A 114505-nucleotide genomic window follows, 5' to 3' on the forward strand; every position below is an offset into this window, starting at 1 on the left:
CCCGGCCCGCGCCGGATCGGCGACGGCGCGCGCGGTGGCAGCGGCCAAAGGCACGGACACGACGGCCGCGCCCAAGCGCCCGGCCGCACCGGCCAAGGCCGCGCCGTCCGGCGACGACTGGGAGGAATTCTAGGCCGCCGGCCGCAAGATTGCCAAAAAAATAATTCCGTGCGAGGATGGGCTTTTCCCCATCCTCGCCCTCCATGAAACTCGCCCTCCCCCTGCTGCTGGCAGCCCTGGCCGCCAGCAGCGGCGCCAGCGCCGCCTGCACCAGCGCCCTGCCCCTGAAGGGCTCGCTCACCATTGCCACCTGTTCCCCAAGCAAGGATGGCTGCGTGCCGGCCGAACAGGCCTTGCACGCCTATATGGAGGCGATGCCGGATGCAGGCGACGAGGTGCTGCGCATCGGCATGCACGGCAGCCCCTGGCACTTGTACGGCCCGGACTACCGCATCCTCAGCATCGAGCAGCTGGCCGGCATGGTGCGGGCCCAGGGCGGCAAGATCCGGCGCGTGGTGCTGAACGCCTCGTGGAGCGGGGTGGCGCCGGAGCGGCAGCGCAAGCCGCTGGCGCAGCAGCTGTCGCAAGCGCTGAACGGCATGCCGGTCGAGGGCCGGGACGGCTTCCTCTGGTTCGACAGCCAGGGCGGCAGCCACACCACGCGGCAAGCCCTCTCCTTGTTCAGCGGCGGGCCTTACGCCGTGCAGCAGGGCAGCCCGGTCATGGCCGCCCTGGTGGCCGGCTGGCCCGCCATGCTGGAGGCCCACTTCACGCAACAAAAGGATGGCGACGCCCTGCTGCGCGCCGGCGCCGGCCATGAAATCTTCCACCTGTGCCCGGAACGGGCCCTGGCCACTTTTGAGGCGGCAGCGGCGCTGGCGCAGCCGATCGCCGCGTATAATGCGGCCATCCTGCGCCTGGAGCGCAATGCCCGGGGCGACACGCAGGCGGCGCGCGCCTTGCTGCAACAAGCGGCAGCCACGGGCGACCAGCCGTCGGCAAGCTTACTGGCCAGCCTGGGCCGCCAATAACACTCTGGAGGGGAAACTATGAACTTCATGCATCTGGCCTGCTTTGCCACGGGTATCGCCGCCAGCATCGCCAGCTACGCTGCCGAACCGGTGCAGACGCGCGACATACCGCTCGAGAATTTCATGGGCGCCGGCCGCCTGCCGCTGCCAATCGACCTGAAGGTGCCGGTGCCGGTGGAGTACCTGCCGGCCAAGATCAAGAAGATGGGCTACCAGTACTGGATGCGCCCGGCCGACGCGGTCAACGCCAGCGCCACCAACCTGCCCTCCAGGCATGGCTACCTCTACGGCTCGACCGCCACCGATGTCACCTATGAGGCGCGCACCAAATTGTTCTATGGGATCGACGACCCGGGCTCGCTCAACAAGCTGAAAAGCGCCGCCACCAATATCAAGGTGACGCCGTTCAAGGAGGGCAAGCACCCGGCGGTGCTGGTGTCGATGATCAGCAATACCACCGGCCAGCCGGCCTACTTCATGTACATGGCGACCGGCGTCAAGAACCAGGTCTTCTTCCTCTCCTTCCGCGCGCCGGACGGCCGGCCGGATATCGGCGATGCGGTGTGGGCCAAGCTGGCCGCCAACCTCAAATAATTAAGATTGCGCGGAAGTCGTTGACGTTGGTGCGGGTGGGGCCGGTCACCACCAGGTCGCCCAGCGCCGCGAAAAAGCTGTAGCCGTCGTTGTTATCGAGCAGGGCGCGGGCATCGACACCCTGGGCGGCGGCGCGCTGCAGCGTATCCGGCGCCAGCACGGCGCCGGCATTGTCCTCGGTGCCGTCGATGCCGTCCGTATCGCAGGCGATCGCGTGCACGCCCGGCGCGCCTTGCAGGGCCACCGCCAGCGCCAGCAAATATTCCGCATTACGCCCGCCACGCCCGCTGCCGCGCAGCGTGACGCTGGTCTCGCCACCGGACAGGATGACGCAGGGCGGCCGCAACGGGCTGCCATGCTCGATCACGCCCTGCACCAGGGCCGCATGCGCCTGCGCCACCGTGCGCGCCTCCCCTTCCAGCCGGTCGCTCAGCACCAGCGGGCGCAGGCCTTCCGCGCGCGCCGCATCGGCCGCCGCCTGCAAGGCTTGGCGCGCGCTGGCAATCACCGCCACACTATTGCGCTCCAGGCGCGGGTCGCCGGGCTTGGGCGTTTCCAGTTCCGGGTCTTCCAGCACGGCGCGCACCGCGGGCGGGATGGCGATGCCGTATTGCTCAAGAATGCGCAGCGCGTCCTGCGCGGTGGAGGCGTCCGGCAAGGTGGGTCCGCTTGCCACCACGGCCGGGTCGTCGCCCGGCACGTCGGACAGTACCAGCGTGACCACGCGCGCAGCGCCGCAGGCCAGCGCCAGCCGGCCGCCCTTGATGGCCGACAGGTGCTTGCGCACGGTGTTGATGGCGGCGATCGGCGCCCCGCTGCGTAGCAAGGCCTGGTTGATCGAGCGCTTCTGTTCCAGGCTGATGGCGCCGGCCGGCAGCGCCATCAGCGCCGAGCCGCCGCCCGACATCAGGCACAGCACCATATCGTCCGGCCCCAGGCCGCGCACGGCCGCCAGCATGCGCCGCGCCGCCGCCGCGCTGGCCTCGTCCGGCACGGGGTGGCCGGCTTCGATCACCTGCACCTGTTTCGTCGGCGCGCCATGGCCGTAGCGCGTCACCACCACGCCGCTGAGCGGGCCCTGCCAGCGCCGCTCCACGCCCTGCGCCATGCGCGCGGCCGCCTTGCCGGCGCCGATCACAACGGTGCGGCCCTTGGGCGGCGGCGGCAGGTGGGCGCCGATGGTGTCCAGCGGATCGGCCGCGCGCAGGGCGGCGTTGAACAACTCCGCCAGCAGGGCGCGCCCGGTCTTCACAGCACCTCTCCTTGGCGGCCGACGCAGGCCAGCACCAGCGCCCCGCCCGCCGCCAGGCTGGCCGCCAGCAGCAGCATGCCGTTGGCCGTGCTCTGGGTGGCGTCCTTGATGGCGCCCACCAGGTAGGGGCTGACGAAGCCGGCCAGGTTGCCCAGGGAATTGATCATGGCGATGCCGGCCGCCGCCGCCGCGCCGCCCAGCATGGCGGTCGGGATGCTCCAGAACACCGGGAAAGTGCTGAGGATGCCGGCCGTGGCCACGCTCAGCGCCGCCAGCGCCAGCTGCGGGTGGTGCGCGTAGTGGGTGGAGGCCACCAGTCCCGCCGCGCCGATAAAGGCCGGCAGGGCCGCGTGCCAGCGCCGCTCGCCGCTGCGGTCGGAGTGGCGCGCCACCGCGATCATGGCCAGCGCCGCCACGCCATAGGGAATGGCCGTCAGCAGGCCGATGTCGAGCACGTCCTGCACGCCCGCGTTGCGGATCAGCTGCGGCAGCCAGAAGCCCACGCCGTACAAGCCCATGACAAACAGGAAGTACATCAGCGCCAGGATCCATACCCGGCTGCTGCCGAACACATGGCGCAGCGACCATTGCGCGCGCGGCGCGCCGTCGCGCGCCAGTTCATGCTTGAGCAGCGCCTTTTCCTCGTCGTCGAGCCAGCGCGCGTCGTCGATGCCGTCGTCCAGCACCGCCAGCGTCAGCACGCCCAGCGCCACGGCGGGCAAGCCCTCCAGCAGGAACAGCCACTGCCAGCCGGCCAGCCCGGCCTGGCCGGCGAAATGCGACATGATCCAGCCGGACACGGGGCCACCCACCACGCCGGCCACCGCCACCCCGCTCATGAAGATGGCGACGATGCGCGCGCGCCGCTGCGCCGGGTACCAGTAGGTCAGGTACAGGATCACGCCGGGGAAGAAGCCCGCCTCCGCCACGCCCAGCAGGAAGCGCAGCGCATAGAAGCTGGCCGGGCTGCTGGCGAACATCATGCCAGCCGACAACAGGCCCCAGCTGGCCATGATGCGCGCGATCCAGCGCCGCGCGCCGACGCGCAGCAGCAGCAGGTTGGCCGGCACCTCGAACAGGAAATAGCCGATGAAGAAGATGCCGGCGCCCAGGCCGTACACAGTGTCCGACAACTGCAGGTCGGCTTGCATCTGCAGCTTGGCGAAACCGACGTTGACGCGGTCCAGGTAGGCCACCACGTAGCAGACAAAGAGGAAGGGCAGCAAACGCCAGCCGACGCGCGCGTACAGCTTTTCGGTGTTGATCATTCTATTGTTGTATTTCTAATTATCACACCCTAGAATCATTGCACATTTTTTCCCGAGGAGTCCAAGAAGTGAAGAAACGTTTTGTAGCAAGCCTGCTGCTGCCCGTGCTGGCAGCGCCGGTCCTCGCCGCCGATGTGCCGCAACCGCCCATCGCCGCCAAAACCCAGTGGATGGAAACCCGCCACGGCGAACAGGTGACCGACGATTACCGTTGGCTGCACGATAAAAAAGACCAGGCGGTCATCGACTACCTGAACGCCGAAAACGCGTACACCGCCGCCATGACCGAAAGCATCAAGCCTTTCGCGGAAACGCTGTACAAGGAATTCAAGGACCGCACCATGCCGGCCGACCTTTCGGTGCCGGCGCGCCGCGGCAATTACTACTATTACACCCGGGTCGAGGCCGGCAAGCAGTACCCGCTGAACTGCCGCCGCCAGGCTGCCGCCGACGGCAGCTACGACGCCAACGCGGCCGAAGAGATCATGCTGGACCAGAACGCCATGGCCGAAGGCTTGAAGTTCTTCCACGTCGGCATGATGCAGGCCAGCCCGGACGACAAGCTGCTGGCCTACACCACCGACAATAACGGCTTCCGCCAGTACCAGCTGCATGTGAAGGACCTGGCCAGCGGCAAGGTGCTGTCGCTCAGCATGCCGCGCGTGACGTCCCTGACCTGGGCCGCCGACAACAAGACCCTGTTCGTGGTGCAGGAAGACGCCACCACCAAGCGCGCCGACCGCCTGTTCCGCGTGACGCTGGACGGCCAGCAGGAGCAGGTCTACCACGAGGCAGTCGAGCAGTTCAACCTGGACGTGATGGGCAGCCTGGACCGCAAGCACATCTTCCTGGTCGCCAACGCGACCGACACCAGCGAAGTATTCATGCTGCCGTCCGACCAGCCGCAGGGCAAGTTCAAGTCCGTGCTGGGCCGCAGCAAAGGCCACCGCTACTTTGTCAGCCACCGCGAAGGCCTGCTCTACATCCGCACCAACAAGGCGGCCAAGAACTTCCGCCTGGTGAGCGCGCCGCTCGCCAACCCGAAGAAGTGGACCGAGGTGGTGGCGCATGACAAGACCACCCTGCTGCAAGGCGTGACCGCCTTCAAAGGCTTTCTGGCCGTGCAGGAGAAGTCGCAAGCCCTGGGCCGCACCCGCATCTACGACTTCGCCAGCAAAAAATGGCTGACCGTGAAGTTCGACGACGAGGTGTATGTCAGCATGCCGTCCACCAACCTGGAATACGGCCTGACTCAGTACCGCATCAGCTACCAGTCGCCGCTGTCGCCGCCCTCGACCATCGATGTCGACATGAAGACCGGCGCGCGCACGGTGCTGAAGAAGCAGGAAGTGGCGGGCGGTTTCGATTTCAGCCAGTACGAGACCAAGCGCCTGTGGGCCACTGCGCGCGACGGCGTGAAAGTGCCGCTGTGGGTGGCCTATAAGAAGGGCGTGAAGCTGGATGGCTCGGCGCCGCTGCTGCTGTACTCCTACGGTTCCTACGGCATCCCGCAGGAAGCCAACTTCTCCCTGATCCGCCTGAGCATGCTGGAGCGCGGCGTGGTATACGCGGCGGCGCATATCCGCGGCGGCAACGACCTGGGCGAGCAGTGGCATGACGACGGCATGCTGATGAAGAAGAAGAACAGCTTCAACGACTTCATCGACAGCGCCGAATACCTGGTCAAGGAAAAATGGACCAGCCGCGACCGCCTGGCGATCCAGGGCGGCAGCGCCGGCGGCCTGCTGATGGGCGCGGTGGTGAATATGCGTCCCGACCTGTTCAAGGCGGTGCATGCGGCGGTGCCCTTCGTGGACGTGATGAACACCATGCTGGATGCCAGCCTGCCGCTGACCACCGGCGAATACCTGGAATGGGGCAATCCGAACGAGAAGGCGGCCTACGACTACATGCGCAGCTATTCCCCGTATGACAACATCTTGATGAAAGATTATCCGGCCATGCTGGTGACCACCGGCCTGAACGACAGCCAGGTCATGTATTGGGAACCTGCCAAGTACGTGGCCAAGCTGCGCCGCCACAAGACCGACAGCAACCCGCTGCTGCTGAAGACCAATATGGGCGCCGGCCACGGCGGCGCGTCCGGCCGCTATAACGCCTTGCAGGAGAAAGCGTTCGAGTACGCCTGGATCATGTCGCAGATCGGGGTTTCCAAATAATTTTGCAGATTTTTTGGAAAACCCCTTGCGCGGGTTTTTGAATCCATCCTATAATGCGGCCTCTTCTGAACGTTGTGACAAACGTTCGATAGCGAAGGCGGGGGCGTTTAGCTCAGTTGGTAGAGCGGATCCCTTACAAGGATTAGGTCGGGAGTTCGACCCTCTCAACGCCCACCAGATGCTAGAAGAATTGGAGTGGTAGTTCAGTTGGTTAGAATACCGGCCTGTCACGCCGGGGGTCGCGGGTTCGAGCCCCGTCCACTCCGCCAATATTCAGAGAAAAGCCCCGAAGAAATTCGGGGCTTTTTTCATTTCATGCTTGCCAAGAAGAAAATCTGCTTTATAATGCGGCCTCTTCTGATCGTAAGATGAAGAACTGGAGCGGTAGTTCAGTTGGTTAGAATACCGGCCTGTCACGCCGGGGGTCGCGGGTTCGAGCCCCGTCCGCTCCGCCAGTATATAGAGAAAAGCCCCGAATTTTTTCGGGGCTTTTTTCGTTTTGGAACCCGGTAAACCAGGGTCTGACCCAAGGGTCAGACCCTGTCAGGTCACATGCCTGGGGTTCGGTTGTATGCCTGGGGTCTGACCCTTGGGTCAGACCCCGCCTTACCGGGTTTAGGCAGCGATAGCCGCCGGCTCGTCATCCGCGCTGGAGCGGATCAGGTAATCAAAGGAACCCAGCGCCGCCTTGGCGCCCTCGCCGACCGCGATCACGATCTGCTTATACGGCACGGTGGTCACATCGCCCGCCGCGAAGACACCGGTCATCGACGTCTGGCCCTTGTTATCCACCTCGATCTCGCCGTGCTTGGACAGGTCGATCGACCCCTTCAGCCACTCGGTATTCGGCACCAGCCCGATCTGCACGAACACACCCTCCAGGTCCACGCGGTGCGACTGGCCGGTTTCACGGTCGGTATAGCTCAGGCCATTGACCTTCTTGCCATCGCCATGGATCTCGGACGTCTGCGCCGACTTGATCACCTTCACATTGCGCAGGGTGGCCAGCTTACGCTGCAGCACCGCGTCCGCGCGCAGTTCCGCGCCGAACTCGATCAGGGTCACATGCTCCACGATGCCGGCCAGGTCGATCGCCGCTTCCACGCCCGAGTTGCCGCCGCCGATCACCGCCACGCGCTTGCCCTTGAACAGCGGGCCATCGCAGTGCGGGCAGTACGCCACGCCATGGTTGCGGTACTCCTTCTCGCCCGGCACATTAATCTCGCGCCAGCGTGCGCCGGTGGAAATAATCACCGACTTCGCCTTCAGCACCGCGCCGCTCTCGGTATGCACTTCCTTGATCTTGCCCGGCACGATCTTCGACGCGCGCTGGGTGTTCATGATGTCCACGTCGTATTCCTTGACGTGCTGCTCCAGCGCCACCGCGAACTTCTGGCCGTCGGTCTCCTTCACCGAAATGAAGTTCTCGATCGACAGCGTATCCAGCACCTGGCCGCCGAAACGGTCGGCGATCACGCCGGTGCGGATGCCTTTGCGCGCGGTGTAGATGGCCGCCGCAGCGCCGGCAGGGCCGCCGCCGACGATCAGCACGTCGAACACGTCTTTCTTGCTCAATTCAGCCGCAGCGCGCGCCGAGGCGCCGGTATCCAGTTTGGCGAGGATTTCCTCGACATTGGTGCGGCCCTGGCCGAAATGCTGGCCGTTCAGGTACATCATCGGCACCGCCATTACCTGGCGCTCCTCGACTTCTTTCGGGAACACGCCGCCGTCCACCGCCACCACCTTGATGCGCGGGTTAATCACGGACATGGCGTTCAGCGCCTGCACCACTTCCGGGCAGTTATGGCAGCTCAGCGAGATGAAGGTCTCGAAGACGTAATCGCCGTCCAGGTTGCGGATTTGCTCGATGACTTTTTCATCCAGCTTGATCGGATGGCCGCCCACTTGCAGCAGCGCCAGCACCAGCGAAGTGAATTCATGGCCGAGGGGGATGCCGGCAAAGCTGACGCCGATATCGGTGCCTTTGCGGGTGATGTCGAAGGAAGGCTTGCGGGCGCGCTCATCGCTGCCTGCCACCACGGTGATCTTGCCGTGGCCAGCGGAGACGACGTCTTGCAGCAGGGCCGACATTTCCTGCGATTTGGCGGAGGCGTCGGTATGCGCCACGATCTCGATCGGGTGCGTTACACGCTCCAGGTAAGAGGAGAGTTGGGCTTTCAGGTCTGCGTCCAGCATGGCTATTCCTTTCTGATTAGTCGCTTGCGGAGGGTACCGCTTCAACGCCTCAAGGCGGCCCCGTAGGGCCGCCGGTTGCCTTCAGCAGGGCTGAATGCGGACTAGCTTAGATCTTGCCGACCAGGTCCAGCGATGGCTTCAGGGTTGCTGCGCCTTCGGTCCACTTGGCTGGGCACACTTCGCCTGGGTGGGAAGCCACGTACTGGGCTGCCTTCACTTTGCGCAGCAGTTCAGCAGCGTCGCGGCCGATACCGTTGTCGTGCACTTCCATCACTTTGATGAAGCCTTCCGGATTGATGACGAAGGTGCCGCGCAGTGCCAGGCCTTCTTCTTCGATCATCACTTCGAAGTTACGCGACAGGGTGCCGGTTGGGTCGCCGATCAGGGCGTACTGCACTTTCTTGATCGCGTCGGAGGTGTCGTGCCATGCCTTGTGCGCGAAGTGGGTGTCGGTCGAGATGCCGTACACGTCCACGCCCAGCTTGGCGAATTCTGCGTGGTGGTCGGCCAGGTCTTCCAGTTCGGTTGGGCAGACGAAGGTGAAGTCGGCTGGGTAGAACACGAATACGGACCACTTGCCTTTCAGGGATTCTTCGGTCAGGTCAACGAACTTGCCGTTGTGGTATGCGGTGGCCTTGAATGGTTTTACTTGGGTGTTAATCAGGGACATTGTGGTTTCCTCGTGGGTTTGTGAATCAATGAGACGCCAGTTTAAGGCCTTCCCTCAGATTTGGAAATTTGATTGTTCAAATAGACTCAATAGGTTTTGTCTATCAGAACCGCATGACGCGACCATTATTATCCCCTTTTGGCGCGCCAGCGGTTGTCTCCTCGACAGACTTGCCATAAAGTAATCAACATGAACGAAACTGAACTGATTATCCAGCGCAGCGCGGCGCTGTGGCAGGACCGCGCGCGCAAGTACCAAGTGCTGCTTGATGGGAAATTTGTGGCTGATATCGGGCACGGCCAGGAAGTGCGCATTGCGCTCCAGCCGGGCCGGCATAGCGTGCAAATGAAAATCGACTGGTGCACCTCTCCCGCGCTGCAGTTCGATTGCGCCGCCGGCCAGGCTGCGGCCTTCATGTGCGGTCCGAATGCCAAGCCTTTCACGGCCCTGCTCTATATCACGCTCTGGAAAGGCCAATATCTCTGGCTGCGTCCCGCTCAACCGGGCGCACGCAGCATAGCAGCGGCTTGAGCCGCGAGGCCATCGACCTCGGCAGGGTCGTAATCGGTGTGCATTTTCTTGCGCACGCCGTGCTCGTTGAGCAGTAAATGGTGGTCGGGGGTGACGCCCTGCCGGGCCAGGCATTCGCGGGCGCAGGCCAGCGGGCAGCCGTCGATGGCGAGGATGGTGCGGCCCGATTGGGCCAGCTTGACCAGCGGGGCGACGCCGCCGCCGACGCCGGCGATGCAGGACATTTCGGCGCTGCCGTCGCGGTCCAGCTTGAGCGCAACGGCATTGGCCAGTTGCGCGGCACTGCTGCAGCCGGAGCAGGAATACACCAGCGGCAGCGTCTTGTCAGCCATGGCGGGCGCCGGGCGGCAGCGGGAATTTAGGCAGCAGGCGGCGCCAGTCGAAGGCGCTGGCGTCCAGCGCGTCCAGGGTGTTCTTGAACAGCAGGCCCAGTTCCGTGTCGCCTTCCAGGATCAGGCGGCGGCAGAAGAACAGCGTATCCGGGTCCTCTTCGCGGCGCGCCATCAGCACCAGGTCGTGCGCGCAGGCGCCGATGGTGAGGTCGGGCGCGTCGCCATGGCGCGCCATCTCGAAGGCATTGCCCTGCCAGCTGAAATCAATCGCCAGGCCCGCGTCCTCCACCCGTAAACGCAGGCGGCGCGCGAACAAGGCTTGCTTCACGTCCTGCGGCAATTGCGGCGCCAGCAGGCGGTTCAGGCCATGCACGAACAGCCAGGCCGGCGGTTGCGGCGGCAGGCGGCCGAGCAGGCGGCCGATGGCGGGCGGGATGCGCAATGCGGCGGCGTTCATATCGCTTCCTCCAGCGCAGCGCTGCGCTCCATGCCGGGCTGGCCGCTCCAGAATCCATCGCAGCTGCCGCCGGGCGCCATCGGCTCCAGCACATGCGCCGCATGGGCCGGCTGCCATTCGCCGCGCCGCACCTTGTCGAAGGCGGCCACCACTTCCAGCGTGTCGCGCGCCTGCGGCGAAATGCGCAGCACGTTGATGCCCATGTCCGCCATGTCCGGCATGGCCAGCACCAGGTTGCAGCACAGCGCGGATTGGGTCTGGATGCCGTTCAGCACCAGGAAGGCTTTCTGTTCGCGGGTATCCATCACCAGGCCGTCGGGATAGTCGATGCAGCTGAACTGGCAATCGTCCTTCGGCAGGTTGCGGTTGCGCGCGGTCATGCAGCGCGCGGAGAAGGCCAGCGGCATGCGGCCCCAGGCAAAGACTTCGCTCTCCATGCCGGCCGGCTGCGTAGCGAGCAGGGTGGCGATGGCGCTGCGGTCCATTTCCAGCGGCGCCACCCAGCGCCGCGCACCCTGGCGCGCCAGCACGGCCAGGGTCGGCTCGCTGTAGATGTTCAGGTGCGGGCCGGCGATGAAGCCGGCGCCTTCCAGGTTGCGCACCGCGCCGAAGTCGTTGGCCTCCACCAGGAACTCGCGCGCCTCGCACAGCTTGCGCATGGTGGTCAGCTCCGCGCCGGACTCGATCAGGGCCTGCGTCGACAGCACCACTTCCTTGCCGGCGTCGCGCAGCATGGCGGCGATATCGAACCAGTCCGGCAGGCGCAGTTCATGGCGGCGCGAGCAGACCACTTCGCCCAGGTAGACGATATCGACCGGGCTTTCCGCAACCTGCTGGTAAAACTCGAACATGGTCAGGCGCGGCCAGTAGTACAGCACCGGCCCGAGGGCTAATTTCAACATACTCATTTCCATTTGCGGTGATAGGCGCCCAGGGTGTGCTGCTGGCCTTCCGCCACGCGGTCCAGCGCGGCGCTCCAGCTTGGGTGGATGGCGAAACGGCGCTTGCCGTCGCCGCAGGCGTCGATCGCGGCGCGCCAGGCTTGCGTCACCTGCGCCACATAGGCCGGGCTGCGCTGGCGGCCTTCGATCTTGATCGCTTTCACGCCCATCTGCACCAGCTGCGGCAGCAGTTCCATGGTGTTCAGGCTGGCCGGTTCTTCAATCGCGTAATAGGTTTCGCCTTCCACTTCAAAGCGGCCCTTGCACAGCGTCGGATAGCTGGCGTTTTCGTTCGGCTGGTAGCGGTCGATCAGCACGCCGTTCAGGCGCGACTCCAGGCCTTTCGGCGTTTCCTGCCAGCGCACGGCCTTGGCCGGCGAGCACACGCCCGCCGTGTTCGGCGACTCGCCGGTGGCATAGGACGACAGCGCACAGCGGCCCTCCACCATGACGCACAGGCTGCCGAAGCCGAAGACTTCGATCTCGGTCTTCACATGGCGCAGCAGGTGTTCGACCTGCTGCATGGACAGCACGCGCGGCAGCACGGCGCGCGAAATGCCGAACTGCTCGTGGTAGAAGTTGATCGCTTCGTAATTGGTGGCCGAGCCTTGCACGGACAGGTGCAGGCGCAGGCCGGGATGGGTGTTGCGGGCGTACTCCATCAGGCCGGGATCGGCCAGGATGATGGCGTCGATGCCGGCATCGGCGGCGCGGTCGACCGCGCCGCGCCACAGCTTCCAGTTGGCGGCCTGTGGGTAGGTGTTCAGCGCCAGCAGCACCTTGCGGCCGCGCGCGTGGGCGTAGCGGATGCCTTCTGCGATCGCGGCCTCGTCGAAATTGAGGCCGGCGAAATTGCGCGCATTGGTGGCGTCGCGGAAGCCGAGGTAGACGCTGTCGGCGCCGTTATCGACGGCGGCTTTCAGGGCCGGCAGGCTGCCGGCAGGGCAAACGAGTTCGATCATGCCTTGGCTCCCTGCAGGCGGCGCACGCCTTGTACAAAGCGCGTCAGCGTGTCGGACTGGCTGCCCGGCGGGAGCATCACTTCCACCAGCTGGAAGCGGCCGCGCCGCTGCATGGCGCTTTCAAGCGCCGCCACCAGTTCGCCGCGCGTGCTGACGCGGTAGCCGTCGCCGCCCAGGGCCGGCGCCATATCGGCAAAGTGCCAGTCGCTCAAATCGCAGAAGCCCGATTGCGGCTGGAAGGCGCGCAGCATCTCCCAGCTGCAGTTGTTAAAGATGATCACGATCGGGTCCAGGCCGTAGCGCTGGCAGTTGCCCAGCTCCCAGCCGGTCATCTGGAAGGCGCCGTCGCCCACCAGCACCAGCGGACGTTCGCCGCCGGCTGCCTGCAAACCGAAGGCGGCCGGCACGCCGTAGCCCATGGTGGCGTAGTAGCCGGGCGCCAGCAGGTCGGTGTTCTCGATATCCAGCGCGGTGAACAGGCAGTCGCCGATGTCGGAAGCAATCGGCATGCGGCCGTGCTTACGCATCAGGTCATTCACGGCGCGCGCCACATCGGTCGGCACCAGGGCCGCCTCGTCGGCCGGCAGGTCGCACGGGTAGACGGTGCGCTCGCCCGGCTGGACCGGGCCGGTGCGCAGCAGCTTGGCGTTGGCCAGCAGGCCGTCCACCAGCGCTTCCAGCGGAATATCGTGATAGGTGTGGTAGCCGAGCGTGACGTCGCCATCCAGCGCCAGCATGCACTTGCGCAGGTCGATGCGTTCGCGCTGCACGCCGAAATTGGTGTCGGACAGGATCACGCCCAGCATCAGCAGGGCGTCCGAGCCTTCCACCGCATCGGTCACTTCCTCCGCGCCGGCCACGCCCAGGTAGGTACCCAGCAGCGGCGCCTCCGGCTCGCTGGCCAGCAGGCCGCGGCCCATGAAGCAGGTCACCACCGGCACCTGCAGTTTGGCGGCCAGCTGCGCCACTTTGCTCTCCAGGCCGAAGCGGCGGATTTCGATATCCACCATCAGCACCGGGCGCGCAGCGCGCTCCAGGCGGCCCAGCACTTCATCCACGCAGGCGGCCAGCGCGTCGGGATCGTGGCCTGGCGCCGGTAGCGCCACCACCGGCGCGCAAGGCGCATGCACCATATCGCGCGGCAGTTCAATATAGACCGGGCGCGAATGCGTGATCGCGCTGCGCAGTACGCGCGCGATATCGGCCGGCGCGCGCTGCGGGTCGTCCAGCACGCACTGGTCGCAGGTGATTTCGCGGAAGATCGCCATTTGCGAATCCAGGTGCTTGACTTGGTGGTGCAACAGGAAGCCGTTGCGCCGCTCGTTGGTGCCTGGTGCGCCCGAGATGACTACCATCGGCACCTTCTCCGCATAAGCGCCCGCGGCGGCGTTGACCATATTCAGCGCCCCCGCACCGTAGGTCACCGCCGCCACGCCTATGCGCCCGTGATAGCGTGCCGCCCCATCGGCCGCGAAGCCCACGCCCGGCTCATGGCTCAGCGTGTAGAGGGGCAGAACGCCAGATTTCTCGATTTGCTCGAAGAAGGCCAGCACAAAGTCTCCGGGGATACCAAAGACTTCACGCGCCCCATGGTCATGGAGCGCGTGCAAAAGTGAGTTTGCGAGATTCATAGCGCGCATCATGCGCGCGCGCCCCCGAAAAATCCTTGAGCCAGGTCAAGTTTTCTAAATTGACCATTGGCTGACCCTTGAGGGGCTTATGCTGCCTTGACCAGCGCCGCCAGCATGACTTCCAGCGATTTGTCGTGGCGTTTGATCGGCGGGATCGCCCGTTCGATGCCAAGCAGCTGGTAGACCGCCATCTGCGCCGCGCGCACCGAGTATTCAACGGTGAAGACGACGTCGTCCGGCACTTCGACAAACTGGCTCACCAGCGCCAGGTTGCGCGAGCCGGGTGGCACCGGCAGCGGGCGGTCGCTGTGCAGGCGGGGCATGAACATGCTGGTGATGTAAGGCATGCGGCAGGGGATGCAGTTGGCCTGCGCAAAGACGTCCATCTCGAAATTGAGGTGGCCGGCCAGTTCGCGCAGGATCTCGGCCCCGCTGCATTCGGCCATCGGCTTGGCGACGAAGTTGCCCACGCGGTCCGGATGCAGGGCGTAGCCCCAGAACACGCGCACCCCTTCCGGCTGGTTGTCGAAGTGCGGCTGGTGCGCCAGCACCACCGACATCAGCCAGTTGGAGTCTTTGAACGTGACCAGGCCGCCGGTGCCGGCAACGTTGCCGCTGAAGGCTTGCATCTGGTCGAAGAACTCGGTGTCGTGCAGGGTGACGGTGAACGATTCCCACCACGACTGCGCGATGTTGCGGTTGAAGGCGGCAGGATTGCCCAGTTGCGGGCGGCCTTGCGCCAGGCGCTCCCACAGCTGCCAGCCGCCGCTCTGGTGGCGGTCCAGCTTGGGCGGGGCGGATTGCATGCTGCCGAAGCTGGAGGCGTCGGTCATGGAGCCGTTCTGGAAGAACACCAGGTCCTGCGGCGCCACCGGCAGCAGCTCGCGCGTGCCGTTGCGATCGAGCTCGATTGCCTCCACCAGCAGCGCGTCGCCGGCGTGCCCGGCCAGTTTGATATCGCTGACGGTGCAGCCGTTTTCAATGCGCACGCCCTGCTCCAGCAGCCAGGCTTGCAGCGGCTTGACCAGGGAGTCGTACTGGTTGAATACCGTGCGCTTGACGCCGGCTAGCGTCTCGATGCGCGCAAACTCTTTCATGAAGCGGTGCAGGTAGCGTTTGAACTCCACCGCGCTGTGCCAGGGCTGGAAGGCGAAGGTGGTGGCCCACATATACCAGAACGGGGTGTCGAAAAATTCCGGCGACAGGTGGTCGGTGATGGGGCTGTTGCCCAGGGCCGCTTCGTCGGCCTCGTGCAGCTTGAGCAGTTCCATGCGGTCGCGCAGGCTGAAGCCCATCGACTTCACGTCCACCTTGTGGCGGTTGCGGTCGACCAGGCGCGCCTGGGAATGCGATTTGTGCAGCTCGTTGAAGGCCAGCGTTTCGTCCAGCACCGACTGGCCCGGGTGGCGCAGCGACGGAATGGACTGGAACAGGTCCCAGGTGCATTCGTAGTTGTCGGTGGTGAGCATGCGGCCGCCGCGCAGGCGATAGCCGTCCTGCGCGTTGCCGGCGCCATCCAGGCTACCGCCGGACACGCCCAGCGCTTCGAAAATGCGGATTTGCTCGCCGCGCAACTTGCCATCGCGGATCATGAAGGCGGCTGCCGCCAGGCTGCCAATGCCGGCGCCTACCAGGTAGGCTTGTTTTTCTTGTTCCATTGTTTACTCCCTTGTTAACTCGGGAGTAACTATAGGTTTCCGCCGTGCCGCCCGGCTTTGACCTAGGTCAAGAAGCGCGCACTCAGGCCGCGGTGGCGACGCTCGATTGCTGGCGCAGCAGGGCGTCGAAGTCGGTGGCGGGCAGGGGGCGGGCGAACAGGTAGCCTTGGCCGTAGTCGCAGCCGGCGCCGGCCAGCAGGTCGCGCTGCTCGGTGGTCTCGACGCCTTCAGCGATCACGCTCAGCCCCAGTTTGTGCGCCATGACGATGATGGCGTCGGACAAGGCCATGTCGCTCGAGTCGGGCGCCAGGTTGCGGGTGAAGCTGCGGTCGATCTTGAGGTAGTCGATGTCGAACTTCTTCAGGTAGGACAGCGAGGAGTAGCCGGTGCCGAAGTCGTCCAGCGCGACCTGGATGCCGGCGTCGCGCAATTGCAGCAGCTTGTCGGTGACGTTGGCGCTGGCGTCCAGCAGCAGGCCTTCGGTGATCTCCACCACGATGCTCTCGCCCGGTACGCCGATCTGCTGCAAATGCGCCAGCCATTCGGCATAGCTGCCGCGCTCGCGCTGGAATTCGAGCGGCGACTGGTTCAGGCTGACCTGGAAGTTGGGGTGCACCTCCTGCCGCCAGCGCTTGACCCATTGCGCCGATTCGCGGAACACCCATTCGCCGATATCGACAATCAGGCCACTGGCCTCCGCCAGGGGAATGAACTCCAGCGGGCTGACCATGCCGCGCTGCGGGTGCTCCCAGCGGATCAGGGCTTCGGCCTTGTGCACTTTGCCGCTCTGCAGGTGCACGATGGGCTGGAAGTACAGCTTGAGCTGGTTGCCTTTCAGGGCGCCGCGCAAGTCGTTGGTCAGGCGCATGCGGTTCAGCGCGGCCACCTGCAATGCCGGGGTGAAGTAGCTGAAGCGGTTGCGGCCGGCCCCTTTGGCCGCGTACATGGCCTGGTCAGCGTGCTTCAGCAAGTCGTCCATATTGCCGGCGTCGTCCGGGTAGATGGTGATGCCGATCGAGGCCGAGATGAAGGCTTGCTCCTGCCCCAGCTGGAACGGCATGCGCAGGCTGTCGATGATGTGCTGGGCGATGCCTTCCACCCGGTCCACCTCGGCCAGCTCGGGCAGGATCACGGTGAATTCGTCGCCGCCCAGGCGCGATACGGTGTCGGACTGGCGCACGCAAGCGCCGATGCGGCGCGCCGCTTCCACCAGCAGCACGTCGCCCTGGTGGTGGCCCAGGGTGTCGTTGACTTCCTTGAAGTGGTCCAGGTCGATGAACAGGATGGCGATGCGGGTGCCGTCGCGGCGCGATTTCAGAATATCGTGCTGCAGCCGGTCGAGGAACATGCGGCGGTTGGGCAGCTGCGTCAGGGTGTCGAAGTTGGCCTGCTGCCAGATCAGCGCCTCGGTTTCCTTTTTCTCGGTGATGTCCTCGATCATGCACAGGTGGTGCGGCTGGCTTTCGGTTTCCACCGCGTTGATCGAGGCCTCCACCCACACGATGCGGCCGTCCGGGCGCACCAGGCGCGTCTCCATCTTGAAGCCGCTGATCTGCTGCGCCGCCAGCTGCGCCATCTTTTCCTGCTCCGGCCCCACGTCGTCCGGGTGGCAGATTTCCAGCCAGCGGCTGGCGCGCATTTCCTGCGCCGAGCGGCCGGCGATTTCCGCGTAGCGCGGATTGACGTCGCGGAACTGGCCGCTGCCCGAGTCGATCAGCGCAATGCCCATCGGCGCCGCTTCGAACATGGTGCGGAAGCGCTGTTCGCCCTTGCGGATGGTCTCTTCGGCGCGCGTGCGCTCGCGCGTCAGCAGCGAGAAGTGGATCACCGCGCCCAGCACCAGCAGGCCGGCCGCCACGCCCAGCACGCGGTAGAGCCAGGTCAGGTCGGTGCCGGGATCGGAGTTGTACAGGAAGCCGTTGAAGTTGGCGCCTTTCGGCAGCATGCCCAGCTCCGTGTAGACGTCGGCGATGTGCTGCCAGCGGTCCGGGTTCATGTAGCCGATCTCCACCAGCACCGGCTGCACCAGCGGCACCATCTGGCGCGCCTCGTACAATAGGTGCATGCGGTCGTGCTGGCGCGAGTACTTGTTGAGGATCAGGTCGACGATTTCTTCCTGGTGGCTCATGGCGTACTGCCAGCCGCGCATGCTGGCGGCGCGGAAGGCGCGCACGCGCTCGGGGTGGTTCTTGATTTCCGCTTCGCTGGTGAACAGGTTGTCGCCGTAAAAGTCGATGCCGGCCGCACGCGGGCTGTAGATGTCGTAGGGGAAGCCGAGGCGATCCAGATAATCCGGCTCGTTGCTGACGAAGATCGACATGGCGTCGACCTTGCCCTTGACCAGGTCGTCCGGGTTGAAGCTGTGCTCCACGCGCACCAGCTGGCTGGTGGAGATACCCTCCTTGCGCAGGTAGGCCATGACCTCGTCGGCCTGGGTCAGTTCGTCGGTCAGGGAGCCGATCATCACGCGCTTGCCGGAGATGCTGCGGATATCGGGCGCGGGGCCGGTCTGGCGCATGGCCAGGGCGTAGGGCGAATGCTGGAAGACCACCGCCAGCACCACCAGCGGCTTGCCGGACATGCGCGCCAGCAGCAGGCTGCTGCTGCCCACGCCGTACTGGGCGCGGCCATCGAGCACGGCGCGTTCCGGCTCGTTGCCGTCGCTGCCTTCCAGCAGCTGCACATCGAGCCCGGCGTCGCGGTAATAGCCTTTTTCCAGCGCGGCATAGTAGCCGGCGAACTGGAACTGGTGACTATGTTTCAGCTGCAGGGTGACGCGTTCCTGCGCCCGCACGGCGGGTGCCTGGAACAGCAGCAGGATTGCGCACAGGCCAGCCAGGAAAAGAGGCACGTTTTATCCGGATACAGAGTTGGCAAAGTCGACAAACCGATTGTATCCGCTTCGGCGCGGCCAGCGCGCCGAGTGTGGCTTTCCTGCTGCACAAATCCTATGGAAGTTGGGCCGGCGATAGCGCGTTCGCGTTATCGCCCTTGGCCAGCTGGCCTTCCGTGTTGCGGCCCCAGACCCAGACCGTGCTGTCGGTCTGGATGCCGTAGGCATGGCGCAGGCCGGCGGTCACGGCGCGCCAGGTCATGCCGGCGCCGACCTGGGTCGGCTCGCTCTTGTCCAGGTTGGAGCCGAGGCCCAGCTGGCCGGCGCTGTTCGAACCCCACGACCACAGGGAGCCGTTGGATTTGACCGCCAGCGAGAAGGCGTCGCCCGCCGCGATATTGGCCCAATTGGTTTCGGTGCCGACCTGTTTCGGTTCCAGTTCGTCCAGCGCGGTGCCGTCGCCCAGTTGGCCGGACGCGTTGGCGCCCCAGGCGAACAAGGCGCCGTCGGCGCGGATGGCCATGCTGTGCGCACCGCCGGCCGCGGTGGCGACCCAGGTCGCGGTGCCGATCTGCGCCGGGGCGGTGGCTTCCGTGGTGTTGCCGTTGCCGAGCTGGCCGCTTTCATTGGCGCCCCAGGCCCAGATGGTGCCGTCGGTGCGCAGGCCGATGGTGTGGGTGGCGCCGGCCGACACCGATTTCCAGCCGACGGCGGTGCCGACGCGGGTCGGCGCCAGGCGGTCGATCTTGGTGCCGTCGCCCAGCTGGCCATTGAAGTTGCGGCCCCAGGCCCACAGCTGGCCGGCCTTGTTTACCGCCAGCGAATGCGCTTTGCCGGCGGCGACCGAGGTCCAGTCCTTGGCGGTGCCAACCTGCACCGGCGCGGAGCGGTCGACGGTGGTGCCGGTGCCCAGCTGGCCGTTCTGGTTGAAGCCCCAGGCCCACAGCGTGCCGTCCGAGCGCACGGCAACGGTGTGGAATTCGCCCACCGCCACCTGCTTCCAGGTCAGCACATTGCCATTGACCACCACCAGCTTGTTGCGGTCGGTGGTGGTGCCATCGCCCAGTTGGCCCCAGCCATTGGAGCCGGCCGACCACAGGCTGCCTTCCTTCTTCAGCACCACGGCGTGGTTGCCGCCGCTGAATACTTCGGCCCAGGGCTGGCTGATGGTGATGCCGGTGCTGCCGCTGACCGAACCAACGGTGGCGGTCACGGTGTCGCTGCCCAACACGGTGGCCGTGACCAGGCCGCTGGAACCGATGGTGGCGTTCTTGCCCTTGATGGACCAGGTGATGCCGGCGGTGATGGCGCTGGTTTTGCCGTCCGAGTACAGGCCGCTGGCCGCCATTTGCAGGGTACCGCCGAGCGGGATGGTCTGATTGGCCGGCGTCACGGTGATCGACTTCAGGGTCGGCGTCTCAGGCGTGCTCGGGCTGTCATCGCCGCCGCCACCGCCGCAGGCTGCGAACAGGGCCAGGAGCGGGACCAGCAACAGGGACTTCATATTCATATGCGTGTTCCAAAGGGAGTTAGTGCAGGATACGGCTAGTGTAGCCGCTCAGCGCGCACCGCGTTGAAACGAATAGGAAGGGGATTCAGGCTCAAATGTCCACTTTGCAGATTCGGGGTCAGGTCTGGCAATCGGACATTTTGCTGCGCAAAATGTCCGATTGTCAGACCTGACCCCGAATGGGGACATTGGCTTTACTTGCGGCCGGGGCGGGCGCCGGGCTTGGCGGGGGCGGCTTTGGGCTTGACCTTGATCGTGTCGAGGATCGAGGGGCGGGCCTTGGTCTCGACCGTGGCGCGGGCGGTCATGGAACCGGTCAGCGCGTTCGGCTTGCCGCCGCGGGCGATGTGGGCCGGCGGTGGCAGGCCGGCGCCGCGCTTCTGCTGGCCCGGGGCCAGGGTCGGCATGGCGCGCTTGCCTTGCGATACCTTGAAGTTCTCTTCGCCGACGCGGTACGGCGGGATCAGGTGGCGCTCGCCGTCGCCAATCAGGTCGCCACGGCCCATGCGGCGCAGGGTGTCGCGCAGGATCGGCCAGTTCTTCGGGTCGTAGTAGCGCAGGAAGGCTTTGTGCGCCTGGCGCTGCTTCATATTGCGCGGCGTTTCCACCACTTCCGAGGTCTCGGTCACCTTGTGCAGCGGGTTGCGGCGCGAGTGGTACATGGCGGACGCCATCGCCATCGGGGTCGGCATGAAGGTCTGCACCTGGTCCAGGCGGAAGTTGTTCTTCTTCAGCCACAGCGCCAGGTTCAGCATGTCCTCGTCCGTCGTGCCCGGGTGGGCGGCGATGAAGTAGGGGATCAGGTACTGCTTCTTGCCCGCTTCCAGCGAGTACTTCTCGAACATCGCCTTGAACTCGTCGTAGGCGCCGATGCCCGGCTTCATCATCTTGCTCAGCACATTCGATTCGGTGTGCTCGGGCGCGATCTTCAGCAGGCCGCCCACGTGGTGCGTCACCAGCTCTTTCACATACTCCGGCGAACGCACGGCCAGGTCGTAGCGCAGGCCGGACTGGATCAGGATCTTCTTCACGCCCTTGATCTCGCGCGCCTTGCGGTACAGCTGGATCAGCTTGCTGTGGTCGGTGCCCAGGTTGACGCAGATCGACGGGTAGACGCAGGACAGGCGGCGGCAGGTGGTCTCGATTTCCTTGTCCTTGCAGGACAGGCGGTACATGTTCGCAGTCGGGCCGCCCAGGTCGGAGATGATGCCGGTGAAGCCCTTGGTCTTGTCGCGGATATGCTCGATCTCGCGCAGGATGGACGGCTCGGAGCGGCTCTGGATGATGCGGCCTTCGTGCTCAGTGATCGAGCAGAAGGTGCAGCCGCCGAAGCAGCCGCGCATGATGTTGACCGAGAAGCGGATCATTTCCCAGGCCGGGATGTTGGCGTTGCCGTAGCTCGGGTGCGGGGCGCGCGAGTACTCCATGTCGTACACGCCGTCCATTTCATCCATGGCCAGCGGCAGCGGCGGCGGGTTCATCCACACGTCGCGGTCGCCGTGCTGCTGCACCAGCGCGCGCGCATTGCCCGGGTTCGATTCCAGGTGGAACACGCGCGAGGCGTGCGCATACATCACCGGGTCGTCCTTCACCACGTCGTACGACGGCAGGCGCACCACGGTCTTGTTGTGCTTTTCCTTGGCGGCGGCCAGGCGCTCTTCGCGCGTCATGATGATGACCGGCTTGACCACCGGTTCCGGCGCCGCGTTTTCGGTGGCGCACTCTTTCTTGTCTTCCTTCGCCATGGCGTAAGGATCGGGATGCGGGTCAACGCGGCCCGGCACGTCGACCCGGGTCGAGTTGTGCACGGCCCATTCCGGCGACGGCATCCAGCCGTGCGGCACCAGGAAGGCGGTGCCGCGCAGGTCTTTGATGTCCTTGATCTTTTCGCCCATGTCCAGGCGGCGCGTCAGGTCCACCAGCGCGCGTTCGGCGTTGCCGAAGATCAGCAGGTCGGCCTTGGATTCGGTCAGCACCGATTTGCGCACCTTGTCCGACCAGTAGTCGTAGTGGGCGATGCGGCGCAGCGAGGCTTCGATGGAGCCGATGATGATCGGCGTGCCGGGGTAGGCTTCGCGCGCGCGCTGGGCGTACACGGTCACGGCGCGGTCGGGGCGCTTGTTCGGCTCGGCGTTCGGGGTGTAGGCGTCGTCGGAGCGGATCTTGCGGTCGGCCGTGTAGCGGTTGACCATGGAGTCCATATTGCCGGCGGTGATGCCGTAGTACAGGCGCGGCTTGCCCAGCACGCGGAAGGCTTCGGCCGAATTCCAGTCCGGCTGGGCGATGATGCCCACGCGGTAACCCTGCGCTTCCAGCAGGCGGCCGACCAGGGCCATACCGAAGCTTGGGTGGTCAATATACGCGTCGCCGGTCACCAGGATGATGTCGCACTGGTCCCAGCCCAGGGTCTCCATCTCCGCGCGGGACATGGGCAGGAATGGGACGGAAGGAGCACGCGCAGACCGCTTGGCGACGGTCGCGAAAAGATTGGTAGGGGGATTCATCCCGGCATTGTACCGGAAAAGACCGGCTTTCGCCCGCCATGGTGTGCAAAAAACCTTTAAGTTTCAGTAACTTGTGACGTTCCGGCAAGCTGTTGCGGGCAAATATCTATTGAACATCGTGCCTTTTTTGCTATAACGGGTATACAACGTCTTCGATGGAGTGTAAATCATGCGACGCAGACTGTATTACATGCTTCCCAACGTTAAGGCCGCCCGCGCAGAATTGGACGAACTGCTGCTGGCACGCATCGAAGAACGGCATATCCATTTCCTGGCCAAGGAGGGCACCCTGCCCGATGACATGCCAGATTGCAATTTCCTGCTGAAAACGGACTTGATCCACGGCGCCAAGCTGGGGATCGCCATTGGCGGGATTGTGGGGCTGTGTGCCGGTCTCTTCCTGGTGCTGTTCCCACCCGAGGGGCTGACCCTGCGCGCCATGACCATCTTGCTGGTCATGCTGGGCGGTGCGCTGTTTGGCGGCTGGGCCAGCGGCATGAACGCGGCGGCAATTCCCAACAAGAAGCTGGAGCAGTATTCCGAGCGTATTGAACAAGGTCAGGTGTTGATGATGGTTGACGTGCCCGTGCGGCGCATGAAGGAGATCGAGGAAATGATCGCCAAACGTCATCCTGACTTTAGCTTTGGCGGTGAAGAACCGCCCTTGCTGGCCTTTCCATAAGGCCAGCCTCCCGGGGGCCGGTTGGAACGCCGGCATAACCCCGGGTTCCACACCGAAGGCGGGCTGCGGCCCGCCTTCTTTTTGGGCGCCTGCGCCGGGTCAGATTCCCATATTACCCAGGATGCGCGTCAACTCGCGCAAGGTCGGCTCCAGCGCCGGGTGCTTGGCGGCGAATTGGGCGGTGATTTCCTGGGTGCGTTCGGCCAGGCCGTAGGTGCTGGTGCCGCCGTCCGGCTCGGGCGGCTGCTCGAGGATGTGCTTGATGTCGCCATCGAGCTGGCGCAGCAAGTCTTGCAATTCCTCATCGACCGGGACGTGGTGGGCCAGCGTAGCGTGCAGCTGGCGCAAGGTCTCCTTCAGCTTGGTTTCCATGATTCCTCTCCCCGTTGAAGTGGCTATACCCCATTTATACACCCATCCGTCACGACGAGCCACCGCTCTTGCTCAGTGGCGTCAGGGCCGAACATGCGGCACGCTGCGCGTGCCGCACATCCGGACCTGCCCCCAGCAAGTTACTTTAAGCCGCGGCGTTCCAGCAGCGGGTCGATCTTGGCGTCGCGGCCGCGGAATTCGCGGTACATCTGCATCGCGTCCATCGTGCCGCCTTTGGACAGCAGGGCTTTGCGGAAGTGGTCGCCGTTCTTGCGCGACAGGCCGCCGTTTTCGGTGAACCATTCCACGGTGTCGGCATCCAGCTTCTCAGACCACAGGTAGCCGTAGTAGCCGGCCGAGTAGCCGCCGGCGAACACGTGCGAGAAGTAGGTGGTGCGGTAGCGCGGCGGCACCGGCGCGAAGTCGATGCCGGCGTCCTTCAGCACGGACGATTCGAAGCCCAGCACGTCGGTCGGGATCTTGTCGGCCGGCAGCTGGTGCCAGCGCTGGTCCAGGATCGAGGCGGCCAGGTATTCGGTGGTGCGGAAGCCTTCGTTGAACTTGGCGGAAGCCTGCACCTTGTCCAGCAGTTCCTTCGGCATCGGCGCGCCAGTCTGGTAATGCTTGGCGTAGTTGTTCAGGATTTCCGGCCAGGTCATCCACATTTCGTTGACCTGGGAAGGGAATTCCACGAAATCGCGCGGCACGCGGGTGCCGGCGAAGCGCGGGTATTTCACGTCGGAGAACATGCCGTGCAGGGCGTGGCCGAATTCGTGGAACAGGGTGCGCGCTTCGTCATAGGTCAGCAGGGTTGGCTCGCCCGCGCTTGGCTTGGGAATGTTCAGGTGGTTGGCCACCACCGGCTTGGTGCCCATCAGCTTGGACTGCGACACGTAGGCGTTCATCCAGGCCCCGCCGCGCTTGTTGCTGCGCGCGTAGAAGTCGCCCAGGAAGATGGCCAGCTGCTTGCCGTCGGCGTCGAACACGTCCCACACACGCACGTCGGGGTGGTACACCGGCAGGTCCTTGCGTTCCTTGAAGGTGATGCCGAAGACCTTGGTGGCGGCGAAGAAGACGCCGTTGTGCAGCACATTGTCGAGCTCGAAGTAGGGCTTGAGCTGGTTCTGGTCGAAGGCGTATTTGGCCTGGCGCACCTTGTCGGTGTAGTAGGCCCAGTCCTGCGCGGCATTGGTGAAGCCGCCCTTTTCGGCGTCGATCACGGCCTGGATGTCGGCCGCTTCCTTGCGCGCGTTGTTCACGGCAGGTTTGGTCAGCTCGGCCAGCAGTTTGTTGACGGCGCTGGTGTCGTGCGCGGTCTGGTCTTCCAGCTGGTAGGCGGCGTGCGACGGGTAGCCCAGCAGGGCGGCGCGTTCGGCGCGCAGCTTGGTGATCTTCAGCACGACGTCGCGGTTGTCGAAATCGCCGCCACGGCTGCCGCGCGCCAGCGAGGTTGCCAGCAGGCGCTCGCGGGTGCTGCGGTTGGTCAGCACTTCCAGCGGCGCCTGGCCGGTGGTGTTGGAGACAGCAATCAGGAATTTGCCATCCATGCCCTTGGCCTTGGCGGCGGCGGCGGCGGCGTCGATGGCCTTGTCGGACATGCCGGCCAGTTCGGCGCGGGTGTCGACCACCAGGGCGGAGGCATTGGCTTCTTTCAGCACGTTCTGGCTGAAGGTGGTGGACAGGGCGGCCAGCTGCGAGTTGTAGGCCTTCAGTTTTTCCTTGTCGGCGGCGGACAGCTTGGCGCCGGCGCGCACGAAGTCGGTGTGGTAGCGCTCCAGCAGGCGCTTGGATTCGGCATCCAGCTTCAGCTTGTCGCGCTTGTCGTACAGGGCCTTGATGCGGGCGTACAGCTTTTCATTCAGGCGGATGGCGTCGCTGTGGGCGGACAGCTTGGGCGCCAGTTCGCGGTTCAGGGCTTCGAATGCGTCGTTGGTGTTGGCGCCGGACAGGTTGCCGAAGACGGAGCTGACGCGGTCCAGCAGGCGGCCGGAGCGTTCCATCGCGACGATGGTGTTGTCGAACGTTGGCGCGGCCTTGTTGTTGGCGATCTTGACGATTTCGGCAGCCTGCTCCTTCATGCCTTCTTCAAAGGCCGGGCCGTAGGTGTCGTTGCTGAATTTGTCGAAAGCCGGATAGTTCAGCGGCAGCTTGGACACTTCGGCGAAAGGGTTGGACGCCGGCAGGGCGGCATTTGCAAGACCGGCAACAGCCAGGCTGGCGGCGAGCACCAGCAGTTTTGGACGGAACATTCTCTCTCCTGTTTTGTAATGTTTCGGAGCGCCAGATAATAGCAACCCTGCACAGCAAAGTCATGCTGCGCTGCGTATCAAAAAGTTGCAGGCTTAATAGTGCGGCGGGCGCTCGTTGAGCGGGGTCTGGTTGGTCAGGCTGGAGGTGCGCACGCGCTCGGCCAGGGCACGCACCAGGTCTTCCAGCATGTCGATCTGCTTTTGCTGCTCGTAGACGCGCTGGTTCAGCGCTTCCACCAGGTCTTCCTGGTGCACCAGTTTCAGTTCAATATTGACAAAACGCTCTTCGCTGTCCACAACTTGCTCCTGCTTCGGGTAAAGCGGGCATTTTACCGGCTAGCGCAGCACGTTGACGATGATGAAGCCTTGCAGGGAGCAAATCGAGATGACGATGCCGATCGTCCAGCAAATGGTTTCCCATTTGATTTTCTGCATCTGGGCTTCAAGCTCGACCCGCGTTTGATCAATTTTGGCATCAAGCTCAGCCCTGGTTCGGTCGATCTTGGTGTTGAGTTCTGCCAGACCGGTGTCGATTTTGGTGTTGAGTTCTGCCAGGCCGGTGTCAATTTTGGAGTTGAGTTCTGCCAGGCCGGTGTCAATTTTGGAGTTGAGTTCTGCCAGGCAGGTGTCGATCTTGCCATGCATCGCGTCAAGATCCTTTTCGACCTTTGCGAACCCTTGATCAACCCTGTTTTCAATGCGCGTCGCTTTAGCGCGCTCGTCGATCGCATCCAGCTCGGACTTTACCTGGCCAATCGCCTCGGCGTGCACGTGCGCCTGCTCGGCCGGCACCCCGGCCTGGGTCAGGCGTTCTTCATAGTCGAGCGGGTCGATCGTGTTCGGCATGGCGGCTCCAGTCGCCACCATTATCCCGCCGTCCGGCGGGCGCGGGACGCACGCCAGTTTGATCCAGCGCAGGCTTACTTCAGATAGACGCCGCCGCAGAGGATCAGGTCGTCTTCCGGCACGCAATACATGGTTTTCGGCTCGATCTTGTTGGTGACCGGATTGTTGAACTTATAGTCCTGCCAGAACGGGACTTTTTTCTTCGCCATTTCGACCCGCTCCTTGACGAAGGCTTTGCCGTCGACGTCTTTCAGTTCCATCAGGTTCTTGCCGATCATCTTGGCATTCGCGCCGTGTGCGCGTACCACGCCATCGCTGCCATACACCGTCAGGTACAGGTCGCGGTCGACGAACGGTCCATCCTTTTTGTTGATTTCGGCAAAGGTCTTGTCGGGGCCATTGGCCTTCAGGTAGCCCAGCGCTTTTTTCACCATGGCCTCGGCTTCAGGCTTGGTCACCACATCCGCTGCGGACACTAAGGGCGCTGCGCTCACCAGGGCGGCAAGCAGGCACGTGCGTAAAAACATGGGAGCCTCCTGTTCAAAGGATGAGCCCCCATCCTAACACCAATCAGGCAGGGTTGACGTCGCGCGGAGCCGACAACAACTCCTTCATGCGCGCCAGGCGTTCGCGCGGCGAGAGGATCTCGGTTTCCTTGGGCGGCGCGTCGCCCACGTCGAGCGCCATCTCGGCGATGAAGCGCGACACGTCGCACTGCACGTGTTCGCCGCCGCGTTTGCGCTTCTTGCACCAGGTGAGCTGCAAGGTGCGCTGGGCACGCGTGATGCCGACGTACATCAGGCGCCGCTCTTCTTCGATGCGCTGGCCCAGGGTTTCCACCGGCGCGTCCGGGTCGCCCTTGTGCGGCAGGATGCCTTCTTCCACCCCGACCAGGAACACGTGCGGGTACTCCAGCCCTTTCGAGGCGTGCAGGGTGGACATGCGGATCGCGTCCGGCTCCTCGTCCTTCCCCTCCAGCATGGACATGAGCGCCACCATCTGCGTCAGCTCCAGCACGTTCTTTTCCTCGCCGTCGCGGTCCTTGCCGCCGCGGCCGCGCTCCTTCAGCCAATTGACGAATTCCAGCACGTTCTGCCACTTGCTTTGCGCGGCGCGTTCCTCGAACGCGTCGTACAGGTAATGCTCGTAGTGCATGCCTTCCATCAGGTCGTCCAGCACCTGCGCTGCGTTGTCGCCGCTGCCGGACGGGCCGGGACGCGTGGCGCGCGACTCCAGTTCGAGGATGAAGTTGCAGAAGTCCTGCAGCGGCTTGAGCTGGCGTTCCTGCAGCACCGCTTCAATGCCGCCCTTGAACACGGCTTCGAACAGCGAGCATTGCCACTTGCCGGAGAAAGAACCCAGCGCTTCCAGCGTGGACTGACCGATGCCGCGGCGCGGCGTGGTGGCGGCGCGGATGAAAGCGGGATCGTCGTCCGGATTCGCCATCAAACGCAGGTAGGCCATGATGTCCTTGATCTCCGCCTTGTCGAAGAAACTCTGGCCGCCGGAAATCGTGTACGGGATGCGTTGCGTGCGCAGGGCTTGCTCGATCACGCGCGCCTGGTGGTTGCCGCGGTACAGGATGGCGTAGTCGGCCCACTTGTTCTTGCGCTCGAAGTGGTCGGCCGAAATCATGATCGCCACCTGCTCCGCCTCCTGCTCCTCGTTCGGCATGGAGTGCACCTTGATCGGCTCGCCGATGCCCAGCTCCGACCACAGCGTTTTTTCAAACAGCTTGGGATTGTTCTGGATCACCGCATTGGCGGCCTGCAGGATGCGGCTGGTGGAGCGGTAGTTCTGTTCCAGCTTGATCAGCTTGAGGTCGGGGAAGTCGACCTGCAGCAGCGCCAGGTTTTCCATGGTGGCGCCGCGCCAGCCGTAGATCGCCTGGTCGTCGTCGCCCACGGCGGTGAACATCGGCTTCTTGCCCAGGCCCGTCACCATCAGTTTCACCAGCTCGTACTGGCAGGTGTTGGTGTCCTGGTACTCGTCAATCATCAGGTAGCGCAGGCGGCGCTGCCATTTGTCGCGCACCGTGTCGTGGTTGCGGAACAGCTCCACCGGCAGGCGGATCAGGTCATCGAAATCGACCGCCTGGTAGGCCGCCAGGGTGGCGATATAGCTGCCGTAGATGCGCGCCGATTGCGCCTCGTCCTCGGTCTGGGCCTGCTTCAGGGCGTCTTCCGGCGTGACCAGGCCGTTCTTCCACAGCGAGATATCGTTCTGGATGCCGCGGATCACGTTCTTGTCGGTGGTGATGGCCAGGTCCTGGACCAGCGAATAGCAATCGTCGCTGTCCATGATTGAAAAACGGTCTTTCAGCCCCAGATGGTTGCATTCCTGGCGCAGGATGCGCACGCCGAGCGAGTGGAAGGTGCAGACGGTCAGCTGCTTGGCCTGTTTGGGCTGCTTCAGCATTTTGCCGACGCGCTCCTGCATTTCCAGCGCGGCTTTATTGGTGAAGGTGAGGGCGGCGATCGTGCGCGGGTCGTAGCCGCGATCCTCGATCATGTGCGTGATTTTTTGCGTGATGACGCGCGTCTTGCCCGAGCCGGCCCCCGCCAGTACAAGGGCAGGGCCGTCGAGATAGAGCACGGCTTCGCTCTGGGGGCCGTTCAGGCCGAACTGGGGTGCATTGGACATCCCGGCATTGTACAGAATATAGTGGTATCAATCCCCGCACACGCCCCAAATACAGCAGGACATTGTGTTATGAAATTTGAACATTTGATAGAAGTGAACGACCTCCTCAATCCGCTGGCCGATACCGTCAGCCACCAGCAATTGTGGCGCGGCCTGGTGCTGCGCGCGGAGTCGCCCAAGCTGTTCGTGCCGCACCTGGACCAGGCGGATATCAGCGCGCGCACCGAAACCGGCTTCTCGCGCCGCCTGCGCTACGGCGAAGTGGTGATCGAAGACGTGGTGGAACTGCACGCGCCGTACATCGTGCGCTACAACGTGCCGGCGCAGAAGGACATCAGCCCTTCCAGCCTGACCATGACGATCGAGATACCGCAGCCGGACCGCCTGTACGTGCGCTTCCAGTACGACGACGGGCACGACGCGGCGACCGACGCCGCCAACCAGATGTACGACGATTTCCGCCGCTCCGCCTACAAGGAGTCGGACATCGACACCATCCGCGTGCTGCGCGAACTGGCCAGCCAGGGCCGGCTGGACGCGTCGCTTAATTAATCAGCAGCCGGGCGTGCAGTCCGGTACCGGCTTGGGCGGCGGCGGCGGCTTTTGCAGCTCCTGCGCCAGGTCGCGCAAGGCGGTGCGCAGGCCCTCTTCCACCACCGGGTGGTAGAACGGCATGTCCAGCATCTGCGCCACCGTCAGCCCGGCCTGGTGCGCCCAGGCCAGCAGATGTCCGATGTGCTCGGCGCGCGGGCCGACCATCTCGGCGCCCAGGAAACGCCCGCTCCCATACTCCGCATACACGCGCAGCATGCCCTTGTTCTGGCGCATGACGCGGCTGCGTCCCTGGTCGTCAAAGCCCACCGCGCCGATGGCGAAAGGCTCGCGGCCGTTCGACAGCTCCTTGTAGCCCCGGCCCACGGTGGCGATTTGCGGCTCGCAGAAGGTGATGGCCAGCGGCGTGCGGCGCAGGCCGGGCTTCACATCGGGATAGCGGGCGGCGTTGGCGCCGGCGATCTTGCCCTGGTCGGCCGCTTCCGGCAGCACGGGCAGTTCGGCATTGGCGTCGCCCGCGATGAAAATGCTGCTGGCGCCGCACTGCATGGTGTGGCGGTCGAATTGGGGAATGCCGCGCCGGTCCAGCGCCAGCCCCGCATGGTCCAGGCCCAGGCCGTGCACATTGGGCGTGCGGCCGGTGGCCACCAGCACGTAGTCGAAATGCTCGCTGCGCTCGGCGCCATGGGCGTCGCGCGTGCGCAGTTCGACGCCCTCACCGGCGCGCGCCATGCCCGCCACCTCGGTGCGGAAGCGGATGTCCATTTCCTCGCCCAATGCCTGCGCGGCGGCGGCCAGCACCAGCGGGTCTTTCAGCTGCGCCAGGCCGTTGCTGCGCGCCACCACGGCCACGCGCACGCCCAGGCGGTGCAGGGCCTGGCCCAGTTCCAGCCCGATCACGCCGGCGCCGATCACCGCCACCGAGCGCGGCAGGTCGGTCCACTCGAACACGGCGTCGCTGCTGATCACGCGCGGACCGGCCGCCGCCCATGCGGACGGGATGTCCGGGCTGGAGCCGGTGGCGATCACCACCGCGCGCGCCGCCACTTCCAGCTTGGCGCCGATCCGCAGGCGGTCGGGCGCGATGAAACGCGCGCGGCCATCGTGCTTGTCCTGCGCCGGCATGGCGGCCACGTTCTCCAGCACGAAACCGACAAAGCGGTCGCGCTCGCTGCGCACGCGCGCCATGACCGCCTGGCCGTCGATCGCCAGCGGGCCGGGATTCACGCCGAAGCCGGGCGCCTCGCGCACGGCGTGCGCCGCTTCCGCCGCGGCGATCAGCAGTTTGCTCGGCATGCAGCCGACGCGCGCGCAGGTGGTGCCGTGCGGGCCGACCTCGATCAGGAGCGCCCGCTTGCCGGCGTTGCGCGCCGCCCGGTAGGCGCTTAACCCCGCCGTCCCGGCGCCGATCACTGCCACATCGCACTGAATGGTTTCCATCTTGCCTCCGACATCAGAATTGCATTAGTATGACTTATCTTTTCAGGCTTGTATAAGCACACCTTATGGAAAATCTGGACTACCGCGCGCTGGCGGTGCTGGATGCCGTTGCCAGCCAGGGCAGCTTCGAAAAGGCGGCCACCGCGCTGGGCATCAGCCAGCCGGCCGTATCCCAGCGAATCAAAGCGCTCGAGGACGCGGTCGGACGGCTGCTGATCGTGCGCGGTTCCCCCGCCGAAGCGACAGGCCTGGGCCAGCGCCTCATCTCGCATTACCGTAACGTCAAACTGATGGAGGCGGCGCTCGACATCGACCTGGGTCACCAGACCAGCATGCCGGAAATCGCCGTGGCTGTCGATGCCGCCAGCCTGGCGACCTGGTTCCCGCTGGCCTTGCGGCCCCTGTTGTCGCCGCCGCGCTGCCAGGTGGATGTGGCATGCGCCGGGCGCGAAGCGGCGCTGCACCTGATGCGCGAGGGTGCGGTGTTCGGCTGCGTGGCGGCGCGCGGCGAGCTGTCGTTGCCGGCGGCGGCCGGGTCGTCGGCCACGGCGCTGGGCGCCATGCGCTATGTGTGCGTGGCGGCGCCGTCGTTCGCGGCGCACTGGTTCGGCGACGGGGTCGGCGCCGATGCCCTGGCGCTGGCGCCGGCGGTGGTGCACGACCGCGAGCTGATGGCGCGCTTCCTGGCGCGCGAGGCGGGATTTGTGCGGGCCTTCCCGCACCATACCTTGCCATTGTCGACGGCCTTGAGCGACACCGTGTCTGGCGGGCTGGCTTACGGCTTGCTGCCTTACCTGCAGGCGGCGCAGGCCCTGGCGCAAGGGGCGCTGGTGGATCTGCTGCCGGGGCGCTTTATCGATGTGGAACTGGACTGGCATGCCTGGGAGCTGGATACGCCGTTTACCCATGCTTTGAGCGAACAGGTGGTTGGGACTGCGCGGCGGTATCTGGTGCAGCCTTAGCGCCTTAGATATCCACCGGGTCCACCTCCAGCGACCACTTGATCCGCGTCTTGTGCTCGCGCAGCGCCTGCATCCACCCTTTCAGGAAAGCCTGCAGCGCCGGCCGCGAGGCCGACTCCACCAGCAGCTGCGCGCGCTCCATATTGTGCACGCGCGCCATGCTCATGGGGATAGGGTCGTTGATGGTGATGCCCTCGTGCGCCACCAGCCCGCGCGCCGCGCGCAGGAATTCCAGCGCCTGTTCCAGCTCGCGCGCCTCGGCGCGCAGGATGGCCTGGTACAGGAACGGCGGCAAGCCCGCCACCTCGCGCTCGCCCAATAGCGAATTGGCGAAATAATCGTAGTCATGCGCCACCAGCGCCGAGAACAGCGGATGCTCCGGATAGCTGGTCTGCACCAGCACCTCGCTCGCGCTGCCGCCCTGGCGTCCGGCGCGCCCGGCCACCTGCATCAACTGCGCGAACAGGCGCTCGCTGGCGCGGTAGTCCTGCGAAAACAATGAGCTGTCAGGATTCATGATGCCGACCAGCGTCAGGTTCTTGAAATCGTGCCCCTTGGCGACCATTTGCGTGCCGACCAGGATATCCACCTCCTGCCGGTGCACGCTGTCGAACGCTTCCTGCGCGCTGCCCTTGCGGCGCGTGCTGTCGGCGTCGATGCGCAGCACGCGCGCCTGCGGGAACATCTCCTGCAGGCTTTCCTCGATGCGCTGGGTACCGCGCCCCAGCGGCTGCAGGTCGATATTGCCGCAGGTCGGGCAATGGCGCGGGATGCGCATCTCCAGGCTGCAATGGTGGCAGCGCAGGCGGTAATCGGTCTTATGCAGCACCATCAAGGCCGTGCAGCGCTTGCATTCGCTGACCCAGCCGCAGGATTCGCAGGTGATCACCGGCGAATAACCGCGCCGGTTCAGGAACAGCAAGGATTGCTCGCCGCGTTCCATGCGCAGCTTGATCGCCTCCACCAGCTGCTCGCTCATGCCTTCCTGCCCGCGCCGGCGCGAGGTGTCGATCAGCTTCACGGACGGCAGCACCGCCTGCTGCACCGCGCGCTCGCGCAGTTCCAGCTTGCGGTAGCGGCCCTTGAGCGCGTGGTGCCAGCTTTCCAGCGACGGCGTGGCGGAACCCAGCACCACCGGCAGCTGCAGCTGGTGCGCGCGCCACACGGCCAGGTCGCGCGCGGAATAGCGCAGGCCTTCCTGCTGCTTATAGGACGGGTCGTGCTCCTCGTCGATGACGATCAGCTTGAGGTGCGGCAGGGAGGCCAGGATGGCCAGGCGCGTGCCCAGCACGATGCGCGCCTTGCCTTCGTGCGCGGCCAGCCAGTGCAGCATGCGTTCGCCTTCCGACAGGCGGCTGTGCAGGGTGGACAGCATGACGCCGGGGAAGCGGGCGCGGATATTCGTTTCCAGCTGCGGGGTCAGGTTGATTTCCGGGACCAGCACCAGGACCTGGCCCTCTGGCTCGCGCGCCAGCACCTGGGCGCAGGCCTGCAGGTAGACTTCGGTCTTGCCGCTGCCGGTCACGCCGTACAGCAGGAAGGGCGCGAAACCCTGGGCGCCGGCGATGGCGTCGGCCGCTGCCTGCTGGCCCGGGTTCAGCAGCGGCGCGGCGGCCGGCGCCGGGTCGTGCGGCAGTTCCATCTTGCCCAGCTTCTTGATCGCCCGGTCCAGCGCGACGGTGCTTGTCACGCGCAGGTTCTTGGGCAAGCCCGGCAGGGCAACTTCACCCAGGGGGCGCTGATAATACTCTGCGGCAAAACCGGCCAGCGCCAGCCATTGCGCCGACAGGGGCGCCAGCTGGCTGCGCACCGCCAGCGCGTCCTTCAGTTTTTCCTCCGGAACGTCGGTCTCATCCAGCACGTCCACCACCAGCCCGACCACCTCGCGCGGGCCGAAGGGCACCATGGCGAGTTGTCCTACATGCGGTCGGCCCGAATCCCCCGACTTCCAGCGGTAATCAAAGACCGCATTGAGCGGCGTATCGAGGGCAATTCGAAGAATGCAGTGCGCCATCCAGGCCTATCAGTTGAAGTTTTTTAACTATCCACAGAATCTGGGGATAACTTTGTGAACAAAGCCGCCAGAATCCAGAGCAAGCACTAACCTCTAGCTTGCAAGCTGGGAAAACTCAGCAGAAGTGCCTGTTTTTTCCCTTTTAAATTCAAGCACTTGCAATATACGCCCTAGGAGAGCCAGAAAGCGCATATTTTTCCACGCTCTGTGCATAAGTGGGCTATTTAAGGACCAGATTTCCCCTGAAATCAAGCTTTTTTTATGGCGCGCGCGGTGGAAAACGTGCCTGGTGCACCACAGCACCGCGCCAGGCATTGTACACACGCGCCAGCTGCAAGGTTTGTGTTTCCGCAACGGATTTAGCCGCTAAAAATCTTGGCGAAAAATTATGCAATGCAACATGAGGTTCAGAGAAATCCTACGTAATTTCACTAAGTGCCGGTTTACTAAGCGCTTTTAGCTTTTTTCCACAGTTTTTGTGGATAACTTTGTGGAGAATGGGCCAACAAGCCTGCTCTCCCCCTTGGATAAGGTTTACAAAAGCCAAAACATTGACAAATCCAGAAAAAATTTTGAGCTTTAAAATCAACAACTTATGAGCATCCTGAGAGGGAGGCATTCTTGGCTGCCTGTTATTTCCGCAGCTAAAAATTTTGTGCATAAGTCGCTTCTGCCCAAATTAAAAAAGGGCGCCGCAGCGCCCTTTCCTTGAGGCTGGAAGGCAATCAGGCGCCGCGCAGCTGGCGGCTATAGCTGTGCACGGTATCCACCAGCACCGTCACCGATTCCGGCGGGGTGAACTGGGAAATGCCATGGCCCAGGTTGAAGACGTGGCCGGTGTTGTGCGGGCCGTAGCTGTCCAGCACGCGGCGCACTTCGGCAGCGATCTGGTCCGGGTTCGCAAACAGGATGGCCGGGTCGATATTGCCTTGCAAGGCCATCTTGTGGCCCACCAGTTCGCGGATCTTGCCGATATTGGCGGTCCAGTCCAGGCCCATGGCGTCGGCGCCGATGGCGGCGATCTCCTCGGCCCAGTGGCCGCCGCCCTTGGTGAACACGATGGCAGGGATCTTCACGCCGTCTTTCTCGCGCTTCAGCAGGCTCACCACCTGCTGCATGTATTTCAGCGAGAACTGCTGGTAGGCGCCGTCCGCCAGGGCGCCGCCCCAGGAGTCGAACACCATCACGGCCTGCGCGCCGGCGTCGATCTGGGCGTTCAGGTACTCGGCCACGGCGCGCGCGTTGATGTCCAGGATGTGGTGCATCAGGTCCGGGCGCGCGTACATCATCTTCTTAATGGTGTGGAACTCGCGCGAGCCCTGGCCTTCCACCATATAGCAGGCCAGCGTCCATGGGCTGCCGGAAAAGCCGATCAGCGGCACACGGCCATTGAGCTCGGTGCGGATCTGGGTCACGGCCTTGAATACATAATCCAGCGAGCCGGCCGGCGGCAGTTGCAGGGCTTTGACGTCTTCCTCGGTCTTCAGCGGGCGCTCGAATTTCGGGCCTTCGCCTTCCACAAAGTACAGGCCCAGGCCCATCGCGTCCGGCACCGTCAGGATGTCGGAGAACAGGATGGCCGCGTCCAGCGCGTAGCGGTCGATCGGCTGCAGCGTGACTTCGGTCGCCAGGTCCGGGTTGGTGGCCAGGCCCATGAAGGAGCCCGCCTGCTGGCGCGTGGCGCGGTATTCCGGCAGGTAGCGGCCGGCCTGGCGCATCAGCCATACCGGGGTGTACTCGGTCGGCTGGCGCAGCAGCGCGCGCAGGAAGGTGTCGTTCTTCAGCTGGGCAAATTGTGGCATGAAAGACAATCTAAAGCAGGTAGAAAGGCGTTATTATCGCATCCCTGCCCCGTTTTTATGCGTTTTGGAGCCATCATGACATCCACCTCCACCGCGCCTTATGGCGCCTGGCCTTCCCCGATCAGCGCTGACGTGGTCGCCGCAGGCGCCACGCCGCTGTCGTCGGTCGTCCTGGACGGGGCGGATATCTATTGGCTGGCCGGCCGCGCGGCGGAGGCGGGCCGCACCAGCATGATGCGCCAGCGCGCTGCCGGCCCGGCGCAGGAGCTGACAGCGCGTCCTTTCAATGTGCGCAACCGCGTGCATGAATATGGTGGCGGCGCCTATGCCGTGGCCGGCGGCGTCGTCGTGTTCTCGCACCATGCCGATAACCGCCTGTACCGCCTGCCGTCCGACGCCGGTGCGGGCAGCGCGCCCGAGGCTTTCACCGCGCCGGGCCGCCAGCGCTTCGCCGATTTCGTGATCGACGCGCCGCGCGCGCGCCTGGTCGCGGTGCGCGAGCAGCACCCGGAGGACGAGGGCTCGCACGCGCAACCGGTGAACACCATCTGCGCGGTGGGTTTTGACGGCGGCGAGCGCGTGCTCGTGATGGGCAACGACTTCTACTCCTCGCCGCGCCTGTCGCCGGACGGCAGCCGCCTGGCCTGGCTGTGCTGGGACCATCCGCGCATGCCGTGGCAGGGCACCGAGCTGTGGGTGGCCGAGGTGCAGGCCGACGGCCGCCTTGGTACGCCGGCGCGCGTGGCGGGCGGGCCGCAGGAATCGGTCTGCCAGCCCGAATGGTCACCTTCCGGCGTGCTGCACTTCGTTTCGGACCGCAGCGGCTGGTGGAACCTGTACTGTCTGCGCGGCGACGGCGCAACCGAGGCGCTGTGCCCGATGGAAGCCGAATTCGCCACCCCGCACTGGACCTTCGGCAATGCCCTGTATGGCTTTGGCGCCGGCGGCGACATCATTGCCAGCTATATCGAGCAAGGCGTCAGCAAACTGGGGCGGCTGCGCCCGGGCAGCGCGGCGCTGGAGCCGATCGCCACGCCCTACCAGGAAATCCGCGAACTGCGCGTGGGCGCCGGCTGCGCGGTGGTGCTGGCCGGCAGCCCGACCATCGCGGCCGAGATCGCGCGCATCGACCTGGCCACGGGCGAGCGCCAGGTGCTGGAGCGTTCGATTGCCGAACTGCCCGCCCTGGGCTACCTGTCGGTCCCGCAGAGCATCAGCTACCCGAGCGCCGGCGGCCGCACCGCCTACGCCTTCTATTACCCGCCCGCCAACCAGGAGCTGCGCGGCGCACCCGGCGAAAAGCCGCCGCTGATCGTGATCAGCCACGGCGGCCCGACCGGCATGGCGGCCAGCACCCTGAACTTGAAGACCCAATACTGGACCAGCCGCGGTTTCGGCGTGCTCGATGTGAACTATGGCGGCAGCACCGGCTTTGGCCGCGCCTTCCGCGATGCGCTCAAAGGCCAGTGGGGCGTGGTGGATGTGGAGGACTGCATCGCCGGCGCGCGCCACCTGGTGGCGCAGGGCCTGGCCGACGGCGAGCGCCTGATCATCCGCGGCAGCAGCGCGGGCGGCCTGACCACGCTGTGCGCGCTCACGTTCCACGACGTGTTCAAACTGGGCGCCAGCTATTACGGCGTGTCCGACCTGAAAGGCCTGGACGACGATTCGCACAAGTTCGAGTCGCACTACAACGAATACCTGATCGCGCCGAAAGCGCAGGCCGAAGCGGTGTACGCCGAGCGCTCGCCGATCAACCACACGCAGCGCCTGTCGCGCCCCATGATCTTCTTCCAGGGCCTGGACGACAAAGTGGTGCCGCCGCAGCAATCGAAAGCCATGGTCAACGCGCTGCGCCAGCGCGGCATCCCGGTCGAATATGTGGCGCTGGAAGGCGAAGGCCACGGCTTCCGCAAGGCCGACACCATTGTGCGCACCTTGCAGGCCGAGCTCTCCTTCTACCAACGCATGTTCGGCCTGGCTGCATGAGCGACACCCTGCTCGCCGAATTCGAGTCGCTCGGACCGGCCGAAAAAGCCATCCTCGCCCTGCTGGCATTGGTGGGCGATCCGGTCGGGCGCACCGCCATCCTCGACCACATGGTGGCGGCCGGGGTGAAAGACCCGGAAGGCCAGGCCTTCACCGCGCTGACGCTGGACGACCCGCTGCTCAAGCTGGAGCGGCTGGCCTTCACCACCTCGGTGGTGGGACGCGGCTACGTCTGCAACGCGCGCCTGCGCTGGCCGGCCATCCGCGCCGCCATCGGCGCCCACCTGCTGGACGATCTCTGCAAGGCCTACGAGGCGCTGAACCCGATGCGCCAGAACTGGAACGGCGCCTACGAGCCGCGCAGCTACCGCCACGGCGTGGCGCGCCTGCGCATGGCGCTGCTGCGCGGCCGCCCGCCGCAGGACGTGATGCCGCTGCTGGCCGCCTGCATGGCATGCTATGAGGCGGCGCAGCTGAACCCCATTGTCGACATCTTCTCGCGCCCGTTCGAAGCGGGCATGCTGCTGCTGGTGCACCCGCTGCTGCAGGACGAAGTGCTGATGCTGCTGGTCCTGCACACCCAGCGCGAGCCGGCGCTGGCGCCGGTGGTGCGCGGCTACGCGGAACGCCATCTGCAGCGGCGCCAGGCCGCCGAGCAAGGCGTCAGCCCCGCGCTGCGCCTGGCGCTGGCCGAGCACGCCATCCTGTGCGGCAAACTGGCCGAGGCAACGCGCTTGCTGGAAGGGCTGGACGGCGCGCTGGCGCAGTGCTTCGCCAGCGCAATCCAGCTGCTGCGCGGCGATGTGAACGGCGCCATCGCCGGCTTTGAAGCCGCGCTGAAATCGATCCGCCGCGAGTCCGGCAAGCGCAAACACCTGTTCCAGGGTATTGCCGGCCACCTCTATGTGCTGGCCCTGCTGCGCAACGGCGACCCGAAGCACCTGAAAACCGCCGAAAGCTACCTCGACCTCGCGGTGCATGCCCAGCACAATGCCGACAGCGCGGTGTACCAGCAACTGAGCATGCTGCGCCAGATCCGCGCCGGCACCATGCAGGCCGACATCGTCACCCAGCGCGCGTGGGAAGCGCCGCTGCAGGCGCAAATGTTCCAGTGCATGCTGTACTACTGGCTCGCCCTGCCGCAGCTGAAGCAGCGCCGCGCCGAATTGCAGGACTTGTCGCAGGCCGCCGAGTCGGCCGGCTTCCTGCTGCTGGCGGCGGGGGCGGAAAGCCTGCTGGGACACCTGGGCGACGAGGGCGCCGCGGCGCGCGCGGCTGCCTGGCGCGAGCAGCTTGGTTTCGGCGACATGGCCGCCTGGTTCGAGCGGCAGGAGGCGTGGGAGCGCCAGCTGGCGGCCCTGATCAACCTGCAGCAGGGCGGCACTGACAGCGGCGGCGAAATGCGCCTGGTGTGGGCCATCAGCTACGACGAACGGCAGGGCATCGCGGAGATCGAGCCGCGCGAACAGAAGCGCGACTTGCGCGGGAGCTGGGGCAAGGGCCGTCCGGTGGCGCTCAAGCGCCTGCGCGACGACGCGGCGCAGATGGAGTACCTGACGCCGCAGGACTTGCGCATCAGCAGCGCCATCATGCCAGCGCGCCAGGCTTACTCGTCAGGCCTGCGCTACGATATCGACATCGACCAGGCAGTGCTCGCGCTGGTCGGCCACCCGCTGGTGTTCTGGATGGATGCGCCGGACACGCGGGTCGAGCTGCTGGCGGGCGCGCCGCAACTGCTGATCCGCACCCACCAGGGCCAGTTGCAGCTGTCGCTGCAGCCCGCGATCGACAACCTGAACGCCAATGTGATCGTGGTGCGCGAGGCGCCCAACCGCCTGCGCGTGCTCAGCGTGCAGGACGAGCACCGCCGTATCGCCGCCATTGTCGGCGACGGCCTGTCGGTGCCCGAGCATGCGAAAGAACAAGTGCTGAAGGCCATTGGCGCCGTCTCGGCCATGGTCACCGTGCAATCGGATATCGGCGGCGGCGCCGCCAATACCGAGCAGTGCGACGCCGACCCGCGCCTGCACATCCACCTGCTGCCCTACCAGCAGGGCTTGAAAATGCAGATCCAGGTAAGGCCGCTGCGCGATGCCGGCCCTTACTACGCGCCCGGCGCCGGCGCCGAAAATGTGATCGCCGACGTCAATGGCCGTTCAGTGCAGGCGCGCCGCAGCCTGGCTGGCGAGCGCGATGCCGAGCGCCAGCTGGTGCTGAAATGCGAAGTGCTGGAGCAAGCCACGGAAGAACATGGCGAGTGGCTGCTGGGCGAACCGGCCCTGTGCCTGCAACTGCTGGCCGAACTGCAGGCGCAGGAAGCCGACAAGGTGGTACTGGCCTGGCCGGAGGGTGAGACCTTCCGCCTGACCAAGCCGGTCTACACCAAGCAGCTCAAGCTGAACATCAAGAGCAAGAAGGACTGGTTTGCCGCCAGCGGCCAACTGGTGGTGGATGAGGATCGCGTGCTCGACCTGCGTTCGCTGCTGGACATGATCCGGGCCGGCAAGAGCCGCTTCATCCAGCTGGGCGATAAGGAATTCCTGGCGCTGTCGGAAGAACTGTATCGCCGCCTGTCCGAAATGGCGACCTACGGCGAAGACGACGACGCCGGCATGAAGGTGCACCGGCTGGCCGCCTTCGTGCTGGAAGAACTGGCCAACGATGTCGGCACGCTGGAAGCGGACGCCATGTGGCGCGAGCACCTGCTGCGCATCGAGTCCAGCGCCGCCTACACGCCGCAATTGCCAAGCACCCTGCAGGCCGAACTGCGCGACTACCAGCTGGCTGGTTTCGAATGGCTGGCGCGCCTGGCGCATTGGGGCGTGGGCGCCTGCCTGGCCGACGATATGGGCCTGGGCAAGACGCTGCAGGCCCTGGCCCTGGTGCTGCTGCGCGCGCCGCGCGGCCCGACCCTGGTGGTGGCCCCGACTTCCGTCTGCCTGAACTGGGCCAGCGAAGCGGCGCGCTTTGCGCCGACCCTGAACGTAAAGATGTACGCCACCGGCGACCGCGAGGACATCATCAGCAATGCGGGCCCGTTCGACCTGGTCATCACCAGCTACGGCCTGCTGCAGCTGGAGTCGGAGCGCTTCACCAAACAGCAATGGCACACCATCGTGCTGGACGAGGCACAGGCCATCAAGAATGCCGCCACCAAGCGCTCGCAGGCCGTCATGGCGCTGCAGGGCGACTTCAAGATGGTGGCCACCGGCACGCCGCTGGAAAACCACCTGGGCGAACTGTGGAACCTGTTCCGCTTCATCAATCCGGGCCTGCTGGGCAGCCATGAGCAGTTCAACCTGCGCTTCGCCGGACCAATCGAACGCCAGCAGGACCACCGCGCCGAAGTCGGCGCGCGCAACCGCTTGCGCCGCCTGATCGGTCCATTCGTGCTGCGCCGGACCAAGGCGCAGGTGCTGACCGAGCTGCCGGCGCGTACCGAGATCGTGCTGGAAGTCGATTTGTCGGCCGAGGAAACCGCGCTGTACGAATCGCTGCGGCGCGAGGCGCTGGAGAACCTGGCCTCCATCGAGGGCCCGGCCGACCGCAAGTCGATGCAGATCCTGGCGGAGATCATGAAGCTGCGCCGCGCCTGCTGCAACCCCAACCTGGTGGCGCCTTCGCTGCGGCTGGAGTCAAGCAAGCTGGCGGCTTTCGCACACCTGCTGGAAGGCTTGCTGGAGAACCGCCACAAGGTGCTGGTGTTCAGCCAGTTCGTCGACCACCTGTCGCTGATCCGGGCCCACCTGGACCGCAGCGAGATCCGCTATCAATACCTGGACGGCAGCACGCCGATGATGGCGCGCAAGCAAGCGGTCGATGCGTTCCAGGCCGGCGAGGGCGATGTCTTCCTGATCAGCCTGAAGGCAGGCGGCGTCGGCATCAACTTGACCGCCGCCGACTACGTGATCCACATGGACCCATGGTGGAACCCTGCCGTGGAAGACCAGGCATCCGACCGCGCGCACCGCATGGGGCAGCTGCGGCCGGTCACCATCTACCGCCTGGTGGCCCGCAATACGATTGAAGAAGGCATCGTCGAACTGCACGCGCACAAGCGCGAACTGGCCGACAGCCTGCTTGATGGCAGCGATACCGCCGCGCGCATGACGGCGGAAGACATGCTGGCGATGCTGAACGAAGGCTTGCGCCGCTTCTGAACGGAGAGATGATGCAAACGATTACCCGCGCCATCCTGGCCTTAGCCGCAGCAATGGCCGTCCCGGCCCTGGCGTGGGCGAACCCCGGCAGCCAAACGGGCCAATGCCCCGCCGCCGCACTGCGCGCTGCCAAAGCCGCCACGTGGCAGGTGGCGGACGACGCGCGGCGCCAGGCGCTGGCCCTGGAAAGCCTGGCCTGCCTGCGTTCGCCCAGCCCGGTCGAGCGCGACGAGCTGGCCTTCGAGGCCCTGCAAGCCTGGATGCGCGCCGACAAGCTGGATACCGCCACCGTGCAGGAACTGCGCACGCGACTGAGCGCACAACTGACGGCGCCCGACCCGCAAGGTTTCGCGCGCCCCTTTGCCGCCCTGGTACTGGCCGATGTGGCGCGGGTTGACCGCGTCAAGCCCTACCTGACGCCGGAGCAACGCGCGCAACTGGTTGGCGTCGCCGCCGGCTACCTGCGCAGCGTGCGCGATTATCGCGGCTTCGATGAGAAGCAAGGCTGGCGCCACGGCGTGGCCCATGCCGCCGACATCATGCTGCAGCTATCGCTCAATCCCGCCATGACGCGTTCCGAACACGAGCAGATGCTGGCCGCCATCGCCAGCCAGGTCACAGCGGCTGGAGAGCACTTCTACCACTACGGCGAAGGCGAACGCCTGATGGCGCCGGTTTTCTACCTGTCGCGCGCAAAAACCATGGAATGCAGCGACTGGGACAACTGGTTCGCGACACTGGCCGCCAAGCCCGCAGCCGGCGGCACCAAGCAGGCGGCCCTGGCACGCAAACACAACCTGAACGCTTTCCTGCAGCCGCTATACATCAACATCAGCGAAAGCAAAGACGAAGCCCAACGCAACTGCCTGAAACCGCTGCTGCTGCGCACGCTGAGGCAAGCGGCCGAATGAACGCCAGTCAGGCACTCGCCTTCATCGAACTGCATGGCGTAGTGCTGGTGTCCGCGCGCGGCACCGTGCCCACCTTGACAGAGGCCATCGCCGGCGCGCCGATCAAGGGCAGCTGGTGGGGCCACCCGGAAGGCAAGCACATTTTTACCGTGCTCGGCGAGGTACAAGAACACGACGATATCCTGGTATGCCGCCTGCTGGCAGGCAAGCTGACTTTGGTGCATCGGCGCCTGTGGCCCGCCGTCGCCGTGCTGGCGCAAGCGCGCGCCCTGCCTGCCGCCGCCGCGGCGCGCGTGCGCCAGGTGCACACCGCCGGCGGCAAGCATGTCAACGAAGAAACGCCTTTCCCGCAATGGCTGCCGCCCGATGCGGCAACGGCAGCCGCAGCCCTCGACCCCGACCGGGCGCGGGCCGCTCTCGGCTTGTGATAATCTCGCACGCTGCACTACGAAGAGGTTGATTATGATGAAGACCAAGATCGCTCTCGCCGCGATGATCCTGAGCTTGGCGTTCTCGCCAGTGGAAGCGGCGACGACGCAAAAGAAATCCGGCACACCGGCCAAAACCGCCGTGGCCAAAAAGAAGTCCGGCAAGAGCAGCAAGACCAGTAAATCGAGCAAGAGCAGCAAATCCGGCAAGTCCAGTAAAGCCAAGGGCAAAGCCGCCAGCGCCAGCAAATCCAAGGCAGAAAAAGCCAAGGCGGCAGTCGCCAGCAAGCCGCTGCCGGCGGAGCGCCGCCAGGACAAGTCCTTCGACAACCAGGCCAACCAATTCCTTGGCGCGCTGTGGCGCATCGACCCGGAAACCGCCATCTCGGTCGGCAAATACGACACCGCCGCGCAACTGACCATCCCCGACGAGGAAACACGCGCGCAGCAACTCGCCTTCATCGACCAGTGGCTGGAAAAGTTCAACAAGATCGACGCCAGGCAGCTGTCGCCGAAACAGCGCACCGATCTGGGCCTGTTGCAGAACAAGCTCAATTCCGACCGCTGGTACCTGACTACCTTCCGCGAGTGGGAATGGAACCCTGCGATGTACAACATCGCCAGTCCGATCGACTTCGTGCTCAACACCGAATATGCGGCCAAGCCGCAACGCCTGCGCACCCTGCTGCGCCGTATCGGCGGCGTGCCAGCCTATTACGAAGCAGCGCGCAACAGCATCAAAAATCCGACCCGCGAACACGTGCAGCTGGCCATCGCCCAGGCACCGGGAGTGCTGGCCGTGCTGGCCGACCTGGACAATCAGGCGCAGGATTCGATCCTGAACGAAAACGAAAAGACGCTGTTCGCGCAGCGCATCGTGGCGGCCAAGATGTCGGTGGAGGCCTATGCCGCCTGGCTCGGCGAGCTGGACAAATCGCAGGCCGTCAGCGGCGCACGCCCGTTCCGCATCGGCAAGGAGCTGTACGAGGCCAAATTCGGTTTCGACATCCAGTCCGGCAGCAATGCCGAACAAACCTACCAGAAAGCGCTGGCGACGCGCGAGCAGCTGCTGTCGAATATGGACCGCATTGCCGACGAGCTGTGGCCGAAATACCTGTCCGACAAGTCCAAGCCGTCCGACCGCTTCGCCAAGATCGGCATGATGATCGACAAGCTGTCGGCCAAGCACGTGTCGCGCGAAGAGTTCTTCCCCGAGATCCGGCGCCAGATCCCGCTGCTGCAGGATTGGGTCGTCAAGAATGACCTGCTGACGCTGGACGCGAACAAGCCGCTGGTGGTGCGCGAAACGCCGGCCTACCAGCGCGGCGTGGCCGGCGCCAGCATCGAAGCACCGGGCCCTTACCGCCCGCAAGACCGCACCTACTACAATGTAACGCCGCTGGACGATGTCGCGCCGGAGCAGGCCGAGTCCACCCTGCGCGAGTACAACCACTGGATCCTGCAGATCCTGAACATGCACGAGGCGATCCCGGGCCACTATGCGCAGCTGGTGTACGCCAACAAATCGCCCTCGATCGTGAAGTCGATCTTCGGCAACGGCGCCATGGTGGAAGGCTGGGCGGTCTACAGCGAACGCATGATGCTGGAATCCGGCTACGGCAATAACGAGCCTGAGATGTGGCTGATGTACTCAAAGTGGAACCTGCGCAGCGTTACCAACACCATCCTCGACTACAGCGTGCATGTGCTGGGGATGACGGAGCAGCAGGCCATCGACCTGTTGACGCGCCAGGCCTTCCAGACCCCGGCGGAGGCGAAAGAAAAATGGCGCCGCGCCACGCTGACCTCGGTGCAGCTCACCAGCTACTTCTCCGGCTACTCGGAAATCATGGAGTTGCGCGAGCAGCGCCGCGCCGCTTTGGGCAGCAAGTTCTCGCTGAAAGACTTCCACGAAGACTTCCTCAGCTACGGCAGCGCACCTGTGCGCGTTATCAAAGAGCTCATGCAGTAATTGGTCTAGGCTGCTTCCACACCCCGCGCGCGGCGCGGGGCGATTCTGCTAACATGAATCAGGGAGTGGCCATGACCATGCCGATCCAGTTTGACACAGCTCAATACATTAAACGCCTCGTTGAGGCAGGCATACCGCGCGCGCACGCGGAAGCACTTGCCGATGGACTTCAGATAGCCCTGAGCCAGCCCGTCGCCGGCGACGCCGATCTTGCCATCTGGCGCGCCGAAGTGCAGGCCATGTTTACGCACTTTGAGGTCGCAATGAAAGACTGGGTGCGTGACGAGATTGCGCGCTCCGAAGCCGAAATGAAGGCATGGATCATGGCCAAGCTCAGGCCGATTTACTGGTTGCTGGGCGTAGTAATCGTCCAGCAGACCATCATCCTGGCCAAGCTGTTCCTTTAGTCGGCCTTCTCTTCCGGCGCCGTGGTGGCGCGGACGAACATTGGCGACACCATCACACCAATCTCAAACAGCAGCCACATCGGGATCGCCAGCGCGAACTGGGAGACGATATCCGGCGGCGTCACGATCGCGGCGATCACGAAGGCGGCCACGATCACATAGCCGCGCCATTCCTTCAGCTTGGCCACGGACACCAGGCCCATGCGCACCAGCACCACCACCACCACCGGCACTTCGAACGCGCAGCCGAAGGCCAGGCACATCGACATGACGAAATCGAGGTAGTTCTCGATATCCGGCATCACCGCAATCGATGACGGCGAGACCTGGTTGATGAAGGCGAACACCTTGCCGAACACCAGGAAGTAACAGAACGCCACGCCCGCCATGAACAAGCCCGAGGAGGCGATCACCAGCGGCGCGATCAGGCGCTTCTCATGCGTGTACAGGCCCGGCGCCACGAAGGCCCACATCTGGTACAGCACCCACGGCAACGACAGGATGAAGCCGAACAGCAGCGTCACCTTCATCGGCACCAGGAAGGGCGAGATCACGCTGGTCGCAATCATCTTCGAGCCGACCGGCATGGCCGCAATCATCGGCGCCGCGATCAGGTCATAGATCTTGGAGGGGCCAAGGCCAAAGCCCAGCAGGGCCGTCATCACCGCAATGCCGATGCTGGCTTTGACCAGGCGGTCGCGCAGCTCAACCAGGTGGCTGATGAATGTCTCTTCGGCGGGTTCTTGTTGACTCATTTAGAAAAACGATGCGGTTTTGCGGCTGCCGGGACGGTGGCGCTTCATGCGCGCCGCACCGGAGATCACGTGGGAGCGGACGCCGGCCTGCTGCTTGTACCACAGCGGCACCGCGGAAGAACGCACCACGCGCTTCCGGCGGAAGTCCTTGGCCTTGCGGGCCATGTCGTCGGTGGAAGGGGTATACAGGTCCAGCGCCGGCGCGGCGGAAGGATCGTCGTTGCGGAAAGCCGCTTCCACTTCCGCGATATCCTTGCCGATGGAGTTATCCATCTCGTCCTTGAAGGTGCTGGCGGCTTCTTCCGCCTGCTTGCGCAGGTTCTTCAGCTCTTCCAGCTCCATCTCGCGCGAGACTTCGGATTTGACGTCGTGCAGGTAGCGCTGGGCGCGACCGTACAGCGTCCCGGCCATGCGCGCCACCTTGGGCAGCTTTTCCGGACCGATAACGACCAGGGCCACTACCCCGATAACGGCAATTTTGGTAAGACCGAGGTCGATCATTTCAGCTTACTGCTTGGTCTTTTCCTTGGCGTCGACTTCGATCGTGCCTTTGTCGGTCACCTGGGCGGCAGGCGGAGCCGGCTGGGCAGCCTTCTCTTCCTCTTCCGAGCCCTTCACGCCATCCTTGAAGCCCTTGACGGCTTTGCCCAGGTCGGAACCGATATTGCCCAGCTTCTTGGTGCCGAATACCAGCATGACGACTACCAGGACGATCAGCCAGTGCCAAATGCTCATAGAACCCATTACAAAACCCCTAAAAAAATCATTCGTTTGGACAGTATACGCGAAGCGCGCCTGTCATGTGCTTGTCATAATCTCAAGTCCGCATGCCGCGCCAGGGACGCGGGCCACCAACCAGGTGCATATGCAAGTGGTACACCTCCTGGCCGCCATCCGGACCGCTGTTGATCAGGGTCTTGTAGCCGCGCGTCGGTGTGCCATCGGCTTCATAGGCCACGGCGATATTATGTTGTTCAGCCAGTTGCGGCACCAGCGTCAGCATTTTGCCCAGCAGGGGCGCGTGCTCCGGCGTGCAGTCGGACAAGGTCGACAGGTGCAGCTTAGGGATGATGAGCAAGTGTACCGGTGCCGCCGGGTTGATGTCCTTAAACACCATCAAGTCATCGTCTTCATGTACCACGGTCGAGGGGATCTGTTTTGCTGCAATCTTGCAGAACAGGCAATTTTCCACGTTTAATCCTTACGAGATGCTTTTTCTTCCAGGCCGGACAAGCCTTCGCGGCGTGCCAACTCATCTAGTACTTGCTGCGGCGTCAAACCGAATTGCGCCAGCAGCACTAGCGAATGGAACCACAGGTCGGCACATTCGTACAGTACTTTCGACGCGTCGCCGCTGACACGGGCGTCTTTGGCGGCCATCACGGTTTCGGTGGCTTCTTCGCCGATCTTCTTCAGGATCGCATCGTCGCCCTTGGCAAACAGCTTGGCCACGTAGGAGGACGACGGGTCGCCGCCCTTGCGCGCTTCGATGGTGGCCGCTACGCGGTCCAGTACATTGCTCATTTCTTAGCTTCCGCGTAAATCTCTTCGGGGTCTTTTAATACCGGCTCGGTGTTCTGCCAGTCGCCGTTTTCAAACTTGTTGAAGAAGCAGGAGTGGCGCCCGGTATGGCAGGCGATATCGCCTGCCTGCTCGATTTTCAGCAGCACCACGTCTTCGTCGCAGTCGAGGCGGATCTCCAGCACCTTCTGCACGTGGCCGGACTCCTCGCCCTTATGCCACAGCTTCTTGCGCGAACGGCTCCAGTAGACGGCCTCGCCCAGCTCCACGGTCTTGTAGAGCGCGTCACGGTTCATCCAGGCGAACATCAGCACGTCGTTACTGCCGGCTTCCTGCGCGATCACCGGCACCAGGCCGTGTTCGTCCCACTTCACCCTGTTCAGCCATTTGGCTTTGGCGACTTGCGCTGCAATTGCGGTAGCCATTGTGTGTTCCCCGAAGTTTAAGAAAGGCGCACGGGAATCCCCTGCGCCGCCATGAATTGCTTGGCCTCCTGCACGGTGTGCTGGCCGTAGTGGAAGATGCTGGCCGCCAGCACCGCGTCGGCATGACCGAGCTTGATGCCGTCCGCCAGGTCCTGCAGGCCGCCCACGCCGCCCGAGGCGATCACGGGAATGCTGACCGCATCGCTCACGGCACGCGTCAGGCCCAGGTCGAAGCCGGACTTGGTGCCGTCGCGGTCCATGCTGGTCAGCAGCAGCTCGCCGGCGCCCAGTTCGGCCATCTTCTGCGCCCACGCCACCGCATCGAGCCCGGTCGCGTTGCGGCCGCCGTGGGTAAACACTTCCCACTTGCCGGGTGCGACGTTCTTGGCGTCGATCGCCACCACGATGCACTGGCTGCCGTGCTTCTGCGAGGCCTCGTACACCAGCTGCGGGTTGGTGACGGCGGTGGTGTTCATGCTCACCTTGTCGGCGCCGGCGTTCAGCAGGCGGCGCACGTCCTCCACTTTGCGCACGCCGCCGCCCACCGTCAGCGGGATGAAGACTTGCGAGGCCACCGCTTCGATGATGTGCAGGATCAGGTCGCGGTTGTCGCTCGAGGCGGTGATGTCGAGGAAGGTCAGTTCGTCGGCGCCCTGCTCGTCATAGCGGCGGGCGATTTCCACCGGGTCGCCGGCGTCGCGCAGCTCGGTGAAGTTGACCCCTTTCACCACGCGGCCATCGGTCACGTCGAGGCAGGGGATGATGCGTTTAGCAAGCATAGCGGTTACTCGGAGAGTTCATCGGCGCGTTCCTGCGCCGAAGCCAGGTCGATCGTGCCTTCATAAATGGAGCGGCCGCAGATGACGCCTTCGATACCCTCGTCCTGCACCGCGCACAGGGCTTCCACATCCGCGATGGTGTGCAGGCCGCCGGAGGCGATGATCGGGATGCGCACCGCTTGCGCCAGGCGCACGGTGGCTTCGATATTCACGCCGCCCATCATGCCGTCGCGGCCGATGTCGGTGTAGACGATGGACTCGACGCCGTAGCCTTCGAATTTTTGCGCCAGGTCGATCACTTCGTGGCCGGACATTTTGCTCCAGCCGTCGGTCGCCACCTTGCCGTCCTTGGCGTCCAGGCCGACGATGATGGCGCCCGGGAAGGCGCCGCAGGCATCCTGCAGGAAGCCGGGGTTCTTCACGGCGGCGGTGCCGACGATGATGTAGCTGATGCCGTCATCGAGGTAGCGCTCGATGGTGTCCAGGTCGCGGATGCCGCCGCCCAGCTGCACCGGGATCTCGGGCAGGTCGAATTCGGCGGCGTAGTCTTGCACCGCCTTGACGATGGCCTTGACTGCGGCTTCGTTTTTGGGCTTGCCGGCAAAGGCACCGTTCAAGTCCACCAGGTGCAGGCGACGCGCGCCTTGCTCCAGCCAATGTCGCGCCATCTTGCCCGGGTCGTCGGAGAAGACGGTGGCATTTTCCATATCGCCTTGTTTCAGGCGAACGCAGTGACCATCCTTCAGGTCGATAGCAGGAATGAGCAGCATGATATTGTTCTTGAGGTTAAGGGTTCCAGTGGATGAAATTTTTGTACAGCTGGAGGCCGGTGGCGGCGCTCTTTTCGGGGTGGAACTGTGTGGCAAAAATATTGTCGCGGGCGACAGCGCAGCAGAAGGGCTGGCCATACACGGTCTCCGCCGCGCTGTGCGCCGCGTCCGCCGGCTGCGCGTAGTAGCTGTGCACGAAATAGAACCAGGCGTGGTCGGGAATGCCTTCCCACATCGCATGGGGCGCACGCTGGCGCACCTGATTCCAGCCCATCTGCGGTACTTTGAAACGCGAACCGTCTTCCTGCAGCATGCCGTCGAGCTGGAAGCGCACCACCTTGCCCGGCAACAGGCCCAGGCCCGGCGTATTGCCGCCTTCCTCGCTCACGTCAAACAGCATTTGCTCGCCTACGCACACGCCCAGCATCGGCTTGCTTGCCGCGGCGCGCAGCAGCGCGTCGCGCACGCCGGATTCGTTCAGGCTGCGCATGCAGTCGCGCATGGCGCCCTGGCCGGGCAGCACGATGCGTTCGGCCGCATCGATGGCGGCGGGGTCGCCGGAAATCAGCACGTCGGCTTCGGGCGCGACCGCGCGCAATGCCTGCGCCACCGAGCGCAGGTTACCCATGCCGTAATCGACTACTACGATTTTTTTCATGTCAGTCAGCCGTAGTGTGGTTTACAGGCTTCCTTTGGTGGACGGGATGGTCCCGGCGGCACGCGGATCCAGCTCGGTGGCCATGCGCAACGCGCGGCCGAAAGCCTTGAACACGGTTTCGCACTGGTGGTGCGCGTTGGTGCCGCGCAAGTTGTCGATGTGCAGCGTGACGCCGGCGTGGTTGACGAAGCCGCGGAAGAACTCCAGGGTCAGGTCCACGTCGAAGCCGCCGATCATCGCGCGCGTGAAGGGGATGTGGTACTCGATGCCCGGGCGGCCGGAAAAGTCGATCACCACGCGCGACAGCGCTTCATCCAGCGGCACATAGGCGTGGCCATAGCGGCGGATGCCTTTCTTGTCGCCGACGGCCTTGGCAAACGCCATGCCGAGCGTGATGCCCACGTCTTCCACCGTGTGGTGGTTGTCGATATGGGTGTCGCCGGTGGCTTCGATGTCCAGGTCGATCAGCCCGTGGCGGGCGATCTGGTCCAGCATATGGTCGAGGAAAGGCACGCCCGTGTTCAGCTTGGGGGCGCCGGTGCCATCGAGGTTGATGGCAACGCGGACCTGGGTCTCGCTGGTGTTGCGAGTGATTTCTGCGGTGCGGTTCATGGAAAGCTCTTGGGTTTCGCTTAGGCTGCCAGAGCGGCTTTCAGGCCGTCCAGCATGATTGCGTTTTCCTCGGGCGTACTGACGGTGATGCGCAGACAGTTGGCCAGTACATTGTGCATTCTACCCACATTTTTGATCAAGACCTTGCGTTCGAGCAGGGCGGCATGCGCGCTGTCGGCGTTTGGTACACGAATGAGGATAAAGTTGGCCGCCGAGGGGAAAACATTTACACCCGGCAATTTCGCCAGTGCTTCAGACAACTCACTGCGCTGTTGGCGCAGCAGGGCAGCCTGTTCGTTCAGCACCTCGAGATGGTCGAGGCAGAATTCGGCGGCGGCCTGGGTCAGGACATTGACATTGTAGGGTGGGCGGATCTTGTCGAATTGCTCCAGCAGGGCTGGCGCGCACGACATATAGCCCAGGCGGATGCCCGCCAGGCCAAGTTTCGACAGCGTGCGCATGACGATCAAATTCGGGAATTCGGGCAGGCGGCCCATGAAGCTTCGTTGCGCGAATGGTTCATAGGCTTCATCGACCACGCACAGGCCCTGGTCGCCCAGGGCCGCCAGCACGCGCTCGATATCGGCGGCATCGAACAGGTTGCCGGTCGGGTTGTTCGGGTAGGCCAGGAACACCAGCGCCGGCTTGTGGCGGGCGATGGCCGCCAGCATGGCCGGCATGTCGAGCGTCAGGTCAGCCTGCAGCGGCACGCCGACAAAGTCCATGCCGGCCACCATGGCCGAGCGCTGGAACATGACGAAGCTGGGCGCCGGCGCCATCATCACCGCGCGGCGGCCTTCCGCCGGCTGCAGCGCGCAAGCCTGCGCCATGATGGCAATCAGCTCATCCGAACCGTTGCCCAGCATGACGTCGTAGCCCGGCGGGATGCCCAGCTTGGCGCGCATGCGCTGCTTGACGGTGTCATAGCTGGCGACCGGATAGCGGTTCAGCGCGACGCTGGCAATGCGCTGGGCCAGTTCATGATGCAGGTGGCTCGGCAGCACATACGGGTTCTCCATCGCATCCAGCTTCACAAATCCGCTGGCATCCGGCACATGGTAGATGTGGTCGGAACGCACATCTGAGCGGATCGTGTTGGCGATAAGGCTGTCGAGGGACATCTGCATTACTCCTGTTCTAAAGCCTCGCTGGGGACAGGCGCCGTTTTCGCCCTGCCACGCCCCTTGCGAGGAGCAGGTACCTGACCCTGCGGGTCAGGTACCGGTTTACCGGTTTCAGAAAGCGCCGCAAGGCGCTGCCGAGCTACATCGCAATACTCAGGATTCAACTCAAAGCCCACGAAATTGCGCCCGCAGCGGCGCGCGGCGACAGCGGTGGTGCCGCTGCCCATGAACAAATCCATCACCACGCCATCCGGCGGGCAGCTGGCCTTGACCATGCGTTCAATAATTTCGAGAGGCTTCTGCGTCGGGTGATCGACCCGCTCCGCGTGTTCCCGGTGCAAGCGCGATACGCTCCACAGGTCTTTCGGGTTGTAGCCCACTTCCAGCCACTTGGCGCCGACAAAGATCGAGCGCGTGCGGGCCTTCTTGGTCTGGGCGTCGTACGGGATACGCACGGCGTCGAGGTCAAAGTAATAATCCTTACGGCGCACAAAAAAGCCAATGGTGTCGTGCACCGACGAAAAACTGCGGGTGCTGCCGCCCATCGAAGGCACGCGGCGGTCCCAGATAATCTCGTTCATCATCGTCATGCGCTTTTTCAGCATGACGAAAATCTCCGGCGAAAAGCGCCAGGTCAGGAAGATGTACAGGCTGCCGTTCGGCTTCAGCTTGGGCAGCGCGGCATCAATCCAGGCCTCGGTCCAGGCCAGGTAGTCTTCAATCGACTGCTGGTCGGAGGTATTGCCGTAATCCTTGCCCAGGTTATAGGGCGGATCGGTCAGGATCAGGTCGACGGAACCGTCCGGCACGCGGGCCAGGCCGGCCATCGCGTCCTCACAGAAGACCTGGTTCATCCACTGCGTCATTTCAGGCGCAGCTCCGCGCTGCGGGCGTGGGCTTGCAAGCCCTCGCCGTAGGCCAGTTCGGCCGCGACCTTGCCCAGCGTCTGCGCGCCGGCTTCGCTGACCTGGATCAGCGAGGAGCGCTTCTGGAAGTCGTACACGCCCAGCGGCGACGAGAAGCGCGCGGTGCGCGAGGTCGGCAGCACGTGGTTCGGGCCGCAGCAGTAGTCGCCCAGCGACTCGGACGAGAAGCGGCCCAGGAACATGGCGCCCGCGTGGCGGATCTGGTCGGCCCACTGCTGCGGGTTCTCGGCCGAGATTTCCAGGTGTTCGGCGGCGATGCTGTTGGCGATGGCGCAGGCTTCCGCCATGTCGCGCACTTTCACCAGCGCGCCGCGGTCGCGCAGCGAGGTTTCGATGACGGCCTTGCGCGGCATGGTGGGCAGCAATTTGGCGATGCTGGCTTCCACCTGCGCGATGTAGCCGGCGTCGGGGCACAGCAGGATGGCTTGCGCCAGCTCGTCGTGCTCGGCTTGCGAGAACAGGTCCATGGCGACCCAGTCAGGCTCGGTGCTGCCGTCGCAGATCACCAGGATCTCGGACGGGCCGGCAATCATGTCGATGCCGACGGTGCCGAACACGCGGCGCTTGGCCGAGGCGACGTAGGCATTGCCGGGACCGACGATCTTGTCGACCGGCTGGATGGTTTCGGTGCCGTAGGCCAGCGCGGCCACGGCTTGCGCGCCGCCGATGCCGATCACGCGGGTCACGCCGGCAATCGCGGCGGCGGCCAGCACCATCTGGTTCTTCACGCCGTCCGGGGTCGGCACGACCATGATGATTTCCTGCACGCCCGCGACTTTCGCCGGCACGGCGTTCATCAGCACCGACGACGGGTAGGCCGCCTTGCCGCCCGGGACGTAGATGCCGACGCGGTCCAGCGGCGTAATGCGCTGGCCGAGGATGGTGCCGTCGGCTTCGGTATAGGTGAAGCCTTGCAGCTCCTGCTTCTGGCGCTCGTGGAAGGCGCGAATACGGTCGGCGGCGGTTTGCAGCGCATTGCGCTGCGCCGCCGGCAGCGATGCCAGCGCGGCGTCCATCTCGGCCTGGCCGATGTCGAAAGCAGCCATGCTGGCGGCGTTCATGCGGTCGAATCGGTTGGTGTATTCCAGCACCGCGTCGTCGCCGCGCGCGCGTACGTCGGCGATGATCTTGGTGACGGCGCTTTCGATGGCGTCGTCGGTTTCTGCTTCAAAGGCCAGCAGCGCGTCGAGCGTTTCCTGGAAGTCGTCTTGGGTGGAATCGAGTTTGCGGATCATGACTGTGCGGCCTTCGCGGCGGAAGCGCGTTCAAATGCTTCGATAATCGGTTGCAGGCGGGCGCGCTTCATCTTCAGCGCTGCCTGGTTGACCACCAGGCGCGAGGAGATGTCCATGATCTCCTCTACTTCCACCAGGTTGTTGGCACGCAGGGTGCTGCCGGTCGACACCACGTCGACAATCGCGTCGGACAGGCCGACCAGCGGCGCCAGCTCCATCGAGCCATACAGCTTGATCAGGTCGACGTGCACGCCCTTCTTGGCGAAGTGTTCGCGCGCGATCGAGGTGAACTTGGTCGCCACGCGCAGGCGTGCGCCCTGGCGCACTGCGGTCTCATAGTCGAAGCCCGCGCGCGCCGCCACCGACATGCGGCATTTGGCGATATGCAGGTCCACCGGCTGGTACAGGCCTTCGCCGCCGTGCTCCAGCAAGACGTCCTTACCCGCCACGCCGAAATCCGCAGCGCCATGCTGCACATAGGTCGGCACGTCGGATGCGCGCACGATCAGTACGCGAATGCCAGGGTCCGAAGTAGGCAGGATCAGCTTGCGGGAGGTTTCCGGATTTTCGGTGACGGTGATGCCGGCTGCTTCCAGCAGCGGCAAGGTGTCTTCGAAGATCCGGCCTTTCGACAGGGCGAGGATAAGGTCCATAAGTTATTTAATACGGGTGATATTGGCGCCAACGGCGGACAGCTTCACTTCCATACGGTCATAGCCGCGATCCAGGTGGTAGATGCGGTCCACCAGGGTTTCGCCTTTGGCCGCCAGGCCGGCGATCACCAGCGAAGCGGACGCGCGCAGGTCGGTTGCCATCACTGGCGCGCCGATCAGCTGGTCCACGCCGTCGATGTAGGCGGTGTTGCCGTCGATGGAAATCTTGGAACCCAGGCGGTTCATTTCCTGCACGTGCATGAAGCGGTTCTCGAAGATGGTCTCGGTCACCTTGCTGCTGCCGCTGGCGATCAGGTTGACAGCCATGAACTGCGCCTGCATATCGGTCGGGAAGCCCGGGTATTCGGTGGTGCGGAAGGAAACCGGCTTCGGACGCTGGTCCATCCTGGCGCGGATCCAGTTGTCGCCCACGGTCAGCTCCACGCCCATCTCGCGCAGCTTGTCCAGCGCTACGTCGAAGATATCGGTGCGGGTGTTGCGGATGGTGATGTCGCCGCCCGCGGCCGCCACGGCGCACAGGAAGGTCGCCGCTTCGATACGGTCGGAGATCACGTCGTGCTTGGCGCCGTGCAGCGCGGGCACGCCCTGGATCACCAGGCGGTCGGTGCCGATGCCCTCGATCTTGGCGCCCATGGCCACCAGCAGGTTGGCCAGGTCGGTCACTTCCGGCTCGCGCGCCGCGTTTTCCAGTACGGTCTCGCCTTCGGCCAGGGTGGCGGCCATCAGCAGGTTCTCGGTGCCGGTCACGGTGATCATGTCGGTCACGATGCGGGCGCCCTTGAGCTTCTTGCACTTGGCGTAGATGTAGCCGCCGTCGATGGTGATGTCTGCACCCATGGCGCGCAGGCCCTTGATGTGCTGGTCCACCGGGCGCGAACCGATCGCGCAGCCGCCCGGCAGCGAGACCTTGGCTTCACCGAAGCGCGCCAGCAGCGGGCCCAGGACCAGGATCGACGCGCGCATGGTTTTCACCAGCTCGTACGGCGCTTCGCACTTGTCGATCTTCGAACCGTTCAGCGTTACTTTTTCGCCGTCCTGCTCCACCGACAGGCCGGTCTGGCGCAGCAGCTTGAGCATGGTGGCCACGTCGTGCAGCAGCGGCACATTGGTCAGTTCCAGGTCGCCGGCCGTCAGCAGGCCCGCGCACAGGATGGGCAGGGCGGCATTCTTGGCGCCGGAAACCTTGATGTCGCCGACCAGGCGCTTGCCGCCGGTGATGAGCAGTTTGTCCATTGTGTGTTTATCCTTGGAATTCTTCTGGAGTCAGGGTTTTCATCGACAACGCGTGGATCTCTTCGCGCATGCGGTCGCCCAGCGCGGCATACACCAGCTGGTGGCGCTGGATCAGGCGCTTGCCGGCGAAGGCGGGCGACACGATCACAGCCTGGAAGTGCTGGCCGTCGCCCTCGACTTCGAGGTGGGTGCATTCAAGGCCGGCGGCGATATAGCTGTGGATTGCTTCTGGAGTAGTGGTCACTTTGTATTCCTCAATAAATCAGTGGCGCAAGCGGTAGCCGCTGCGCAAAAGGCGGATGGCGAGCAGCGCCAGCACCGCCAGGAAGGCGGAAACGATGGCGAGGCTGACCCATGGGTTCACGTCGGACTGCCCGAAGAAGCCGTAGCGGAAGCCGTCGATCATGTAGAAGAACGGGTTCGCGTGCGATACGGCCAGCCAGAACGGCGGCAGCGATTTGATCGAATAGAACACGCCGGCCAGGAAGGTCAGCGGCACGATCAGGAAATTCTGGAAGGCGGCCAACTGGTCGAACTTCTCGGCCCAGATGCCGGCGATCAGGCCCATGGTGCCGAGGATGGCCGCGCCCAGCAGGGCGAACACCAGGATCCACAGCGGCGCGGTGAAGCTCAGGTGCGCGAACCAGGCGGTAATCGCGAACACGCCGAAACCGACGGTGATGCCGCGCACGATCGAGGCCAGCACGTAGGCGGAGAAAATCTCCCAGTGCGACAAGGGCGTCAGCAGCACGAACACCAGGTTGCCGGTGATCTTGGACTGGATCAGCGAGGAGGACGAATTGGCGAAGGCGTTTTGCAGCACGCTCATCATCACCAGGCCCGGGATCAGGAAGGAGACGTAGGTCACGCCCGGATAGACCTCGACATGGCCCGACAGCACGTGGCCGAAGATCAGCAGGTACAGCATGGCGGTCAGGATCGGCGCGGCGATGGTCTGGGTGGCGACCTTGTAGAAGCGCAGCGTCTCTTTGTAGACCAGGGTACGGAAGCCGGTGGAGATCATACGATGTTCTCGTCCATGATTTGCAGGAAAATGTCTTCGAGGTCAGCCTGTTGCAGCTGCATCTCGTCGATGGCGACGCCGCCTTCGCGCAGGCGCGCCAGGATCTGCTCCACTTCCGAATAATCGTTGATGCGCAGGCTGTACTTGTTGTCTTCCGGCGCGTGGTTCAGCAGCGCGTGCAGGTCTTCCGGCAGCTGGTTGTGCGGCAGGTGCAGCACCAGCTGCGAGCCCGACACGCGGCGGATTAGCTGCGACATGGTATCCAGCGCCACCACCTTGCCCAGCTTGAGCATGGCGACGCGCTTGCACATGGCTTGCGCCTCTTCCAGGTAGTGCGTGGTCAGCACGATGGTGTGGCCTTCGCGGTTCAGGCGCGAAATGAACTTCCACAGCGTCTGGCGCAACTCGACGTCGACGCCGGCGGTCGGTTCGTCCAGCACGATGACGGGCGGCTTGTGCACCAGGGCCTGCGCCACCAGCACGCGGCGCTTCATGCCGCCGGACAGGGCGCGCATATTGGTGTCGGCCTTGTTGGCCAGGCCCAGTTCCTCCATCACCTCGTCGATCCATTTGTCGTTGTTCGACAGGCCGAAGTAGCCGGACTGCAGGCGCAGCGTTTCGCGCACGGTGAAGAAGGGGTCGAACACCAGCTCCTGCGGCACCACGCCCAGTTTCCGGCGCGCGGCGCGGAAATCGGTCACCACATCGTGGCCGTGGATCTTGACGCTGCCGGAGTCGGCCCGGATCAGGCCGGCGATGATGGAGATCAACGTGGTCTTGCCGGCCCCGTTCGGGCCAAGCAGGCCGAAGAACTCGCCTTCTTCGATTTTCAAGGACACGCCGCCAAGCGCCTGCAACGCCTTGTAGCGCTTCTGGACGTTGCTGATTTCGATTGCTGTCATGCTTACTTGTATAGATAACTGGGACAACGATGACCGTTGCAATGGCGCGCGCTCATCAAGCGCGGGAGACGGTCAATTATATTGGAATTTTGGTTCGGACTCGCTGAGCGAGGTGAAACCACTACAAGGCGGGGGTGGGGCGGGGGTCAATGATGATGCAGGTCAGCGGGCGACACGAGCGTGCACACGCCGTAGAGCTTGGTCAAGCTCTTGAGCTGGTCTGGCAGGTTGCGCAGTTCCAGCTTGCTGCCGCTGTGAGCGGCGGCACGCTGCCATGCCAGCAAGACTGACACGGCAGCAGAGTCCACGGTTTCCACCTGGCCCAGGTCGAACACGGTCTGGCCCGCGCTCAGCGCAGCCAGGCCCTGCGCCAGCGCTTCCTTGGCGTTGGCCACGGTCAGCGACTGCAGGGACAGTTGGTTGGAAACGGTGGTATCAGACATTATTTGTTTGCGGTCTTCAGCGGCTTGGATGCCAGCTTCTGGTTCTTGGTAGCCAGGGTCTTGATCAGGCCGTCAATGCCGCCCTTCGAGATTTCCGAAGCGAAGGTGCCTTTGTAGGCTTCCACCAGCCACGCGCCCAGCACGTTGATGTCATAGATCTTCCAGCCGGCATCGGTCTTGGCGACGCGGTACTTCAACTGGATCGGCTCGCCGCGCTGCACGTTCACCTGCGACGCCACTTCCACTTCGGTGTCGCCCGGGGAGGCGCGCATCGGCTTGAAGTCAACGGTCTGGTCTTTCACCTGGGACAGGGCGCCCGAATAGGTGAAGATCAGCAGGGTGCGGAACTCCGCCGACAGCTGCTTTTGCTGTTCCGGGGTCGCTTCGCGCCAGTAACGGCCGGCGGCCAGCGAGGTCATGCGCTGAAAATCGACGTACGGCAGGATCTTGGTTTCCACCAGGTCCATCACCTTTTTCTGGTTGCCAGCCTGGATATCCTTGTCGGCCTTGGCGGTTTCCAGCACTTCGGTGCTGATGCGCTTCACCAGCGAGTCCGGCGCTTCGTTCGCCGAGGGGGCCGGTGCGGCCAGCGCGCTGGTAGCCAGGGCCACCGTGGCGACCGCGATCAGTTGTTTAATCAATGTCATTGTTCGTTACCTATGTTGGTTAGCTTCCGGGTCACAGGCTGCTAGTCTTTTCAGCCGGTTCCGCGATTATAGCCTGAGGCGGGTTTTTGACCTCGTCCTCCTGCTCTGCTTGTTTCTGCTTGCCCTGCGGACCGTCTTCGCCATCGTAAACCTGGCTATTGCGGCGTTGCATCCAACCGTCCCGCACGAATTCGTAGCGGTCGAGGGCGGCATCTTCCAGCAGCGAGGATGCATCCAGCAGCGATGCGCGCTGGTCCACTACCCGGGTAACGGAGCCGATGGTACGAACGTTGACAGGATCCTTGTAGCGCCATGGATCGGCGACAATATCGGCCGGCAGCGCCGCAGTGTCGCGCACCGTGGATGGGCCCAGCAGCGGCAGGACCAGGTAGGGTCCGGAGGGCACGCCCCAGGAACCCAGGGTCTGGCCGAAATCTTCTTTATGTTTTTGCAAACCTGCTTCGGAGGCTACATCGAGCACGCCCAGCAGGCCAAAGGTCGAGTTCAGCGCCACGCGCATCACGTCCGACATGCCATCGCCGACCTTGCCTTGCAGCATATTGTTGGCGGCCGTCCAAATATCGGCCAGGTTGCCGAAGAAGTTGCTCACGCCGGTCTGGAAGAAGCCCGGGGTGACGTTTTTGTACGCGGTGGCGACCGGCTTCAGGGCCACTTCATCGACCTTGTCGTTGAAGTTGAAGACGGCGCGGTTATAGCCTTCGAACGGGTCGCGCGGATTGCCGGAGGTGGCGCAGCCGCCCAGTGCAACGGCCATTGAAACGGCCAGGGTCAACGTACGGAATTTGCTCATTGGGAGTCCTTTCCTTCTGCTGCCTTGCTATAAATGAACTGGTTAATCAGGTCTTCCAGCACGGTGGCCGACTGGGTGCGGGCAATGCGATCGCCTGCCACCAGGTTTTTCTCGTCGCCGCCGGCTTCAATGCCGATGTACTGCTCGCCCAGCAGGCCGGCGGTCAGAACCTTGGCCGAGCTGTCTTTCGGGAACTTGAAACCTTCTTCCATGTCGAGCGTGACAACCGCTTTATACACCTTGTCGTCGAAACCGATCGACGCGACACGGCCAACCACCACGCCGGACGCCTTCACCGCCGCCTGCGGACGCAGCGAGCCGATGTTGTCGAAACGGGCGGTAACCTGGTAGGTCTTGCCGAACGCCATCGAGCCCATATTGCCGGCCTTGAGCGCCAGGAACATCAGCGCAGCGGCGCCGATAACGATGAACAGGCCAACCCAGATGTCGAGAGATTTACGTTGCATTTCAAATTCCTTAATCAGCGCGCGCGCGCATTATTTACTGAACATCAACGCCGTCAGCATGAAGTCGAGCCACCAGATCATCAACGAAGAGATGACCACGGTGCGCGTCGTTGCGCCAGACACGTCTTCCGGTGTCGGCTGGGCTTCATACCCCTGGTACAGCGCGATATAAGTGATGGCGATACCGAACACCACACTCTTCACGAATCCATTAAAGACGTCTTTCCATACATCCACGCCGCCCTGCATCTGCGACCAGAACGCGCCCTCGTCGACACCGATCAGGCCGACGCCGATCAGGTAGCCGCCCAGGATGCCGACCGCGCTGAACATGGCCGTCAGCAGCGGCACCGAAATCACGCCGGCCCAGAAACGCGGCGCCAGCACGCGCTGGATCGGGTTCACCGCCATCATTTCCATGGCCGACAGCTGCTCGCCCGCCTTCATCAGGCCGATTTCCGCCGTCAGCGAGGTGCCGGCGCGGCCGGCAAACAGCAGGGCGGTAATGACCGGGCCCAGTTCGCGGGTCAGGCCCAGCGCCACCAGCAAGCCCAGCGACTCGGAAGCGCCGTATTTATTCAGCGTGTAGTACCCCTGCAGGCCCAGCACCATGCCGACGAACAAGCCGGACAGGATGATGATCAGCAGCGAATAGTTACCAATGACATGCAACTGCTCCACCAGCAGGCGCGGACGGCGCAGCAAGCCCGGCGACAAACCCAGCATGGTAAAGAAAGTACGGGCGGAAAAGCCGATGCTCTCCACATAATCGCGTGCGCCACCCCCCACGCTCAGCAGGAAACGGCGCATCATGCGCGTGCTCCCAGGCCCAGGTCTTCGGCCAGGGTTTTGCCCGGATAGTGGAAGGGCACAGGGCCATCCGCCTCGGCATGCACGAATTGCTTCACGTACGGGTCGGTCGACACCATCATGTCCGCCGGCGTGCCGTGGGCCACGATCTTGCCTTGCGACAGGAAATACACATAATCAGCGATCATGAACGACTCTTTCACATCGTGCGAGACGAGGATGGTGGTCGAACCCAGCGCATCATTCAGGTTGCGGATCAGGTTAGCGGCCACGCCCATCGAAATCGGGTCCAGGCCGGCAAACGGCTCGTCATACATGATCAGTTGCGGGTCGAGCGCGATGGAGCGCGCCAGCGCCACGCGGCGCGCCATGCCGCCGGAAATCTCGCCCGGCTTGAGCTTGGCGGCGTTGCGCAGGCCCACCGCGTGCAGCTTCATCAGCACCAGGTCGCGGATCAGTTCTTCCGGCAAGTCGGTATGCTCGCGCAGCGGGAAGGCCACGTTTTCATACACGGTCAGGTCGGTAAACAAGGCGCCATGCTGGAACAGCATGCCCATTTTGCGGCGCAGCAAGTACAACTCGCGCGTCTTCAGCTTGTGCACCACCTGGCCGTCCACCGTGACCGTGCCTTTCTGCTGGCGCAGTTGGCCGCCGATCAGGCGCAGCACGGTGGTCTTGCCGCTGCCGGAACCGCCCATGACCGCCACCACCTTCCCGCGCGGGAAATCCATATGGAGGCCGGACAGGATCGCCCGCTTTCCATAGCTGAAGTGTAAGTCACGGATTTCGACTAGATTTGGCACTGGTGTCGCTCTTTGTTCTTGAGGCCACATTGTAATTCAGAAACGTAAATCTCTGCTTGGAGCCCGTCGCAGCCCCCTGTGGCGATGTAAAGAGGCAAATAATACAACACTACTAACCCCAAGGTCAGCAATTTACAAATTGAAACTGCTGTTGCCTGCTGCACGGCAGCAAATTCCTGCTATTTTAATAACTTTGGCTCATTAGAAGGAAAAATGGCATGAAAATTCGTCGGACGGTCCTGGCTTGTTCCCTGGCGGCCATCTCGGCCCAGGTTTTTGCTGAGAGCGACAAGATCGAAGTCGTCACCGTGACTGCGCAAAAGCGCAAGGAAGACCCGAACAAGGTGGCGATGAGCATTTCCGCCATCAGCGGCAATGCCCTGCAGTCGCAGCAGGTGGACGACTTCACCGACCTGACGCGCGCCATCCCGAATATTTCCTTCACCGCCGCCACCGGCAATGGCGGCGCTGGGCCCGGCACCTCCAATATCGAGATCCGCGGCATCAGTTCGGCCGCCGGGCAGGCCACGGTCGGCATCTACCTGGGCGACGTTTCGCTCACGGTGGGCAACCTGTACACCATGGGCACGGTCGAACCGAAGTTCTTCGACATCGACCGGGTGGAAGTGCTGCGCGGCCCGCAAGCCACGCTGTACGGCGCCAGCTCCATGGGCGGCACCATCAAGTTCGTGCCGAACGAGCCGGATTTGAAAGAGCGCGAAATCTCGGCCTTCGCCGAAGCCGCCGCCACGCGCGGCGGCAGCGCGAGCTTCTCCACCAATGTGGTCGGCAACTTCCCGCTGGTGACGAATGAACTGGCGCTGCGCATCGGCGTGCAAGCGCAGCGCGCGGGCGGCTTCATCGACCAGGTGGATGGCGAGGGCAAGGTGCTGGCCGGCGACATCAACAAGATCGACGACCAGGAAGTGCGGGTGGCGCTGAAATGGGCGCCGACGCGCGACCTGACCATTACCCCGTCCGTGTACTACCAGCGGGTGGATGCCAAGGATATCGCCGCCTTCAGCCTGGACCGCCCGCGCTACCAGGCGCAGAAGCAGGTGCGCGAGCCCTCCATCGACAAGCTGTTGACGCCCAACGTGGCCGTCAACTGGGACCTGGGCGGCGCCGACCTGACCTCCAGCACCAGCTACTTCCAGCGCAAATTCGACCGCCAGCAGAACGGCTCGGCCTACAACAGCTACTCGCTGTCCACCTTCCTGACCTCGACCGAAGACGGCGGCAAGGCGCCGCCCGAGCTGATCGAAGCGATTGCCGGCCTGCCTTCCACGGTCTACCTGAATAACGCGGTGCGCCAGGTGTCGCAGGAGTTCCGGCTGGCCTCCAAGCCTTACGATGCGGCGCGTTCGCCCTGGACCTGGCTGGGTGGCCTGTACTTCTCGAACCAGCACACCAACCTGAATGAGAACGACCCGATCCACGGCGTGACCGAAACCTTCAAGAAATTCGGCTTCTCCATCGACGATCCCGAGCTGCTGCCGGACGCCTATCCCGGCGCCTTCCCCAACGATAACTCCTTCGCCGGCGAGTTCCACTACCGCGAAAAGCAAAGCTCGATCTTTGGTGAAGTGAATTACTACTTCTCGCCGACCCTGCATGCCACGGTCGGCGCGCGCTACCTGAAGGGCAAGTCCAACCTGGCCCAGCGCAACAGCAACTACCTGGCCGGCGCGGGCAACAACAGCAGCACCGAACTCTCCTCGCACGCCTTCACGCCGAAGTACGCGGTGACCTGGGAAGCGACGCCGGACCACACCTTCTACACCTCCGTTGCCAAAGGCTTCCGCCTGGGCGGCTCCAACGTCTTCGTGCCCCCTACCACCTGCGGCCCGGATCTGGAAGAGAACGGCCTGAGCGAAGGCCCGGCCACCTACGCGCCCGACAGCCTGTGGAGCTATGAAGTCGGCAGCAAATCGCGCTTCCTGGGCGGCCGCGTGGCCGTCAACGCCGACGTGTTCTACGTGAAGTGGAAGAACATCCAGCAAGGGGTCTACCTGCCAACCTGCGCCTACACCTATAACGCCAACGCCGGCAACGCCACCAGCAAGGGCTTCGAATTCGACATCAAAGCCAAGCCGATGGCTGGCCTGACCCTGAGCGCAGCCGGCGGCTACGTGAAGGCGGAACTGGCCAACGACGAAGGCAGCTCGAACGGGGTGCTGGGGGCGGTGAAAGGGGCGCAAGTGCAGGGCGTGCCGAAGTACAACGGCACCGTCACGGCGCAGTACAACTTCTCCACCGCCGGCGGGCGCAGCGCCTTTATCATGGGCGGCGTGCAATGGGTCGGTTCAAGCAAAGGCTCGCTCAATCCCGAGTCCACCGACTACAACCGCCCTTCGTACCACACCACCAACTTCAGCGCTGGCATCACGCTTGACCGCTTCCAGCTGACGGCCTTCATCAAGAACGCCTTCGATGAAGACAAGGTGATCCAGCACCCGCAGGTCGCCTCGATCGTGCAAGGCTACCGCCTGGCGCCGCGCAGCATTGGGGTGAGCGTGGCCGCCAAGTTCTGACTGGATGGCCCAGCCAACAAGCATCGCAGGCAAGGTTGTAGTCACGCTGTGCCTGCTGCTGTTTGGCACGGTGATGGGCGCCGTCGGCATATTCGGCGGCCTCGCACAGCTGCATGAGCAAGCCCGCAACTGGACCGCCGCACGCAGCTATGTGCCGGTCCCGGCGCAGGTCGAATCTGCCTATCTCGATTCCCAACGCGGCAGGAAGGGCGGCACGACTTACCGCGCCAAGGCGGAATTCAGCTACACATACCAGGGCCGCCGCTACGCGAGCAACCGGGTCAGCTTCAGCGACTTTTCCGACAACATCGGCGACTTCCAGCACCGCGTGCATGGCGAATTGCGCGGCGCGCTGGAGCGCGGCGAAAGCGTGACCCTGTGGGTGGACCCGCGCGCACCCGCCAGCGCGGTGTACGACAAGACGATCCGCCCCGGGATGGTGGCCATCCAGCTCGCTTTTGGCATCCTCTTCCCATCGGTTGGCCTGGGGTGCCTGTACATGGTCGTGCATATCCTGCGCGCAGGACACCGCAAGCCTGTGGCCGCCCCGCTGGTGCGGCCGCGCGGCCATGGTTACCACCTTATGTTGTGCGCCACGCTGCACCTGAACAGCGTTGGCTGGACTATCGCACAGCCGGCGCTGGAACAGCTCTTCGGCGGGCATCCAGCGCCGGTGTGGCCGCCTTTGCTCTTCCCCGCAGCGGGCGTGGCCATGATTTACTTCACCTGGCGGCGTTGGACGCAGCCGCACCTGACGGGCCAGCCAATGCTCGAGGTCACGGGCCGCAGCCCGCTGCGCGGCCGCATTCGCTTCCCTCCGCGCACCGGACTACCATCGCCTTCCGGCCAGCCCATGGTGCCCGTGTCCATCGACGCCGCACAACTACGGGAGCGCCGCATCGCGCGCAAACGGGAGTTCGATACGGTATGGCAACAGCGCGTGCTGGACCGCACGGTTGCGCGCGGCACGGACGTGCTGGAATTCGAAGTCAACGCGCCGCACCTTGGCGCGAGGCGCTGGCGTATTACACTACATGTGGATAACCGCGCAGTAGTGTTTGATTTGCCGAATACCATTTGAATTGACCCGGCAATGCCAATAAAAATCATTGATGGCTATGAAGTCGAATTCACTGGCGAAGCGCTTGAGGGCGCGGCGCAATGGGGCGCGTTTGTTTCCATCTTCGCCCCTTCCGCCAATCCGATGCACCTGATGCACATCGTCCCGAAGCGGCGCGTGTCGGCCGATCAGGTATTTTCGGACCAGCATGCCGCCGAGCTGGAAGCGGAGCGCGCGGCATCGCTCATCCTGCAGCAGCTACGCGCTTGACCATGCCCACCGCTAACGGAGGAGTGGCCGCCATCGTCTCAAGCGTGCCCTTGCTGGCCTAGTACTGAAGCGTTGGCCTGGACGAGGGCAACACGTTCATGCCCTCGACCTGCAACGCCGCGAGCAGTGCTTCGTCGTAGTGCAGCACCGCGTCTTCGAAGCAGACATCAAAAATGCACAGCTCACCGCTCGCGCGCAGCCGCTGTGCGCGGAAGTAGTGGGCGCCCTTCAAAGCCGTCGCTGCGGCCGCCCAACCAAGCGGCTGGCCCCAGCGCGTTACCTGGAAGCCGCGCGCTTCGAACCAGCGCGCCAGCTCGCACAAAAGCTCGCCCCTCTCCGGCACCAGCAAGTCGACGTCGGCGGGCAGGCGTTCCTGCTGCTGCCCCGCCAGCCAGCGGGCGAAGCTGCCATAGGCAACCACGTCGGGAAAATCCACGGCCAGCTCGCGCAGGCAATGCAGGCTGTCCTCCAGATCGACCTGCTTACGCTCATTGCGGGCGATCAGGGCGTACTCGTGGGAGCGGTTGCTGCCGATCTCCATGCTCTGCAGCGGCGCAGAAGGGCGCTCGTAGAGCAGGATGCGCTCATCGACCAGATTGAAATGCTCGGCCATCATGCGCCCCAGATCCCATGCCATCGGTACGAAATGCTCGCCAATGCGGAGGTTCTCCGCCATCACGATCAGGTGGCCGCCCTCGCGCAGCACAGGTTTCAGCGATTTCAGCACGCGATAAAACATGGCCAGGAAGCCGGCGTAATTGCTTGCGCTGTAAAGCTGGCCATCACCTTCGCGCGCGGTCTGCCAACGGCAGCCAAAGTAAGGCGCATTGGTCAGCACCAGGTCCGCCTGCGGCAATGAAGCCGCTACATCGACAAGGTCACCCGCCAACACGGTTTGCTTGCGCGCGTCGAGCCGGCGCAGGCGTTCTTCCGCAATGGCGGCACGCGCCGCTTCCAACTCGACGCCGATGCCACGGCGCCCTTCCAGCGATGCCGCCACCAGTGTCGTGCCGAATCCGTTGAAGGGGTCAATCACCAAACCGGCCGGTGGGCAGAAGTGCCGGATGAAGGGCCGCATTTGCTCCACCCAGCCGCAATCGCGCGCACCCAGCGCATCGTCAGCCGCCAGGTCGGACGGCAAGCGGTAGGCGGGAGCGCTGTCACGCAGAAGGAGCCAGCTGTTGTTATCCAATTGTAGTCTCCCCAGCAAGAAGAACGTGCCGCTCCGGGTTCCAGTCCGCGCACAGATTGCCGTTGGCGTGGAAAACCAGCTTGTAGACATCGCCCGAGCCATGCTGGCGGTGCATCTGCGAATAGTCGGAGGCTTCGAACGTCACCTGCATGTCGCGCAACCTGCCGATCAGGTTCCAGAAGTAATAGCCTTCGGTCACTTGCTCGAACACGAAACTGTCCGCGAATTCCGCAGTCGCCAGGCATTGCGCGAGCAGGCCGTCCATCGAGATGCGCGCTTTGCCGATATAGCGCGCGGTGACATTGTCCTTGTAGCTCTCATCCAGTTTCGAGAACTCGCGGAAGATCACGGAGCGCACTCCCAGCGCGTGCGCCCATTCCAGGTAGCGCAGGACTGCTTCGGCTTGCGCCACGCCGCCGTCCTGGATGATGCACACCAGCTTTACGTTCAGCCGGCCAGCCAGGCGCCGCACCATAGCGCTGAACGCTTGCTGGTACTGCACCTGGACGCCAGGCCTGAAACGCATGATGGACTGATTGGTCGCTGCGTCGAAATGGTGCCGCGACAATTCGAGCCAGTCCAGGCCGAAACCGGCCAAACGCTCCGTCAACGCTTCGCCTTGCTGCGTGACGGCGAGTCCGGCGCCGTTTGTGTACAGTACGCGGTTCAGGACGGGCGACAGCGCCGCGTGTTGCGCGAGGATGTCGAGCATGGCACCCATCCAGGCCGCGTCGTCGGTGGTCTCCAGGCCGGACAGCGAATAGGACAGCGGCAGTCCCCGTAATTGTTCAAGTGCGCGTTCGAGCGCTGCAAAGTACCCGGGCCCGGGGCGCAATGCGCTCGAAGGCCGGCCGCCGCCAGTTTCAAGCAGCGTCTCGGAGCAGAAGCGGCAGCGCGCGGAACAGGGTTGCGCCGATGCGTAGGGTGTGAAGGTGACCGGCTGCGCGATGCGGTGAACGCGTCCGCCGATGTTATGCCGGCGCCAGCGTTCATCGTCGGCCGGATCGGGCGCACGGAATGCGACCGTTGGTACGGATTTGCTTAACGCTGCCAGCACAGGCGCCGCGAACAGGCTGGCGGAAATATCGCCGGTGAGGGGCTGGATCGGGATGACGTTTCGTTCGCTCATGAACCCAGTGTAGATCACTTAGGATAGTTTTGCAACTAAGCTGAATCAGTTTTTAGCTGGCTCGATGGCGAATTAGTATAATCTTCGTACTAAGACTGTCCGATGCCCATACAGCCCATGCAACAAGTAATCTGCACTGTCGACGTTGTCCTGCTTACGTTGCAGGACGACGCACTGAAAGTCGCGCTGCTGAATCGCAGCCATGAGCCCTTCCAGGGCGTGGCGGCGCTGCCGGGCGGGTATATCCATCCGCAAAGCGATGGCGATGCGCAGGACGCTGCCTTGCGGGTGCTGCGGGAAAAGACGGGCATTACGCCGCCCTACCTGGAGCAACTTGCCACCTTCTCCGGGCCGGCGCGCGATCCGCGCGGGTGGTCGGTGTCCATCGTCTATTACGCGCTGGTGCCGGCCAATGTGGTGGCGGAGAATGTCCACCCTGGCGTTAAGCTCACCAGCGTGGACAAGCCGCTCAAGCTGCCGTTCGACCACCTGGAAATCATCCGCGCCGCCGTTGCGCGGCTGCGCAGCAAGAGCCAGTACTCGTCGCTGCCGTGCTATCTGGCGGGCGAAACCTTCACGCTGCCGCAACTGCAGCGCGTGTATGAATCCCTGATGGGCGAGGCGATCAACAAGGTGAGCTTCCGCCGCAAGATCACGGAGATGGATATGCTGGAGGCGGTGGAGGGCGTGTTCTCCAGCGGCGTCGCGCACCGTCCCGCGCAGCTCTACCGGCTCAAGCCGGAGATCCATGAGCAACTCGCGCTGCTGGCGCGGGGTATGTAGGGAAGAACCGGTGCCAGGTCTGTCATTCGGACAACTGGCACACCCGCTCAACTACTTCACAGTGATTTTGCCGCTGCCGGCATTGCTCGACACGGACGCTTTCACTGCGGCGGTATCCAGCGGGCTTACCGCGTACGGCGCTGCCCAGCCGACCTGGTTGCTGAAGCACGCGCGGACCGCGCTCCGCCACATTCAGGAAGTGGTTGCCGTGGAAGGTCACGGTCAGGTGGCCGTCGTCCGTGGTGCGGCTGTCCGATGAACCGATCAGGTTGTTCTTCTGGTGCAGCTCAAAGCGGTTGCTGGAGATCGTCACGTAGTCCGAAATCGCGGATGCAGGCGCGCCGCTGCCGCCGGTGGTGCCGCCGCCCTGTCCGGCCCTGCCGGTCGATGGTGCCGCTTGCTTGCCTACCGCACACTTCTTGTTCACGCCAGGATAGGGATCGCTGCCGAAAGTTTCGGTATTACACGCGACAGCACCAAACAAGGTCTTGATGACCCATTTGTCCTGAGATACCGTACGACACCAATCGGGTGCTGGTGCCAGCCTTGCACGTGCCGCCCTGGTCCGCGCACTTGGATTTTACGTGCGGGAAGAGCCCAATGCGCGCCAGCCAAGCCATATGACAACCGGCGAAAAGAGAATCCCAATACGCCGAAACTAAGCTTCGGCGTATTGAGAAATATCGAAGGAGATGATCCGGTGTCCGATTGACAGACCTGGCACCGGTTTTACCGAGGGAGGACGGAGCTGCCCATCAGGTATTCGTCAACCGCGCGGGCGCATTGGCGGCCTTCGCGGATGGCCCAGACCACCAGCGATTGGCCTCGGCGCATGTCGCCGGCGGCGAAAATCCCTGGCTTGCTGGTCTTGTAGCTGTTGTCGCCTTCCGTGGCGGCGCGGGCGTTGCCGCGCACATCTTTGTCGACGCCGAAGGCGTCCAGCACTTGGGCAACCGGGGAGACGAAGCCCATGGCCAGCAGTACCAGGTCGGCCTTCACTTCGAATTCGGAATTCGGCACTTCGACCATCTTGCCTTCTTTCCATTCGACGCGGCAGGCGATCAGCTTTTCCACTTTGCCGTTCTTGCCTTCGAGGCGCTTGGTGGCGACGGCCCAGTCGCGCTCGCAGCCTTCTTCGTGCGAGGAGGAGGTGCGCAGCTTGGTCGGCCAGTAGGGCCAGACCAGCGGCTTGTTCTCTTGCTCGGGCGGCATCGGCATCAGTTCGAATTGGGTGACGCTGGCGGCGCCGTGGCGGTTGGAGGTGCCGACGCAGTCGGAGCCGGTGTCGCCGCCGCCAATCACGACCACGTGCTTGCCGGTGGCTTTGATCTGGTCTTTGATCTTGTCGCCGGCGTTGACCTTGTTTTGCTGCGGCAGGAAGTCCATGGCGAAGTGGACGCCTTTCAGTTCGCGGCCTGGTACCGGCAGGTCGCGCGGGGCTTCGGCGCCGCCGGCCATCACTACGGCGTCAAAGTCTTTTTCCAGGTCTTCGGGGAAGATGGTCTCTTTGGAGCCGTTGGCCACCGTGGCCGGGAAGTCTTTGCCGATCAGGACCGAGGTGCGGAATTTCACGCCTTCGGCTTCCATCTGTTCGACACGGCGGTCGATGTGGTGCTTCTCCATCTTGAAGTCGGGGATGCCGTAGCGCAGCAAGCCGCCGATGCGGTCGGCTTTTTCGAAGACGGTGACGTCGTGGCCAGCGCGGGCCAGCTGCTGGGCAGCGGCCAGGCCGGCGGGGCCGGAGCCGACCACGGCGACTTTCTTGCCGGTCTTTTGCGCTGCGGGCTGCGGTACGACCCAGCCGTGCTCCCAGCCTTCGTCGATGATCTTGTGTTCGATCGATTTGATGCCGACCGGCAGTTCGTGGATGCCGAGGGTGCAGGCGCTTTCGCATGGTGCGGGGCAAATGCGGCCAGTGAACTCGGGGAAGTTGTTGGTCGAGTGCAGGACGTTCAGCGCTTCGCGGTAGTGGCCGCGATATACGAGATCATTCCAGTCGGGGATGATGTTGTTGACCGGGCAGCCGGAGTTGCAGAACGGGATGCCGCAGTCCATGCAGCGCGCGCCTTGCACCTTGGCCTGGTCGTTCGTCAGGTGGATGACGAATTCTTTGTAGTTCTTGAGGCGAGCCTCGGGGGCCAGGTAGCTTTCTTCCTGGCGCTGGAATTCCATGAAACCGGTGATCTTACCCATTTTTGCTGTCCTCTCTTACGCTGCGATTGCTTGAGTTTCCGCTTCGATCGCGGCGTTGTCTGCCATTTCCACCAGGGCGCGTTTGTACTCGCTCGGGAACACTTTGACGAACTTGGCGCGGCTTTCGTTCCAGTTGTCGAGCAGCAGGCGTGCGCGCGTGCTGCCGGTGTGTTTGAAGTGGCGCTCAATCAGGCGCTTGAGGATGGTTTCGTCGGCCTCCGGTTCTCCGTTGCGGTGCTGGCTGTGCCAGGTGGCTTTGTCGACTTGCTGGTCGGCGGCGGCTTTGACTTCTTCCAGGCTGACCATGGACATATTGCATTTGCTGTGGAATTCGCCGTCCGGGTCGTACACGTAGGCGATGCCGCCCGACATGCCGGCGGCGAAGTTGCGGCCGGTGGCGCCCAGTACGACGACGGTGCCGCCGGTCATGTATTCGCAGCCGTGGTCGCCCAGGCCTTCGACAATGGCGGTGGCGCCGGAGTTGCGCACGGCGAAGCGTTCGCCTGCGACGCCGTTGAAGAAGGCTTCGCCGGCGACGGCGCCGTACATGACGGTGTTGCCAACAATGATGTTGTTCACAGCCCAGCCACGGAACTCGGTGTTCGGGCGCACGATGATGCGGCCGCCCGACAGGCCTTTGCCGACGTAGTCGTTGCCTTCGCCCACCAGGTCGATGGTGATGCCGGCGGCCAGGAAGGCTGCCGCCGATTGGCCTGCGGTGCCTTGCAGCTGGATGTGGATGGTGTCGTCCGGCAGGCCGGCGTGGCCGTATTTCAGGGCGACTTCACCGGACAGCATGGTGCCGACGGTGCGGTTGACGTTCTTCACCGGCGAGATGAAGGAGACGCGTTCGCCTTTTTCCAGCGCTGGCTTGGCTTGGGCGATCAGCTTGAGGTCGAGCGCCTTGTCCAGGCCATGGTCCTGTTCTTCGCTGTGGAAGATGGACATGCCGTCGTTGGTCTTTGGCTGGTAGAACACGTTGCTGAAGTCCAGGCCTTTGGCTTTCCAGTGCGTGATGGCTTTCGATTTATCGAGCAGGTCGGCGCGGCCGATCAATTCCTGGAAGGTGCGGATGCCCAGTTGCGCCATCAGTTGGCGCGCTTCTTCGGCGACGAAGAAGAAGTAGTTCACCACGTGTTCCGGCTTGCCCTGGAACTTCTTGCGCAGTTCAGGATCTTGCGTGGCGACGCCGACCGGGCAGGTGTTCAGGTGGCACTTGCGCATCATGATGCAGCCTTCCACCACCAGCGGTGCGGTGGCGAAGCCGATCTCGTCGGCGCCCAGCAGGGCGGCGATCACGACGTCGCGGCCGGTGCGCATCTGGCCGTCGGCCTGCACGCGGACGCGGCTACGCAGGCCGTTCAGCACCAGGGTTTGCTGGGTTTCGGACAGGCCCAGTTCCCATGGGGTGCCGGCGTGCTTGACGGAGGACAGCGGCGAGGCGCCGGTGCCGCCGTCGTGGCCGGCCACCACGATGTGGTCGGCCTTGGCTTTGCTGACGCCTGCGGCGACCGTGCCGATGCCGACTTCCGACACCAGCTTGACCGAGATCGAGGCGCGCGGGTTGGCGTTTTTCAGGTCGTGGATCAGCTGCGCCAGGTCTTCAATCGAGTAAATGTCATGGTGCGGCGGCGGCGAAATCAGGCCGACGCCTGGCACCGAGAAGCGCAGCTGTGCGATGTATTCGGAGACTTTATGGCCTGGCAGCTGGCCGCCTTCGCCCGGCTTGGCACCCTGCGCCATCTTGATCTGAATCTGGTCGGCGGAATTCAGGTACTCCGCGGTCACGCCGAAACGGCCGGAGGCGACCTGCTTGATGCGCGAGCGCAGGGAGTCGCCTTCCTGCAGCGGGATGTCGACTTCGATCTTGTCCTTGCCCAGCACGGAAGCGAAGGTGGCGCCGACCTTGATCGGGATGCCTTTCAGCTCGTTGGTGTAGCGCGCCGGGTCTTCGCCGCCTTCGCCGGTATTGGATTTGCCGCCGATGCGGTTCATCGCTACCGCCAGGGTGGCGTGGGCTTCGGTCGAAATCGAGCCGAGCGACATGGCGCCGGTGGCGAAGCGCTTGACGATCTCTTTGGCCGGTTCCACTTCGTCCAGCGGGATCGCTTTCGATGGATCGATCTTGAATTCGAACAGGCCGCGCAGGGTCAGGTGGCGCTTGCTCTGGTCGTTGATAAGCTGGGCGTACTCTTTGTAGGTCGAGAAGTTGTTGGAGCGGGTCGAGTGCTGCAGCTTGGCGATGGCGTCCGGCGTCCACAGGTGGTCTTCGCCACGCACGCGGTAGGCGTATTCGCCGCCGGCGTCCAGCTGGTCGGCCAGCACGGGATCGTCGCTGAAGGCCAGCTTGTGCAGGCGCAGGCCTTCCTCGGCCACTTCGAACAGGCCGATGCCCTCCACGTTGGACTGGGTGCCGCGGAAGTATTTGTCCACCAGCTGGCGGTTCAGGCCCACGGCTTCAAAGATCTGCGCACCGCAATAGGACATGTAGGTGGAAATGCCCATCTTGGACATGACCTTCATCAGGCCTTTGCCGACTGCCTTGGTGTAGTTGTAGATTGCCTTTTCCGGCGTCAGGTCGCCCGGCAGGGAGTGCGCCAGTTCGGCCAGGGTTTCCATCGCCAGGTACGGGTGGACGGCTTCGGCGCCGTAGCCGGCCAGCAGGGCAAAGTGGTGGGTTTCGCGGGCGGAGCCGGTTTCCACCACCAGGCCGGTGGAGGCGCGCAGGCCTTTGCTCACCAGGTGCAAGTGGATGGTGGAGGTGGCCAGCAGGGCCGGGATGGCCACGCGGTCGGGACCGACCGAGCGGTCGGACACGATCAGGATGTTGTGGCCGGATTTCACGGCGTCCACGGCTTCCGCGCACAGCGATGCCAGCGAAGCTTCCACGCCTTCCTTGCCCCAGGCCAGCGGGTAGCAGATGCTCAGCTCATAGGATTTGAACTTGCCGCCGGTGTGCTGGCTGATGCTGCGCAGGCGCGCCATGTCGTCGAAACTCAACACCGGCTGCGCCACCTCAAGACGCATTGGCGGATTGACGTTGTTGGTGTCCAGCAGGTTCGGCTTCGGGCCGATGAAGGACACCAGCGACATGACCATCGCTTCGCGGATCGGGTCGATCGGCGGGTTGGTGACCTGGGCGAACAGCTGCTTGAAGTAGTTATACAGCGGCTTGAGCTTGTTGGAGGTGACGGCCAGCGGCGAGTCGTTGCCCATGGAGCCGACGGCTTCTTCGCCGGCGGTCGCCATCGGCGCCAGGATGAAGCGCATGTCTTCCTGGGTATAGCCGAACACTTGCTGGCGGTCGAGCAGGGAGGCGGCCTGCTTCTCGCCGGCGGCCGGGCCGTACTTGGCCACGTTGGCGGCGATCTGGCTCTCGCTCATTTTCAGCTCGCCCAGCTTGATGCGCACGGCGTTGATCCAGGCTTTGTACGGCTTGGCGTTGGCGTAGGTGTCCTTCAGTTCCTTGTCGTCGATGATGCGGCCGGCTTCCAGGTCGATCAGGAACATTTTGCCCGGCTGCAGGCGCCATTTCTGGATGATCTTCGATTCAGGAATCGGCAGCACGCCGGATTCGGAGGCCATCACCACCAGATCGTCGTCGGTGACGATGTAACGCGCCGGGCGCAGGCCATTGCGGTCCAGGGTGCCGCCGATGTAGCGGCCGTCGGTGAAGGCCATGGCGGCCGGGCCGTCCCATGGTTCCATCATCGAGGCGTAGTATTCGTAGAAGGCTTTGCGGTTGTCGTCCATCAGCGTATGGTTTTCCCACGCTTCCGGAATCATCATCATCATCGCTTGCGCCAGCGGGTAGCCCGCCATCAGCAGCAGTTCCAGCGCGTTGTCGAAGCAGGCGGTGTCGGACTGGCCTTCGTAAATCAGCGGGAACAGCTTCTGCAGGTCGTCGCCCAGCACGGCGGACTTCATCACGCCTTCGCGCGCGCGCATCCAGTTGAAGTTGCCCTTCACGGTGTTGATCTCGCCGTTGTGCGCGATCAGGCGGTAGGGGTGGGCCAGCGGCCATTCAGGGAAGGTGTTGGTGGAGAAGCGCTGGTGCACCAGCGCCAGCGCCGAGATGCAGCGCGGGTCTTGCAAGTCTTTGTAGTACACGCCCACCTGGTCGGCCAGCAGCAGGCCTTTGTACACCACGGTACGGGCCGACATGGAGGGCACGAAGAATTCTTTGCCGTGGATCAGTTTCAGGGCCTGGATCGCGTGGCCGGACGATTTGCGGATCACGTACAGCTTGCGTTCCAGCGCGTCGGTCACCATCACGTCCTGGCCGCGGCCGATGAAGATCTGGCGGATGACCGGTTCTTTTTCGCGCACGCGCGGCGACATCGGCATTTCCGAATCGATCGGCACATTGCGCCAGCCCAGCACGACCTGGCCTTCGATGCGCACGGCGCGTTCGATTTCCTGTTCGCAGGCGATGCGGGAGGCGTTTTCCTTCGGCAGGAAGACCATGCCGACGCCGTATTCGCCGGGCGGCGGCAGTTCCACGCCTTGCTTGGCCATTTCGTCGCGGTAGAACTGGTCGGGGATCTGGATCAGGATGCCGGCGCCGTCGCCCATCAGTTTGTCCGCACCGACCGCGCCCCTGTGGTCGAGGTTTTTCAGGATCAGGAGACCCTGTTCGACGATCGAGTGGCTCTTGTTGCCTTTGATGTGGGCGACAAAACCGACGCCACAGGCATCGTGTTCGTTGGCTGGGTTGTACAAACCTTGCGCTTGCATGCGTTTCTCCGCTGAATTTTTGGTCACGAGAATCCAGAGTAGTGCAATGCACAAAAACGCGCAACAAAAACAATTAGGGTCGGAGTCGAATTAATTCAGCGACAGTCGCTTGAAAATTTAATTGGGGACAGAGTCGTCGGTTTTCCGGGGGCGGCCACGTTTTGCCGGCAGAACCTGCCGTTTCATGCGCCGCTCCAGCTCGGCTTTCCACTTATCGCTGCCTAATGGCCAGCCTTTCAGGGCTGCCGCCTCGATGGCGCGCTGGTCCATGCCCGCCAGCCCTTGTGCCGCCAGCTCTATATAGGCCGCCTCGCGCTGGAATGGCGTATTCCCTAGCGCCCAGTAAATCGGATGGTCATTCACCGCCCCATCCTGGCGGATGCCGGCATGGTGCGGATAACTCGACCACTGATATTGCTCCAGCCCGTCGGCCAGGCGCGCCCGCACGGCGGCGAATTCGATGTATTTTGAGCAAGGAATAAAGTAGCGCTCGGCTTCGATCACCGAGGTTTTATAGCGCCCCTGCCATAAAGTTCCGGCCCGGCCATACTTTTGATTGAAATAAGGGACATAGTGCCGCCCGATCCATTGCATCATGCCGCCCAGCCCTTCTTCATCGCTGGGGGAGGCTAACAGGTGCAATTCACCCGGCAAAAGCGTGTAGGCATGCACCGCGACCTTGTAAAGACGGGCGGCGGCGCGCATCCAGGCGATAAAACTGCTGAAATCTTCAGCATCCAGGAACACTTCCTGGCCATTCAGGCCGCGCTGGACAATGTAATGGGGTTGGTTGGGGACAACGAGACGGGGCAAACGAGCCATGAATGCAAAAAGGGTAGGATCGGGAAACCCCGATTCTACCCAGTTCGCACGACTCTGTCCCTAATTAGGAGATATTGAAGCTGGCGGACAGGCTATAGCCCTCGCCGTAGGCCGAACGCAGGGGAAGATCCTGGCCCAGGCCGCTGCGCGCCTTTTTGCGTAAACGATACACCAGCATGTCCACCCGGCGCCCCGCATCCGGATCATCGCCGCCAATACCGGCCACAATCACTTGGCGCGGCACCGGACGGGTATTGATCGTCAGCAGGTGCAGGAAATTGCATTCCTTCTCAGTCAGTGTAATCGCCTGGCCCTGCAGCTCCAGCTGGCGCGCGGACACTTTCAGGGTCCACTTGCTCGGCACGGGAATCGCTTCCTGCGGGCCGACACGGCGGTCCAGCGCCTCGATATGGGCGGCCAGCTCCGGGAATTTGATCGGCTTGGTCAGGTAATGGTCCGCGCCCAGGCGCAGGCCCATGATGCGCGAATCAAATGCGACCCGTCCGGTCAGGACCAGCAGGCCGATCTGAGGGTAGAGCTGGCGCATGCGTGGGATGACATTAAAGCCATCTTCATCCGGCAGGCCCAGGTCGAGAACGACCACGCCGACAGTGCCCTGGCTCAGGGCGGACCACATTTCCTGCGCGTTATTTGTTGTGTGTACGACATGGCCGAGCTCAGCCAGGAAGTCCGCCATCTCTTCGGCGTACTCCAGGTTGTCTTCCACGATCAGTATTTGCGTCATTGATGCGCCATTTTTCTATTCAATCGCAGCCGGGGTTTGGGGCTTGCGTCAAAGAATTATCACGGTTGGTCACTGGCTGCGCAACCCTTAAGCAGCGACGGGAAGCCAAATCCGAAATTTCTTGCCGCTTTCAGGCAAATTTTCCACAGACAGCGAGCCGCCGTGGACCTCGATAACATTTTTGGCCATATACAGGCCCAGGCCGGAGCCGGCATGCCCTGCGGCCGCCTTGCCTCGGTAACCCTTGTCGAAGAGTTTGCCTAGCTCATCATCCGGAACAGGTGCGCCGCGATCGATGACGAGGAGTTCCACCCCGCCTTCGCTGGCTTTCCTACCGTGCAATTCTATCGCAACGTTGTCATTTGTGTACTTGAGGGCATTATCTAAAAGTATATCGAGGCACAAACGCAACCCTTGCGGGTCGCAACGCATCCACTGCGGCAAGCCGTCGGCGCGCACGGTAATGTCGGCGCGGCGCTGGCGCGCCTGCTCGGCCGCCGTTTCCAGCAAGGCTTCGGGCGAGACTTCGTCGGCCTGGCGTTTGCGGCCGATGCTGGCCAAGCGCTCCGGGCTCAGGTATTCGTTGATCAGCTCCAGCAAGCGGTCGACCGAGGTCTGGATCTTGCGATAGCGCTTCTTGGTATTTTCGTCGGCGTTCTGCGACGTCATTTCCAGGCGCTGGATGGCACCGTCGATCGTCGACAGCGGCGTGCGGAACTCGTGCGAGACCATGGAGGCGAACTTCTTTTGCTGCCGTTCGCGTTCGACCCGCTCGCGGATATCGCGCACCGTGCCGACCAGGCGCAGCACGCCGCTGTCCACGTCCGGCACCAGGGTCGATTCGATTTCGACCGGGATCAACACGCCATCCTTGCCCGGCATTTCGGTGTCGCGCACGGTGTGGCGGCGCGTGGTGTCGCCGGAGGTGTAGGCCTCCAGCCGCTGCGGCAGTTCAGCCATCAGGTGTTGCGCCACCTGCTGCGCGCGCTCGGGCACGTAGCCGAACAGCTTTTCAGCGGCGGGGCTGACGTACAGCAGCTGGCCACTATCGCAGTCCAGCATCCAGTGTACGTCGCTGCTGTGGTCGAGGATCTGGCGATAGTGTTCAGCACTCAGCATGGGTTTAGTCCTGTAACGGGGCGAAGATTTGCTGCAAGTCTTCCTGCGTCAACGCCATCTTCTGCGATTCGCCTTCGGCCAGCACGGATTGCGCCAGGTCCGATTTCTTCTGCTGCAGCAGCTGGATCTTTTCTTCCAGCGTGCCTTTCGCGATCAGCTTGTAGACGAACACCGGCTTGTCCTGGCCGATACGCCAGGCGCGGTCGGTGGCCTGGTTCTCGGCCGCCGGGTTCCACCAGGGATCATAGTGGATTACCGTGTCGGCCGCCGTCAGGTTCAGGCCCACGCCGCCCGCTTTCAGCGAAATCAGGAAGATCGGCACCGCGCCTTGCTGGAAGGCCGCCACCTGGGCGCCGCGGTCGCGCGTTTCGCCGGTCAGGAGCGCGTACGGGATGTCGCGCGCTTCCAGCTCTTCCTCGATCAACTCCAGCATGGAAGTGAATTGCGAGAACACCAGGATCTTGCGCTTCTCTTCCAGCAAGTCCTCGACCATCTGCATCAGGTCGATCAGCTTGGCCGAGCCGGTGGCCGCGGCCTTCTTGGTGGACTTCACCAGGCGCGGGTCGCAGCACACCTGGCGCAGCTTGAGCAGCGCCTCCAGGATCACGATCTGGGAACGCGCTACGCCCTTGCGGTCGATTTCCTCGCGCACTTTCTGGTCCATGGCCAGGCGCACGGTTTCGTACAGGTCGCGCTGCGGGCCCGAGAGTTCGACCTTGCGCACCATCTCGGTCTTGGGCGGCAGTTCTTTCGCCACGCCGTCCTTGGTACGGCGCAGCAGGAAGGGTTTGATGCGGCGGTTCAGCAGCATGCGGCGCTGCGGGTCGTCCTGGCGCTCGATCGGGTGGCGGAAGCTGCTGTTGAAGGTCTTCTCGTCGCCCAGCAGGCCCGGCAGCAGGAAGTGGAACTGCGACCACAGCTCGCCCAGGTGGTTTTCCAGCGGCGTGCCGGACAGGCACAGGCGGTGGCGTGCACGCAGCAGGCCGGCGCTCTGGGCCGCCTTGGAGCGGGTGTTCTTGATGTAGTGCGACTCGTCCAGGATCACCAGGTGGAAATCGTGCTCGCGCAGTTTTTCCTCATCGCGCGGCAGCAGGGCGTAGGTGGTCAGCACCAGGTCGGCTTTCGGGATTTCCTCGAACAGCTCGGCGCGGTCCTTGCCCTGCAACAGCAGCACTTTCAGGTCCGGCGCGAAGCGCGCGGCCTCGTCCTGCCAGTTGTTCATCAGGCTGGTTGGCGCGATGACCAGGGCCGGATGGTCCAGGCGGCCCGCTTCTTTTTCCACCAGGATGTGGGCGATGGTTTGCACCGTCTTGCCCAAACCCATATCGTCGGCCAGGATGCCGCCGAAGTTGTACTCGCGCAGGAACTGCATCCAGCTCAAGCCGTCGGTCTGGTAATCGCGCAGCGTGGCGCGCAGGCCGGCCGGGGTCGGCACGCGCTTGACCGAGGCGAACTGGTTCAGCTTGCGGCCCATGTCGCGCAGCTCTTCGCCGCCGCTCCACTGGAAGTCCACATTGCGCGCCAGCTCGTCCAGGCGTGCCGCGTCGAGCGAAGACATGCGCACCGCGTGGCGGATCTTCTCGCTGAAATACAGCTCGCCAATCGTGGCCAGGATTGGGCGCACGCGGTTCCAGGGCAGCGCCACGCGGGTGCCGTCCGGCAGGGCGGCCAGCATCTGGTCCGACTCGCCGTGCAGCGCCAGCGCTTTCGGGCCGAAGTCGTTGGGGAAATTGCGGATCATCTGCACCAGCACCGGCAGCAGCGGCACGCGTTCGCCGTTCACGGTGATGCCCAGCTCCAGGTCGAACCAGGCGCCGCCATTGTCCGTGGTCTCTTCCTCCACTTCGGCGTACCAATCATCCACCGCCACCATGTCGTAGCGGTACTTCGGCGATTTTTCCACGCGCCAGCCAGCGGCCAGCAATTCCTCGATGCCGGACTCGGCAAAGCGGATCCAGTCCGCCTGGTTGGCCAGCAGCAGGCCGCCGCGCACGCTCGACAGCGGCAGGGCGGTGGGCTTCCTGAAGCCCAGCTGGGTCAGGGTTTCCAGCGCCGCCGCCTCCAGTTCCTCGTTGCGCTGGATGATTTCGGTCACCTCGCCGCGCTGGCGCACCACGCGCTGCGAGGGGTCGAACGAGACGCGCTCGCCATCGTAGTCATAGGACAGCACGGCATAGTCGTTCCAGCGCTGCAAGGTGCCATCGGCCAGCTGGGCCGAATCGAGCACCAGGATCGGGCGCGGCTTGACGTCGGTGCGCACGCGCTGCGGCAGCGGCTGCGGCAGCGGCATCAGCTGTTGCAAGCCGTGCGCCAGCAGCAGTTGCGAGACGCGCATCTTATCGTTCGGCATCAGCAGCGGCGCCTGCGCCACCAGGGCTTGCAGGTCGGCCAGCGGGATGGTGGTGCCGCCCTGGTTCAGCTGCAGCTCGCCGGTCGACAGGTTGTCGATATACCACGGCGGATCGGTCGGCAGCATGTAGTCGATCTGGTCGGCGCCGTGGTGCTTGGCGCCCTCCGGCACCTCCACTTGCCAGCCCAGGCGCAGGCCCTTGCCCTCTTCGCGCCAGGCCAGGTTGGCGTTGCGCAGCGGGCCCGGCTTCATTGGGTACACCAGGCCGTTGCCCACGTCCGACCAGGAATTGGCCCACAGCAGTTTTTCCTGCTGGGACAGCATTTGCAGCAGGGCCGCGCCAATCTTGCCGCGCGGCTCGGTCGCGCTGCCGGTCTGGGAATTGGGGCCGCTGCGCATGGCCACGAAGAAACGCACCAGGTCTTCATCGCCCGGCGCCAGGAAGGCCGGCGGGGCGGAGAGCAGGGAGAATACTTCGCTGACCGGGCTGGCGGCCGCCACGTCGCCGTTCGGCTTCAGGCGCGCCTTGTACAGGCACAGCGCCACATGGCGCCCGCCGCTGGTGGGCGCCAGCACGTAAATGAGTTTGTAGCTCGTCTGTTTCGGGTCGATATCGACCGGGGCCAGTTTAGGCTTGGGATGCGCGGCTGCATCCACCCTCTGCAACCACGTCGCCACAGCATAGGGAAGCTGGTTGGGCGGAGCGGTGGGCGCAGGGGCCGGTGCGACTGGAGTTTCGCGGAGTTCGTCGCGGGTAATATCCATTGGGCGCATTCTTTTAAATCAGCGGTTCAAAAACAGCAACATGCAATATTATCCGCCTTCCACCGTTTCGTGTTTGTGAAAATCCTAACTTAGCGCAACTAGAGGCAGGACGGGCAACATTAACTAATTAATAATAATCTATTCCGACGCCCTGTGGCGTTGTATGATTTCGGCCTTCACCGTTTGGGAACACCGTCATGCTGCCTTCTATCGAACAACGCCTCGCCCTTGAACTGGCCGCCAAACCGGCCCAGGTCGCCGCCGCCATCGCCCTGCTGGACGAAGGCGCCACCGTCCCGTTTATCGCCCGCTACCGGAAAGAAGCGACCGGCGGCCTGGACGACATCCAGCTGCGTGCCCTGGACGAGCGCCTGCGCTACCTGCGCGAGCTGGAAGACCGCCGCGCCGCCATCCTCGCCTCGATCACCGAGCAGGGCAAAATGACGCCGGAGCTGCTAGATGCCGTCACCCACGCGGAAGACAAGACCCGCCTGGAAGACCTCTACCTGCCGTACAAACCCAAGCGCCGCACCAAGGCCCAGATCGCCATCGAAGCCGGCCTGGCGCCGCTGGCCGAAGGCTTGCTGGCCGATCCGACCCTCAATCCGGAAACCGAAGCCGCCAATTATCTGCGCGAAGCCTTCGAGACCGCCGACGGCAAGAATGCCGGGGTGCCGGACGCCAAGGCCGCCCTGGACGGCGCCCGCCAGATCCTGATGGAACGCTTCGCCGAAGACGCCACCCTGCTGCAATCCTTGCGCGAATATGTGCAAGAGCATGGCGTAGTTGAGTCCAAAGTTGTTGACGGAAAACAAGAAGAGGGCGAAAAGTTCGCCGATTACTTCGATTATTCCGAGCCGTTGGCCGCCGTGCCCTCGCACCGCGCCCTGGCACTGTTGCGCGGACGCCGCGAAGGCATGCTGGACGTGACCCTGCGGTTGGACTCGGAAGAGGAAAAACCGAAGTGGGATGCGCCGCACAACCCCTGCGAAAGCCGCATTTCGGCCCGGTTCGGCATCAAGCAAGCCGGCCGCCCGGCCGACAAGTGGCTGGCCGACACCGTGCGCTGGACCTGGCGCGTGAAATCCTTCATGCACCTGGAAACCGAGCTGATGGGCGCGCTGCGCGAAAAAGCCGAGCTGGACGCCATCAACGTCTTCGCTACCAATTTGAAAGCCTTGCTGCTGGCCGCCCCGGCCGGCCCGCGCGCCACCATGGGCCTGGACCCCGGCCTGCGCACCGGGGTGAAAGTGGCGGTGGTCGACGCCACCGGCAAGGTGGTGGATACCGCCACCATTTATCCACACCAGCCGCGCAATGACTGGCACGGCGCGCTGCATACCCTGGCACAGCTGGCCGCCAAGCACAATGTCTCGCTGGTTTCCATCGGCAACGGCACCGCCTCGCGCGAAACCGACAAGCTGGCGCAGGACCTGATCAAGCAATGCCCGGAGCTCAAGCTGACCAAGATCGTCGTGTCCGAGGCTGGCGCGTCCGTGTATTCCGCTTCCGAATACGCCTCGCGCGAACTGCCCGAGCTGGACGTCTCGCTGCGCGGCGCCGTCTCGATCGCGCGCCGCCTGCAAGACCCGCTGGCCGAACTGGTCAAGATCGACCCGAAATCGATCGGCGTCGGCCAATACCAGCACGACGTCTCGCAAACCCAGCTGGCGCGCTCGCTGGACGCGGTGGTGGAAGACTGCGTGAACGCCGTTGGCGTCGACGTCAACACCGCCTCCGCCCCGCTGCTGGCGCGCGTGTCCGGCCTGTCCGCCAGCGTGGCCCAAAGCATCGTCACCTACCGCGACCTGAAAGGCGCCTTCGCCTCGCGCGCCGCGCTGAAGAGCGTGCCGCGCCTGGGTGACAAGACGTTTGAGCAAGCCGCCGGCTTCCTGCGCGTGATGGGCGGCGAGAACCCGCTCGACGCCTCCGCCGTGCACCCAGAGTCCTACCCGGTGGTGGAAAAGATCCTGGCCGATATCCAGAAGGATGTGCGCGGCGTGATCGGCGAAAGCAAGCTGCTGAAGAGCCTGTCCCCGGCCAAATACGCCGATGAGAAGTTCGGCGTGCCGACCGTGACCGACATCATCAAGGAACTGGAAAAGCCGGGCCGCGACCCGCGTCCCGAGTTCACCACCGCCACCTTCAAGGAAGGCGTGGAAGAGATCAGCGACCTGCGTCCGGACATGATCCTGGAAGGCGTGGTGACCAACGTGGCCGCCTTTGGCGCCTTCGTCGACATCGGCGTGCACCAGGACGGCCTGGTGCACATTTCCGCCCTGTCCAACACCTTCGTCAAAGACCCGCACTCGGTGGTGAAAGCCGGCCAGGTGGTGAAGGTGAAAGTGCTGGAAGTGGACGTCAAGCGCAAGCGCATCGCCCTCACCATGCGCCTGAACGACAGCGCCCCGGCCGCCGGCGCGCGCCCCGAGCAGCGCGGTGACCGCAACGACCGCCGTGCCATGGGCCAGCAGCAGAAGCAGCAGTCACGCGAACCCGCAGCCCAAGGTTCCATGGCCGCCGCCTTCGCCAAGCTGCGCGGCTAAAAATTCGGGGTCAGATTTCTTGCATGCGGCGCCAGATGCGCAGGGAGGCATAGGCGCCGATAGCGAAGCAGCCGAGACCCATGGCGATGATGCTGCCGGCGGCGATCGCGGGCTTGCCGCCGGCCGCCAAGTCTTGCCATAAGCCGCGGTCGACTAGGGTTAGCGACAGCAAGGGCAGCGTGGTGATGCCAAATGTCGTCAGCAAGGCGCGGTACTTGTTGCGCAGCGAGACGCGGTCGGTGAAGATTTCTGCCTGCTGCCCGGCTGGGGCCGCCTTGCGCCAACATAGCCAGCCGCCAGGGATATCCCCCACCAGGCTCCAGCCGGCGTCACTGAACAGCTGGCGGTAGTCGCGCTTGCCGCCGTCGCTCTGGAAGTCCCAGCGGTAGCTGATCTCGCCAGGTGCGCCGACATCGAAGCGGTGCAACAGGCCCAGCATCGAGACGCTGCGCAGGTGCAGGCCGCGCCGCGATTGCGCGGTCAGCCACTCTTCATGCTCACGGTCTTGCCAGGCCCACCACAGCTTGAACTTCCACACGTCGTCCTTCATGTTTCCTCCTCAATGTAAGTGTCTGCCGGACCTGACAGCGCGGCGCCAGCACTAAGTGCCGCCGCACCGCCCAGCCACAGCATCAGCTTGTACTTATGGCTGCGTCTGGCCGCCATATCCGTAAATGCTTCCGTACCGGCTTCCGCCGTTGGCTTGCACCAGCAAATGCAGGCCCTTGCGCGACATCTCCTGGAACCATTGCTCCTGCTCGGACGCGCGCCAGGGCGCAGCAAAGCACCATTTTTTGACAATCATGCTTGCTCCTGCCGGGCCAGCGCTGCGCGCGCGCCCTGTACCATGATTTCCAACCGGCGCACCTGCTCGGCCAGCACCTCCTTGCCCAAATCGGTCAAGGCGTAGATCTTGCGGCGGTCTTCTTCGGCCACCTTGATGATCAGCTTTTGCTTTTCCAGCGTGTTGAAGGCGCCGTACATCGTGCCCGGGCCAATCGTGACGCTGCCGCCACTCATGGCTTCGACCTTCTGCATGATGGCGTAGCCGTGCGAGGGCTGGTCGAGCGCTGCCAGCATGTAAAAGCTGGCTTCCGACAGGGGCAGGTATTTTGAGTAGTCCATATATCGAGCAACGCTATATCGAGTGTCGATATAGTCGCATCGAACATGACCTGTGTCAACTGGCAAATCACCAAACCTTGGTAAAATGGTGGGATTCCAATCCTTTAGCTGTGAGAGTGCAATGAGCGACGTACAAACCTGGATCAAAGAAACCGTGACCAATACCCCGGTCGTGCTGTTCATGAAGGGCACCGCCCAGTTCCCGCAGTGCGGCTTCTCCGGCCGCGCCATCCAGATCCTGAAAGCTTGCGGCGTCGAGAATATCGCCACCGTAAACGTGCTGGATGATCCGGAAGTGCGCCAGGGCATCAAGGAATACTCGAACTGGCCAACCATCCCGCAGCTGTACGTGCGCGGCGAGTTCATTGGCGGCTCCGACATCATGTCCGAGATGTACGAATCCGGCGAACTGAAGGCCCTGCTGGACAACAATGGCTGATCGCCCGCAGCGGCTGGTCATCGCCATCACCGGCGCCACCGGCGCCGTGTATGGCGTGCGGCTGCTGCAACATCTGCGCAGTATCGACGGCGTCGAAACGCATTTAGTGGTGTCCGACGCCGCCGTCCTGACCCTGCACCAGGAAACCGGCCTGCAGCGCAAGGAAGTCGAAGCGCTGGCCGATGTCGTCCACAAGCAAAACAATATCGGCGCATCCATCGCCAGCGGCTCTTTCCAGGCCGACGGCATGGTGATCGCCCCCTGTTCGATGAAGACCCTGGCCTCTGTGGCGCATGGCCTGTCGGACAACCTGATCGCGCGCGCCGCCGACGTCATGCTGAAGGAGCGCCGCCGCCTGATACTGATGGTGCGCGAAACGCCGTTCAACCTGGCGCACCTGCGCAATATGACGGCCGTCACCGAAATGGGCGGCATTATCTTCCCGCCCCTGCCCAGCTTCTACCACCTGCCGCAAAGCATCGACGAGATGGTCGACCACACGGTCGCGCGCGTCATCGATTTATTCGGCCTATGTCACAATCTGGCCCCTCGCTGGACTGGCATGAATCCCTGAAAACATGCGCCCTGAGGGGCTGCTGTATCATTCCCGTTACAAAGTGGTATGGTCGTTTGTGACATGGCGCGCGGCCATGGCAGGCGCTGAAAACACTATCGCCCGGCCTCCTGCTGCAGGGTGCCGGGCGACTGTGCGCCGGTGAAGTCCGGAAAGGCGTGCGAAGCGCCGCTTGCCCTGCTTTGCGCAGGACAAAATAGTGTCGAATTGTTACTTTTGGTAGTTGATCCTGACAAGCATGCGAATAAATTCACGTGCGATTTGCTTGTGATGGTCGTCCAGCCGTTGCAAATCAGCGATCAATTTCACATCGGCCGACTCGAAACGGGTCAGGTTATTACCGTTCGTTTCGCCATTGTGGTGCTCGCCTTCCTCACCGCCAAAGCGCAGCCATTCCGCAGGTACGCCCAGCCATTGGGCGATCATGCGCAGCTTCTCCTGGGTCGGAATCGCCTCTCCAACCAGCCATTTGCGGGCTGCGTGGACCGTAATCGGTCTTCCCTCGAAACGGATGTTGAACTCCCGCGCCAACCGGGTTGGGCTGTCGGGGGAGTAGTGGGCGTTTTTTAAAGCCTGCTGGAGTCGCTGGCTAAAGCTTTCACGTTCGTTTGAAGAATTCATAGTTGCACTATTTCATGTCAGAACATGAATGTCAGTCTCTAGAACCATCAGACCAATTGTGACAAAGACGAATTACAACAATTAACAATTGGCACTACAGACTGTCCGATTTCCTACTCTGCGAGCCCAAATATTTTTCGGCATTTTCGGCCAAATCTAGCAGAATCAACTTGTCAGGACGACAAGCAATCGGAAACAACTTTCATTATGGAAGTTGATTGGCGACCACAAACCCTGGATGGGAGTGTTGCCAGCCGGTCGGCTGGTATTACCGACCGGTGGTAACTTTTATGCTTTCATGAAGTGGATGATGCCGTCCTTGCCCATGTCCCGGCGCACGATACCATCGCGCCACAGCTTGTGCAGGTGGGCCAGCGCCTCGCCCAGGGCAAAGCTGAGCTGGTGGGCGTCGAGCGGGCGGCGGAACATGATTGGTACTATCTCGGCAGCCGAACGCGGCTGGTCGGTGCAGGCCGCCAACACCTCGGCCAGGCGCTGCGCATGGTGCTCGCGCAACTGGCCGATACGGGTGTGCAGGCCGCGGAAGGGGCGGCCGTGCGAGGGCAGCACCAACACGTCCGCCGGCAAGCCGGCAAAGCGCTCCAGCGAGTCGAGGTACTGCTGCAGGGGGTTGGCTTCCGGCTCGACCGCGAAGACCGACATATTGGTCGAGATGCGCGGCAGCACCATATCGCCCGACACCAGCACGTTCAGCTGCTCGCAGTAGAGCGCGGCATGCTCCGGCGAGTGGCCGAAACCGGTGATCACGCGCCAGGTGCAGGCGCCGGCCTGCAGCAGCTGTCCATCCTGCAGGCGCACATACGCGGTCGGCACGGCGGGCACCAGCGAAGGATAGTAGTTCTTGCGCGAACGCATTTTCTCCAGCATGTCCGGGTCGACCAGGCCGTGGCGCTCGAAATGCGGCACGGCGGACGGGCCGTCCACGCCCGGCAGGCCGGCCGACATCATGCGCGCGAAACCGTATTCGCCCGCCGTCATCCACAGCCGCACGCCGAAACGCTGGCACAGCCAGTCGGCCAGGCCCACGTGGTCGGGATGGCAATGGGTGGCGATTACGCGCTGCAGAGGCTGGCCGGCGAGCGGCCCGGCCAGCACCGCATTCCAGGCCTCCTTGCTGGCGTCCAGCGCCACGCCGCAATCGACCACGCTCCAGCCGCCCGCCTCGCGCAGCAGCCACAGGTTGATGTGATCGAGGGCAAAGGGCAGCGGCAGGCGCATCCACGCCACGCCGGGCGCGACTTCCAGGACAGTGCCGCTGGCCGGCAGGGTGTCGCCAAATGGATAGTCAAGCTGGGATTCGAGCGGATTCATAGGCTAGAATGTGGTTAACGTTACGTAAACGGAAGATCCATTGTAAGCCATGCCGACCTACACCATCACTGAACTGGCCCGCGAATTCGACATTACCCCGCGCGCCATCCGTTTTTATGAAGACCAGGGCCTCCTGGCGCCGTCCCGTGAGGGTGCTGGCGGCCGCAACCGCGTGTATACGCCGCGCGACCGTACCCGCCTCAAGCTGACCCTGCGCGGCAAGCGCATCGGCCTGTCGCTCAGCGAAATCAAGAGCCTGGTCGACATGTACGAGTCGCCCAAGGATACCGCCGCGCAGATGAACCGCTTCCTGGGCGTGCTGGCGCAGCACCGTGAAACGCTGGAACAGCAGCGCGAAGACATTGAAATGTCGCTGCAGGAAATCGGCACCCACGAGGAGGAGTGCCGGCGCCTGCTGGCCGCTCTTGCCGAGAAGCAAACCACGGCTGGTTGACGTTTACGTTAACGTAAGTCAGGCGTATCATTTACGCTTCACTACCCCACATTAGAATAGAGGAAGACATGCTCCATCTCCCAGGCCTGACCTTTGACCACGGCGAGGACATCGCCGCCCTGCGCGAAGCGGTACAACAGTTTGCCGCCGCCGAAATCGCCCCGCGCGCAGCGGAAATCGACCGCACCGACCAGTTCCCGATGGACTTGTGGCGCAAGATGGGCGAACTGGGCCTGCTGGGCATCACCGTCGGCGAGGAATACGGCGGCGCCAATATGGGCTACCTGGCCCACATCATCGCGATGGAAGAGATTTCGCGCGCCTCCGCCTCGGTCGGCCTGTCCTACGGCGCGCACTCCAACCTGTGCGTTAACCAGATCAAGCGCAACGGCACCGAAGAACAGAAGAAGAAATACCTGCCGAAGCTGATCTCCGGTGAGCACATTGGCGCGCTGGCCATGTCCGAGCCGAACGCCGGTTCCGACGTGGTATCGATGAAGCTGCGCGCCGACTTCAAGGGCGACCGCTGGGTGCTGAACGGCACCAAGATGTGGATCACCAACGGCCCGGACGCCGACACCCTGGTGGTGTACGCCAAGAATGACCTGGAAGCCGGCCCGCGCGGCATGACCGCCTTCCTGATCGAAAAAGGCTTCAAGGGCTTCTCCATCGCGCAGAAGCTGGACAAGCTGGGCATGCGCGGCTCGCACACCGGCGAGCTGGTGTTCGAGGACTGCGAAGTGCCGGCCGAGAACGTGCTGGGCGGCCTGGGCAAGGGCGTCAACGTGCTGATGTCCGGCCTGGACTTCGAACGCACCGTGCTGTCCGGCGGCCCGCTGGGCATCATGTCGGCCTGCATGGATGCCGTGGTGCCGTACGTGCACGACCGCAAGCAGTTCGGCCAGCCGATCGGCGAGTTCCAGCTGATGCAGGGCAAATTGGCGGATATGTATTCCACCATGATGGCCTGCCGCGCCTACGTCTACGCCGTGGGCCAGGCCTGCGACCGCGCCACCTCGCCGGAGCAGGTGCGCGCGCTGCGCAAGGACGCCGCCGGCGCCATCCTGTACTCGGCCGAGAAGGCGACCTGGATGGCCGGCGAGGCGATCCAGACCCTGGGCGGCAACGGCTACATCAACGAGTACTCGGTCGGCCGCCTGTGGCGCGACGCCAAGCTGTACGAGATTGGCGCCGGCACCAGCGAAATCCGCCGCATGCTGATCGGCCGCGAACTGTTCGCCGAGACCAAGTAAGCAAAGCCGCAAGGCCGCCATGATCCACGCCGCCTTCCCCAAGCTGCTGTCGTCGCAGATCGCGTTCGACATCGCACGCACCATCCGCGAGGGGTTCGACAAGCACTACCGCCTGTTCCGCCAGGCGGCGCAGGCGGCCAAGCGGCATTTCGAGCAAGGCGACTGGGCCGTGGCCCAGGTCGCGGCGCGCGAGCGGATCGACTTTTACGACAAGCGCGTGCAGGAATGCGTGCAGATGCTGGAGGACGAGTACGACCCGTCCGAGCTGACCGATGAAGTGTGGCGCGAACTCAAGCTGCACTACATCGGCATGCTGACCGGCCACAAGCAACCGGAGCTGGCGGAGACCTTCTTCAACTCGGTCTGCTGCAATATGCTGCACCGCTCCTACTTCAACAACGAGTTCATTTTCGTGCGCCCGGTGATCTCCACCGAGTACATTGAAACGGCGGAAGCAGCGCCCATCTACCGCGTCTACTATCCGGCCAAGGACGGCCTGACCTTCACGCTCAAGCGCATCGTCACCAACTTCCAGCTGGCCACGCCGTTTGCCGACCTGTCGCGCGATATCGGCCTGGTGGAGGCACGCCTGGCCAGCCTGTTCGGCGAGCTGGAACCGAATGCCCAGGTGCAGGTGCTGGCCAGCCTGTTCTTCCGCAACAAGGGCGCCTACATTGTCGGCAAAGCCGTCAACGGCAGCCGCGAGCTGCCCTTTGTCATCCCCATCCTGCACAATAAGAACAAGCAGCTGGTGCTGGACGCGATCCTGACCGAGGACGAGCACATCGTGACGCTGTTCTCGTTCACGCGCGCCTACTTCATGGTCGATATGGAAGTGCCGTCGGCCTATGTGCAATTCCTGCGCAACCTGATGCCGCGCAAGCCGCGCAGCGAGATCTACACCATCCTCGGCCTGCAGAAGCAGGGCAAGAACGCCTTCTACCGCGACTACCTGCAGCACCTGAAGCACTCGTCCGACCTGTTCACGATCGCGCCCGGCATCCGCGGCCTGGTGATGCTGGTGTTCGCGCTGCCGTCCTTCCCCTATGTGTTCAAGGTGATCAAGGATTTTTATCCGGCGCCCAAGGACACCACGCGCGAGCAGATCAAGAGCAAGTACCTGCTGGTCAAGCACCACGACCGCGTAGGGCGCATGGCCGACACGCTGGAATACTCCAACGTCGCCTTCCCGCGCCACCGCTTCTCCGACGAGCTGGTGAAGGAGCTTAAACACTTCGCGCCCTCGCTGGTGGAGGAAGAGGGCGAGCAAATCGTGATCCGCCACCTGTACATTGAACGGCGCATGGTGCCGCTGAATATGTGGCTGTCGCATGCCGACGAAGTGGGCGACGATGCGGCGCTGGAGCACGGCATCGTCGAATACGGCAACGCCATCAAGGACCTGGTGGCCGCCAATATCTTCCCGGGCGACATGCTGTACAAGAATTTCGGTGTCACCCGTCACAAGCGTGTCGTTTTCTACGACTACGATGAAATTGAATACCTCACGGACTGCAACTTCCGTGTGATTCCGGCGCCGCGCAACGAGGAGGACGAAATGTCCGCCGAGCCGTGGTACCCGATTGGCAAGCACGACGTATTCCCCGAGCAGTTCGGCAATTTCCTGCTGGGGAACGAGAAAATCCGACAATATTTTATGAAGCACCACGCCGATCTGCTGACCCAGTCCTGGTGGGCCGGGAAGAAGGAACGGATCGCCAGTGGTGTCATCGAGGACGTGTTTCCCTACCCTCAGCACGTCCGGTTCTGCAACCAAAGCCGGCCGCCATCGGCGGCGGCCCCCCTGACACCATCCCTTTTGGAGACCTTTGAAAATGAATGACCCTATCGTAATCGTCGGCGCAGCCCGCACCCCAATGGGCGCCTTCCAGGGCGACTTTTCCAGCCTGAGCGCGAACGACCTGGGCGCCGTGGCCATCAAGGCCGCCGTCGAGCGCGCCGGCATCAAGCCGGAAGCGGTGGAGCACGTCTACTTCGGCAACTGCCTGATGGCAGGCCAGGGCCAGGCCCCGGCCCGCCAGGCAGCGATCAAGGCCGGCCTGCCGGTATCGGCCGGCGCCGTGACCCTGTCCAAGATGTGCGGCTCCGCCATGCAGGCGGCCATCTTCGCCTACGACAGCATCAGCGCCGGCAGCGCCGAGGTGATCGTGGCGGGCGGCATGGAATCCATGACCAACGCCCCGTACCTGATCCCGAAGGCACGCGGCGGCTACCGCATCGGCCACGGCATGATGTTCGACCACATGATGTACGACGGCCTGGAAGACGCCTACACGCGCGACCCGAAGACCGGCGCCGGCCGCTCCATGGGCACCTTCGCCGAGCAATGCTCGAGCGCCTACAAGTTCACCCGCGAAGCGCAGGACAACTTCGCCATTGAATCGGTAAAGCGCGCGCAGGCAGCGCAAGCCTCCGGCGCCTTCGCCTGGGAAATCGCCCCGGTGACCGTCTCCGGCCGCGCCGGCGACGTGGTGATCGACAAGGATGAAGGCCCGCTGAAAGCCAAGATCGATAAGATCCCGGCGCTGAAGCCAGCTTTCGCCAAGGACGGCACCATCACCGCAGCCTCCTCCTCCTCGATCAACGACGGCGCCGCAGCCCTGGTGCTGATGCGCGAATCGACCGCCAAGAAGCTGGGCGCCAACGTGATCGCCAAGATCACCGGCCACGCCACCAACTCCCTGGTACCGGAACAGTTCACCACCGCCCCTGTGGGCGCGATCCAGAAGCTGCTGGCCAAGACCGGCTGGAAAGTCAGCGACGTCGACCTGTTCGAGATCAACGAAGCCTTCGCCGCCGTCCCGATGGCAGCGATGCACGACCTGGACATCCCGCACAGCAAGGTGAACGTGCACGGCGGCGCCTGCGCCCTGGGCCACCCGATCGGCGCCACCGGCGCGCGCATCATCACCACCCTGATCGGCGCCCTGAAAGCCAAAGGCGGCAAGAAAGGCGTAGCGGCACTGTGCATCGGCGGCGGCGAAGCCACCGCCATGGGCATCGAGCTGGTCTAAGCACGATGGCGCTCGCACTCGTCATCGGCGCCTCGCGCGGCATCGGCCATGAACTGGTTCGCCAGTACCTGGCCGACGGCTGGCGCGTGATCGCCACGGCCCGCAAGAAGGAAGATGTCGCCATGCTGGCCGAGATGGGTGCCGAAGCCCACAAGCTGGATGTCACGAATGTGGAAGCAGTCGCCGGCATGGGCTGGAAACTGGATGGCGAAGAGCTGGATGTCGCCATCCTGAACGCCGGCATTTATGGCCCGCGCAGCGACGGCTTCCCGATGCAGACGGATTTTGACGCCGTCATGCACACCAATGTGCTGGGCGCGATGCGGCTGCTGCCGATCCTCGCCCCGCTGGTGTGCGCCGCACGCGGCAAGCTGGCCGTGATGTCCTCCCGCATGGGATCTTTAAGCGAGCGCAATGGCAGCAGCGGATCGCTATACCGCGCCAGCAAAGCCGCACTGAACTCCGTGCTGATCGACACCGCCCACCAGTTCGCCAACAAGGGCGCCACCTTTGTCGCCCTGCACCCGGGCTGGGTCCGCACCGACATGGGCGGCGACAGCGCCACTTTATCGGTTGAAGACAGCGCCAGCGGCATCCGCCGCGTGCTGGCCGAGCTTCCCCCCTCCGAACAACCCGTCTACCGAGACTACGACGGCACCAATATCGGCTGGTAACAAATGTCCACTTTGGGGTCAGGAACAAAAGTGGACATTTGTTGCAGCAAAGCAGAAAGATAACAATGATCCTTAACGAACAACATGAAATGATCCGCGACGCGCTGCGTACGTTTTCGCAGGAGCGCCTGGCGCCCAACGCGGCACGCTGGGACAAGGAACACCACTTCCCGAAAGAAGAGCTGAAAGAGCTGGCGGCGCTGGGCGCCTTCGGCGTGGCGGTGCCGGAAGAATTGGGCGGCGCGGGCCTGGATTATGTTTCGCTCGCGCTGGTCCTGGAAGAAATCGCCGCCGGCGATGGCGGCACCTCCACCGTGATCTCGGTGAACAACTGCCCGGTATGCAGCATCGGCATGATGTACGCCAATGAGCAGCAAAAGCAGCAGTGGCTGCGGCCCCTGGCGCAAGGCGAAATGCTGGGCGCCTTCGCCCTGACCGAGCCGCATACCGGCAGCGACGCCGCCGCCCTGCGCACCAGCGCCACCCGCGATGGCGACGACTACATCATCAACGGCACCAAGCAGTTCATCACCTCCGGCAAGCATGCCGACGTGGCGATCGTATTCGCGGTGACCGACAAGGCCGCCGGCAAGAAAGGCATCAGCGCCTTCTGGGTGCAGACCAGCGCGCCGGGCTATATCGTGGCCGGTATCGAGCACAAGATGGGCCAGCACTCGTCCGACACCGCGCAAATCCTGTTTGAAAACTGCCGCGTACCGGCCGCCAACATGATCGGCGAACCGGGCCAGGGCTACAAGATCGCCCTGTCCGGCCTGGAAGGCGGCCGCATCGGCATCGCCTCGCAATCGGTCGGCATGGCGCGTTCCGCCTTTGAAGCCGCGCTGAAATACGCGCGCGAACGCGAATCGTTCGGCAAGCCGATCTTCGAGCACCAGTCGGTGCAGTTCAAGCTGTCGGAAATGGCGATGCAGCTGGAAGCTGCGCGCCAGCTGATCTGGCACGCCGCCTCCCTGAAAGACGCCGGCCAGCCCTGCCTGAAGGAAGCCGCGATGGCCAAGCTGTTCGCCTCCGAAATGGCCGAGCGCGTCTGTTCCGACGCCATCCAGATCCACGGCGGCTACGGCTACACCGCCGACTTCCCGGTCGAGCGCATCTACCGCGACGTGCGCGTGTGCCAGATCTACGAAGGCACCAGCGATATCCAGAAACTGCTGATCGCCCGCGCACTGTAAAGCAACTCGGGGTCAGGTCTGGCTTCTAAGGAGCTTTGGCACGTTTTGTCCGATTGCCAGACCTGACCCCGAATTTCACTAGATGTATCGCTTTGTCGGATTTCAAGTGCATATGTGCCGTAAGGTTGTAGCTCTTATAAAATGTCCGCCACAAGGAGATAGTCATGGTTCATGTGATGTTGGTGGAAGACGATGCGCGCCTGGCCGAGCTGGTCACGGAGTATTTGGCGGGCTATGAGTTCAAGGTGGATGTGGTGCCACGCGGGGATGAGGCGCTGGCGCGCTTTAAGGCCGCCAATCCCGACATCGTGGTGCTGGACCTGATGCTGCCGGGGATGGATGGCATGAAGGTCAGCCAGCAAATCCGCGAAGTCAGCGATGTGCCGATCCTGATCATGACCGCGCGTGAGGATTCTTACGATGAAGTGTCGCTGCTGGAGCAGGGCGCGGATGATTTCATCAACAAGCCGGTGCAGCCGCGCGTGCTGCTGGCGCGCCTGCGTGCCCTGCTGCGCCGCCGCCAGGGCAAGCCGGAGGCGGACCTGCTGAATTTCGGCCAGTTGAGCATCGCGACCAGCGATCGTTCGGTCTCCTGGCGCGGGCAGCCTTGCCCGCTGTCGAACACGGAGTACAAGCTGCTGCTGGTGCTGGCGGAATCAGCCGGTACCGTGCTGTCGCGCGATGCGCTGCTGAAAACCATGCGCGGGATCGAGTTCGATGGGCTGGACCGCAGTATCGATAACAGTATCTCCAAGCTGCGCCGGAAGTTCGATGATGCGGATGGGGAGAAGATTAAGACTGTTTGGGGCGAGGGCTATCTCTTTTCGCCCTCGGCTTGGGGCTAGAACCCTACTCGAAGAGCGGGGCGATGGCGAGCGGGGTGTTCTGGCTGACGACCTGGCCTTGCACCGACCAGTCGGCAAAGCGGTAGGTGGCGGTGCGGTAGCTGCCCACGGTTTCGCCTTCGAACGCGGGGCCGTCCACCACCGGCAGCGGCGCTTCGCGCTGGCCGAATTTCACCTGCACCAGGGCGTCGGCGCGGTTGACGAACACGAAGCGCACGCCGCTGCATTTCTTCGCTCCATAGGAAGCATCCACATAGCGCTGGTAGGCCAGCGCCTGTTCGCAGGCCGCGCGCAGGTCGGCCGATTCGTAGACGCCGTCGTTGCGCGCCATGATCGACACGCGCGGCAGGAAGCGGTAATGCAGCAGCTTGCGGTTCAGCGCCAGCACGGCGTTGTCGTCGTAGGCCGCCTTCAACAGCGGGAACACGGCGCGGCCGGCCGCATCCAGCGGCAGGTTCAGTTGCGTGTTCTTGCCGGTCAGCGTCAGGTGCAGGCCGTCCAGTGTCCCGGAGGCGTCACGCGGGCTGACCTGGTAGTGGATCTGCAGGAAATGCTTCGGTTTGCCGTATTTGGCGAACACCACCATCTGCTTATAGGCGTCACGGTAGCTGACCCACTCCTCCTGCGCCTGGACGGCACAGGACACCACCGCCAGGCACAGGGCCGGCAGCGTGGTGCGGAGCAAGGTCATGGTCTTCATCAGAATCGGTAAGCCAGGGCAGTGGAAACGGAAACATTGGTAGCCCGCTCTACCAGCGGGCTGGCTTTGGCATCGCCTGCCAGGCGGTTGACATGCACGCCCGAGGTCAGGATCCAGCTCGGGCTCAGCGCCCAATTCCAGCGTGCGCCAAGGCGCACGTCCTGCACGCCGCCGCCCGGACGGTAGTGGCCCAAGCGGGTGCGTTCGCCTTCCGCCTTGGTCAGGCCGAACCAGGTCTGGTTGTGCGCGCTGTTCACCAGCGAGACGCCGGCGGAAAGCACCACCGTATGGTGCGGCGCCACGTCTTCCATCATGTATTGCAGCGAAGTGTGCAGGCGCGCGCCGTTGTGGTCCTGGCCGGCGCCATAGGTCAGGTTATTGGTCAGGCGCAGCTTGGGCGTCAGGTAGTAGTTCAGGAAGCCGCCATAGGTCAGGCGGCGTCCGATCACGTCCATACCCGACAGCTTATTGGCGCGGGCCACCCGGTCGTCGCCCGGCACGATGCCGCCCGGCTGTTCGCCAGTGATGGAGGCATGCGTGTTCGATGCCTCGCCCATGCTGCCCACACCCTGCGACAGGCCATCCTTGTCGCGGCGCGGGGCCATGGACAGCAAGGGGCCGAATTCCAGCGACGGCGTCTGCGACAGGTGCATGCCGACCGTGGTGCCGGCGATGAAAATGCCATTGCTCCATTGGACCTGCAGTACCGGCAGCGGCAAGGTGCGGTTGTCGCGCGCACCATCGAAACGCGGCACGTTCTGGACGCCCACGCCAATATACATATCCCGGCTGCCGTCAGGCATCGGGTTGGTGGCCGGTGTTTGCGCAGCTGCCGTGCCGCAAACGCCTGCGAGGGCGAGGAACAGGTACTTTTGCATATGAAACGTCAACGTGTGGGAATGTGCAATATTGTAAATGCATTACATTCCCACGCTGTTAATTCGTTCACCCCTTGATAAACTGGACCTTCCCGTCGATCCGGTCCAGCACGATCATCGTGGCCGGGAAGACGAATGCCTGGGTGCAAGCTGCGCCTTCCGGCGGCGTGCTCAGGTGGTAGTTCACCAACAACGTTTCGCCGCCAAACGTGACTTTGTCGAGGACCAGGTCGATGCAGCCGTTCGGGTAGCCGCCGGCGGCAATGGCGATCACCGTCTTGCGGTTGAAGTCGATAGCGGGCACGGCGGGCGGCGCGCTCATGCCGTCATGGGCCGCGCTCCAGAACTTGGCCAGGCCCGCCGCGTCGCGAATGACCAGTTCTTCCGGATTGCGCACGCCGCTGTATTGATTGTGCAACAACTTTTCAAAAGGCACCGGACCGTCTTTCGGACTGAATACGACATACTCGACTTTACGGCCGGTACCCAAGTCTGGCTTGTCCAGGTTGCGCACAATGGTCTCGATCAGGGAGCGCTGGCTCTCATCCTTGCACGAGGTGCGCGCGCCGGCAATGCTGTCGCTCACCGAGCATTGCTCGTTTTGCGGGGTCAGGCCGTACAGCACATGGTTGTAGGAGGCGTCCGCGCAATTGCCGGCCCGTTCCCAGAACACTTGCTTGCCGTCGATGACGTACAGGCGGTTGGCGAAGTCGGAACAACCGGCCGCGCGGGCCAGCTTGATGAATTCGTCCTTGGCAGGGGCGCCTGGCGCGGGCTCGCCCACGGCGATCTGGGAGCCGGTGCGGTTGGTATCCGTGGCGCTACCGCCACCACCGCAAGCGGCGAGGAACAAGGTCGCCACCAAGGCGCTGCAAGTTGCAAATTTGTTCATTGCCCAACCCTCCATTCGATAGGCTGATCTTAGGCAAGCCTGGCCACAAAATCCGCCGCAAGCTGTACGCTTTTTGTCGCAAATTTGTACGACAATCATCCTTCGTTGCTTGATTCTTATACAATGCCCGCAAATGAATCGCCTGTTCTTCCGCTTCTTCATACTGGTGATGCTGTCCATCAGTGCGGCGGCATTCATTGTCTATTTCTCAATTAATCGCCTGTTTGGCGATCCCCTCGACTCCATTGCGCGGCGCCAGGCCGCGGCCCAGATCTTCCTGTTGGAGCAATACATCGACCAGGCCCCGACCGACCAGTGGCTGGACCGGCTGAACAAGGTGCGCGAAGTGTCGGGGGTGCGTTTCGAGCTGGTGCCGCTGGGCGAGGTGCGCAAGCAGTTAAGCGGCGTGGATGCAGCGGGCTTCGAGCGCGGCGACGTGGTGCTGGATATCGGCCGCAAGGCCTTCTACCGGCGCGTCGACCTGTACGGCGAGCGCTATATCGGCAGCAATGAGGAGGCGCTGGTGGCGCAGGACCTGCCGCTCGATATCGGCTTCGCGCTCTCGATGGAGGCGGTACGCTACCTGATCGTGGCGCTGGTGCTGCTGATCCCGATCGCGGTCTGGTCGCGCGCCCACTGGCAGGGCTTGCAGCAGCTGTCCGACGTGGCCGACCGTTTTGGCGGCGGCGACCTGGCCGCGCGCGCCCACATGCAGCGGCGCGACAGCATTTACCCGCTGGCCGAGCGCATCAACCACATGGCCGACCGCATTGCGCGCCTGCTCGATTCGCAGCGCAACCTGCTGCATTCGGTAGGGCACGAAATCCGCACGCCGATCGCGCGCCTGGAATTTGCGCTGGAGTTGCTGCGCGACGCGGCGGAAAACCCGGCCCTGGACAAGCGCATCAACGCCATGGAAGGTGACCTGCGCGAGCTGAAAGAACTGGTCACCGAGCTGCTCGGCATGACCCGGCTCGACGCCGAACCGCATTTGCAGCGCCAGCCCTTCGACCTCAGCAGCGCGCTGGCGCACTGCCGCGACACCTTGCCGCCGGCCGAAGGCATGGTGCTGGAGATGGAGCTGCAGCCCGGCCTGGGCCAGTACAGCGGTGACCGGCGCCTGCTGGAGCGCGCCATCGGCAACCTGCTGCGCAACGCCCTGAAGTACGGCACGCGCACGGTGCGCCTGAGCGCCCTGCGCGGCATGGGCGCGCTGCAAGTGGTGGTGGAAGACGACGGCCCCGGCATTCCGGAACATGAGCGGGAACGCATCTTCGAGCCCTTCTACCGGCTGGACCGCAGCCGCGACCGCAACACCGGCGGCTTTGGCCTGGGCCTGTCGATTGCCAGCAAGGCCGTCGGCCTGCATGGCGGCACCCTGGAAGCCGGCAGCTCCAGCCTGGGCGGAGCACGCTTCACCATCACCCTGCCGCTGGCCTAGCAGGCCGTCTTGGTCTGCAGCCGGTGCGGCGGCTTATGCTGCTCACCGCGCAGCACGCGCTCGAATTCCGAAATCACCTGGGCGCCGAAGAGCAACAGCGTGGCGCCGATTTCCAGGCTGAACATGACCACGATGGCCGTGGTCATCGAGCCATAGACCAGGTTGACCTGGGACAGGGTGGAGAAATACCAGACCAGCACATGGCGCGCCACCTCCCATAGCGCCGTGGCCGTCACGCCGCCGATCAGGGCATGGGTCCAGGACAGGCGGCCCACCGGCATGACCAGGTAGATCGAGCTCAGCATGAGCACTTCCCCCGCCAGCCCCAGCATATACAGCAGCACGCCCGACAAGCCGTGCAGCGACCAGACATAGCCAAACAGGCGCACGCTCTCCTCGCCGATGACCTGCAGGCTGCCCGCCACCAGGGTCATAACCAGGGCGCCGACGCCCAGGATCAGGATGTAACAGTAAGGCAACAAGGCCGAGACAATGAAACGCCGCCGCCGTAAGGCCACCCGGTGCAGGAAGATCACGCACATCGCGTTTTCCAGCACGGTAAAGGCCAGCGAGCTAAAGAACAGCATCACCAGCACCAAGGCCCAGCCAACCAGTTCCCGGTGCGCCAGGAAATGGCCGACCTCCGCCACCACCGCCTGCGACTGGCCCGGGATCAGCCACTCCAGGTAGCGCCCGATAATCTGCAGCAGCTCCTGCTGCGGAATGACATGCGATAGCGCCACCACGACCAGCATCAGCAGCGGGACGATGGAGAGAAGCGAGTAATAGGCCACGGCGCCGGCCAGCAGCAAGCCCTGGTTCGCCCGAAAACCCCGCAAGCACTGGAGCGCGAAATCCAGAGGATGCGCCAGCACAAAGGCCACCGCCCTGTGCTTGAGCATACGCATCGCCCCATTCTACGCCGACATGTCAGATGACGGCGGGCTCGAGGAGGGTGAGGGTTTGGCGGAGGGTGTCGAGACGGGCGCGGATGCCCATGGGGAGCGTGAACTGGTGGCGGATGTGGCCGAAACTGTAGCCGGTTACTGCGGGGGCTTTCAGGGGCTTGAGGTGCTGGTCGGTGGTTTCATCCAAAGTGAGGGAGATGTCACTGTCCTGCGGGCCGCAGTTTTCACAAATGCCGAGCATGACGCCAGAGGCGTGCTGCAACCCTTGGTTGAGGTGCAATTGCATCAGCATGCGGTCGATGCGGTAGGGGGCTTCGTTGACCTCTTCCAGGAACAGGATGCCGCCTTTATAGTTGGCGGCGTATTCGGTGCCAACCAGGGCGCTTACCAGGCACAGGTTGCCACCGGTTAGTGGGCCTTCACTTACGCCGGGCACCACGGTTCTCAAGGCGAAATGTGGCTCGTCCAGCGCTTTGCGGCTGTTTTCCACGGCCATGGGGATGACGTATTCCGGCTCCGGGTGCATCAGCACATTCAGCAGGTGGGTGCTGGAGTAGTCGGATAAGGTGGAGGAGGCGACCGGGCCGTGGAAGGTGACCAGGCCGACCTTTTTCTGGATGGCAAGGTGCAGCGCGGTTATGTCGGAGTAGCCGAGCAAAATCTTGGGGTTGCGCCGGATCAGCTCGTAGTCCAGGTGGGCCAGCAGCTGGATACAGCCGGAGCCGCCCCGAATGGCCCAGAGGGCCTTCACCTCGGGGTCGGCGAACATGGCGTGCAAGTCGTCCAGGCGCTGCTGCGGCAAGCCGCCGTAGTTGCCGTACACGGCGTCCAGGTTCCGCCCCAGCTTGACCCGGAAGCCAAGCGTTTCGATATTCTTGATGGCCTTGGCGATCGCGGTGGCGTCGGTGTGGCCGCCGGGGGCGATCAGGCCGATGGTGTCGCCCGCCTTCAGGCGCGGCGGTTTAATCAGCTTCATGGACTTCCTGGAAACAGGACGGCCGCCCGCCGCCACCGCTGCCGTTGCCGGCAAGGCGGTGGCAGCCAGGGCGGCCGCCACGATTCGGCCAAAACTGCGCCGATCAATCAAGTCAGAAGAACTTGTACTTGATGTTGAAAGCGAAGGAACGGCCACGGCCATCCGCGACGCGCGGGTCCCAACCGGCGCCCACCACTTCGTCCACATTGTGGGCGGTGAATGGCGGATCGGTGTCGAACAGGTTCTGGATGCCGGCGGTAATGGTGGTGTTCTTGAACCCGGTATACGTGCCCGAAACGCCGAAGATGCTGTAATGGCGCACCATCGGGTCAAAGCCTGGCGGCGGGGTGCCCTTGCCGCCGTTCGGTACCTGGTCGGCGTAGTGCGAGGCGAACTTGTTGGTGAACAACACGCTCCAGTCGCCGCGCGACACGCTCACGCTGGCGTTGTGCTTCCAGCGCAGGTAGACGTCGCGGGTGGCGAACTTGCCAACCTGCTCCTTGTAGGGCTGGCCTTCAAATTCGGCGAACTTGAAGGACTTCATCCAGGTGCCGTCCAGGGTGGCCACCGTCTTGTAGGTGCCAAGCTTGTAGTCGCCGCGCAGGCCGATATCCAGACCGCGGGTTTTCAGGCCGGCAGCGTTGATCCAGCCCGCTTCCACGTGATCGATCACGCCGGTCTGCGGGTTGCGGATGATGTATTCCTGCAGGAATTGCCAGTTGTTCAGCACCACTTGCGGGGTGCGGTTCAGGATGCGGTCCTGGATATTGATGGCCCAGAAGTCGAGCGAGGCGGTCAGGCCTTCCACTGGCGACACCACCATGCCCAGCGTGCCCTGCTTGGAGGTTTCCGGCTTCAGGTTCGGGTTGCCGCCGGTGTTGTAGTTCAGGCGCGGGATAGCGCAGAAAGCGGGATTGCCCGGGTTCTTGGCGCAACCTTCCTGGTCGATCACGCCGTTTGGCAGTTCCTGCGACAGGCGGCCGGCGTACAACTGGACGAAGCTCGGCGCCAGGAAGCCTTCCGAGGCGGAGCCGCGGAACATCAGGTTCTGGCTTGGCTGCCAGCGGAACGAAACTTTCGGGTTGGTGGTGGCGCCGATCACGGAGTAATCGTCGCGGCGCACGGCCAGTTGCACTTCCAGGTCTTTGAGAATCGGGATCAGCGCTTCGGCATACACGGCGCGGATATTGCGGCTCACTTCCTTCTGGGTCGCGTTGCCCGGCGCCAGCAGGATCTTGGTCGCATCGACGTCCTGCATGAACTCATAGGTCTCGCGGCGCAGGTCAACGCCAGCCGCCATCGAAACCGCGCCGGCCGGCAGCTGGAATACTTCGCCCGAGATTGCGCCATCCAGCTGGGTCATGGTGGTTTTGCCGTGCTGCAGGCGGCCGTAGAACTTGGTCGATTCGATCAGCTGCATCGCATCGGCAGTCTGGCTCTGGCCCGGCTGCAGCCATGGGTTGATCTTGCCGCTGCCGAGGGCGGCGTAAATCTTATCGGTCCAGCCGTAGCCGTCGATCAGGTCGGTCTTGGTGGTGCTCTGGGCGCGCGACAGGCCGACTTTATAGTCGTATTTACCGGCCAGCACACCTTCCAGGCCTACCAGGCCGCGCAGGTTTTCGGTGACGTTCTTCTGGGTGCGGTTGCCCCACGGGGTCGAGCGCCACTTGTAAATGATCGGCTTGGTCTTGTCGTAGCTCGGGATGTACTGCGTCATGTCCAGGTAGTACTGGCCGCCGACCGGGTAGGCCGCGCCATTGGCCAGGCTGGTGGAGATCTGGACCGGGGTCAGTTCGGCAGTCGCCTCGCTGCGCGAGCCCAGCAGTTCTGCGAACAGCTTGTGCTCAGGGCTCAGCTGGAAAGTCGCGCGCGATACGGCATTGGTACGTTCCACCGGGAAGCTGATCACATAGTCCGCGCCATAGTCATAGGCGCAGGAATACTTGGTGCGGGTCGGTGCCGTGACATCCTTCCACAGGTCGGTCACGTACTGCGACATGCCTTCGATCGAGTCGCACTTGCCCTGGAAGCTGAGCGGGTTGGCCTGCAGGTAGGTGGTGTTGTCACCGTTGACCTTGAAGCCCGTCCCCAGAGCCGTGCCAGCACCGGTCAGGATGTTGGCAAACGGAGTGCCGGTGGTATCCGGCGACAGGCCGCGCTCCGGCTGGTAGCCGTTGGCAAAGTCGCGCTGGCTGGAGGACAGCTTGTCGTTCACGTCGTGCGTCACGCTGGCCATGACATTCCAGCCCTGGTCGGCCAGGCTGCCCCAGCCGCCCAAGGCGGAGTAGCGGCGCTGCATGCCGCCGCCGGCTTCGGTGGCGTTGTAGCTGGCTTCCAGCTCCAGGCCGGTGTAATCGGTGCGCAGGATGAAGTTGACCACGCCGCCAATGGCGTCGGTGCCGTAAATGGCGGAGGCGCCGTCTTTCAGGATTTCCACGCGCTGGATGGCGCCCAGCGGGATCGAGTTCAGGTCGACCGCCTTGCCGGAGGCGCCGTGGTTACCCACGCGGCGGCCATTCAGCAGCACCAGGGTGGCGTTCGGGCCCAGGCCGCGCAGGGAGGCGAAGGAAGCGCCGCCGGAGACGCGGTCGGCATCGGCGCCGAACACGTTATTCCCGGAAGTCATATTGTCGGCGCCGGAGCCGTTGGCGGAAATCGTGCGCAGCAAGTCCTCGGTGCTGGTGATGCCGGCCTTCTTGATGGAGTCCATGGTGATGACCTGGACCGGAAGGGCGCCTTCGGCGGCGACACGCTTGATGCTGGAACCCGTGATCTCCACGCGCTGCATGGGTTGGGCAGCTTGCTGCGCCATGGCTGGGCTTACTACTCCGATGAGCGCAATCAGTTGCGCCAGCTTCTTTACCTTCACGGGTTTTCTCCCAAGTAGAAATAGTTATATGAACGCAGGTTAGCTGTATAGAAAACTTGTCATCCAATGAAAATTACTGCTGCGTCCATAACTTAATGTAATGAAGGCGTCATATTACTTTTTCGTTCAATGTCCAGGTAGCGCCAATTGGTCAGTGCGACCGGATGGCGCTTGTAGTTTTTTAGCCACGGTTGCTGGATATCGGCCGAAATCGGGTGGATCAGCAGCACCCAAGGGTTATATGCGTGGATCAGCTGGTTCAGCTCGCGGTACAGCTGCTGGCGTTCCGGCCCGTCGGCCAGCTGGCGCGCCTTTTCATAGCGGCTGTTGTATTCGGGCAGGTTGAAGCGGGCATAGTTGGCGCGGCCGCTGTTGGGGCCATACAACAACTGGAAGAAGTTATCGCCATCCGGGAAGTCGGCAATCCAGTTGGTTTCGAACATTTGCACCTTGCCCAGGCGGCTGGCCTTGATGATTTCGGTCTTCTTGTCGGTCTTGAAGCTGACCCGGATGCCGAGCGCGGCCAGGTTCTTGCGCCACAGCTCGTCGCGCAGGCGGCCCACCATGGTCGGTTCGCTGTGCATGACCAGCGCCAGCGGCTGGCCGTTGGGCTGGCGGCGGTAGCCGTCCTTGCCCTGCTTATAGCCATAGCGGTCCAGCAGGGCGCGCGCCAGCTTGGGGTTGTAGCTGACGGGGCTGCGGTAGGCCGGGTCGTAGCCCAGCACATTGGGCGGCAGCGGGCTCTGGGCCGGCAGCGCCAGGCCCTTCTTCAGCAAGGTGATGTCTTCCGGGCTGTTATAACCCAATGCTATGGCCCGGCGCAGGGCGACCTTTTCCTTGCTGTAGCCGCCGATGACCGGGTCGTCCATATTCATCCACATGTAATAAGTCTGCAGCACGGGGAAGGGGGACAGCACCATGCCGCGCGCGGCCAGCTCCTTTTTCAGCACCGGTTGCGGGCTGGCCGGATCCAGAACCATGTCGCGCATCGACTCCGGCACCTGCTCGATATAGTCGAACTCCCCGTTCAGGAAGCCCAATACGCGCGACTGGTATTCCTCCATGATCTTGACTTCGACCTTGTCCACCATGGGCAGGCGGCGGCCTTGCCACTGCTGGTGGTAGTCCTTGTTGGCGGCCAGCGTGATCTTGTCGCTGCGCTTCCACTCCTGCATGACGAAGGGGCCGCTGCCGACCGGGTGGTTGCCCAGCTGGTTGCCATAGGCCTCGGCCACCTCGCGCGCAACGGCGCCGGTGGCCGGCAGGGCCAGGTAGAACAGGAAGCTGGGATCGGGCGCCTTGAGCGTGATGCGCAGCGTGTACTTGTCCAGTACGCGCATGTCGGCCAGTTTGCCCTCGAACATGAACAGCCAGGGCGACTTGAGTGCGGGGTCGAACAGGCGCTCAATGGCATATTTGTAGTCTGCGGCCGTCACTTCGCGCTTTGTGCCTTTGAAGGCCGGGTCGTCGCTGAAGTGCATGCCCGGCTTCAGGTGGAAGGTCCAGACCGTGCCGCTGGCGTCGCTGGCCGGCATTTCGCGCAGGCTGTTGGGCACCAATTTTACCGGGCGCGCCGCGTAGTCGTAGCGCAGCATGGGGTCGAACAGGTTTTCCAGCAGGCTCAGGCTGGCCAGGTCGGAGGCGACAGCGGGGTCCAGGCCGGTTTCGCCGGTGGAGAGGAAGGCGTGCAGGACTTTATCGGCCGCCAAGGCAGTTGGCGCAGTTGCAGCGCTGGCAGCGGCAAGGGCGAGGGCGGCGGCGAGGACACGAAGTTTTTTCATGCGGCAGAAGGATAAGCCAGCGGGCGGCGATGCGCCAGCTTATAACTTTTTTACATGCCAGCCCCGCATTCTTTCATCCGCTGGCCCTATACTTTCGCTGCAAAATTGGTCATCACATCAGAAGAAGCACATCCATGTCCCTTAATTACATCTGGTCCGGGTTTTTCCTCGTCGGTTTCGCCGCCGCCATCATTCAATGGCTGTTCATGGGCGATACGGAAATCTTCAAGAAGATTATCGACGGCACGTTCGAATCGGCCAAGATGGGCGTGATGGACATTGCGCTGCCGCTGGCCGGCGTCATGACGCTGTGGCTGGGCATCATGAATATCGGCGAGAAGGCCGGCGCCATCGGCTGGCTGGCCAAGGTCATTTCGCCCTTCTTCTCGCGCATCTTCCCGGAAGTGCCGAAAGACCACCCGGCCACTGGCCACATGGTGATGAATTTCTCGGCCAACCTGCTGGGCCTGGACAATGCCGCCACCCCGTTCGGCCTGAAGGCGATGGAGAGCCTGCAATCGCTCAACCCGAACAAGGACACCGCCAGCAACGCGCAGATCATGTTCCTGGTGCTGCATACCTCGGGCTTGACGCTGATCCCGCTGGCGATCATGGCGCAGCGCGCCATCCTGGGCGCGGCCGACCCGTCGGACATCTTCATCCCGTGCCTGATCGCCACCTATGCCGCCACCATGACCGGGATTATCGCGGTCGGCATCCGCCAGCGCCTTAACCTGCTGGACCCGGTCCTGCTGGGCTGGATCGGCGGCATGACCAGCGCCATCGTCGCGCTGATCTGGTATTTCACCGCTTTCCTGACCCGCGAGCAGATCGAGGTGGTGTCGAAGGTGTCGTCCAACCTGATCCTGATTTCGATCATCGCCATCTTCATCATCGGCGCGCTGCGCAAGGGCGTGAACGTGTACGAGGCCTTTATCGAAGGGGCGAAAGGCGGCATCCAGACCTCGCTGACCGTGATCCCTTACCTGGTGGGCATGCTGGTGGCGATCAGCGTACTGCGCAACGCGGGCGTGTTCACGCTGGTGATGGACGGCTTTAACTGGCTGTTCACCGCACTCGGCCTGCGCACCGACTTCGTGCCAGCGCTGCCGACCGCGCTGATGAAGCCATTCAGCGGTTCCGGTTCGCGCGCCATGATGATCGATGCCATGACCACCTACGGCCCGGATTCCTTCGTCGGCCGCCTGGCCTGTATCTTCCAGGGCTCGGCAGACACCACCTTCTATATCGTGGCGCTGTACTTCGGCTCCGTCGGCATCCGCAAGACCCGCTACGCGATCTCGTGCGGCCTGATCGCCGACCTGGCCGGCGTGCTGACCGCGATTGCGGTGGCCTACGTCTTCTTCGGTTAAGGAGGAAGCCATGCGACGCCACATCCTCGCCGCCCTGCTGACCGCCGCCTGCAGCGCCCAGGCCGCGCTGCCGGAGCCAATCGCCCGTATCGCGGCCGAGAAGGGCATTCCGGAAGACGCCATCGGCGTGCTGGTGCTGCGCGGCGACCAGGTGCTGGTATCGAACGAAGCGACGCGCGCCTTCAATCCTGGTTCGACCATGAAGCTGTTTACCACCATGGTCGGCCTGGACACGCTGGGCCCGCAATTCCGCGGCCGCACCGAGCTGCGCACCAATGGCGTCGTTAACGGCAGCGTGCTGCGCGGCGACCTGGTGCTGCGCGGCGGCGCCGACGGCGACCTGACCGCCGACGCCTTCACGCACATGCTGGAAAAGCTGCGCACCAAGGGCATCCGCAAAATCGAAGGCAACCTGGTGCTGGACCGCCAGCTATGGCAGCCCGCCCGCAACGATGTCGGCGTGCCACCGTTCGACGAAGCACCCGAGGCCTACTACAACCTGATTCCCGATGCGCTGCTGCTAAACATGAACCTGCAGACGCTGGACATCACCTCCGACGGGAAAACAATCAAGGCCAGTGCCCTGCCTGAGCTGGCCAATGTACGCGTGCGCTCCGACCTGACCTTGGTGGATGCCGATTGCGCGAAATGGGGCGAGGGCTGGCAAGTGCCCGAATACGAGCGCCATGGCGCGCGCCTGACCCTGGTGTTGAAGGGCAGCTTCCCGCGCAACTGCAGCAAGACAAAAGTGGTCAATGTGCTGGATCGCACCGACTACGCCGAGCGCCTGTTCCGCGCCACCTGGGAAAAACTGGGCGGGCGTTTCTCCGGCAAGGCCATCGAAGCTAGCGCCGAACAGGCGCGCGCCTTGAATGGCGCCGACTCCACCCTGCTGGCCGAGCATGTGAGCCGCTCACTGCCCGAAATCGTGCGCGACACGAACAAGACCTCCGACAACGGGCTGGCGCGCACCATCTTCCTCAGCCTGGGCAGCCTGCAATCCGACCCGCTGCTGGGCAGCCGCCCGCTGTCCGATGGCAGCAACGAGGCCGCCAGCCTGGCTGAAACGCCCGGCGGCGCCGACGCTCCCGCCACGCTGATGACCACCCAGGCGCGCGCCGAAATGGTCATCCGCAATTGGCTGCGCGGCCACGGCATCGACGATACCGGCATGGTGTTCGAGAACGGCTCCGGCCTGTCGCGCATCGAACGTTCCAGCCCCGAGCAGTTGGCGGGCCTGCTGAAAGCCGCTCAAAAGTCGCTCTGGATGCCGGAATTCCTCACCAGCCTGCCGATCGCCGCCATCGACGGCACCATGAAACGCCGCCTGGAAAAAAGCCCCGCCGCCATGCGTGCCCGCGTCAAAACCGGCACCCTGAACGGCGTCACCGCCCTTGCCGGCTACGTGCCCGACGCCGCCGGCCAGCAATGCATCGTGGTGCTGATGGTCAACCACGAGCGCAGCGGCAACGGCAATGGGCGCGCCATCCTGGACGGCATAATTGACTGGGTCGCCCGCAGCAATTGACTTTTGCGCAAGGCATCGCCACACTCCGGAACACCTAAAGCTACCGGAGTGTTACCTTTATGACCCGTCTGAATCGCGCGCTGCCAATCGCGCTGGCCTTGTTGGCCGCCTTCCCTGCCGCCCACGCTGAGTACTCGATGCCGCCTGCCGCGCTGCAGGCCATCGTCGATGCGCCGCGCGCGCCTTCCCTGTTCATCGGCCCGAACCGCGATGTGGCGGGCCTGGTGCAAACGCCTTCGCTGCCAAGCATCGTTGAAGTGGCGCAGCCGGAACTGAAACTGGCCGGCGTGCGCATCAACCCACGCACCTACTCAGCCAGCCGCTTCTCGTTTGGCACCAACCTGATGCTGATGAACGTGGCCGATGCCAAGCAAGTCCAGGTCAGCGGCCTGCCTAAGCAACTGCGCCTGGCCGATGTGGCCTGGTCGCCGGACCAGCGCTACCTGGCCTTCACCAACGTGTCGGTGGGCGATGCCAACGGCAAGGGCGCGGGCGTTGAGCTGTGGGTGGTGGACGTGGCCGCGCACAAGGCGCGCCGTGTCGGTACGCAGCAGCTGTCGGCGGTATTCAACCGCGGCTTCTCCTGGCTGCCAGACAGCAAAGGCTTCATCGTCACACTGCGTACCGGCGGCGCGGCGCCGCAGCCGTCCGGCATCCCGACCGGCCCGGTCGTGCAGGAATCCAAAGGCGGTCCGGCGCGCCAGTTGCGCACCTACCAGGACTTGCTGAAGAACGAGGAAGATTCGAAGATCTTCGAGCATTACGCCACTTCGCAACTGGCCAGCATCGACCTGCAAGGCAAGGTCAAGACGATCGGCGCGCCTGCCATCATCACCTCCGTCAGCGTGTCGCCGAACGGCGCCAACCTGCTGACCAACACCGTACAGCGCCCGTTCTCCTACGCGGTGCCGGTATCGAGCTTCCCGCGCCGTATCGAGGTGCGTGACTTTGGCGGCAAACTGGTGCACCTGGTTGCCGAGAAGCCGGTGGAAGAAGGCCTGCCGCCTGGTAACGACGCCGTTTCCGTCGGCGCGCGCAGCGTGAGCTGGCGTGCGGACGCCCCTGCCACCCTGGTGTGGGCCGAGGCGCAGGACGGCGGCGACCCGTCGAAGAAAGTGGACATCCGCGACCACGTCTACACCCTGGCCGCTCCGTTCAAGGCCCAGCCTGCGCTGCTGGCCAAGCTTGGCGCACGCTACGCAGGCGTGCGCTGGGGCCGAGGCGACCTGGCACTGATCACCGAATACTGGTGGAAAACCCGCGCCCTGAAAGAATGGCGCGTGCGTCCGGACCAGCCCGAAGCGGCGGCCGACCTGGCCTTCTCCTACTCCTCGGAAGACCGTTACAACGACCCGGGCGATCCGGTCACAAAACCGGATGCCGCCGGCAACCAGCGCCTGGTGATCGGCGCCAACGACACCCTGCTGCTGAAAGGCGAGGGTGCATCGCCGGAAGGCGACCGTCCATTCCTGGACCGCTACAGCCTGGCCACCAAGTCGAAAGAACGCCTGTTCCACAGCGCCGCGCCTTACTACGAGAACGTGGTCGCCGTGCTGGATGCGGACGGCAAGCGCATCCTGACCACGCGCGAAGCCCCGACCGAGCGCCCGAACTACTATGTGCGCGAAGGCGAGGCACTGCGCGCCATCACCAGCTTCCCGCATCCGCTGCCGCAGTTGAAGGAAGTGCAGAAAGAGCAGATCCGCTACAAGCGCGCCGACGGCGTGGACCTGACCGCGACCCTGATGCTACCGCCGAAGTACGACGTGAAGCGCGACGGCCCGCTGCCGATGCTGATGTGGGCCTACCCGGCCGAATTCAAATCGGCTGCCGCCGCAAGCCAGACCACCGGCTCGCCTTACCACTTCAACGCCGTCAGCTACTGGGGCCCGGCGGCCTTCCTGGCCATGGGCTACGCGGTGCTGGACAACCCATCCTTCCCTATCGTCGGCCAGGGCGAGTCCGAGCCGAACGACACCTACGTGCCACAACTGGTGGCCGATGCCGAAGCGGCAGTGGAAGAAGTAGTGAAGCGCGGCGTGGCAGACCGTCACCGCATCGCCGTGGGCGGCCACTCCTACGGCGCTTTCATGACCGGCAACCTGCTGGCGCACACCCGCCTGTTCAAGGCCGGCATCGCCCGTAGCGGCGCCTACAACCGCACCCTGACCCCGTTCGGCTTCCAATCGGAAGAGCGCATCTTCTGGAAGGCGAAAGACACCTACCAGACCATGTCGCCGTTCAACAATGCGGAAAAGATCAAGGATGCGCTGCTGCTGATCCACGGCGAGCAGGATAACAATCCTGGCACCTTCCCTGTGCAGAGCGAGCGCATGTTCCACGCGGTGAAAGGCCTGGGCGGCACCACGCGCCTGGTGATGCTGCCGAACGAAAGCCACGGCTACCGTGCGCGCGAGTCGATCATGACCATGCTGTCCGAGACCAACGCCTGGCTGGACAAGTACGTCAAGAACGCCAAGCCTTGACTATTTCCCCTCCGGGAATGCAGCGACCAGTTCAACCTCGATCACCAGCTCGGGCATGAACAGGCGCTGCACCCCGATCCAGCTGGCAGCGGGGTAGTGGTTGTCGTAGAAGGGCAGTCGCACGCTGGCTGCCTTGACCAGCGCGTCCATATCGGTGGTGAAGACGTTTTCTTTGACGACATCCTTAAAGGTCAAGCCGTGCGCGGCCAGGATGCGGCCAAGGCGGGTGTAAACCGTCTTTACCGCCCCGCCCATTTCGCCGCTCGCGGTATGGCCTGAGATATACAGCATGTTCCCGCTGCGCACCGCCTGGCAGTAGCCGACTTCGCGTTCCATCTTTTCATTCACGTGGTAGCAACCTGGCTGCACTTTCGAGGGGCCCGGCGCCGACGGGCTGCCTTGGGCATGAGCGAGGGAAGCAGCCATCATCAGGGCTGCGGCGAGCATATGGCGCATCGTGGTCTCCTTGGTAGAATGATTGTCAATTATGTACTAAGGCGCTGCCGATGAATGTATCCAAATTGTTTCTGCTGGCTGTTGCCGGCACCCTCCACCTGGCCGCTATAGCGCAGGAGGAGGAGCCAATGCAGCGCGTTGAAGTGCCAGGCGAATTCAGTTCGGAGCAGTCCTACCGCCGCATGCTGCGCGGACTGGAGAAGTTCGAAAGCCTGCGCGCACTGGCGCCGAACGCGGTGCTGCGCTTCCGCATGCACGGCATGGAACGCGATGTGAAGCCGCAAACGCTGCACCTGGCACTGCAAAGCAACACCTTTAAACTGCCTCTCGCACATGACGACGACGCTTCCTTTGCGTTGCCGGTCAACGAGACGGCACAGCGCGAAGATGCTGCGCTGGTAGCCAACCGCCGCACCGGGTCGGTATATTGGAAGCCGCAGGTGGTCACACCCGGCCTGCCGGCTGATACGCGCCGCCTTGGCGACCTGCGGGTGCAGTGCCAGGTCACGTACGCCTCGGGTCTGCAGCACGGCGGCCTGGGTTTCCTGAGCAAGATGATCGGGCAGTGCGGCCCGAAGCTGCCTTTCTTCTTCCTCGCCGAGCGCGAGATCTTTGCGGTGACCGTGCAGGCACCGGGCCGTGAACGCCACCTGTTCAGCCCTGCGATGCCGGAGCATGCCGTCACCAAAGGCAGCCGGCAGCGCAACCGCTACTTCCTCCCTCCCATCGCGGAAGAGCAGTGGCCGGATGACGCGCTGGTGCGGATTCATTACGTCGACAGCGACGGCCAACCACCGTCCGATGCGGCCGCCGTATTCGAGCATGACGTTGCGGGGCTGACGCTGGGGCAGACCCGCAAGTCGGACTTGCCGGCGCTGCTGGCACGCGGCAAAGCGCGCAGCCTGTCGCAAGGACGCGAGTTGTGGTCGGTGCTGGAACGGGCGCCGCTGGCGGGCAAGGAAAAGGTAGACTCCGTGGCGGAACTGGCGCTGTTGTTCGATAGCGAGGGTGTACTGCGCAAATACCAGGTGCGTGCAGCGCTGGTTGATCGCGGCAATTTGAGGATTATCGCAGATGGCAAAACAAAGTAAAGGTCTTCCAGCGGCGACGCTGGCAGTGGTCGCCGCAGTAGCGGCGTATTGGTATTGGTCCCCGCTTCTCGTGGTGCACCAGATGAAGGAGGCGGTGCGAGTACATGACGCGGCGGCCTTCAACAGCCACGTGGACTATCCGGCACTACGGGAAAATATGAAGGACCAGGTCGCGGGCAAACCCGATGCGGATGCAGCGCTGGGCGGCATCGGCCGCTTACTCGGTGGCGTGGTCGTCGACGCGCTCGTGCAACCCGCAACGGTGATGTATGTGCTCGAGCACGGCGATTTCGCCAAGAAGCACAAGCGCGATGACGGTAGCGACAGCGAAGGCGACTCACCAGGCGGCGACGCCGACGCGGGGCGCGCCTGGGTGACCCAGCGCGAAGGCGTCAACCGCTACATCATCCGCAACGAGAAAATTGCGATTGTGTTCACACGCAGCGGCTTCGCCGACTGGAAGCTGAACGAACTACGCTTTTAAGCGCAGTAGCGCCCTGCGCGCCGCACAAGGTTACCGGGCGCAAAGTTGGTTATTTGAGGCGGTCGCGGTTTGCTTGGATTTGGCGGCTCAGTTGATTCACTGAGGCTTTGCTGATGGGCGCGTTATCAAGCAGCTGTGGCAGTGCATCCACTTCGATTGCCATACGGTCGATAATGCGACCGGCATCAACTTCATTCAGGTCGGCGTTTTTGGCCAATGCAAGGAGGTCGCGCCTACGAATATTGCGCGCCTCG

Annotated in this window: 102 protein-coding genes and 3 tRNA genes (1 of these 105 cut by a window edge); 36 read left to right on the forward strand and 69 right to left on the reverse strand. The window is 63.7% G+C overall.

Features of this window, described 5'->3' with window-relative positions:
* The first annotated feature begins 203 nt into the window (after positions 1-203).
* Together GTP41_RS02515 and GTP41_RS02520 are read left to right on the forward strand one after the other, a co-directional pair.
* Entirely contained in the window at positions 204-1031 is an 828-nt protein-coding gene (locus GTP41_RS02515; protein ID WP_161023996.1) for a DUF8616 domain-containing protein, read from the forward strand.
* A gap of 18 nt (positions 1032-1049) precedes the next feature.
* Positions 1050-1625 carry a hypothetical protein gene (locus GTP41_RS02520; protein ID WP_161023997.1) on the forward strand — a complete coding sequence of 192 codons (576 nt, stop codon included), beginning with the start codon at positions 1050-1052 and terminating at the stop codon, positions 1623-1625.
* Here GTP41_RS02520 and GTP41_RS02525 read toward each other — a convergent pair.
* Entirely contained in the window at positions 1618-2877 is a 1260-nt protein-coding gene (locus GTP41_RS02525; RefSeq protein WP_371867255.1) for a glycerate kinase type-2 family protein, read from the reverse strand. The genes GTP41_RS02520 and GTP41_RS02525 overlap by 8 nt on opposite strands.
* Positions 2874-4145 (reverse strand): MFS transporter, encoded by a 1272-nt coding sequence (locus GTP41_RS02530; RefSeq protein WP_161023998.1) that lies wholly within the window; start codon positions 4143-4145, stop codon positions 2874-2876. Before GTP41_RS02530 ends, GTP41_RS02525 begins: the two co-directional genes overlap by 4 nt.
* Before the next feature lie 68 nt (positions 4146-4213).
* Between GTP41_RS02530 and GTP41_RS02535 the strand changes: the two genes are divergently transcribed.
* The 4 genes from GTP41_RS02535 to GTP41_RS02550 all read left to right on the forward strand — a co-directional run bounded on the left by GTP41_RS02535 (position 4214) and on the right by GTP41_RS02550 (position 6780).
* Positions 4214-6325: a S9 family peptidase gene (locus GTP41_RS02535; RefSeq protein ID WP_371867256.1), complete on the forward strand. Its 2112-nt coding sequence runs from the start codon at positions 4214-4216 to the stop codon at positions 6323-6325.
* A 101-nt stretch (positions 6326-6426) separates the two neighbouring features.
* Positions 6427-6502: transfer RNA gene (locus tag GTP41_RS02540), tRNA-Val, on the forward strand.
* Positions 6503-6517: 15 nt separating this feature from the next.
* Positions 6518-6594: transfer RNA gene (locus tag GTP41_RS02545), tRNA-Asp, on the forward strand.
* A gap of 109 nt (positions 6595-6703) precedes the next feature.
* Positions 6704-6780 (forward strand) — tRNA-Asp (locus GTP41_RS02550).
* 160 nt (positions 6781-6940) lie between these two features.
* Here GTP41_RS02550 and ahpF read toward each other — a convergent pair.
* Both ahpF and ahpC read right to left on the reverse strand, forming a co-directional pair.
* Positions 6941-8521 carry an alkyl hydroperoxide reductase subunit F gene (gene ahpF / locus GTP41_RS02555; protein WP_161023999.1) on the reverse strand — a complete coding sequence of 527 codons (1581 nt, stop codon included), beginning with the start codon at positions 8519-8521 and terminating at the stop codon, positions 6941-6943.
* Between the two features lie 106 nt (positions 8522-8627).
* The gene (ahpC, locus tag GTP41_RS02560) at positions 8628-9191 is read right to left on the reverse strand and encodes an alkyl hydroperoxide reductase subunit C (RefSeq protein ID WP_161024000.1); all 564 of its coding nucleotides are present in this window, start codon (positions 9189-9191) and stop codon (positions 8628-8630) included.
* Between the two features lie 189 nt (positions 9192-9380).
* Here ahpC and GTP41_RS02565 point away from each other — a divergent pair, with 189 nt between their 5' ends.
* Complete coding sequence (locus GTP41_RS02565) at positions 9381-9722, forward strand: hypothetical protein (RefSeq protein WP_161024001.1); 342 nt, start codon at positions 9381-9383, stop codon at positions 9720-9722.
* Here GTP41_RS02565 and GTP41_RS02570 read toward each other — a convergent pair.
* The 9 genes from GTP41_RS02570 to GTP41_RS02610 form a co-directional block, all read right to left on the reverse strand.
* On the reverse strand, positions 9689-10054 hold the full coding sequence (locus GTP41_RS02570; RefSeq protein ID WP_161024002.1) for a putative zinc-binding protein: 366 nt from the start codon (positions 10052-10054) through the stop codon (positions 9689-9691). The genes GTP41_RS02565 and GTP41_RS02570 overlap by 34 nt on opposite strands.
* A complete protein-coding gene (gene ubiT / locus GTP41_RS02575; RefSeq protein WP_161024003.1) occupies positions 10047-10511 on the reverse strand; it encodes a ubiquinone anaerobic biosynthesis accessory factor UbiT in 465 nt (154 codons plus the stop codon). The genes GTP41_RS02570 and ubiT overlap by 8 nt, the downstream gene beginning before the upstream one ends.
* The gene (locus GTP41_RS02580; protein ID WP_161024004.1) at positions 10508-11413 is read right to left on the reverse strand and encodes a U32 family peptidase; all 906 of its coding nucleotides are present in this window, start codon (positions 11411-11413) and stop codon (positions 10508-10510) included. Before GTP41_RS02580 ends, ubiT begins: the two co-directional genes overlap by 4 nt.
* A gap of 2 nt (positions 11414-11415) precedes the next feature.
* Positions 11416-12414, reverse strand: a complete 999-nt coding sequence (ubiU, locus tag GTP41_RS02585; protein WP_161024005.1) for a ubiquinone anaerobic biosynthesis protein UbiU — start codon at positions 12412-12414, stop codon at positions 11416-11418.
* Complete coding sequence (ipdC, locus tag GTP41_RS02590) at positions 12411-14057, reverse strand: indolepyruvate/phenylpyruvate decarboxylase (RefSeq protein ID WP_308700826.1); 1647 nt, start codon at positions 14055-14057, stop codon at positions 12411-12413. The genes ubiU and ipdC overlap by 4 nt, the downstream gene beginning before the upstream one ends.
* Positions 14058-14131: 74 nt before the next feature.
* Entirely contained in the window at positions 14132-15703 is a 1572-nt protein-coding gene (locus GTP41_RS02595; RefSeq protein WP_161024007.1) for an oleate hydratase, read from the reverse strand.
* Between the two features lie 82 nt (positions 15704-15785).
* Positions 15786-18554 (reverse strand): EAL domain-containing protein, encoded by a 2769-nt coding sequence (locus tag GTP41_RS02600; RefSeq protein ID WP_161024008.1) that lies wholly within the window; start codon positions 18552-18554, stop codon positions 15786-15788.
* A 97-nt stretch (positions 18555-18651) separates the two neighbouring features.
* Positions 18652-20046 carry an RCC1 domain-containing protein gene (locus GTP41_RS02605; protein ID WP_161024009.1) on the reverse strand — a complete coding sequence of 465 codons (1395 nt, stop codon included), beginning with the start codon at positions 20044-20046 and terminating at the stop codon, positions 18652-18654.
* A gap of 194 nt (positions 20047-20240) precedes the next feature.
* Positions 20241-22550 (reverse strand): YgiQ family radical SAM protein, encoded by a 2310-nt coding sequence (locus GTP41_RS02610; RefSeq protein ID WP_161024010.1) that lies wholly within the window; start codon positions 22548-22550, stop codon positions 20241-20243.
* Between the two features lie 169 nt (positions 22551-22719).
* Between GTP41_RS02610 and GTP41_RS02615 the strand changes: the two genes are divergently transcribed.
* Complete coding sequence (locus tag GTP41_RS02615; RefSeq protein WP_229502716.1) at positions 22720-23232, forward strand: DUF1269 domain-containing protein; 513 nt, start codon at positions 22720-22722, stop codon at positions 23230-23232.
* A 99-nt stretch (positions 23233-23331) separates the two neighbouring features.
* Here GTP41_RS02615 and GTP41_RS02620 read toward each other — a convergent pair whose 3' ends face one another.
* From GTP41_RS02620 to GTP41_RS02645, 6 genes are all read right to left on the reverse strand, one after another.
* Positions 23332-23604, reverse strand: a complete 273-nt coding sequence (locus GTP41_RS02620; protein ID WP_161024011.1) for a DUF4404 family protein — start codon at positions 23602-23604, stop codon at positions 23332-23334.
* Positions 23605-23744: 140 nt separating this feature from the next.
* A complete protein-coding gene (locus GTP41_RS02625; protein WP_161024012.1) occupies positions 23745-25853 on the reverse strand; it encodes a M3 family metallopeptidase in 2109 nt (702 codons plus the stop codon).
* A gap of 93 nt (positions 25854-25946) precedes the next feature.
* Complete coding sequence (locus GTP41_RS02630) at positions 25947-26150, reverse strand: SlyX family protein (RefSeq protein WP_161024013.1); 204 nt, start codon at positions 26148-26150, stop codon at positions 25947-25949.
* A gap of 39 nt (positions 26151-26189) precedes the next feature.
* Positions 26190-26699, reverse strand: a complete 510-nt coding sequence (locus tag GTP41_RS02635) for a DUF1640 domain-containing protein (protein WP_161024014.1) — start codon at positions 26697-26699, stop codon at positions 26190-26192.
* Positions 26700-26773: 74 nt separating this feature from the next.
* Complete coding sequence (locus tag GTP41_RS02640) at positions 26774-27226, reverse strand: cache domain-containing protein (RefSeq protein WP_161024015.1); 453 nt, start codon at positions 27224-27226, stop codon at positions 26774-26776.
* Between the two features lie 43 nt (positions 27227-27269).
* On the reverse strand, positions 27270-29342 hold the full coding sequence (locus tag GTP41_RS02645; protein ID WP_161024016.1) for a UvrD-helicase domain-containing protein: 2073 nt from the start codon (positions 29340-29342) through the stop codon (positions 27270-27272).
* 69 nt (positions 29343-29411) lie between these two features.
* On the opposite strand from GTP41_RS02645, the gene GTP41_RS02650 reads away from it, so the two are divergent.
* On the forward strand, positions 29412-29894 hold the full coding sequence (locus tag GTP41_RS02650; RefSeq protein ID WP_161024017.1) for an SRPBCC family protein: 483 nt from the start codon (positions 29412-29414) through the stop codon (positions 29892-29894).
* On the opposite strand, the gene GTP41_RS02655 is transcribed toward GTP41_RS02650, so the two are convergent.
* Positions 29895-31334 carry a dihydrolipoyl dehydrogenase gene (locus GTP41_RS02655; protein ID WP_161024018.1) on the reverse strand — a complete coding sequence of 480 codons (1440 nt, stop codon included), beginning with the start codon at positions 31332-31334 and terminating at the stop codon, positions 29895-29897.
* Between the two features lie 65 nt (positions 31335-31399).
* Here GTP41_RS02655 and GTP41_RS02660 point away from each other — a divergent pair, with 65 nt between their 5' ends.
* A complete protein-coding gene (locus GTP41_RS02660; RefSeq protein ID WP_161024019.1) occupies positions 31400-32296 on the forward strand; it encodes an ArgP/LysG family DNA-binding transcriptional regulator in 897 nt (298 codons plus the stop codon).
* Positions 32297-32300: 4 nt separating this feature from the next.
* On the opposite strand, the gene GTP41_RS02665 is transcribed toward GTP41_RS02660, so the two are convergent.
* The gene (locus GTP41_RS02665) at positions 32301-34310 is read right to left on the reverse strand and encodes a primosomal protein N' (RefSeq protein WP_161024020.1); all 2010 of its coding nucleotides are present in this window, start codon (positions 34308-34310) and stop codon (positions 32301-32303) included.
* Between the two features lie 725 nt (positions 34311-35035).
* Positions 35036-36112: a uroporphyrinogen decarboxylase gene (hemE, locus tag GTP41_RS02670; RefSeq protein WP_161024021.1), complete on the reverse strand. Its 1077-nt coding sequence runs from the start codon at positions 36110-36112 to the stop codon at positions 35036-35038.
* 75 nt (positions 36113-36187) lie between these two features.
* Between hemE and GTP41_RS02675 the strand changes: the two genes are divergently transcribed.
* The 6 genes from GTP41_RS02675 to GTP41_RS02700 all read left to right on the forward strand — a co-directional run bounded on the left by GTP41_RS02675 (position 36188) and on the right by GTP41_RS02700 (position 45979).
* Positions 36188-38101, forward strand: coding sequence for an alpha/beta hydrolase family protein (locus GTP41_RS02675; protein ID WP_161024022.1), 1914 nt, complete (start codon positions 36188-36190; stop codon positions 38099-38101).
* A complete protein-coding gene (locus tag GTP41_RS02680) occupies positions 38098-42261 on the forward strand; it encodes a DEAD/DEAH box helicase (RefSeq protein WP_161024023.1) in 4164 nt (1387 codons plus the stop codon). The genes GTP41_RS02675 and GTP41_RS02680 overlap by 4 nt, the downstream gene beginning before the upstream one ends.
* Before the next feature lie 8 nt (positions 42262-42269).
* Positions 42270-43172, forward strand: a complete 903-nt coding sequence (locus tag GTP41_RS02685) for a DUF2785 domain-containing protein (RefSeq protein WP_161024024.1) — start codon at positions 42270-42272, stop codon at positions 43170-43172.
* Positions 43169-43600, forward strand: a complete 432-nt coding sequence (locus tag GTP41_RS02690) for a hypothetical protein (protein WP_161024025.1) — start codon at positions 43169-43171, stop codon at positions 43598-43600. Before GTP41_RS02685 ends, GTP41_RS02690 begins: the two co-directional genes overlap by 4 nt.
* Before the next feature lie 34 nt (positions 43601-43634).
* On the forward strand, positions 43635-45572 hold the full coding sequence (locus tag GTP41_RS02695; RefSeq protein WP_161024026.1) for a DUF885 domain-containing protein: 1938 nt from the start codon (positions 43635-43637) through the stop codon (positions 45570-45572).
* 71 nt (positions 45573-45643) lie between these two features.
* Entirely contained in the window at positions 45644-45979 is a 336-nt protein-coding gene (locus GTP41_RS02700; protein WP_161024027.1) for a hypothetical protein, read from the forward strand.
* Here GTP41_RS02700 and tatC read toward each other — a convergent pair.
* The 24 genes from tatC to GTP41_RS02820 form a co-directional block, all read right to left on the reverse strand.
* Positions 45976-46734, reverse strand: coding sequence for a twin-arginine translocase subunit TatC (gene tatC, locus GTP41_RS02705; RefSeq protein ID WP_161024028.1), 759 nt, complete (start codon positions 46732-46734; stop codon positions 45976-45978). The genes GTP41_RS02700 and tatC overlap by 4 nt on opposite strands.
* Complete coding sequence (tatB, locus tag GTP41_RS02710) at positions 46735-47235, reverse strand: Sec-independent protein translocase protein TatB (protein WP_161024029.1); 501 nt, start codon at positions 47233-47235, stop codon at positions 46735-46737.
* A gap of 6 nt (positions 47236-47241) precedes the next feature.
* Complete coding sequence (tatA, locus tag GTP41_RS02715; RefSeq protein WP_161024030.1) at positions 47242-47478, reverse strand: Sec-independent protein translocase subunit TatA; 237 nt, start codon at positions 47476-47478, stop codon at positions 47242-47244.
* Positions 47479-47551: 73 nt separating this feature from the next.
* Positions 47552-47926 carry a histidine triad nucleotide-binding protein gene (locus GTP41_RS02720; RefSeq protein WP_161024031.1) on the reverse strand — a complete coding sequence of 125 codons (375 nt, stop codon included), beginning with the start codon at positions 47924-47926 and terminating at the stop codon, positions 47552-47554.
* Positions 47927-47928: 2 nt separating this feature from the next.
* The gene (locus tag GTP41_RS02725; RefSeq protein WP_161024032.1) at positions 47929-48258 is read right to left on the reverse strand and encodes a phosphoribosyl-ATP diphosphatase; all 330 of its coding nucleotides are present in this window, start codon (positions 48256-48258) and stop codon (positions 47929-47931) included.
* A complete protein-coding gene (gene hisI / locus GTP41_RS02730; RefSeq protein WP_161024033.1) occupies positions 48255-48680 on the reverse strand; it encodes a phosphoribosyl-AMP cyclohydrolase in 426 nt (141 codons plus the stop codon). The genes GTP41_RS02725 and hisI overlap by 4 nt, the downstream gene beginning before the upstream one ends.
* 17 nt (positions 48681-48697) lie before the next feature.
* Positions 48698-49459: an imidazole glycerol phosphate synthase subunit HisF gene (hisF, locus tag GTP41_RS02735; protein ID WP_161024034.1), complete on the reverse strand. Its 762-nt coding sequence runs from the start codon at positions 49457-49459 to the stop codon at positions 48698-48700.
* Between the two features lie 5 nt (positions 49460-49464).
* Positions 49465-50229 (reverse strand): 1-(5-phosphoribosyl)-5-[(5-phosphoribosylamino)methylideneamino]imidazole-4-carboxamide isomerase, encoded by a 765-nt coding sequence (gene hisA, locus GTP41_RS02740; RefSeq protein ID WP_161024035.1) that lies wholly within the window; start codon positions 50227-50229, stop codon positions 49465-49467.
* 16 nt (positions 50230-50245) lie between these two features.
* Complete coding sequence (gene hisH / locus GTP41_RS02745; protein WP_161024036.1) at positions 50246-50887, reverse strand: imidazole glycerol phosphate synthase subunit HisH; 642 nt, start codon at positions 50885-50887, stop codon at positions 50246-50248.
* A 21-nt stretch (positions 50888-50908) separates the two neighbouring features.
* On the reverse strand, positions 50909-51499 hold the full coding sequence (gene hisB / locus GTP41_RS02750; protein WP_161024037.1) for an imidazoleglycerol-phosphate dehydratase HisB: 591 nt from the start codon (positions 51497-51499) through the stop codon (positions 50909-50911).
* Between the two features lie 20 nt (positions 51500-51519).
* On the reverse strand, positions 51520-52626 hold the full coding sequence (hisC, locus tag GTP41_RS02755; protein ID WP_371867257.1) for a histidinol-phosphate transaminase: 1107 nt from the start codon (positions 52624-52626) through the stop codon (positions 51520-51522).
* Positions 52626-53489, reverse strand: a complete 864-nt coding sequence (locus GTP41_RS02760) for a DNA-methyltransferase (protein WP_161024038.1) — start codon at positions 53487-53489, stop codon at positions 52626-52628. Before GTP41_RS02760 ends, hisC begins: the two co-directional genes overlap by 1 nt.
* The gene (gene hisD, locus GTP41_RS02765; RefSeq protein ID WP_161024039.1) at positions 53486-54784 is read right to left on the reverse strand and encodes a histidinol dehydrogenase; all 1299 of its coding nucleotides are present in this window, start codon (positions 54782-54784) and stop codon (positions 53486-53488) included. The genes GTP41_RS02760 and hisD overlap by 4 nt, the downstream gene beginning before the upstream one ends.
* The gene (gene hisG, locus GTP41_RS02770; RefSeq protein WP_161024040.1) at positions 54781-55437 is read right to left on the reverse strand and encodes an ATP phosphoribosyltransferase; all 657 of its coding nucleotides are present in this window, start codon (positions 55435-55437) and stop codon (positions 54781-54783) included. Before hisG ends, hisD begins: the two co-directional genes overlap by 4 nt.
* 3 nt (positions 55438-55440) lie before the next feature.
* A complete protein-coding gene (gene murA / locus GTP41_RS02775; protein WP_161024041.1) occupies positions 55441-56691 on the reverse strand; it encodes a UDP-N-acetylglucosamine 1-carboxyvinyltransferase in 1251 nt (416 codons plus the stop codon).
* Positions 56692-56698: 7 nt separating this feature from the next.
* Positions 56699-56935: a BolA family protein gene (locus GTP41_RS02780; protein WP_161024042.1), complete on the reverse strand. Its 237-nt coding sequence runs from the start codon at positions 56933-56935 to the stop codon at positions 56699-56701.
* 18 nt (positions 56936-56953) lie between these two features.
* The gene (locus tag GTP41_RS02785; RefSeq protein ID WP_161024043.1) at positions 56954-57715 is read right to left on the reverse strand and encodes an ABC transporter permease; all 762 of its coding nucleotides are present in this window, start codon (positions 57713-57715) and stop codon (positions 56954-56956) included.
* Positions 57712-58617 (reverse strand): ABC transporter ATP-binding protein, encoded by a 906-nt coding sequence (locus GTP41_RS02790; protein ID WP_161024044.1) that lies wholly within the window; start codon positions 58615-58617, stop codon positions 57712-57714. Before GTP41_RS02790 ends, GTP41_RS02785 begins: the two co-directional genes overlap by 4 nt.
* 146 nt (positions 58618-58763) lie before the next feature.
* On the reverse strand, positions 58764-59060 hold the full coding sequence (locus tag GTP41_RS02795) for an STAS domain-containing protein (protein ID WP_161024045.1): 297 nt from the start codon (positions 59058-59060) through the stop codon (positions 58764-58766).
* Positions 59060-59707: an MlaC/ttg2D family ABC transporter substrate-binding protein gene (locus GTP41_RS02800; protein WP_161024046.1), complete on the reverse strand. Its 648-nt coding sequence runs from the start codon at positions 59705-59707 to the stop codon at positions 59060-59062. The genes GTP41_RS02795 and GTP41_RS02800 overlap by 1 nt, the downstream gene beginning before the upstream one ends.
* Positions 59708-59738: 31 nt before the next feature.
* Positions 59739-60518, reverse strand: coding sequence for an MlaA family lipoprotein (locus tag GTP41_RS02805; RefSeq protein ID WP_161024047.1), 780 nt, complete (start codon positions 60516-60518; stop codon positions 59739-59741).
* The gene (gene mlaD, locus GTP41_RS02810) at positions 60515-60985 is read right to left on the reverse strand and encodes an outer membrane lipid asymmetry maintenance protein MlaD (protein WP_161024048.1); all 471 of its coding nucleotides are present in this window, start codon (positions 60983-60985) and stop codon (positions 60515-60517) included. Before mlaD ends, GTP41_RS02805 begins: the two co-directional genes overlap by 4 nt.
* Before the next feature lie 30 nt (positions 60986-61015).
* Positions 61016-61798 (reverse strand): lipid asymmetry maintenance ABC transporter permease subunit MlaE, encoded by a 783-nt coding sequence (gene mlaE, locus GTP41_RS02815; protein WP_161024049.1) that lies wholly within the window; start codon positions 61796-61798, stop codon positions 61016-61018.
* A complete protein-coding gene (locus GTP41_RS02820) occupies positions 61795-62598 on the reverse strand; it encodes an ABC transporter ATP-binding protein (RefSeq protein WP_161024050.1) in 804 nt (267 codons plus the stop codon). Before GTP41_RS02820 ends, mlaE begins: the two co-directional genes overlap by 4 nt.
* 218 nt (positions 62599-62816) lie before the next feature.
* On the opposite strand from GTP41_RS02820, the gene GTP41_RS02825 reads away from it, so the two are divergent.
* From GTP41_RS02825 to GTP41_RS02835, 3 genes are read left to right on the forward strand one after another with little or no spacing between them, the layout of a single operon-like run.
* Positions 62817-65132, forward strand: a complete 2316-nt coding sequence (locus tag GTP41_RS02825) for a TonB-dependent receptor (RefSeq protein WP_161024051.1) — start codon at positions 62817-62819, stop codon at positions 65130-65132.
* Positions 65133-65136: 4 nt separating this feature from the next.
* Positions 65137-66213 carry a DUF3592 domain-containing protein gene (locus GTP41_RS02830; RefSeq protein ID WP_161024052.1) on the forward strand — a complete coding sequence of 359 codons (1077 nt, stop codon included), beginning with the start codon at positions 65137-65139 and terminating at the stop codon, positions 66211-66213.
* Positions 66214-66225: 12 nt separating this feature from the next.
* Entirely contained in the window at positions 66226-66462 is a 237-nt protein-coding gene (locus tag GTP41_RS02835) for a hypothetical protein (protein WP_161024053.1), read from the forward strand.
* Positions 66463-66520: 58 nt separating this feature from the next.
* Here the strand turns inward: GTP41_RS02835 and GTP41_RS02840 are convergent, their stop codons facing one another.
* Both GTP41_RS02840 and GTP41_RS02845 read right to left on the reverse strand, forming a co-directional pair.
* Positions 66521-67654: a DNA methyltransferase gene (locus GTP41_RS02840; protein WP_161024054.1), complete on the reverse strand. Its 1134-nt coding sequence runs from the start codon at positions 67652-67654 to the stop codon at positions 66521-66523.
* Positions 67647-68783, reverse strand: a complete 1137-nt coding sequence (locus tag GTP41_RS02845; protein ID WP_202419590.1) for a radical SAM family protein — start codon at positions 68781-68783, stop codon at positions 67647-67649. The genes GTP41_RS02840 and GTP41_RS02845 overlap by 8 nt, the downstream gene beginning before the upstream one ends.
* A gap of 117 nt (positions 68784-68900) precedes the next feature.
* Here GTP41_RS02845 and GTP41_RS02850 point away from each other — a divergent pair, with 117 nt between their 5' ends.
* Positions 68901-69566, forward strand: coding sequence for an NUDIX hydrolase (locus GTP41_RS02850; RefSeq protein ID WP_161024055.1), 666 nt, complete (start codon positions 68901-68903; stop codon positions 69564-69566).
* Between the two features lie 22 nt (positions 69567-69588).
* Here GTP41_RS02850 and GTP41_RS02855 read toward each other — a convergent pair whose 3' ends face one another.
* From GTP41_RS02855 to GTP41_RS02885, 7 genes are all read right to left on the reverse strand, one after another.
* Positions 69589-69993, reverse strand: coding sequence for a pectate lyase family protein (locus GTP41_RS02855; protein ID WP_202419591.1), 405 nt, complete (start codon positions 69991-69993; stop codon positions 69589-69591).
* A gap of 302 nt (positions 69994-70295) precedes the next feature.
* Positions 70296-71759 (reverse strand): glutamate synthase subunit beta, encoded by a 1464-nt coding sequence (locus tag GTP41_RS02860; RefSeq protein ID WP_161024056.1) that lies wholly within the window; start codon positions 71757-71759, stop codon positions 70296-70298.
* Positions 71760-71774: 15 nt separating this feature from the next.
* On the reverse strand, positions 71775-76496 hold the full coding sequence (locus tag GTP41_RS02865) for a glutamate synthase-related protein (RefSeq protein WP_161024057.1): 4722 nt from the start codon (positions 76494-76496) through the stop codon (positions 71775-71777).
* A 117-nt stretch (positions 76497-76613) separates the two neighbouring features.
* Positions 76614-77318, reverse strand: coding sequence for a transposase (locus GTP41_RS02870; protein ID WP_161024058.1), 705 nt, complete (start codon positions 77316-77318; stop codon positions 76614-76616).
* A 64-nt stretch (positions 77319-77382) separates the two neighbouring features.
* Complete coding sequence (locus tag GTP41_RS02875; RefSeq protein WP_161024059.1) at positions 77383-78063, reverse strand: response regulator transcription factor; 681 nt, start codon at positions 78061-78063, stop codon at positions 77383-77385.
* A gap of 87 nt (positions 78064-78150) precedes the next feature.
* Positions 78151-79182, reverse strand: coding sequence for a PAS domain-containing sensor histidine kinase (locus GTP41_RS02880; RefSeq protein WP_161024060.1), 1032 nt, complete (start codon positions 79180-79182; stop codon positions 78151-78153).
* Positions 79183-79186: 4 nt separating this feature from the next.
* A complete protein-coding gene (locus GTP41_RS02885) occupies positions 79187-82297 on the reverse strand; it encodes a DEAD/DEAH box helicase (protein WP_161024061.1) in 3111 nt (1036 codons plus the stop codon).
* A 197-nt stretch (positions 82298-82494) separates the two neighbouring features.
* Between GTP41_RS02885 and GTP41_RS02890 the strand changes: the two genes are divergently transcribed.
* On the forward strand, positions 82495-84843 hold the full coding sequence (locus tag GTP41_RS02890) for a Tex family protein (protein ID WP_161024062.1): 2349 nt from the start codon (positions 82495-82497) through the stop codon (positions 84841-84843).
* A gap of 10 nt (positions 84844-84853) precedes the next feature.
* Here GTP41_RS02890 and GTP41_RS02895 read toward each other — a convergent pair whose 3' ends face one another.
* From GTP41_RS02895 to GTP41_RS02905, 3 genes are all read right to left on the reverse strand, one after another.
* Positions 84854-85393: a DUF2812 domain-containing protein gene (locus GTP41_RS02895; RefSeq protein WP_161024063.1), complete on the reverse strand. Its 540-nt coding sequence runs from the start codon at positions 85391-85393 to the stop codon at positions 84854-84856.
* 93 nt (positions 85394-85486) lie between these two features.
* Positions 85487-85648, reverse strand: coding sequence for a hypothetical protein (locus GTP41_RS02900; RefSeq protein WP_161024064.1), 162 nt, complete (start codon positions 85646-85648; stop codon positions 85487-85489).
* On the reverse strand, positions 85645-85968 hold the full coding sequence (locus GTP41_RS02905) for a PadR family transcriptional regulator (RefSeq protein WP_161024065.1): 324 nt from the start codon (positions 85966-85968) through the stop codon (positions 85645-85647). The genes GTP41_RS02900 and GTP41_RS02905 overlap by 4 nt, the downstream gene beginning before the upstream one ends.
* A gap of 121 nt (positions 85969-86089) precedes the next feature.
* Between GTP41_RS02905 and grxD the strand changes: the two genes are divergently transcribed.
* Both grxD and GTP41_RS02915 read left to right on the forward strand, forming a co-directional pair.
* On the forward strand, positions 86090-86407 hold the full coding sequence (gene grxD, locus GTP41_RS02910; RefSeq protein ID WP_057265627.1) for a Grx4 family monothiol glutaredoxin: 318 nt from the start codon (positions 86090-86092) through the stop codon (positions 86405-86407).
* Positions 86400-86981 carry a UbiX family flavin prenyltransferase gene (locus GTP41_RS02915; protein WP_161024066.1) on the forward strand — a complete coding sequence of 194 codons (582 nt, stop codon included), beginning with the start codon at positions 86400-86402 and terminating at the stop codon, positions 86979-86981. Before grxD ends, GTP41_RS02915 begins: the two co-directional genes overlap by 8 nt.
* A gap of 210 nt (positions 86982-87191) precedes the next feature.
* On the opposite strand, the gene GTP41_RS02920 is transcribed toward GTP41_RS02915, so the two are convergent.
* Both GTP41_RS02920 and GTP41_RS02925 read right to left on the reverse strand, forming a co-directional pair.
* On the reverse strand, positions 87192-87602 hold the full coding sequence (locus GTP41_RS02920) for a hypothetical protein (RefSeq protein WP_161024067.1): 411 nt from the start codon (positions 87600-87602) through the stop codon (positions 87192-87194).
* Positions 87603-87890: 288 nt separating this feature from the next.
* Positions 87891-88934: an MBL fold metallo-hydrolase gene (locus tag GTP41_RS02925; protein ID WP_161024068.1), complete on the reverse strand. Its 1044-nt coding sequence runs from the start codon at positions 88932-88934 to the stop codon at positions 87891-87893.
* Between the two features lie 49 nt (positions 88935-88983).
* Here GTP41_RS02925 and GTP41_RS02930 point away from each other — a divergent pair, with 49 nt between their 5' ends.
* The 7 genes from GTP41_RS02930 to GTP41_RS02960 all read left to right on the forward strand — a co-directional run bounded on the left by GTP41_RS02930 (position 88984) and on the right by GTP41_RS02960 (position 96388).
* Entirely contained in the window at positions 88984-89388 is a 405-nt protein-coding gene (locus GTP41_RS02930; protein ID WP_161024069.1) for a MerR family transcriptional regulator, read from the forward strand.
* 68 nt (positions 89389-89456) lie between these two features.
* Positions 89457-90641 (forward strand): isovaleryl-CoA dehydrogenase, encoded by a 1185-nt coding sequence (locus GTP41_RS02935; RefSeq protein WP_161024070.1) that lies wholly within the window; start codon positions 89457-89459, stop codon positions 90639-90641.
* 19 nt (positions 90642-90660) lie between these two features.
* Positions 90661-92484, forward strand: coding sequence for a bifunctional isocitrate dehydrogenase kinase/phosphatase (aceK, locus tag GTP41_RS02940; RefSeq protein WP_161024071.1), 1824 nt, complete (start codon positions 90661-90663; stop codon positions 92482-92484).
* On the forward strand, positions 92477-93676 hold the full coding sequence (locus tag GTP41_RS02945; RefSeq protein ID WP_161024072.1) for an acetyl-CoA C-acyltransferase: 1200 nt from the start codon (positions 92477-92479) through the stop codon (positions 93674-93676). The genes aceK and GTP41_RS02945 overlap by 8 nt, the downstream gene beginning before the upstream one ends.
* Before the next feature lie 5 nt (positions 93677-93681).
* The gene (locus tag GTP41_RS02950) at positions 93682-94350 is read left to right on the forward strand and encodes an SDR family oxidoreductase (RefSeq protein ID WP_161024073.1); all 669 of its coding nucleotides are present in this window, start codon (positions 93682-93684) and stop codon (positions 94348-94350) included.
* Positions 94351-94415: 65 nt separating this feature from the next.
* Positions 94416-95543, forward strand: a complete 1128-nt coding sequence (locus GTP41_RS02955) for an acyl-CoA dehydrogenase family protein (RefSeq protein WP_161024074.1) — start codon at positions 94416-94418, stop codon at positions 95541-95543.
* 164 nt (positions 95544-95707) lie between these two features.
* Entirely contained in the window at positions 95708-96388 is a 681-nt protein-coding gene (locus GTP41_RS02960; RefSeq protein WP_161024075.1) for a response regulator, read from the forward strand.
* Between the two features lie 4 nt (positions 96389-96392).
* Here the strand turns inward: GTP41_RS02960 and GTP41_RS02965 are convergent, their stop codons facing one another.
* The 3 genes from GTP41_RS02965 to GTP41_RS02975 form a co-directional block, all read right to left on the reverse strand.
* Positions 96393-97079, reverse strand: a complete 687-nt coding sequence (locus tag GTP41_RS02965; RefSeq protein ID WP_161024076.1) for a hypothetical protein — start codon at positions 97077-97079, stop codon at positions 96393-96395.
* An 8-nt stretch (positions 97080-97087) separates the two neighbouring features.
* The gene (locus GTP41_RS02970) at positions 97088-97966 is read right to left on the reverse strand and encodes a MipA/OmpV family protein (protein WP_161024077.1); all 879 of its coding nucleotides are present in this window, start codon (positions 97964-97966) and stop codon (positions 97088-97090) included.
* A gap of 67 nt (positions 97967-98033) precedes the next feature.
* A complete protein-coding gene (locus tag GTP41_RS02975) occupies positions 98034-98858 on the reverse strand; it encodes a hypothetical protein (RefSeq protein ID WP_161024078.1) in 825 nt (274 codons plus the stop codon).
* A gap of 133 nt (positions 98859-98991) precedes the next feature.
* Between GTP41_RS02975 and GTP41_RS02980 the strand changes: the two genes are divergently transcribed.
* Positions 98992-100299: an ATP-binding protein gene (locus GTP41_RS02980; RefSeq protein WP_161024079.1), complete on the forward strand. Its 1308-nt coding sequence runs from the start codon at positions 98992-98994 to the stop codon at positions 100297-100299.
* On the opposite strand, the gene GTP41_RS02985 is transcribed toward GTP41_RS02980, so the two are convergent.
* From GTP41_RS02985 to GTP41_RS03000, 4 genes are all read right to left on the reverse strand, one after another.
* Complete coding sequence (locus tag GTP41_RS02985; RefSeq protein WP_161024080.1) at positions 100296-101201, reverse strand: YihY/virulence factor BrkB family protein; 906 nt, start codon at positions 101199-101201, stop codon at positions 100296-100298. The two genes, GTP41_RS02980 and GTP41_RS02985, sit on opposite strands and share 4 nt — an antisense overlap.
* A gap of 28 nt (positions 101202-101229) precedes the next feature.
* A complete protein-coding gene (locus GTP41_RS02990) occupies positions 101230-102183 on the reverse strand; it encodes a S66 peptidase family protein (protein ID WP_229502718.1) in 954 nt (317 codons plus the stop codon).
* 112 nt (positions 102184-102295) lie between these two features.
* Positions 102296-105052 (reverse strand): TonB-dependent receptor, encoded by a 2757-nt coding sequence (locus GTP41_RS02995; RefSeq protein WP_161024082.1) that lies wholly within the window; start codon positions 105050-105052, stop codon positions 102296-102298.
* 92 nt (positions 105053-105144) lie between these two features.
* Positions 105145-106833 carry an ABC transporter substrate-binding protein gene (locus GTP41_RS03000; protein WP_161024083.1) on the reverse strand — a complete coding sequence of 563 codons (1689 nt, stop codon included), beginning with the start codon at positions 106831-106833 and terminating at the stop codon, positions 105145-105147.
* A 134-nt stretch (positions 106834-106967) separates the two neighbouring features.
* Here GTP41_RS03000 and GTP41_RS03005 point away from each other — a divergent pair, with 134 nt between their 5' ends.
* From GTP41_RS03005 to GTP41_RS03015, 3 genes are read left to right on the forward strand one after another with little or no spacing between them, the layout of a single operon-like run.
* Entirely contained in the window at positions 106968-108206 is a 1239-nt protein-coding gene (locus tag GTP41_RS03005) for a spore maturation protein (protein ID WP_161024084.1), read from the forward strand.
* 10 nt (positions 108207-108216) lie between these two features.
* On the forward strand, positions 108217-109734 hold the full coding sequence (gene dacB / locus GTP41_RS03010; RefSeq protein ID WP_161024085.1) for a D-alanyl-D-alanine carboxypeptidase/D-alanyl-D-alanine endopeptidase: 1518 nt from the start codon (positions 108217-108219) through the stop codon (positions 109732-109734).
* Between the two features lie 59 nt (positions 109735-109793).
* Entirely contained in the window at positions 109794-112220 is a 2427-nt protein-coding gene (locus GTP41_RS03015) for a S9 family peptidase (RefSeq protein ID WP_161024086.1), read from the forward strand.
* On the opposite strand, the gene GTP41_RS03020 is transcribed toward GTP41_RS03015, so the two are convergent.
* Positions 112221-112676 carry a RidA family protein gene (locus tag GTP41_RS03020; RefSeq protein ID WP_161024087.1) on the reverse strand — a complete coding sequence of 152 codons (456 nt, stop codon included), beginning with the start codon at positions 112674-112676 and terminating at the stop codon, positions 112221-112223. It abuts the gene before it with no gap.
* A gap of 50 nt (positions 112677-112726) precedes the next feature.
* Between GTP41_RS03020 and GTP41_RS03025 the strand changes: the two genes are divergently transcribed.
* Positions 112727-113767: a hypothetical protein gene (locus GTP41_RS03025; protein ID WP_161024088.1), complete on the forward strand. Its 1041-nt coding sequence runs from the start codon at positions 112727-112729 to the stop codon at positions 113765-113767.
* Positions 113751-114251, forward strand: a complete 501-nt coding sequence (locus GTP41_RS03030) for a DUF2939 domain-containing protein (protein ID WP_161024089.1) — start codon at positions 113751-113753, stop codon at positions 114249-114251. Before GTP41_RS03025 ends, GTP41_RS03030 begins: the two co-directional genes overlap by 17 nt.
* 49 nt (positions 114252-114300) lie before the next feature.
* On the opposite strand, the gene GTP41_RS03035 is transcribed toward GTP41_RS03030, so the two are convergent.
* Positions 114301-114505, reverse strand: the 3' portion of a protein-coding gene (locus GTP41_RS03035) for a type II toxin-antitoxin system HipA family toxin (protein WP_161024090.1). Its footprint extends 1019 nt past the window's final position; only the last 205 of its 1224 coding nucleotides appear in the window; its start codon lies off the right edge, out of view; it ends in the stop codon at positions 114301-114303.

Source organism: Pseudoduganella guangdongensis (assembly GCF_009857475.1).
Taxonomy (GTDB): domain Bacteria; phylum Pseudomonadota; class Gammaproteobacteria; order Burkholderiales; family Burkholderiaceae_D; genus Rugamonas; species Rugamonas guangdongensis.

Bases quoted from the DNA above. Each gene is read 5' to 3' on its own strand.
- GTP41_RS02515 (WP_161023996.1), top strand. From the start codon at position 204: ATGAAACTCGCCCTCCCCCTGCTGCTGGCAGCCCTGGCCGCCAGCAGC.
- GTP41_RS02520 (WP_161023997.1), top strand. From the start codon at position 1,050: ATGAACTTCATGCATCTGGCCTGCTTTGCCACGGGTATCGCCGCCAGC.
- GTP41_RS02530 (WP_161023998.1), bottom strand. From the start codon at position 4,145: ATGATCAACACCGAAAAGCTGTACGCGCGCGTCGGCTGGCGTTTGCTG.
- ahpF (WP_161023999.1), bottom strand. From the start codon at position 8,521: ATGCTGGACGCAGACCTGAAAGCCCAACTCTCCTCTTACCTGGAGCGT.
- ahpC (WP_161024000.1), bottom strand. From the start codon at position 9,191: ATGTCCCTGATTAACACCCAAGTAAAACCATTCAAGGCCACCGCATAC.
- GTP41_RS02565 (WP_161024001.1), top strand. From the start codon at position 9,381: ATGAACGAAACTGAACTGATTATCCAGCGCAGCGCGGCGCTGTGGCAG.
- GTP41_RS02570 (WP_161024002.1), bottom strand. From the start codon at position 10,054: ATGGCTGACAAGACGCTGCCGCTGGTGTATTCCTGCTCCGGCTGCAGC.
- ubiT (WP_161024003.1), bottom strand. From the start codon at position 10,511: ATGAACGCCGCCGCATTGCGCATCCCGCCCGCCATCGGCCGCCTGCTC.
- GTP41_RS02580 (WP_161024004.1), bottom strand. From the start codon at position 11,413: ATGTTGAAATTAGCCCTCGGGCCGGTGCTGTACTACTGGCCGCGCCTG.
- ubiU (WP_161024005.1), bottom strand. From the start codon at position 12,414: ATGATCGAACTCGTTTGCCCTGCCGGCAGCCTGCCGGCCCTGAAAGCC.
- ipdC (WP_308700826.1), bottom strand. From the start codon at position 14,057: ATGATGCGCGCTATGAATCTCGCAAACTCACTTTTGCACGCGCTCCAT.
- GTP41_RS02595 (WP_161024007.1), bottom strand. From the start codon at position 15,703: ATGGAACAAGAAAAACAAGCCTACCTGGTAGGCGCCGGCATTGGCAGC.
- GTP41_RS02605 (WP_161024009.1), bottom strand. From the start codon at position 20,046: ATGAATATGAAGTCCCTGTTGCTGGTCCCGCTCCTGGCCCTGTTCGCA.
- GTP41_RS02610 (WP_161024010.1), bottom strand. From the start codon at position 22,550: ATGAATCCCCCTACCAATCTTTTCGCGACCGTCGCCAAGCGGTCTGCG.
- GTP41_RS02615 (WP_229502716.1), top strand. From the start codon at position 22,720: ATGCGACGCAGACTGTATTACATGCTTCCCAACGTTAAGGCCGCCCGC.
- GTP41_RS02620 (WP_161024011.1), bottom strand. From the start codon at position 23,604: ATGGAAACCAAGCTGAAGGAGACCTTGCGCCAGCTGCACGCTACGCTG.
- GTP41_RS02625 (WP_161024012.1), bottom strand. From the start codon at position 25,853: ATGTTCCGTCCAAAACTGCTGGTGCTCGCCGCCAGCCTGGCTGTTGCC.
- GTP41_RS02635 (WP_161024014.1), bottom strand. From the start codon at position 26,699: ATGCCGAACACGATCGACCCGCTCGACTATGAAGAACGCCTGACCCAG.
- GTP41_RS02640 (WP_161024015.1), bottom strand. From the start codon at position 27,226: ATGTTTTTACGCACGTGCCTGCTTGCCGCCCTGGTGAGCGCAGCGCCC.
- GTP41_RS02645 (WP_161024016.1), bottom strand. From the start codon at position 29,342: ATGTCCAATGCACCCCAGTTCGGCCTGAACGGCCCCCAGAGCGAAGCC.
- GTP41_RS02650 (WP_161024017.1), top strand. From the start codon at position 29,412: ATGAAATTTGAACATTTGATAGAAGTGAACGACCTCCTCAATCCGCTG.
- GTP41_RS02655 (WP_161024018.1), bottom strand. From the start codon at position 31,334: ATGGAAACCATTCAGTGCGATGTGGCAGTGATCGGCGCCGGGACGGCG.
- GTP41_RS02660 (WP_161024019.1), top strand. From the start codon at position 31,400: ATGGAAAATCTGGACTACCGCGCGCTGGCGGTGCTGGATGCCGTTGCC.
- GTP41_RS02665 (WP_161024020.1), bottom strand. From the start codon at position 34,310: ATGGCGCACTGCATTCTTCGAATTGCCCTCGATACGCCGCTCAATGCG.
- hemE (WP_161024021.1), bottom strand. From the start codon at position 36,112: ATGCCACAATTTGCCCAGCTGAAGAACGACACCTTCCTGCGCGCGCTG.
- GTP41_RS02675 (WP_161024022.1), top strand. From the start codon at position 36,188: ATGACATCCACCTCCACCGCGCCTTATGGCGCCTGGCCTTCCCCGATC.
- GTP41_RS02680 (WP_161024023.1), top strand. From the start codon at position 38,098: ATGAGCGACACCCTGCTCGCCGAATTCGAGTCGCTCGGACCGGCCGAA.
- GTP41_RS02685 (WP_161024024.1), top strand. From the start codon at position 42,270: ATGATGCAAACGATTACCCGCGCCATCCTGGCCTTAGCCGCAGCAATG.
- GTP41_RS02690 (WP_161024025.1), top strand. From the start codon at position 43,169: ATGAACGCCAGTCAGGCACTCGCCTTCATCGAACTGCATGGCGTAGTG.
- GTP41_RS02695 (WP_161024026.1), top strand. From the start codon at position 43,635: ATGATGAAGACCAAGATCGCTCTCGCCGCGATGATCCTGAGCTTGGCG.
- GTP41_RS02700 (WP_161024027.1), top strand. From the start codon at position 45,644: ATGACCATGCCGATCCAGTTTGACACAGCTCAATACATTAAACGCCTC.
- tatC (WP_161024028.1), bottom strand. From the start codon at position 46,734: ATGAGTCAACAAGAACCCGCCGAAGAGACATTCATCAGCCACCTGGTT.
- tatB (WP_161024029.1), bottom strand. From the start codon at position 47,235: ATGATCGACCTCGGTCTTACCAAAATTGCCGTTATCGGGGTAGTGGCC.
- tatA (WP_161024030.1), bottom strand. From the start codon at position 47,478: ATGGGTTCTATGAGCATTTGGCACTGGCTGATCGTCCTGGTAGTCGTC.
- GTP41_RS02725 (WP_161024032.1), bottom strand. From the start codon at position 48,258: ATGAGCAATGTACTGGACCGCGTAGCGGCCACCATCGAAGCGCGCAAG.
- hisI (WP_161024033.1), bottom strand. From the start codon at position 48,680: ATGGCTACCGCAATTGCAGCGCAAGTCGCCAAAGCCAAATGGCTGAAC.
- hisF (WP_161024034.1), bottom strand. From the start codon at position 49,459: ATGCTTGCTAAACGCATCATCCCCTGCCTCGACGTGACCGATGGCCGC.
- hisA (WP_161024035.1), bottom strand. From the start codon at position 50,229: ATGCTGCTCATTCCTGCTATCGACCTGAAGGATGGTCACTGCGTTCGC.
- hisH (WP_161024036.1), bottom strand. From the start codon at position 50,887: ATGAAAAAAATCGTAGTAGTCGATTACGGCATGGGTAACCTGCGCTCG.
- hisB (WP_161024037.1), bottom strand. From the start codon at position 51,499: ATGAACCGCACCGCAGAAATCACTCGCAACACCAGCGAGACCCAGGTC.
- hisC (WP_371867257.1), bottom strand. From the start codon at position 52,626: ATGCAGATGTCCCTCGACAGCCTTATCGCCAACACGATCCGCTCAGAT.
- GTP41_RS02760 (WP_161024038.1), bottom strand. From the start codon at position 53,489: ATGACGCAGTGGATGAACCAGGTCTTCTGTGAGGACGCGATGGCCGGC.
- hisD (WP_161024039.1), bottom strand. From the start codon at position 54,784: ATGATCCGCAAACTCGATTCCACCCAAGACGACTTCCAGGAAACGCTC.
- hisG (WP_161024040.1), bottom strand. From the start codon at position 55,437: ATGGACCTTATCCTCGCCCTGTCGAAAGGCCGGATCTTCGAAGACACC.
- murA (WP_161024041.1), bottom strand. From the start codon at position 56,691: ATGGACAAACTGCTCATCACCGGCGGCAAGCGCCTGGTCGGCGACATC.
- GTP41_RS02785 (WP_161024043.1), bottom strand. From the start codon at position 57,715: ATGATCTCCACCGGCTTCCGTACCCTGGTCTACAAAGAGACGCTGCGC.
- GTP41_RS02790 (WP_161024044.1), bottom strand. From the start codon at position 58,617: ATGACAGCAATCGAAATCAGCAACGTCCAGAAGCGCTACAAGGCGTTG.
- GTP41_RS02795 (WP_161024045.1), bottom strand. From the start codon at position 59,060: ATGTCTGATACCACCGTTTCCAACCAACTGTCCCTGCAGTCGCTGACC.
- GTP41_RS02800 (WP_161024046.1), bottom strand. From the start codon at position 59,707: ATGACATTGATTAAACAACTGATCGCGGTCGCCACGGTGGCCCTGGCT.
- GTP41_RS02805 (WP_161024047.1), bottom strand. From the start codon at position 60,518: ATGAGCAAATTCCGTACGTTGACCCTGGCCGTTTCAATGGCCGTTGCA.
- mlaD (WP_161024048.1), bottom strand. From the start codon at position 60,985: ATGCAACGTAAATCTCTCGACATCTGGGTTGGCCTGTTCATCGTTATC.
- mlaE (WP_161024049.1), bottom strand. From the start codon at position 61,798: ATGATGCGCCGTTTCCTGCTGAGCGTGGGGGGTGGCGCACGCGATTAT.
- GTP41_RS02825 (WP_161024051.1), top strand. From the start codon at position 62,817: ATGAAAATTCGTCGGACGGTCCTGGCTTGTTCCCTGGCGGCCATCTCG.
- GTP41_RS02830 (WP_161024052.1), top strand. From the start codon at position 65,137: ATGGCCCAGCCAACAAGCATCGCAGGCAAGGTTGTAGTCACGCTGTGC.
- GTP41_RS02835 (WP_161024053.1), top strand. From the start codon at position 66,226: ATGCCAATAAAAATCATTGATGGCTATGAAGTCGAATTCACTGGCGAA.
- GTP41_RS02845 (WP_202419590.1), bottom strand. From the start codon at position 68,783: ATGAGCGAACGAAACGTCATCCCGATCCAGCCCCTCACCGGCGATATT.
- GTP41_RS02850 (WP_161024055.1), top strand. From the start codon at position 68,901: ATGCAACAAGTAATCTGCACTGTCGACGTTGTCCTGCTTACGTTGCAG.
- GTP41_RS02860 (WP_161024056.1), bottom strand. From the start codon at position 71,759: ATGGGTAAGATCACCGGTTTCATGGAATTCCAGCGCCAGGAAGAAAGC.
- GTP41_RS02865 (WP_161024057.1), bottom strand. From the start codon at position 76,496: ATGCAAGCGCAAGGTTTGTACAACCCAGCCAACGAACACGATGCCTGT.
- GTP41_RS02870 (WP_161024058.1), bottom strand. From the start codon at position 77,318: ATGGCTCGTTTGCCCCGTCTCGTTGTCCCCAACCAACCCCATTACATT.
- GTP41_RS02875 (WP_161024059.1), bottom strand. From the start codon at position 78,063: ATGACGCAAATACTGATCGTGGAAGACAACCTGGAGTACGCCGAAGAG.
- GTP41_RS02880 (WP_161024060.1), bottom strand. From the start codon at position 79,182: ATGCTGAGTGCTGAACACTATCGCCAGATCCTCGACCACAGCAGCGAC.
- GTP41_RS02885 (WP_161024061.1), bottom strand. From the start codon at position 82,297: ATGGATATTACCCGCGACGAACTCCGCGAAACTCCAGTCGCACCGGCC.
- GTP41_RS02890 (WP_161024062.1), top strand. From the start codon at position 82,495: ATGCTGCCTTCTATCGAACAACGCCTCGCCCTTGAACTGGCCGCCAAA.
- GTP41_RS02895 (WP_161024063.1), bottom strand. From the start codon at position 85,393: ATGAAGGACGACGTGTGGAAGTTCAAGCTGTGGTGGGCCTGGCAAGAC.
- GTP41_RS02900 (WP_161024064.1), bottom strand. From the start codon at position 85,648: ATGATTGTCAAAAAATGGTGCTTTGCTGCGCCCTGGCGCGCGTCCGAG.
- GTP41_RS02905 (WP_161024065.1), bottom strand. From the start codon at position 85,968: ATGGACTACTCAAAATACCTGCCCCTGTCGGAAGCCAGCTTTTACATG.
- grxD (WP_057265627.1), top strand. From the start codon at position 86,090: ATGAGCGACGTACAAACCTGGATCAAAGAAACCGTGACCAATACCCCG.
- GTP41_RS02915 (WP_161024066.1), top strand. From the start codon at position 86,400: ATGGCTGATCGCCCGCAGCGGCTGGTCATCGCCATCACCGGCGCCACC.
- GTP41_RS02920 (WP_161024067.1), bottom strand. From the start codon at position 87,602: ATGAATTCTTCAAACGAACGTGAAAGCTTTAGCCAGCGACTCCAGCAG.
- GTP41_RS02925 (WP_161024068.1), bottom strand. From the start codon at position 88,934: ATGAATCCGCTCGAATCCCAGCTTGACTATCCATTTGGCGACACCCTG.
- GTP41_RS02930 (WP_161024069.1), top strand. From the start codon at position 88,984: ATGCCGACCTACACCATCACTGAACTGGCCCGCGAATTCGACATTACC.
- GTP41_RS02935 (WP_161024070.1), top strand. From the start codon at position 89,457: ATGCTCCATCTCCCAGGCCTGACCTTTGACCACGGCGAGGACATCGCC.
- aceK (WP_161024071.1), top strand. From the start codon at position 90,661: ATGATCCACGCCGCCTTCCCCAAGCTGCTGTCGTCGCAGATCGCGTTC.
- GTP41_RS02945 (WP_161024072.1), top strand. From the start codon at position 92,477: ATGAATGACCCTATCGTAATCGTCGGCGCAGCCCGCACCCCAATGGGC.
- GTP41_RS02950 (WP_161024073.1), top strand. From the start codon at position 93,682: ATGGCGCTCGCACTCGTCATCGGCGCCTCGCGCGGCATCGGCCATGAA.
- GTP41_RS02955 (WP_161024074.1), top strand. From the start codon at position 94,416: ATGATCCTTAACGAACAACATGAAATGATCCGCGACGCGCTGCGTACG.
- GTP41_RS02960 (WP_161024075.1), top strand. From the start codon at position 95,708: ATGGTTCATGTGATGTTGGTGGAAGACGATGCGCGCCTGGCCGAGCTG.
- GTP41_RS02965 (WP_161024076.1), bottom strand. From the start codon at position 97,079: ATGACCTTGCTCCGCACCACGCTGCCGGCCCTGTGCCTGGCGGTGGTG.
- GTP41_RS02970 (WP_161024077.1), bottom strand. From the start codon at position 97,966: ATGCAAAAGTACCTGTTCCTCGCCCTCGCAGGCGTTTGCGGCACGGCA.
- GTP41_RS02975 (WP_161024078.1), bottom strand. From the start codon at position 98,858: ATGAACAAATTTGCAACTTGCAGCGCCTTGGTGGCGACCTTGTTCCTC.
- GTP41_RS02980 (WP_161024079.1), top strand. From the start codon at position 98,992: ATGAATCGCCTGTTCTTCCGCTTCTTCATACTGGTGATGCTGTCCATC.
- GTP41_RS02985 (WP_161024080.1), bottom strand. From the start codon at position 101,201: ATGCTCAAGCACAGGGCGGTGGCCTTTGTGCTGGCGCATCCTCTGGAT.
- GTP41_RS02990 (WP_229502718.1), bottom strand. From the start codon at position 102,183: ATGAAGCTGATTAAACCGCCGCGCCTGAAGGCGGGCGACACCATCGGC.
- GTP41_RS03000 (WP_161024083.1), bottom strand. From the start codon at position 106,833: ATGAAAAAACTTCGTGTCCTCGCCGCCGCCCTCGCCCTTGCCGCTGCC.
- GTP41_RS03005 (WP_161024084.1), top strand. From the start codon at position 106,968: ATGTCCCTTAATTACATCTGGTCCGGGTTTTTCCTCGTCGGTTTCGCC.
- dacB (WP_161024085.1), top strand. From the start codon at position 108,217: ATGCGACGCCACATCCTCGCCGCCCTGCTGACCGCCGCCTGCAGCGCC.
- GTP41_RS03015 (WP_161024086.1), top strand. From the start codon at position 109,794: ATGACCCGTCTGAATCGCGCGCTGCCAATCGCGCTGGCCTTGTTGGCC.
- GTP41_RS03020 (WP_161024087.1), bottom strand. From the start codon at position 112,676: ATGCGCCATATGCTCGCCGCAGCCCTGATGATGGCTGCTTCCCTCGCT.
- GTP41_RS03025 (WP_161024088.1), top strand. From the start codon at position 112,727: ATGAATGTATCCAAATTGTTTCTGCTGGCTGTTGCCGGCACCCTCCAC.
- GTP41_RS03030 (WP_161024089.1), top strand. From the start codon at position 113,751: ATGGCAAAACAAAGTAAAGGTCTTCCAGCGGCGACGCTGGCAGTGGTC.